The sequence below is a fragment of the Ralstonia mojiangensis genome (genome assembly GCF_023955645.1).
GTDB lineage: Bacteria > Pseudomonadota > Gammaproteobacteria > Burkholderiales > Burkholderiaceae > Ralstonia > Ralstonia mojiangensis.
Genome location: NZ_JAMXHU010000002.1, coordinates 392,083 through 505,225, shown reverse-complemented (window position 1 = coordinate 505,225; position 113,143 = coordinate 392,083). Strand labels below are relative to the sequence as shown.

Sequence of the window (113,143 nt, the reverse complement as noted above, 5' to 3'; positions counted from 1 at the left end):
GCTCGACGCAATTGGCGTGGCGGCAGCGCTGGCCGCCGCGTTGTCGATGGCGATGGGGACTGTGCTCATCGAACGCTGGGGCCGAATCGGCACGCCGTTGGCAGTGGCCGCCTGGCAACTCGCACTCGGCGGGCTGGTCCTGCTGCCGGTGGCGTTGTTCGTGGAAGGCCTGCCCCCCGCATTCACGGCGCGTAACGCGGTGGGCTTTGCGTACCTCATCGTCATCGGCACAGCGTTGGGCTACTGGCTGTGGGTACGCGGCATCGGCGTGCTCGGCGCGGACGTCACGTTCCTTTCGCTGCTCAGCCCGCTGACGGCAACGGTGCTCGGCGCGCTGGTCCTGGGCGAGTGGTTCAGCCCGATGCAGACAGGTGGCGCGGTGCTCATCCTGGGCGCAACGGTGGCGGGGATGGCGGTGTCGCGGCGAGCGAAAGTCGCCGCGCAAACAACAAGCCCCGCGAGGCCGGGGAAGGCCGCGGGGCTGGTTGAGCGGTGAGGTTATGCGCGGTGCTTACTGGACCGACTTCGTGACGTACGAGAAGCTCTTCAGGTACGTGGTCGGCGCCGTGCCTTTGTACGCGTAGTTGATTTCGCACTTGACCGTACGTTGACCATCCACATCCCACCAGCAACGTTCGTCTAAGTCATAGGCCGCCGTTCCGCTCGAGCCGCCTTGCAATTGGCTGTCGTTGGAGTTGGTGGTCGCAATTACGTGGTGGATGCGCAATGTATTGAGCGTGCCCATTGGTGTGACCAACGGTTCATAGGCTTCCACGGTCGAGGTGATGCTGGATTGTTCCTGGAAGCCGGCCACACACCCGTATTGCCATGAGGCGGACCATGTCTTGCCCACGAACAGCGGGAAGTTCACCAGGGGGCGCTTCGGGGTGTAGCGGCAGACGTTGCCGTTTTGGTAGGTGCGGGACAGGCGGTTGGCATCAAGGTCGGACGTATAGCTCTCATCGGCCGCACCATCCAGGGTCGAAGTGGTTGAGATCACGCCTGCGGTGGTATCGACGTTGACGGTGGTGCTGACACGCTCATGCACATCCGTCGTGCCGTTCAGGCACGAGTTTGTCTCCGTCTGGGTGATGACACGACCGACTTTTGGCGTGCCTGCCGTGTACTCATGCGGCGTCACTGTCACCGTCACCTTGGCCGACTTGCTCGCGTCCTTGGCCGACGTCACGGTGATCGTGAACGTGCCGCCCGGCGGGCTCTTCAGGCCAGCCGTCCAGCTCTGGGTGCTCGCGCCTTTGACGGACACCTCGGTGTTGCTCGTCGCATCGCCGGACTTCCAGTTGACGTCGCTGCTGCTATCCAGGCGCAGGTCTTGCCCCGACTTGACCGTCAGCGTGGCATTTTGGCCGCTGACCGCGCTAAACGATTGCACCTTGGTGCCGCCAACGGTTGCGCTGACCGAAAAGCTGTTCGGATCCGCAAAGCTACCGCTGCTGCTATCGCCACCGCCACCGCAGGCGCTCAATGCGCAAGCCAACGCGATTCCCGTAAATCCCTTGCCCCATGCTTTCATTTTTGTACGTATCCCTGTAGCTGTGATTTTCGTAAAAATCTGTGCGCAGAAAATCTGCGGGCGCAGCGTACAAGGCGAGCAAACTTGTTTTCTTAGGATTTGCTTAAGGCGGGGTGGCTCCCCACTAAATGGTGGGCGTGCGGGTGATTAAGGCGATCGCGAAAGCAAAACTCGCCGCAAATCGAGGAGATTTGTGGGGGGGCAGAGGGCGCATTGCGCAAGAGCGGCTACCCATGTGAGTTTCGAGCGCATCGCGATGCAATCGGACGGCTTATCGAGCTGACGCGCGGTAATTCGTTGCCTATTATTACCGCCGCACCATCGGCCGCATCGGTGCCTCGTCGCCATTATCAATAGGCGCGGCGCCCAGATATTGCATGTTCGACCGATATTCCGGCAGTTTCGCCATCGTCATATGGCGGGCATCGGCAAACAGCGTGAGCGTTTCGGGTAAATGGCGCGACAGCACGGCCATGCGGGTGCGTCCAGACGGATGCGTCGACAGAAACTGCTTTTGCTCCGTCCCGCCGATCGACCCCATCTTTTGCCACAGCGTGAGCGCGGCGCGCGGGTCGTAGCCGGCGCGTGAGGCGATGTCCATGCCGACGAGGTCGGCCTCGGTTTCCTCCGCGCGCGAGAACGCCAACAGGTGCATCTTGGCGCCTTCGCCCAGGTCCGTATCGCCCCGGTTGCCGAAGCCGAACAACTGCGAGATGACATTGGCGCCCAGGTTGGTGATCTCGCGCTGGCCGGCGCGGGCGCGGGCGTGTTCGCGCAATGCGTGGGCGATCTCGTGGCCGAGTGCCATGGCGAGTTCGTCGTCAGTCAGCTTGAACTGTTCGAGCAGCCCCGAGAACACGGCGATCTTTCCGCCGGGCATGCAGAACGCATTCACCTGCGACGAGCCGATCAGGTTGACCTCCCACTGCCAGTGCGCCGCGTCGGGGTTCCAGCGCGGAGCCTGCGGCGTGAGGCGCCTGACGATGCCGCGAATGCGGATCAGGTCCGGCACGTTGTCGGGCGCAAGCGCGCCTTCGTGGGCGGCGTTGTCGATGATTCCCTGGTATTCGGCCAGTGCTCGCTTATCGATTTCCTCGGCGGGAATGACGAGCCGGATGTTGGGCGACGTGGTGGTCGCCGCTTCCAGCTTCACGCCGTCGGCGGGCACCGGCAGCGGGCCGTCCATGGCGACAGCCCACGCAGATAGCGCGAGGCCGATGGCGATCAGCAGGGAGCGTGTGGCGCGGGGCATATGGGTGAGGGGCCGAATCCGTGCGACATAATATCGGCCAACGCACCGTGCCACGCTACGTGGCAACCCGCATTCGCATCGCACTCGCCTCCGGCCCGCCGCATGACCTTTCACGATTACCTCGATATTTTCCGCAACCGCCGCATCGGCGCGATGCTGTTGCTGGGCTTTGCCTCCGGCCTGCCGCTGGCGCTCACCTCGGGCACGCTGCAGGCCTGGATGACGGTGGAAGGGCTGGATATCCGCACCATCGGGCTGTTCTCGCTGGTGGGGCAGGCGTACATCTTCAAATTCCTCTGGGCGCCCCTGATGGACCGCTTCACGCCGCCGCTGATGGGCCGGCGGCGCGGCTGGCTGGTCCTGACGCAGGCGGGGCTGGTGGCGTCGATTGCCGCCATGGCCTTCACGCCGCCGCACGCCGCGCTCTGGGCACTGGCCGGGCTGGCGGTGCTGGTAGCGTTCTTGTCGGCGTCGCAGGACATCGTCTTCGATGCCTACAGCACCGATGTGCTGCATTCGAGCGAGCGCGGCGTCGGCGCGGCCGTGAAGGTGCTCGGCTACCGGCTGGCGATGCTGGTGTCGGGCGGCCTGGCGTTGTATCTGGCCGATCGCGTGATGGGCTGGAGCAACATGTATCTGCTGATGGCCGCGCTGATGGCGCTTGGCATCATCACGACCCTGTGGTCGCCGGAGCCGGAGGTGTCGGCACGCCCGCCGCGCAGTCTGCAGGAAGCCGTGGTCGGCCCACTGCGGGACTTTTTCTCACGCCGGGGCGCCTGGGCGCTGCTGGCGCTGATCGTGCTCTACAAGCTGGGTGATGCGTTTGCAGGCAGCCTGTCGACCACGTTCCTGATTCGCGGCGTCGGCTTTTCCGCCGGCGAGGTCGGCATCGTCAACAAGACGCTCGGCTTGGCCGCCACGATCGTCGGCGCGCTGTATGGCGGCACGCTGATGGTGCGGCTGGGGCTGGTGCGCGCGCTGCTGCTTTTTGGCGTGCTGCAGGCGGTGTCGAACCTCGGCTACTGGGTGCTGGCCGTCACGCCGCAGCATCTGTGGACGATGGCGGTGGCCATCGGCATCGAGAACATCTGCGGTGGGATGGGCACGGCGGCCTTTGTGGCGCTGCTGATGGCGCTGTGCAACCGGTCGTTCTCGGCGACGCAGTATGCGTTGTTGTCAGCGCTGGCTTCCATCGGCCGCGTGTACGTCGGGCCCACTTCGGGCTACCTCGTTGAAGCCTACGGCTGGCCCGCGTTCTATCTGATGACTGTGGTGTTTGCCTTCCCGGGCCTGGCGCTGCTGTGGTGGATGCGCGGCACGATCGGCCGCTACGAAGCCGAGCAGAACGAACGCGCCCTGGAAGCCAAAGCGGCCAAGGCCGCGTCAGCCTGATCGACTAACCCAAGCGGTTCGAGCGGTCGGCATCGGCAAAGCCGGCCAGCGGAAGCGCCGCGTCGATGCCTTTGCCGAGCGCGATGGCCTTGAACAGCTCGCCCATTTCCGCTTCCGACAGCAGCTTCTGCACGGCATTGGCCGCCGGCAGAAACTGCATCGGGTCGGACGGATCGAGCGTCATCAGCAATTCGCCCACCCCGGCGCTCAACAGAAAGCGCGCTTGGCTCGTGTAGCCGAGCAGGTCCAGCCCCGCCTCCTGGCCCGCCTGGGCAATCCCCGAAAAATCGACGTGCGCGGTGATGTCCTGCAGGCCCGGCAGCCAGAACGGATCGTCATGCGCGTGCTGGCGGTAGTGGCACATGAGCGTGCCGTTGGTGCGGTGCGCGTGGTAATACTCGGCAGCCGGGAAACCGTAGTCGATCAGCAGAAGCAGGCCGCGCTCAAGTGCCGCGCCAGCGCTGCGGATGAAGCCCTCGGCGGCTTCGTGCGATTCGGTGACGAGATCATCCGTGCCGGGCAGGGCAGCCAGCTTGGCTGGGACCTCTGACGGATCAGCGAGCCGGTCTTCCCATTGCAGGCCGTTTTCGGCGTCGAGTGTCACGCCGCGCTGGTGCCACACGCCGCTGCGCCGCGCCCAAAGCGACACGGGCATCGCATCGAGCACTTCGTTGCCGATCATCACGCCGGTGAACGGCGCGGGCAACGTGTCATGCCACTGCGCGAGGGCGCCCAGCTCGGGGCCGAGCGCGGTCAGACGCTCCTGCTGGCGCTGACGCAGCTCGCCGGAGAGTTCGACAATGCCGTAGCTGTCGGGCCGCGCGCCCAGCGCATCCAATTCGGTGAGGATGTCGGCGGCCAGCTTGCCGGTGCCGGCGCCAAACTCCAGCACGTGGCGCTGGCCTTCGGGCAATGCCTGCAGCACCTGCGCGATCTGGTGCGCCACGGTGCGGCCGAAGAACGGTGTCAATTCGGGCGCGGTGATGAAGTCGCCGCCGTCTTCCACGCGGCGGCCGAACTTGGCCGCGCCGCCGCTGTAGTAGCCCAGGCCGGGCGCGTAAAGCGCCAGTTCCATGTAGCGGTCGAACGGAAGCCAGCCGCCGGCAGCCGCAATGGCGTCGGCGATCACGGCGAACAGTTGCGCGGACTGCGCCTGCGCCGCCTCGTTGGGAAGCGGTAAACTCACGGTTTTGCTCATCGCCGGATTGTAAACAATGGCGCAGACGCCCATCCAGTCAACTGCGGAATCGACCGCAGAATCCACTACACCGCGGCGCATCGCCCTCGTCACAGGCGCAGGCCGCCGCGTGGGCCGCGTCATTGCCCTGGCGCTGGCCCGGCACGGCTGGGATGTTGCCGTGCATTGCCATCGCTCGCGTGCCGAGGCCGACGCCGTGGCCGCCGAGATCACCGCCATGGGCCGCCGCGCCGTCGTGCTGCAGGCCGATCTGTCGGACGAAGCCGCTGCCGGCCGCCTGATAGCCGATTGCAGCGCTGCACTGGGTACGCCCACGTGCCTGGTCAACAACGCGTCGCTGTTCCAGTACGACGTGGCGACCAGCTTCAGCTACGCGTCGCTCGATACGCACATGCGCACCAACGTGGCGGCGCCGCTGCTGCTGTCGCGCGAGCTGCACCGTGCGCTGACGGCCGATGGCGCCGAAGGCCGGGGCGTGGTCATCAATCTGCTCGACCAGAAGCTCGACAACCTGAACCCGGATTTCCTCTCTTACACGTTGTCGAAGGCGGCGCTGTCGACGGCCACCATGCAGCTTGCGCAGGCCCTGGCGCCCGCGCTGCGCGTGGTGGGCGTGGCGCCGGGTATCACGATGGTGTCGGGCGACCAGTCGCAAGGCGGGTTTGCACGCGCGCACCAGATGACGCCGCTGGGCCAGTCGTCCACGCCGGAAGACATCGCCGATGCCGTGTGCTACCTGGCCACCGCGCGCGCCGTGACCGGCACCACGCTGTTCGTCGACGGAGGCCAGCACCTGATGCCGCTGGCCCGCGACGTGATGTTCCTCACTGAATAAACAACTCCCCCCGGACGCTCCCATGCTTTCCCTGCTATCCCACCCGCGCCTGTCGCACTGCCGTCGTATGTTCCTGCGCAACTACGAAGTGCAGATCAACATCGGCGTGCATGAATTCGAGAAGAAGGGCGAGCAGCGCGTCCTGATCAACATCGAGCTGTACGTGCCGCTGGAGCATTCGTCGCCCACGGAAGACAAGCTGCATGAAGTGGTGGATTACGACTTCATGCGCGACACCGTGGCGCGCCGCATGGCGCAAGGCCATATCCATCTGCAGGAGACGTTGTGCGATGACGTGCTGACGGCCATGCTCAAGCACCCGCATGTGCTGGCTGCGCGGGTGTCGACGGAGAAGCCGGATGTGTATCCGGATTGCGAATCCGTGGGCGTTGAGGTGTTTCGCATTAAGGACCAGGCCTGAGCGGCTGTTTTTGTTGTTGGTGGTGGGTTCTCTGTTTCATCCCCTGCCGGGGCTGAGTCACTTTCTTTGTCTTGCCAAAGAAAGTAACCAAAGAAAGGCGCGCCCGATGTGGCGAACCACTCCTTGAATTTATGTCGCAAGGAGGGGAAGGGAAAAACTCGCTGCGCTCAGACAGTTTCCCTTCCTTTTTCCTCCTTGCAACAGAAATTCAAGGCGCCGCATAGGGCAGGGTGCGGCCACACCGTCTGTGCGCGGGCGTTGGTGGTGCGCTTTTTTCTTGATGGCGGTTCAAGCCGCCGTCGCGTATTCGCGGCGCTGGGCGTGCAACGCGCCTGCTACGCTGGCCAGCAGGTCCAGGGCCAGGTGCGCTGTGATCCCGCCCTTGTCGTGGCGCGGGTTGTATTCCACTAGTTCGAATGCGGCGAAACGTGCATCGCGGGCGCACGCGGCGAGTGCCTGGGCCATGCCGTGAGCGGTGAGGCCATCTGTTTCGGGCGTGCCGACGCCGGGTGCGACGGCGGGGTCGAAGGCGTCCAGATCGAGGGTCACGCCAAAGGCTGCGGTGCCCGATTTGACCTGACGGATGGCGTCGGCCATGACGGCGCGCAAGCCGGCGCGTGCCACTTCGGCGGCGTCGATTACGCGCACACCAAGCAGATCCAGCAACGCGCGTTCGGCCGGTTCATAGCTGCGCGCGCCGATGACCACGACGTGTTCGGGCAATACCTTCGGCGCGGCATCCCGAACTTGTGTGAGGGCCGCGGCACCGTGGCCGAGCAGCGCCGCCAGCGGCATCCCGTGGATGGCGCCGGAATCGCTCGTCTGAGGGGTGTGGCTGTCGAGGTGGGCGTCGATCCAGATCAGCCCAAGCGGACCCTTCTGCCGCAAGGCGCTTGCCACGCCAGACCACGTGCCGATGGCGGACGAGTGATCTCCACCGATAACGACCGGCACATGCCCCTGGCGCACGCTGTGCGCTGTCGCGTCGGCAAGCGCGCGCGAGAACCCGGCCACGCCGGGCAGCGCCGCCAGGCGTGCTGACCGGCTGTGCCCCGCCGACATCGCCAATTCGATGTCGTGCACGAGCGCGGCGTGCGTGTCCCGCGTCTGCAATCGCGCCAGCGCGCCGGCTTCCAGCAGCGCACGCGGGCCGTCCTTGCAGCCGTCGTCTTGCGCGCCGCAGCCGATGGCCGCGCCGATCAGATCAATGATGGTCATGTCACTCCCCTTGCGAGTTCTTCCTCAAGCCACTTTGCGGCGCGGCCAGCCCGCCAGCGTCTGACGGATGGCTTCCAACGCCAGCGCCAGCTCGGCCTCGCCAATCACAAGCGGCGGTGTCAGACGCACCACGTTGCCGTACGTGTCCTTGGTCAGCACGCCGCGCTCGGCCACCGCGAACGCGAAGTCGTGCGCATCGATGTCGGCGTCAAGTTGCAGGCCGATCATCAAGCCGCGTCCGCGCACCTGCCGCACGCCGTGGCCGACGAGCGCCTTCAGTTCGTTGATGAACGCCGCGCCCACGCGGGCGGCACGCTGTGGCAGTTGTTCTTCGATCAGCAAGGCGAGTGCCGCGCGTCCGATGTGCGCTGCGAGCGGGTTGCCGCCAAACGTGGAGCCGTGGTCGCCCGGCTGAAACACGCCCATGACCGCCTCGCGCCCCGCGATGGCCGACACCGGCATCATGCCGCCCCCGAGCGCCTTGCCCAGCACCACCAGATCGGCGTCAACGCCTTCATGCCAGCTCGCCAGCACATCGCCGGTTCGACCCAGGCCTGTTTGAACCTCGTCGCAGACGAGCAACACGTTGTGCTGGGTAGCGAGTTCGCGCGCGAGTTTGAGGTAGCCGGCAGGAGGCTCGACGATGCCGCCTTCGCCTTGCACCGGTTCCATCAGGATGGCGCCCGTGTTGGGCCCAATGGCCGCTCGCAGCGCATCGGCGTCACCAAACGGAATGCGCCGGAAGCCCGCCGCGAACGGGCCGAATCCGTAGCGATATTGATCGTGCGAGGAGAATCCGACGATGGTCGTTGTGCGGCCGTGGAAGTTGTTTTCGAAGACGATGATTTCGGCCGCCTCGGGCGCCAGGCCCTTCACGTCGCGCGCCCACTTGCGCGCAGCCTTGATGGCGGTTTCGACGGCTTCGGCGCCGGTGTTCATCGGCAGCGCGCGGTCCATGCGCGTGATGCGGCAGACGTCGGCCAGGAAGGGGCCCAGCTCGGTATTGTGGAATGCGCGCGACGTAAGCGTCAGCCGGCCGGCCTGCTCCGTCAGCGCGGCAACGAGTTTCGGATGCGAATGCCCGAAGCTGACGGCCGAATACGCCGACATCATGTCGAGGTAGCGCCGGCCGTCGGTATCGAACAGCCACACGCCTTCGCCGCGTTCCAGCATGACCGGCAAGGGCGCGTAGTTGCGTGCGCCGTAACGGTCTTCCAATGCATAGCTCGGATGTTGCATTGCGGTCGTCATGATGGCCTCCTGCCTGGATCGGTCGTTCACTTGCGGCGGATTGTGCGATCTGACAGACTTGAAATCAAATCGAATGTTTTTCGTTTTTCGATCCAAAAATTTGATGAATCAAGGCACTCGTGTTCTGCCATGTCGCATTCGCCGCTGCGCTATCTGCATAGCTTCCTGACCGTCGCCAACGAAGGCAGCTTCGTGCGCGCGGCAGACCGCTTGGCCGTGTCGCAGCCGGCGTTGTCGTATCAGATGCGGCAGTTGGAGCAGTGGCTGGGCGTGCCCTTGTTCGAGCGCTCGGGGCGCAAGCTCGTGCTCACGCGTGCCGGCACGTCGGTGCGGGCGTGGTGCCGCGATGCGTTTGCCGGGCTGGATGAGCTGCGCGCCGCATTGCACAGCGGCGAGATGGAGCGCGTGTCGCTCAAGCTGGCGAGCGGCTCCAGCTTCGGGCGCTATGTGCTGATGCCGGCGCTGCTGAAACCATCGCCCGAATCCGATGCGCCGCTTCTCGACGACGTGCGCCTCGAACTCGCCTTCGGCAGCGACGAAGAGGTCTTCAGCCATGTCGAATCCGGTCGTGCCGATCTCGGCTTTGTCTATACGCCGCGTACGTCACGCCTGTTTGAACACCACGCTGTCTACACCGAAGAATTCGTGCTCGCGTGCAGCGCCCGCGCATTGCGTGAGCACAGTGCACCACGCACGCTGGCTGATTGCGCGGCGCTGCCCTTCGTCACCTATGACGAATCCGATGCGGTCTACGGGCTGTGGTTCAAGGCGCTGTTCCGGCGTATGCCGGAGACGACCGTCAGCGCACATCACGTGTCCGACCTGGAAGAGGTCAGCACGTTGGTGGAGGCCGGCATGGGCTGGTCGGTGCTGCCGCTGCATGCCATTCAGGATGCCGTGGAGCGAGGGCGCCTGCAGGTCGTGCGCCCGATCGTGGCGCGGCGCTGCCTGAATACCGTGTTTGCCGTGCGCCGCACATCGAGCTTTCCGAGCGAAGCGCAGGACCGCTTGCTTGTGCGGCTGGCGCAGCTTGAAGCGGCAGCGCGCGCTTAGCCGCGCCGTCGCGATCTTCAGGGGCGGATCTGCAAAGCCCACACTGCTGCCTTGAAATTAATTAATTCGACAATTAATATTCGCGGCATGGCAACCGGCAAACCTTCCTCTCGCGGCCCAGGCCGCCCCCGTCGCCCGGATGGCGCAACACAGGACGACCTTCGTGACCGCCTGCTCGACATTGCCGTCACGTTATTTGCGCGCGACGGCGTCGGCCCGACCACGCTCGCCGCCATCGCCCGCGAAGCCGGGGTGACGGCGCCGATGGTGCATTACCACTTCAAGACGCGCGATCAATTGCTCGATGCCGTGGTGGAGGGGCGCATCCGCCCGTTGATCGATCAGGTGACGGGCCCAGCGCTCGCGATCATCGCCGACGACGCGCATCTGCCCGACCTTGCGCAGACCGTGGCCGGCGTGGCGCAGCGCATGGTGGCGGTGGCCGCAGCCACGCCATGGTTTCCGACGCTGTGGATTCGCGAGATCGCCAGCGAGGGCGGGCAGTTGCGCGAGCGTGTGTTCGCACGCATCGCGCTGGAGCGCGCCACGTTGCTGGTCGACCGCATTGCCCGCGCACAAGCAGCGGGCGCGGTGAACGCGGCACTGCAGCCGCCGCTGGTGATGGTGTCGTTGATCGGCCTGGCGATGCTGCCGCTGGCGACGCGCGCGCTCTGGGGCCGCCTGCCCCTGGCGGATCGGGTGAGCGACGAGGACATCGGCCGGCACGTGGCCGCGTTGCTGCTGCACGGCATCGGCCCCGTCGCTACGCCCGAGCAAGCGGACGGGAAATCAGCGAGGCGAAAGTCAAAGTCGAAGCCCAAGCTACAGAGCAAGGGGCGCGAGTAGGCGAACACGGCAGGCAATCGAATCAATCGCATCAATCGAATCCCGCGGAGGGCGGTATGCGGCAAGCGTTGTGCATCGGCAGGGCAGGGTGGTTTGCGGTGGCATCGGCCGCAGCGATGGCCCTGGCGGGTTGCGCCAAACAAGACAATCACACCTACCAGGGCTATGTGGAAGGCGAGTTCGTCTACGTGGCGTCGCCCGTGGGCGGGCGGCTCGAACATCTTGGCGTGCAGCGTGGGCAGAGTATCAGCGCTGGGGCGCCGCTCTTCGCACTGGAATCGGTGGATGAGACGGCGGCCCGCCAGCAGGCAGCCGCGCAGTTGCAAGGCGCCGAAGCCCAACTCGCCGATCTGAATGTCGGCAAGCGTGTGCCGGAGGTGGATGCGGTGCGCGCGCAACTGGCGCAAGCCGTGGCGGCGGACAAGCTCTCATCGACGCAGCTCGCGCGAGACGAGGCGCAGTTCCGCGCTGGTGGTATCGCGCAATCGCAGCTCGATGCAAGCCGCTCGACCGCACAGTCCAACGCGCAACGCGTGCGTGAATTGACCAACCAGTTGCGCATTGCCCAGTTGCCGGCGCGCAATGACCAGATCCGCGCGCAATCTGCGCAGGTGGAAGCGGCGCGTGCGGCGGTGGCGCAAGCCCAATGGCGGCTGGATCAGAAGGCACAGAAGGCTACGCAGGGTGGCCTCGTGTTCGACACGCTGTATCGCGAAGGCGAGTGGGTCGGCGCCGGCAGCCCCGTGGTGCGCATGCTGCCGCCGGCCAACGTGAAAGTGCGCTTCTTCGTGCCGCAAGGCGTGGTGGGCGCGCTCAAGCCCGGGCAAACTGCGCGCCTGCACTGCGATGGCTGCGCGGCCGACATCAACGCTACGGTTACGTACATTGCGACCGAAGCCGAATACACCCCGCCCGTCATCTACAGCAACACGACGCGCGACAAGCTCGTCTTCATGGTGGAAGCCCGGCCCGCCGCGGCCGATGGCCCGAAGCTGCGCCCGGGCCAGCCCGTGGAGGTCACGCTGCCATGAGCGCCGCCAGCCACGACAGCCAGCCGCACACACGCAACGGCGACTACGCCATCGACGTGCATGGCCTGAACAAGCACTTCGGCGACAAACACGTCGTGAAAGATCTCTCCATGCAGGTTGCGCGCGGCGAGATCTTCGGCTTCCTCGGCCCCAACGGCAGCGGCAAGACCACGTCGATCCGCATGATGTGCGGGCTGCTGACGCCCGACAGCGGCAGTGGCTCGTGCCTGGGTTACGACATCCTCAAGCAGTCGGCGCAGATCAAGCGGCGCGTCGGATACATGACGCAGCGGTTTTCGTACTGGGACGATCTGTCCATTCGCGAGAACCTGGACTTCGTTGCTCGCCTGTACGAGATGCCGAATCGGCGCGAGGTGGTGGACCACGCGCTGGAACATCTCGGACTGGCATCGCGCGCCAAGCAACTGGCGGGCTCGCTGTCGGGCGGCTGGAAGCAACGCCTGGCGCTGGCCGCGTGCATGCTCCACAAGCCCGAACTGCTGCTGCTCGATGAACCCACCGCCGGCGTCGACCCGAAAGCCCGCCGCGATTTCTGGGAAGAGCTGCACCGGCTGGCGGCGGAGGGCATCTCGGTGCTCGTCAGCACGCACTACATGGATGAGGCCGAACGCTGCCACAAGCTTGCCTACATCGCGTATGGCGAGCTGCTCGCACAAGGCACCGCCGATGAAGTGATCGCCGGGCAGCACTTGTCGACGTGGTCGATCTCAGGCGGCAATCTGGTAGAGCTGGGCCGCAAGCTTGAGGGGCAGCCGGGCGTGGATCAGACCGTTGCGTTTGGGTCGGTGCTGCACGTGACCGGCGCGGATGCGCAAGCGCTGGAGGGCACGTTGCGCAAGCTCGCAGGAGAGTCCGGCATGCGCGCCGAGCCGATCAACACCGGCCTCGAAGACGTGTTCATCCACATGATGAAGCGCTCTTCAGACAACTACGGGGCGCAGCCATGAAGCCAGACGGCAATCGCTTCTCGTTCGTGCGCTGGTGGAGCGTGGTACTCAAGGAGTTTCTGCAGCTGCGCCGCGACCGCGTGACGTTCGCCATGATGATCGGCATTCCGATCATGCAGCTGTTCCTGTTCGGCTTCGCCATCAACGCCGATCCGAAGCATCTGCTGACCGGCGTGATTGCCGCAGACCAGAGCGAGTTCACGCGCAGCTTCCTGGCGAGCATGCGCAACTCTGACTACTTCGACTTGGCGACCACGCTGCCGGACGAAACCGCCGGGCGCGAGGCGTTGGCCAAAGGCCAGCTTCAGTTTGTCGTATCGATCCCGCCGGACTTCACGCGCAAGCTCGTGCGCGGCGAGAAGCCCTCGCTGCTCGTGGAGGCCGATGCCACTGATCCTGCCGCGACCGGCCTGGCCGTGGCCTCGCTCTCGCAACTGGTGCAGGGCGTTGTCAGCAAGGATATGAAGGGCGCGTTGTCACCGCTGGCAGCTGGCGCGGGGGGCTCCGCGAGTGCCGCACCGCCGTTCGATGTCCGCATCCACAAGCTCTACAACCCGGAAGGCATCACGCAGTACAACATCATCCCCGGTTTGATGGGCACCATCCTGACGATGACCATGGTGATGATGACGGGCCTGGCGATGACGCGCGAGCGCGAGCGCGGCACGATGGAAAACCTGCTCGCCACGCCGGTGCATCCGCTGGAGGTGATGACGGGCAAGATCGTTCCGTACATCTTCATCGGGCTGGTGCAGGTGACCATCATTCTGCTGATGGCGTTCTTCGTTTTCCACGTGCCGTTTGTCGGCAGCGTGTGGATGGTCTACGTATCGGCACTGCTGTTTATCGTGGCGAGCCTGACGGTGGGGATCACGCTGTCGTCGCTCGCACAGAATCAGCTGCAGGCGACGCAACTGACCTTCTTCTACTTCCTGCCGAACATCCTGCTCTCGGGTTTCATGTTTCCGTTCGTGGGCATGCCCAACTGGGCGCAGGCGATTGGCAACCTGCTGCCGATGACGTACTTCAACCGGCTCACGCGCGGCATCCTGCTCAAGGGCAACGGCTGGTTTGAGCTGTGGCCGAGCATTTGGCCGCTGATGGTGTTTACGGTGGTGGTGTTGGGGATTGCGTTGCGGTTTTATCGCAAGACGTTGGATTGAGGTGGCTATGTGGACGCTGTGGATTCGACGTGCTGACGGTGGTGGTACATCCCTTGTTTCGTCCCCTGCCGGGGCCAACTTACTTTCTTTGTCTTGCCAAAGAAAGCTAAGCAAAGAAAGGCGCGCCCGAGATGGCGACTTCCCCTTGAATTTTCATAACTGGGCGGAGAACGGGAAAACTCGCTGCGCTCAGACAGTTCCCGTTCTTTTTTCCGCCCGCTTACAAAAATTCAAGGCGCCATCTAGGGAAGGGTACGGCCAAACCGTCTGGCGGCGTTTGCTGGCGTTGGGGCGTGCGTTGGTGGGTGGTGAGCGGGCGGCTGGGGCAGTGTTGATCGCCGCGCTGACCGTGAGCGGCTGTGCCGTCGGTCCCGACTTCAAGACGCCAGGCGGGCCCGCGGCCGCCGGCTATTCCGCACAGCCCTTGTCGCGGGAAACCGCATCGGCGCCCGTCGTTGGCGGCGAGGTGCAGCATCTTGTCGATGCCAACGTGCCGGCCGATTGGTGGCACCTGTTCCAATCGCCCGCGCTGGATGCGTTGGTGGACGAGGCGTTGCGCGCGAGCCCGTCCGTCGCGCAGGCGGAGGCGCGCTTGCGTCAGGCGCAGGCCGAAGCCGAGGCGCAGTTCGGCTATGTGATGCCGTCGGTGGATGGCACCGTGTCGGCCGTGCGTCAGCAGATCAACCCCGAGGCGTTCGGGTTCAACACGCCCAAGCCGGGGCCGTTCACGTTGTATTCGGCGTCGCTGTCGGTGTCGTATGCGCTGGATATCTTTGGCAGCGTGCGACGCGCGCTTGAGGCATCGCGCGCGCAGCTCGATACGCAGCGTTATGAACTGGAGGCGGCGCGCCTGTCGCTGGCCGGCAATGTGGTGACGGCGGCGGTGCGGATTGCCGCGCTGGATGCGCAGATTGCGGCCACGCAGCGATTGGCGGCCGAGCAGCGCAGGCAGTTGGAGATCACCGAGCGCCGCCTCAGCCTCGGTGGCGTCGCGCAGGTCGATGCGTTCTCGCAGCGCACGCTCGTCGTGCAGACCGATGCCACGCTCCCGCCGCTCATGCAGCAGGCTGCGCAGCAGCGGCATCGTCTATCGGTATTGTTGGGCCGCGAGCCCGGCGCTGGTTTGCCGGACCTGCCTTCGCTCGACGCGCTGCATCTGCCCGACCCGCTGCCAGTGTCGCTGCCGTCCACGCTTGCGCAACGGCGTCCCGACATTCGCGCCGCCGAAGCGGTGTGGCATGAAGCCAGCGCCAACGTGGGCGTGGCTACGGCCAACCTGTTCCCGCGCATCACCCTGTCCGCAGGGCTGGGTTCGGAAACCACCAGCTTCCGCAACCTCCTCGGCGCTGGGTCAAGCATCTGGAACTTGGGCGCCGGCCTCACGCAACCGATCTTCCACGGCGGCACCCTGCGCGCCAAAAAGCGCGAAGCCGAAGCCGCCTACGATGCAGCCGGCGCCGCCTACAAGCAAGCCGTATTGCAAGGCTTGCAGGAAGTGGCCGACGCCCTGCACGCCGTGCACAACGACGCCCAAACGCTGCAGGCCAGAGCGCTGGCAACCGACCAGGCGCAACAGACCCTGCACGCCGCCGAAGCCCGCCACGCCGCAGGCGGCATCAGCACGCTAACGTTGCTGGACGCCCAACGCCAGGTCGACCAAGCCACGCTGCAGCAGGTACAGAGCCAAGCGGATCGGTTGCTGGACTCTGCAGCGCTGATGCAGGCGCTGGGTGGAGGTTGGCAATAGGCAACCGACAAAGCAAGCCAAGTCGGCAACACCGCCGTTCAGATGGTTTGGCCGTACCCTGCCCTAGATGGCGCCTTGAATTTCTGTTGCAGAGAGGAAAAAGGAAGGGAAACTGTCTGAGCGCAGCGAGTTTTTCCCTTCCCCTCTCTGCGACATAAATTCAAGGGGAAGTCGCCATCTCGGGCGCGCCTTTCTTTGCTTACTTTCTTTGGCAAGACAAAGAAAGTGAGTCAGCCCCGGCAGGGGATGAAACCGGGGATGAACCACAAACGCAAAGCAATCAAACAGCCGCCCGCAACAACCGCTGCTGATAAGCCTGCAAATGCGCAAACGCCACCCGCAGCAACGAAACATCCGTCCCCAACGCCCGCCCGCGGCGCAGCATGTCCCCTACGATGTGATCCGCTTCAACCCGCGCACCACTCTCCAGATCCCGCAGCATCGATGCCGTCAGCGGTGACCCAGCCTGCGTCAGCACATTGAGCCCGCGTTCGCGCGCAGCCTGCCGATTCGGATACCCCGACGCCGCAGCCACGCGCTCGCACGCCATGAACATCGCCTCGTTCAACGCTGCGCCCTCGTCCGTGGCGACAATCTCGCCTACCGTCGCCCGCATCAGGCAAGTCATCGCGGCCAGCGAAGTGAGGAAGGTGAATTTCTCCCACATGTCTTGCATGACGTTGTCAGCCAGCACGGAGTCAAAGTTGGCCGTGGCAAACACGTCGCGGATTGCCTCGGTGCGCTCGCGCGGCGCATGCGGCGTGCGCTCGCCGAACGTGATTGAGTGCACGGCGGGGCCTTGGCCGTTGCTCAGGTGCAGCACCGCCCCGTCCGGCGCGCTTGTCGCACTGATGTGGCACAGCCCACCGAGCACGCGCGATTCACCAAACGCGGCATCAAGCCGTTCCAGATGCGCCAGCCCGTTCAGCACCGGCAGCACCACCGTGCGCTCGCCCACCACGGGGCGGATCGCGGTGATGGCGTCTTCCAGGTCATAGGCCTTGCAGCTCAGCAGCACCAAGTCTGCACGGCCCCAAGTCGAGGCCTGGTCTGCGGTGATGCTCTGCACGGGTAATTGCGCATCGCCGTGCGGGCTGCGAATCACGAGACCGTGTTCGCGCAACCGCGCCGCGCGTGCCGGCCGCACCAGGAAGGTCACGTCTGCGCCCGCCTGGGCGAGCCGGCCGCCGAAATAGCCGCCGGTGCCGCCGGCGCCAAGCACCAGAATCCGCATTGCTGTCGTCATGGGGTTCGTTTCCATCGAGCAGAAGATAGGCAAACGATTCTAGGCCTGTTCGCGCGACCCTGCAGACGGCGCTCCGCGCGCGCTAAAATGCTGATTTTCCTCACGATTTGACGCCCGTCCGGCCATTATTCAGCGCTGGCGGGGTCGAGATGCCATGACGTTTTCCAATAATTTCCACCGCCTCGAAACCCGTCTGCAGTCGCAGGTGGGCCGCGCCATCGGCGACTTCAAGATGATCGAAGACGGCGACACCATCCTCGTGTGCCTGTCTGGCGGCAAGGATTCGTACACGATGCTGTCGGTGCTGATGGCGCTGCAGAAGCGCGCGCCGGTCGACTTCAAGCTGATTGCGATGAACCTCGACCAGAAGCAGCCGGGCTTTCCGGAAGAGGTGCTGCCCAACTACCTGAAGAAGCTGGGCGTGGAATATGTGATCGTCGAGGCGGACACGTATTCGATCGTCAAGGAGAAGGTGCCCGAGGGCAAGACGACGTGCTCACTGTGCTCGCGCCTGCGCCGCGGCGTGATCTACCGCACCGCCAAGGAACTGGGCGCCAACAAGATCGCGCTGGGCCACCACCGCGACGACATCGTCAACACGTTCTTCCTGAACATGTTCTTTGGCGGCAAGATGAAGTCGATGCCGCCCAAGCTGGCCACCGACAACGGCGAGCACATCGTCATCCGCCCGCTGGCCTACTGCGCAGAGAAGGAGATCGCCTCCTACGCCCGCGCGATGGAATTCCCGATCATCCCGTGCAACCTCTGCGGCTCGCAGGAAAACCTGCAACGCAAGAAGGTCAAGGAGATGCTGCTGGAGTGGGAGCGTCAGACGCCGGGCCGCATCGACAACATCTTCGCGGCGCTGCAAAACGTGGTGCCATCGCACCTGGCTGATACCGATCTGTTCGACTTCAACGGCCTGACCACGGGTTTGGCGAAGATCGGTGAAGACGCGCTATTCGGCCAGACCGCCTACGACCAGGCCCCGCTGGTGTTTGCCGGCTCGCATGACGATCGCATCGAGTTCGTGCGGTTTGAGCGCAAACCTGGGGACACGCCCGCCGACCAAGCCGTGCCCGGCGAGGCAGCCGCAAGCTGAGCGCAGCCCGCGTCACACGGGCGGCGTACGCTGCCCAAATCCGCTCCGGCGCGCCACGCCGGGTGTCCGCCATCCGCCTGACCGGCGGGCGGGCTAACCGTCTCGGTAATGGCGTCGTTGCAACAATTCCACCGTTTGACCGGTTCAGGGGGAGGGTGGGCCCCATGCTAGAATTTTTGCATCTGTGTCTTATACGCCGCAAAAGCGCCCCGCAGAAGGGTTTGCAGGCGGTCCGGCCATCCTGAGGGGAGGTGGCGGGCGGTGGGTTTCAGGCAGCCGTTTCCGGCGCCGGCAACCCGTCGCAGGCTATCGCTTCGAGTCACTCTAGGAACCTCCTTGTGAATATCGTCATCCTGGCTGCAGGCATGGGCAAACGCATGCGCTCTGCCCTGCCGAAAGTGCTGCACCCCCTGGCCGGCAAACCGCTGCTGGCGCACGTCATTGAAACCGCGCGCACCATGTCGCCAACGCGGCTGGTGGTGGTCGTCGGTCATGGCGGCGATCGGGTGCGCGAGATGGTCGGCGCGCCCGATATCGCCTTCGCCACGCAAGACAAGCAACTGGGCACGGGCCACGCCGTCATGCAGGCCGTCGACCAGCTCGACGAGAGCGTGCCCACCCTGGTGCTCTACGGTGACGTGCCGCTCACCCGCGCCGAAACGCTGAGCGCCCTGGTGGGCGCCGCCGGCAATGACCACCTGGGCGTGCTGACCGTGCACTTGGGCGACCCGACCGGCTACGGCCGCATCGTGCGTGACGCCGCCGGCCGCATCACGCGCATCGTCGAGCAGAAAGACGCCAACGAAACGCAACTCGCCATCCATGAGGTGAACACCGGCATCCTGGTGTGCCCGACGGCCAAGCTCAAGAACTGGCTGGCGACGCTGTCCAACGACAACGCGCAGGGCGAGTATTACCTGACCGACGTGATCGAGCGTGCCGCCAGCGAAGGCGTGCCCATCACCTCCGCACATCCGCTGGCCGAGTGGGAAACGCTGGGCGTGAACAGCAAGGTGCAGCTGGCGGAGCTGGAGCGCATTCACCAGCGCAACCTCGCGCAGCAACTGCTGGAAGACGGCGTGACATTGATCGACCCGGCACGCATCGACGTGCGCGGCAAGCTCACGTGCGGCCGCGACGTGGTGATCGACGTCAACTGCATCTTCGAGGGCGATGTGACGCTGGCTGATGGCGTACGCATCGGCGCCAATGCGGTGATCCGCGATGCGGTGATCGAGGCCGGCGCCGAGATCCTGCCGTTCTGCCACATCGAGAGTGCCAAGGTTGGCGCCGACTCGCGCATTGGCCCGTACGCGCGGCTGCGCCCGGGCACCGAGCTGGCCGAAGACGTGCACATCGGCAACTTCGTCGAGGTCAAGAACAGCCAGATCGCGGCGCACAGCAAGGCCAACCACCTTGCCTACGTGGGCGACGCCACGGTCGGCTCGCGCGTCAACATCGGCGCGGGCACCATCACATGCAATTACGATGGCGCAAACAAGTTCCGCACCATCATCGAAGACGATGCCTTCATCGGCTCCGATACGCAGCTCGTGGCGCCGGTGCGCGTGGGCAAGGGCGCGACGCTGGGTGCCGGTACCACGCTGACCAAGGACGCGCCCGAGGGCAAGCTGACGGTCTCGCGGGCGCGCCAGGTCACCATCGACAGCTGGCAGCGCCCGGTCAAGCAAAAGAAGGCAGGCTGACAGGGTTTCTCCTGCGCCGAACAGCGGATGCCGCTTCGGCGCACGAGCATCGATACTGAATTACCGAGTGCGGCGCACATTCAACGTGCTGCCACACCCCAACTGGAGAAATCAACATGTGCGGTATCGTTGGCGCGGTTTCCACGCGCAATATCGTTCCCGTCCTGATCGAGGGCCTGCGCCGCCTGGAATATCGCGGCTATGACTCCTGCGGCGTCGCTGTGCAGCGTGACGGCCAGCTGCAGCGGGCGCGCACCGTTTCGCGCGTGGCCGATCTGGATGCCCAGGCACAGACGAGCCACCTGGATGGCGCCATCGGCATCGCGCACACGCGCTGGGCCACGCATGGTCGGCCGGACACGGTCAACGCTCACCCGCACTTCTCGGGCGACACCATCGCCCTGGTGCACAACGGCATCATCGAAAACTATGAGTCGCTGCGCGAAGAGCTCAAGGCTGTCGGCTACGGCTTTGAATCGCAGACGGATACCGAAGTCGTCGCGCACCTGATCCACCAGGCCTACACGTACCCGAGCAGCGCCACGCGCGGCGACCTGTTCGCCTCGGTGCGTGCGTCGGTCAAGCGCCTGCACGGCGCCTATGCGATTGCCGTGTTTGCCCGTGACAACCCCGACGTGGTGGTGGGCGCGCGCGCCGGCTCGCCGCTGGTGGTGGCGATTGGCGAGAACGAATCGTTCCTGGCGTCGGACGCGCTGGCCGTGGCCGGCACCGCCAGCCGCATGGCCTACCTGGAAGAAGGCGACGTGGTGGAAATCACCCGCGACGGCTTCACCGTGGCCGATGCCCACGACAAGATCGTCGAGCGTGAAGTGAAGGAAGTCGGCACCTACGCCGCGGCCGTGGAACTCGGCCCCTTCCGCCACTTCATGCAGAAGGAAATCTTCGAGCAGCCGCGCGCTCTGGGCGACACGCTGGAAGGCGTGCAAGGGTTTGGGCCGGACCTGTTTGGCCCCGAGGCGGCCGCGGTGCTGCCCAAGGTCGACAGCGTGCTGATCCTGGCGTGCGGCACGAGCTACTACTCGGGCTGCACGGCCAAGTACTGGCTCGAATCGATCGCCAAGATTCCGACACAGGTGGAAGTCGCCAGCGAGTACCGCTACCGCGAGACGGTGCCCAATCCGAACGCGCTGGTCGTCGTGATCTCGCAATCGGGCGAAACCGCCGACACGTTGGCCGCGCTGCGCCACGCACGCGAACTGGGCCACACGCATACGCTCGCCATCTGCAACGTGGCGACCAGCGCCATGGTGCGCGAGACGCAGCTCAAGTTCCTCACGCGCGCGGGCACCGAGATTGGCGTGGCGTCCACCAAAGCGTTCACCACGCAACTTGCCGCGCTGTACATGCTGGCACTGACGTTCGCCAAGCTGCGCGGTCATCTGAACGCGGAGCAGGAAGAAGATGCGCTGCGGCATCTGCGTCACCTGCCGTCGGCGCTGAACGCCGTGTTGGCGCTGGAGCCGCAGATCATCGCGTGGTCGGAAGAGTTTGCCCGCCGCGAAAACGCACTGTTCCTCGGTCGCGGTCTGCACTACCCGATCGCCCTGGAAGGCGCGCTCAAGCTCAAGGAAATCTCGTACATCCACGCCGAGGCCTACCCCGCCGGTGAACTCAAGCACGGCCCGCTGGCGCTTGTGACCGAGCAGATGCCGGTCGTGACCGTGGCCCCGAACGACGCGCTGCTGGAAAAGCTGAAGTCGAACATCCAGGAAGTGCGCGCGCGTGGCGGCAAGCTGTACGTGTTTGCTGACGCCGATACGCAGATCCAGTCGAGCGATGGCATCCAGGTGATTCGCATGCCGGAGCATTACGGCCAGCTCTCGCCGATCCTGCACGTGGTCCCGCTGCAGCTGCTGGCGTATCACACGGCACTGGCGCGCGGCACCGACGTCGACAAGCCGCGCAACCTGGCGAAATCGGTGACTGTCGAATAAGTTTCGGCAGGCGCAGAAACAGATGGCTCTGGGCATTTGATGAGGCCAAAAATTGCATTAGAACTGCCCAATTTCCGTCCGCGATTTGTCCGGAAATCCAATCCCGGCGCGGAATTGGGCTTTTCTAATGCAGCAGTACATGACTGTATCTTGGCTGCTCATGCCGCAGGGGTTGCTGTTCAAGCTTTTTTTTCTGCGATAGCGCTCCAGTTGCGCTCACAGGTTGTCACTGCGCAGGAGATTGAAGCAAGCTAGGCGAACGATTGAAGACGCTTCGGGAGCGCCGAAGCCTGGACCAAGCCACGCTCGCGGCGCGGGCGGGTGTCGGTGTTCGTACGCTGCGGAATTTGGAAGACGGCAACTGTGGCGAGGAAATGAAAGCATTTCAAACTTGCTGAATACAGCCTGGTTTCTGGGGGGTAAGCCCTAGTTTCCTTCCCTCGAGGGAGGCCGAATATCCAATGCTGGCCAGAACGCTGGATTAATGGCGAAGATAGCATCATCGCCGGCTCGGTCGACCCGGATTCGCAGAACCTTCTGGTCGTAGTTGACATCGAAGATGTAGTAGGTTCGCTCAGGCGTCTGGAGTCCAATGATGCCGTAATAGAGAAGGAACTCGAGCCTCTTCGCTGCGGGTTCTTCGTCTGTTTCACCATCTCGCAAGAGGGCGATAAGGTCTTGCTTCGGCATAGTTGCCGGCGCATCAATGAATCGATAGACAAGGTCTTGCGCTTGAGGAAGTACATCTGCGAGTTCTCTGTCCAGCTCCATCAGCAAGTCCTGTGAGTACGCTCGCAGTCCTTTCTCGATGTCAGAGTCCTCAATCTTCGCGTGGCCGAAGTTATTGGCGAAGCCGCGGCAATGGTTGAATACCTTAAGCAGATTGCGTGGCCGCATCAAGGAGCGGTCAATCATGTACGCCGACGTTTCTTCGCCGTTGAAGTGAGAAACACAGAGGCTTCGCCATGCTTGGTCGAAGCCCGTCTTGTCGGGCGATAGCTCCAAGGCGTTCACGAGGCGCAGTCGCAGCATTTCACGCAGCAGGTCGGGCTCGGTCCAGTCGAGAATCGCGCGCATCTCCTTGCCGTAGTCTGCGCTGCGTTGCATCAAGTGCTCGTATACGTCATTCCGTACGAATACGATGCAGCGGAAACGATGCCCAGCCTTCTGCATGTGTGACTCGATTTTGCGGCCCGCATCTATCAGGCACCGCAGAACTGCAGTGTCAATTTCATCGACGCCGCCGGTGCTCCATCCCTTGTCTAAGTTGTCGAAGAGAATCCAGACCGACTGTTTTTTCTCCAGGTAGTCTGAAATCTTTGTCCGCAGGCTTCGGATGTCGTGGTAGTACAAAAGACTTGTGACCTGGTCGTTGGTCAGTCGCTGACCAGGCTCGTCGGAATGCAATTGCTTAAACTTTGCGGTAATGCTCTGAGACAGCGCCAAGAGGCGTTCGGAGAAATCGCCTTCGTCAGAGAAATCGTCCGTCTTGTACGTTGCCTCAAGCTCTCGATAAAGCTCGTAGATTTCGTGGTTGTTCTTGTGCGTGACTCGGTCCTTCTCGAGCAGTTTGTAGGCGACCTCGAGAAGAATTAAGTACTCCCAGAACGCTGTGACAAGATGCTGGAGCGAGCCCTCACTGAGATACGTGAGCAACTCCTCTTTGAGCTTCAGGAGCTGAAACCCCTCCGGCTTCAAGTCTACGACGATATTTCGTTTGTCCGAGCGAGTACGGTCCCGAATCTGAAGGAATAGAGCAGTCTTGCCTGCGCCCTTCCGGCCGACGACCAGATTAACGTCTCCGTTGATAGTCCTGGTGTACTGGTCGGTCCGCAGATAGTAGTTGGCCAGAGTTGCCATCTCATTTTCGGCGGTTGGGTCTCCAACTCGCAGGTTCTGGAGAATCGTGGCGCCAGTCACGGGGGACGGGTCGACCATCTGCTGGTATTCGGTAATCTCCAGTGCCAGCTCGCTTACCATCTCGACGATGTCATCCGGGAAGCGATACGTCTTCACGTCGTCCCGGACATCGAGTGGAGCGTCATAACCTGCGGGCGCAAGCATCAGCAATGGGCAGCATACCAGCTTCGATTGCTTGGTCGTACGACCAGCGTGCCGCTCCCTCGTTCTAACTGCGACAGGGCACCGACCGCTTCCGGCCATTAGCAGTCGTTGAAGATGCATTCACGCAGACGTTCATCGATTTGATTGACATGCCACCTCCAAGCGCCCGCAGACGGCCTTTTCTGAGTGCACTAAAAATGACTGGAACAGTAATCCTCGCTAAGGGAAAGCACTTTGACGTAAGAACGATTGATTTCGAATGGATAGCAGAGTCACTTCGCTGGCGTGCAAAAAATTCCGAAGTTGCCAAGAAAGTCCTTCAGTCAATGGATGAGTTCGGTATGGATATGATTTGCGCTGATGAGTTGGGTTCAGAGGAGCTCATTGAATTCCATCGTCTCCTAGCTGATGTCCGCTCTGACCTTGTTGGTGAGAATGGTCTGGTAGATTTTCTTGAAAAGATATGTGAAGCCATTCAAGAGGACGAGAGGTTTTCTGGGTGATTTGTCAATGTATTGCAGAACTAAACAGAGACCAGCTATTCCAATGATGCCACCGGTGTGCATAAGGCGGAGACCGCTAGCCATGGTCCGCTGTCGGCCAGAGAGCTTTCAAGAGTTGGCGATGCGTTTTGACGTTTAAGCAGATTGCAGGCGGCAGCTACCGACCTTGTCCGTCCGGGCGCGTGACAGTGTCGGCAGAGTGCGGCCAGACGCTGCCGTCCAACATCCACGCATTCGCAAGGCGAGGAGCCCACAACGTGGCACACATCACTGAGATACTTCCGGACAACGTACCGTCGTTCTCGGACGAGCTTTTACGTTTCTTTGAGCAAGCGGCAGCGGCCGGGATGCACGAGCCCTCACTGCGCGCGCAGCACTTGCTTCGCTTGGAAGACGCAGTGCGCTGGACGCAGTCGGTCCATGGTCATCCCATCGTGGACGCGCTCGGTGGACTTGTCCTGGACGACATAGAAACGAGCAATCACCACTTCTATGTCGGTGCTGGGCCTCTCAAGGGTGCCGTGTTTTTTCTCTGTCACGATGGCGATAGCCGCATTGTGTACGCGTCCCTATCAGAGTTTCTCTTGGCTGCCATTCGTGCCAAAAACGAGGGGCAATGGCTTGAAGAGCAACATCCGCCCCGTTCACCAGTTGCCGCTGACCAGGCTGGCCTCAGCAAGTGGATGCGGCACCTGCTCACCTTAGACAACAGGGACGAGCTTGTACCGCCATTCGTGCCTTCGCTTGACCTGAGTGACAGCCTGTTGCTCCGCGACTTGGCCGGCGACGAGGACTTCTTCATTGCCGAATCAGTCGCGCTGGAAATCCGTGCTCGTCCAACCCTTCAGCTTACGGAGATTGCCGAACTGTGCGCTAAGCATAGGCATCCGCAGGCGTCAAAAGCCGGAAGCATGGCACTCGCCGCCATTCAAGCTCTACAGGTCTAAATCTGATGTCTCGACACACCTTAAGCGTTCTTCACAGTGGGCGGCTATGATTCCGAGCGACATGCCTGTTGAGACTGACACGCCGGAGACAGGGAGGGCGAGCGTGCTAGTGAGCTGGAAGCGCTGATTGTTCCAGAGCTGAAGAGGGGCGACGTAACTGCAGCGAGGGTGCTAGCCAAATTCGGACACGTCGGCGAATCAACAATCGTGTGTCTAGCAGAAGCGCTGACCTCTTCGGACTATGAACTGCGATATGAAGCGGCGAATGCGCTCATTCAATTGCAAGCCACGAACCACCCGGTTGTGACCCTGGCTTTGGAGCAGTCCGCAGTCGCTCAAGCAATTTGGACCAAGGTAAGCAATATAGCGAGTGGGTTGGCGCGTTAGCTTTGCGGCCAGGCTAACCGTCCCACTTTCTGTGTTTGACTTCAGAGGAGGATTCGGAGCGGAAACGGAACCTCGATTGCTTTCGTCTCCCTACCGATTTCGTGCGTCAGCTCGTCAATGGCTTCCACCACATCCGGCTTCTCCATAGCCACAGCCCTTTCCCGAACCGTCGATATGCAAAACGCAGTCGTAATTGGAGGCCGGTCTGCACCGTGCTTACGTCGTTCCTCGCAAGCGGCAACGGCATCGAATGCGGCTTTCATTTCTGGGTGTCGTGCCGCAATTGCAGAAATGCTGCGGTCCTCAGCGAGTCCACGTTGACGAGCATACGATGACCACTGAACGCACAGTGCAGAGAGTACGGCGACAACCGCGAGTAGCACGGTTGCGACCCATTTGAAGCCCCTCGTCATTCGTTTTCTTCCTTCTCTATGCCCGCCGCGAGTGGTTGCGAGCGGCTAGGGCGGCTACCAATCTAAATGATAGGTCCATTACCGGCCAAAAGTGGACGCCGACAGCCCCCGGCTATCGGGAATCCCCCCCGACGGTCAATTGCGGAAAGTCATGAGCTTATGGCAGTGTGGCTAGCCATCATTTCAGATTTACTGAAATCGCTTCCCCCCAAAAGCTACGACCAATGGCTTCTCTATCTCACATCGTTCGTACGGCGCAGTTCGCACTCAATGCGGTTTCCGATTCGTTCTCGCCACCCAAAGCAGCGACGTCAAGAACCGTTCGAATCAACGGGCTTGTGTGCATTGTTTTTGGTGCAATCTGTGTAGCCGCCTTCGGAGCTATGGTGCTGGTTCTCAATGCGAATCCAAGCATGCTTCTTTTTCCGTCGCTACTTGCATATGCGTTTTTTACAGTGGGTGGCTATCGCTTGATTCGCGGCAAAGAGCCGGAGCCAAGCCACAGTGCAGAGGTATCGCTGCCACGTATCCTTCTGGGCTGCATTTCCGTAGTCTTCTGTTTTGGTCTGCTCGTCGGCATGGGGTTCGTCGCAGACCTGTTGTTCCATCAATGAGTGAGTGGCCCGGGGGGGGGCTTCCCTGCATATATCCGGGAGTGATGCAATGGAATGGCTAGAACCATGGTCGTCTGCCCAGGACCTCGGCGACACTCTTCTTGACTCGTTTACGCGGGAGCTTCAATCGGAAGTGGCTCGCGGACATGTAATGTTTGGCTTGCCGACTCGACTAGTCGGGCGTGGCCAAGGTGATGACGTGCTCTTCGAAATCCTTGATGGCAGCGGCCGCGTCGCGGTCGTTCATCTGACATGGTCGAAGGCAGAGGAAGTGCCTCCATGGCCAGGGAGCACGGTCTATTCGAGCATGCAGGAATGGGCCCAAGAATGCATGCTACCTGAGCACGAGAAATGGAACGACTAGGTGCGGGCTGCGAGGCGATGCGTGCGAAGGTCCTGCCAGTCGATGCATGCAGCCGTTATCGGTACGTACCGTGTCAGCTTTGAACCGCGCACCCTCGCGCTATTGCAAAAGCGGGACACCTTTCGCTCTTGGGCGCGTTCGCCATTCGACGTATTTGCCAAGGTCGTCGTAAGTCCGGAGGTGCCTTAGGCAGCAGCGCTCCATTCGCGGAAGTGGTCGAATAGTCGAAACCCGACATAGTCTGTTTTCCGCTTATACAGCCAACGATAGTAGCAATCCCAGTAGCTAATCATCCGCTCCTGCGTTCGTTGAAAGAATCGTGGATTCTCCCGGAAGAACGCTCCGTAGGTGCTCGGATGCATAGAGGGCAAGTGCTCTTCGATGACGTTGAGAATTTCGACGACATACTCGCCGCAAAGCTGCGCAACGAAGGGCACTACCCACGGCTCAGACAGTGCGACGATTTGCGTGAGCTGGCGCTGACGCACGTAGCCATCAAGATGCCTTGTTAGCGCACACGCATACATGCGCGCTTGTACTTCGTTCAGGTATAAGGGAGGTGCTACATCAGCATTGTGATGAAGCCGATAAGGGATGTTGAGCAGTTCGCCCTGAACCATGAGACACAACCCAGGGTGAGCGGCACGGTCATTTCCAAGCAAGTTTGCGACGACGGCCGCTTCACGGCGTAGAGTTGCCGGAAAGGCTGTTAGCAACGTACTGTTTCGTTCAGCACTGGTGACTGGTCGATTGCTGGTCATATGTCATCGCGGACAGCCGAGGTACTGCTGCTATTCATGTCCATGAGCCTTGGTAGTCACGACCGAGGTCTTCTCGGGCGCAGCCTGCGTGGCGGTCCGTCCGCTAGACTAGCAGTCGTACACAAGGGGCAAAAGCACCAGCGGTTTCGCAATGGCACGGCTGACCGTGGCACCCAACTCATCCAGGTCGTCTGCACCGCTAGCACTACAAATCGTAATTGTCTTGGTCTGCTGGTCAGCATAGTCGCAACGACATTGCACACGCAGGTATGACCCGCCCGGACCTTTTGCCGGTAGTACACGTACGACCTGAAGCTGAATGACAGCTTCCATAGGGACAAAGTACAGCTCCCGGCCATAGAAGATGAATGCTGTTCGGTCGGAAGAACATCCTATCCACCCACTGCGATGGCCGAAGGCTGCGTCGGGCAATCGAGTGAACTCCAACTCGTACTGCAGGCCTGACCGAGGGAATGAAGATGCCGCTCCCAACCATTCCTCGCAAATTCTGGCCACCGGCTCGAAAGCCATGAGTTGAGCTATTTCTGTTTCACTAGGCCATGGACGAAATCCCGTCGTGATGCCAATCCAGCATCCTGCCCTGAGCCTGGGCTCTTTCTCGTAAGCGGGATTGAGCGTTGGCCCTTGTTGCATTTCGGGCGGCCATACATGCAACTCGACGGACGCTGCCCCGTAGACCCACCGGTGCCCAAGAGAGTTGGAGGTTCTCAGTGCCGTTCCCTCCCCGAGGAAAGGCTGCAACTGGTCAACATTGCTTCGAAGATTCTCGGCAGCGTTGTCGCTGACGTACGATACCCCCGCGAATTCGGTGGCCGGTTCGTTGGGCGAGAACTGCGGGGAGACTTGAGCTGAAAGCGGCCAAAGTAATCCCTTCACGAACGGGCGCGGAGTCTCAATCTCAATCACGTCCCGGCCATAGGCAGCGTGTGGCCGGACGCCGTATCGCTTAACAAGATACGAACGAGGAAGGAGCCATTGCAGGCCAATCTCGCTAAGATAAAGCTGAATCAGGTTGGGACCTGTCATTTGGTTTGGCATCGGCTAGTTGGACATGACAGGATAGCGAATGACGGTGCGCGGCTCTATGCATCGCACAACGTGCTTTGCTCGTTGCGGCGGACTACCAGCCAAGAAGCTGGCGGGTTCGTTTTGTGACCCAATCCAGTTCGGCCTCTGAGAACTCCCACTCACCACTCTGCACTTTCAGTGCGAACCCCTTACGCACGTTTGCTAGGCAGCGCTCTTGAGTCAATGCTGGATTCTCGGCAATCTTGCGCATGCAGTAGGGGGCGCACTGTTGCGCCAAGTCTTCACAGCATTCATATCGCTCACGCCATTCTTCATCGGTGAGCCCCGAGACGTACTGGCCGTTGACCCGGCGCACCAAGAGTTTCGGCTGTCCGCCTGGTACGGAGCCCAGTGATGCATCGCGTGGAAAGTTGGCGGGTATCAGTCGATTCGACATTACGCTCTTCCTGTGCCGAGAATCGCTGCCGCGATACCTCCAGCGTGCCGCACGTCCTTTTTGGCTCGGACGCGTGCGCTGCTTCTGACGCGTCGAGGTGTGCAGCGAAGTGATTGGCTACATGTGGTCGCCTTTGTGTGTGCTTGCCAACCAGTCTCGAATGCGCTGTTGGGCGCCGTCATCGCTGATGCCGCGCGCCGAATCCAAAAGTAGGAAGTGGTCCACCAACTCGCCGGGTACCAGCCCAACGTGGTCGGCTCCGTAAACCGAGTCGTCAATCGCCAACCAATTCTTCAGGCCTTTGTCGTACGCATAGCTGGTGATGATGTAGGTCCTCTCGGTGCCGTCCAAGACGTAACTCAGCCGGGGCTTCACTGCCCGCGTCGTGGCTACCACACGCCGTGCCAGGCTCGTCGGCAAATACGAGGCGACCTGTTCAGTGGAGAGTCTCTGCAGCCACGAGGTCGTGAGCACAATCTCCACCTCTGGGTATGGCTCCAGTAGGTCTGCGAGCAACGGAGCAAATTCGAGCAGTGGTCTGCCCGAATCCAAGCTCACTTGGCCCGAGGTCGTGTCGAGGAGCGCATGCCCTACATGCAGTGTGCCGTCGTAGTCCACGAACAAAGTCGGCGTGGTTGAATGGACCGTCGACGATGCCCCTGGTCGGCGGATGCCCCCGGCGGCCGCACCTGGAATGCAGCGCCATTCCACTGTGTGCCCTAGCGTGCGAAGCAGCGCATCAGCTTCTGTTCGAGGCATGACCAACATGGCCAAGCCGAGTCCATCAAGGACTTTGAAAAGACTGTTGGTTCCAGTCAGTCGGCCATTCTCAAGCCGCGAAAGCGTGGAGGTGGAAACGCCACAGGCATGGGCCGTATCGTCGAGCCGCAAGTGGCAACCTGCGCGCCGGCTGCGCACGACCTGTCCCAGCGCTTGCGGGTTCCTCGTCAGCGGATTGAGAGCGATACTCGGGACTTCCTGTGCCATGGCACTTAGCTTCCCGTATGGCGTTAGCGCTGAAAATTACTTGCTTGTATGGGCAGGAAAGGCTCAGTGGTCCAGCGTTCAAATCTAGACAAATGTCACACAAAAGAAAGCTAGGTCGGTCTGCTCAAAATAGCAAGGCCGAACGGCGCTCAACCTTGGTGTGCGGCCATGCACTGTTCAACTGTGGCAGCGAGGACCTCGAAGTCTACATAGCTGTCCAGGCTGGTGCTTCCAATTACGGCGAGGCACTGGACAAATAGCGAGAGCGGAAGCGTGCCAGAGGAAAAGTGGGCGACTAATGTCTTCTCCGTGGTTCTAGTCCCCAGGCGAGCAAGCTGGTCAACCAGCTCGCGGGGGGTGACCAACGGTCGTTGTGATAGCTCGGCCGCCAGAACCGCTTGTGCCTTGCTTTCCCAGGTCTCTGGCGTGCCTAGCGCCGGCAGCCACAGTCGTGGAGGGCGCCCACCAGTGAGGTGAATAGCCTGCAGCAGCAGGGTGAACTTGATGGTCCCGCGCGATACGCGCGAGATAAGCGACCGTTCGGTTTCTTCAACGCCTTCGTTGGATAAGGCGGCGGCCAGTTGAGCGTAGCTCCAATCTCCACGCGCGAGTGCTACTCGAATGACTCGAGAGGCCAAGCTAGCCCATGGCGTTTGTTCTTCGCTCAAACGATTTCCTTGTTTTTTGCTCGCGCAGGCATACAGTATTTCCACGACAAATGTAGAGATATTGGACGCGAGGCGGACCGGAGTAGATGGGGCTCAGTCGACAGATATGCGAGGGATTGTAGTGACCGCGATGTGCGGTGACTAGCTCTCTGCAACTGGGAATTTTTTGGTGGCGCTGGGCAATGCGCGCCCGGCGTGGTGGGCTGTGAGCTAGGGCTGGCGTTGCGCTGACCGATGGGGTGATGACTTGCGCTGATTGTGCGCTATCAAGTACCATCTCCGCCCTTGTGGGTGCGTTCGCTCAATGAGTTGACGCAATCCCCCGCAGCTTATGCACATAGTATAGCGAGAAACGCCGCTTTTTGCAACTTATCCCGCCACAGCGCAACGAGGAGCCAGTCACGAACAAGTAGCCGAAACTCGCGCAATAAAAAAGGCCGGGGGTCCAGCCCCGGCCTTCTGCTCGCGCATCCCGAAGGACGCTTACGCGAACACGCGCGCGTATGGTGCCAACAGGGATGCGTGTTGTCAACCCCTGCGCGCTCGCTATGCGAAGGCATGTCGGGCGCTGGAACACCATATGTCGACGACTCTCAACGCCGTCGCGGTCCACTGCTGCCTGAACGGCCGTGGTCCCCGCTCAATGCCAGACCAATCGCGGCTCCTTCTGCCTGGCGCGGCCAACCCTCCGTATCCATCTCATCGTCCCCTTACAGCCTCGTTCCCTGGGCGCCCGCGTTGCCTTGCGGGTAAGTCCGCAACGCAACGGCAAGCGTTTTGGTCACGCAGCCAGCGGGGAGCGTGACATGGTCGACATCTATCGGAACCACGACGGCGTGCTGACCCCAAGCAGGGTGTCGTACTCCGACGGAAGTGAGGGGCAACTGCTGGTCCCTGCGTTGGCCATGCCCTCCTCGAGTACGACCAGCTCTGGAGTTGAGGGCCTTACGCTGCCGACGCCCAAGCATGGAAGGTCTGGCGGTGAAATCGTGTCGACCGTGCCTTGGTCACTGTGTGCTCGTGCTCTCCTTGCGAGCACAGGCCATGCCGCGCGTCGCATTGGCGCCTCTATTTCACGCGTTCCTTGACCACGAAGCTGCGGACGGTCTGAAGAGTCTGCTCAGAACTGGTGAAACTGCATTTTCGTTTAGCCCAAGAATGCTCTTCATGCATGGGCGGCCGTTATGGGGTGTGGCGTACTGTCGTCAGTGCGTGAAAGACAATGAAGAGAGCGCCGGTACTCCCATCGTTGAGCGGACACATCTGCTGCTGAGTTTGTCTGTCTGCCACCGACATCGTGAACCGCTGCTGGGGCCGTGTGGAGCATGCGCTTGGCGCCGTCGGAACTCCACATTGCTGTTCTCGAGCTTGAAGACTTGCTTGTGTGGGCAGCCATTGCGCGCACGTAACGAAGGGCTTGGCGACCCAGAGTGCGAGAAGGACTTCAAGCTGGGGCGGGTGGCTAGAGCTCTCCTCGAGAACGATATGGAAAGACCGATTGGGAGGGAGCTGGCCGTTCGGATGCAAAAGAAGGCTGCGGCGCTCGGTCTTCTACGATTCAAGGATAGGGCTCGCTTGTTGCGTGAATTTATGTGTGATACCTGGGGGGCTCATTTTGTCAGCCGACACGGTATCCATATCCCAGATAGGAGTTCCATCTATCGCCAACTTCAAATCGCGGCGCCCGTGCGAAATCCGATGACGGGCGTCGCGCTGGTGCTTGCTCTACTGGGTGAAGGGTTTAACTTGGGGGCACAGCAAGACGCAGTAACCGACGAAGCCCGGTTGTCGTCCTCATTCGAGAAAGGGGCGGGTGCTGGCGAGGCGGAAGCTGACAAGAATAGTTTTGTGCAATTGGGAGGGAGGAAATTTAGCGCATCTGAGTTCAAAAGCCATTGCCGAAACATTCTTGCAGCAGAAATGCAGCGCTTCCCTGGCGCATCAAGGAGCGCTGTTTTGGAGCGACTCCCACAGCAGGCGCAAAAGTGGCTTCGAACGTGTGATGCTGAGTACCTTAACGGTACGCTTCCAAGGGCATACGATTCGAATCGTGGTAGCGTCAGAAGCGCGGCTAGGTGGCGGGACTTCGACGCTTCTTTGGCGAAGCACATGCGCCAACAGCATAAAGCTCTCTCGTCTGCGCAGCACAACAGGCCGTTTCGTATTGCTGTAACGCTACTTGTCGCCGGTCATCCACGCGCTAAAAACCTACGATGGAAAGACGACCCCATCCCGCAAGCTAGGGCGGCGCGCCTCGAGCTTGAAGAAACACCACCACAGTTCCGTCAAAGGGTCTTGTGTCGAATGTGGGTGTTGAATGGTCGCTTCGGAAGCGCTAGCGAGGCTATGGAGCAAATACACCCTCTCAGCGACGACGAGGTCATGGGCGCTTTACGCAACCAGGGCCCGCGGAAGGCGGCTGCACAGCTAGTGAGGACACGATGAGGCTTCGAGAGTTGATGGCAATTCCGGGGCATTTGTGCTGGCCGCTGGGCATTCCATCGGTAGACCCTTGGGAAGTTGATGCCGGTAGGGGATACCGGCCGTTTCTCCGTGCGCGGGATGTGACGGGCCAAAGAAGTATTGCGAGCGATAACCCTTTCAGCAAGCACGGAAATGCTTCGGTTCCAGCTCACTCTGCGCAAGAGCAACGCATACAGCTAGCGTGCTTCTTCTGCCCGCATGTCCTGGACATACGCTCGCAGTACTACTACTGCGACGAGGAGATGGACCAGCGCATCCTGAACGGATACATCCCGGTGCGCAACAAGCTTCCCACTTTGGATTTGATGCTGACCATCAAATGTCCATCGACAAAGCGCATCGTCTATCACGCCATCAACGTAAAGCCAGCGGGTCGGCAGAAGGATAAGGACGTCCAGATGCGCATCACGCGCGACTTAAGGTTCTGCAACCGCTTAGGGTTCAGCTACGAGATGCTGAGCAAGGAGGATTTTCCGGATGTCGAGCTGGGTAATCACTGGGCACTGTTCAGCCAACTGCGGTATCAGAACCTGGATGCCATCCACGTTTTGGCCAAGGAGTTCGCGCGCCTTCTCAACGGGTCAACCGCAGGTGGTACGGCGGACAGAGTTCTCGGTATGGTCGGGCGTCGCTATGGGGTAAACCTTGCCGACAGCTATCGACTCTTTGCTGCCGCAACGTTTTTTGGCTTCGTCCGATTGGATATGAACTATGTGTTCGCACCGCACATGGAACTGATGCTTCTGCGAGGTCGCGATGTCTGAGGAAGTCTTGTTGCCCGAGGAGCGTCGGACATCCGTCGTTGAATATCGCCCCTATCCACGAGGGGCGCTTCTGAAAATGTCGGAGGGCCGTGGAAAGTTTAGTTATTGGCGCTATCTGGGTTATTGGGAAGAAACCGACCAGATATTCATGCTGGCTGTAACGCCGGGGGCGTCTCCAAAGAATAGCAAGCTGCCGAAGGCATGGATGCGTTCCAAGCTGGCACCCAGGTTCGGCGTCGATGTCGTTCGAGTACACGATTGCGTGCGATTCGACTTCATGGACACACCGCTCGAGAAACTGACCTACGAAAAGGCCCAGCAAAGGCGGGGCGACATCATCAGCAGGTTCGCTCCGATACGGCACCTTGTGAATGATGCGAACTTCATGGCAGTGGTCGCCAACAAGAAGGACAGAGCTGCCCTAGTCAAGAAGGCGGTCAAGAACAGTGGTGTCGATGAGTCAACGCTGCGTCACCACCTCACCGTCTTCTGGTGGTTCGGGTGCGACAAGACAGCGATGATTCCGTTACACGAGAGAAAGGGCGGGGCTGGAAAGAAGCGTGGTGAGTTTGGCAGGAAAAAAACGGGGCCGCGACCGGCGGCCTACTTGGAGTCGGGAGCCAAGATTGACCTTGGCGTGCAGCGCAACCCACTGCTTGTGCGCAAGATTCATCAGGCAATCGACGAGTACGTAATCAAGAAGGACCTGTCCTACAACCAGGCATGGGAGAGGTATCGCGACGATGATTGTGTCGCCAGTACCAGCATCGATGGAGTAATAGTCCATTCCCGGGATGCACGACGAGCAGCAAGCTTTTATCAGTTCTACCGCATAGGCAAGGAGTACCTGGACAACGACGCGAAGCGCAAAGCAAAAGTTGGGGAGGACGACGCACGCGACAAGCTTACCGCGCGAAATGGCCATGCAACGGACATCCTAGACCACTCCAAACAAGTGCTGATTCTCGACGGCACAGGCTTGCCTGTCTATCTTGTAAGGGACACAGATACCTTCGTTCCAATAGGTAGAGCTACGGGTTTATTTGGAATTTGTTGCGCAAGCGGCGCTTTGGTCGGCCAATACATTTGGCCTAATGCTGAAAGTGCCGATGCATATCGCTATTGCATCTTCAATGCGTTGAGCGATAAGAAGCAACTCGCGGAGGATTATGGCCTCGTATCCTCCGAAGGCCTGCCGCGGGGAGATTGGGACGCTGTATTTGTAGACCGCGGTCCCGCCATTAGCGAGCCCTTTAAAGAAACCATCGTGGCCTCCCTGCGTATGTCGAGGGAGCTCGCGGAATCCTATCGGGGACAGGCAAAGGGGCCAATCGAAAGCTACCATGCTTTCTTGGAAAACGAAATTCGAGAGCTGCCAGGGGCTTACACAAGGCGCGTGCGAACACGAGATAAGAAGAAGCGTGATGAGGCTGCTGGCCTCGCCGTCCTTACCTTGGAAGAGCTTCGCAAATGTGCAATATTGGCCCAAGAGAAGTTCAATCTGTACTCGGATGCGACTTTGTATTACACATCGGAGATGCGAGATGCAAAAATCCCATTGAACAGGGCGGAAATCTTGGGGTACTTGCAAGGGTGGCGGCGAGGCGACGCCGCGACTCATTGGAGTGAAGAAGAACTGCTTCTAAGGCTTCTGCCCTTCGTGCAACGAAAAAACCAAGAGGGCTACGTAAAAATTGGTTCATCGACGTACTATTCCGATGCGCTAAAGGAGACATGGGAAAACACGCCGAAGCTGATGCAGCGGGGAAAAATCATCAATCCGACCGTATATGTCTGCCAGCTTCCCGGTACCACGAATATGATTGTGTGGAGAAAAAGCGATGGAAGTTTCGATTATCCTCGAATATCGAAGCGGGACTTCAGGCGTTACGGTGATTTCACTCCCCAGTATCAAAGGCTTGTTGCCCGTCCGATAGACATCGCGAGGGCTCAGAAGAACAAGCGCAAGCGCAATGGAAACGGGAAGGTTCGCCGAGAGCAACTGGCTAATCTGGAGGCGCACGCGGCCCGGCGGCAGAAGAAAAAATTGCCTCTGGCTGCTATGACTGGGATGCGAGAGAACAGGAGTCAGGCAATCGCGGAGTCGAACCAACAACTTGGTCGGAGAATGCTGAGGACGCTGAACCAGCATGAGTCGCCTAGCAACGTCCCGGACGCGTTCAACTTGGCTGCGGACCAAGTCTATGAACAGGCTGACGACATGTTGGACCTGTTTGACAAGAGCTTCGAAGGCTAGCGTTGCACGTGCAATCTCAGTGCGGCGCGCTTGGTTGCCGTCTCGGCAGTGGATGAGGTTGAGAAGGTGTGCTGCCTCGCCGGCGGTTGTAGAGCGGCGAGGTGGCCCTGCGCTGGTTCGATTGATGCCACTGACTCCGAAAACCCTTTTAGAACAAGAGATTGGGAGAAAGGTGGGCGTATGTATTGCAACAGCGTGACGCCAAAAATTGTCTTGGGGCTGCCCCCCTCGTTGTGCAAAAAAAAACGATGCGTTGCGGGGCCGGGAGGCAGCTAAGACATTGATTTCCAACGACTCTGTTTGGCTGTTGGGGACAAGTAATGCAGAAATTGGCTGCTTTTGTTGCCTCAGTTCAACAGAAAAGGCCGTCCTTCGGGACGGCCTTTTTTCGTGGTGTGCGCTTCGCCAAACAAGCATTCGCTCCACCGTTGCCTCAAGTATACCGCGGCCCCTGGGGCTTGCGGGAAGCCCCGGCGGGCGCAGTAGCATCGCCACCCATCTTGAAACCGACCGAAAGGAGGGTGAGACATGCGTGTGATGTCTTCGACGTTTGGAGCACGGGGCCGTGCCGTGGTGGTGCCGACAGGAGGTGCGAAATGAGCGCGCATGCGGTGGTGATTGCCGGCGGTGGGCCGACGGGGCTCATGCTGGCGGCTGAACTGGCGCTGGCCGGCATTGACGTCGCCATTGTCGAGCGCCGTGCCAACCAGGATGTGGTTGGCGTGCGCGCACTCGGGCTGCACGCGCGTTCCATCGAGGTGCTCGACCAGCGCGGTGTGGCCGAGCGATTTGTCTCGCAGGGCAAGACCTATCCGGTCGTGCACTTCGGCGAGAACCCGTTGGACATCAGCGACTTTCCTACCCGGCACAACTATGTGCTCGGCCTGTGGCAGCACCACACCGAGCGCCTCCTCGCGCAGTGGGTCGACGAGCTTGGCGTGCGGTTCTATCGCGAGCGCGAGGTGGCCGGCTTCTTGCAAGACGACAGCGGCGTCGATGTCACGTTGTCCGACGGAGAGGTGCTGCGCGCGCAATACCTCGTCGGCTGCGATGGCGGGCGCAGCACGGTCCGCAAGGCTGCCGGTATTGAGTTTGCCGGCTGGGACGCAACGACGAGTTGGCTGATCGCCGAGGTGCACACCACGCAGACGCCTCCGCCCTTTGGCTTCAAGTACGACGCCATCGGCAGGCACGCCGTCGCGCCCATGGAAGATGGCAAATGTGTCCGCGTGGTGCTGACGGAGCGGCAACTCGGCACCGACAACGCGCCCACGCTGGCAGACCTGAGCGAGGCGCTGATCGCCGTCTATGGCACCGACTTTGGCGCGCATCGCCCGAACTGGATCTCGCGCTTTTCCGATATGGCCCGTCAGGCCGTGGCCTACCGAGACAGACGCGTGCTGCTCGCAGGCGACGCCGCGCATGTGCATCCGCCCATGGGCGGGCAGGGCCTGAACATGGGCATGCAGGATGCCGTGAATCTGGGCTGGAAGCTTGCCGCGGTCATCAAACGGACGGCGCCCGAAAGCCTGCTCGACAGCTACCACGCGGAGCGTCATCCTGTTGCCGCCCGCACGTTGCGCAATACGCTCGCGCAGGTGGTGTTGCTCCGCCAGGACGAGCGCTCCAAGGCGCTGAGCGAGATCACGTCCGAGTTGTTCCGCATGGACGAACCACGCAGGCGGCTCGTTGGGATGGTCTCCGCGCTCGACGTTCACTACGACATGGGCGATGGCCATCCGCTGCTCGGCCGCCGTATGCCCGATCTTGACCTGGACACCGCCGATGGCCCGGTGCGCGTTTTCCACTTGCTGCACGAGGCCCGTGCGGTGCTGCTCAACTTCGGCTCGAACGAAGCATTCGACATTGCGCCATGGGGCGATCGCGTGCGACGTGTCGACGCGCGCTATGCAGGAACCTGGTCGCTGCCGGTGATCGGCACGGTGCCCGCACCCGCCGCGGTGCTGATCCGGCCTGACGGCCATGTGGCGTGGGTCGGTGACGGAACGGCGCAAGGGCTGCAGGAGGCGTTGCGGCGGTGGTTCGGCTCGGCGGCAGGCTGACAGATGCCCCGCTGCCGACATGGCCGGGTGGAGGGCGGCGTCTATCCAGGTGTTTCAAGCGGCTGGCGTGATCGGGGTGGCCGGTATGCTGCATGGCAACTCATTCACCGACTCTTTGGAGACCTGCATGTTCACTGTCCTCAGCAAGCTCGTCCTGCTCGCCGTGTATGGCCTCGCGCTGGCCAGCTATGCCACGCCGCTGCCGCTGTCCGCCGATGCCATCGGCTGGGTGCGCGTCGCGGCCTTGGTGTTGCTGGCGGCGCATGCGTTGGAGGTGGTGTTCTGCTTCCGGAAGGTGTCGCTGCACAAGGGCCCGTTGCTCGACAGCGTGTTGCTGACGTTGCTGTTCGGCTTTCTGCACTGGAAGCCGATGGCAGACGCTGCGCGGCAAGCTCGCTGATCGGCGCCAATCGACCTGACTAGCCGCAACGGCGGGGCAGACCTACTCTAGTTCCAGTCGTCCCTTGATTGACCAGTTGGGACTCCTTGCTGCAACGCGGCATTGATCATGGACAGAGTGGAACGAACGGCGTTTGTCTTTGCCGGCGGCGGCAGTCTTGGCGCCATCGAGGCCGGCATGCTGCGCGAGCTGGTGGCCTCCGGCGTGGTCCCGGACATGGTGGTGGGTGCCTCGGCGGGTGCCATCAACGCAGCCTTTTTTGCGTGCAACCCGCACGCGGCGGGCACAGCCCAGCTAGAGGCGCTATGGCGCGGTGTGCGGCGCGCCGACGTGATGCCGTGGTCCTGGCGGGCGATGTTCAGCATGCTGGGGCTCCTGGGTGGACAACGGGAGCACCTGGTCGATGCATCTGGCCTGCAGCGCCTGCTGACGAGGCATTTCGCGCAGACCCTGCTGGAGGCGGCCACGCTGCCACTGCACGTTGTGGCCACCGACATGCGCACGGGCGCCGAGGTGGTGCTGTCCTCCGGCGCCATCGTGCCAGCCGTGCTCGCCAGCGCCGCCATTCCGGGCGTGTTTCCGCCGGTGCGCATTGGTGATCGCCTGTTGATCGACGGGGGCGTCGCCAACAACACGCCCGTCTCCGCGGCCATCCGGCTGGGCGCCACACGTGTCGTCGTATTGCCCGCGGGGTTTGCCTGTGCCGACCGTCGCGCTCCGCGCAGCGCCATCGAGCACGCGTTGGATGCCTTGTCACTGCTGGTTGCGCGTCAGCTTGTGCAAGACCTGGAACGCTGGGCAGGGCAGGTGCCGATTGCCGTGGTGCCACCGCTGTGCCCGCTCGACGTCTCGCCCTACGACTACGCCCGCTGCGGTGAGCTCATCGACCGTGCCGCTGCCGCCACTGCGGCATGGCTGGCAGCCGATGGGCTGGCGGGCACCGGAATCCCGGGCGCGCTGCGTGAGCACCATCACGACGCGACCCACGCCGCTTGCAGTGCTGAGGTTTAGCTCTACGGCGTGGTGCCCACAGCTCACTCCTTCTCCTTATGCACCGGAAACAGCGCCGACAGCACCTGCCGCGCTGTCCCGCGCAGCACACCGCTGGCGTCCGGGTCGCCGTACGCCAGGGCCGTCGCAAAGTTGCGCGCCTGCTGCAGCGTGACGTGCGGCGGCAGCGGTGGCACATCGGGGTCGGTCTTCACTTCGAGCACCACGGGGCGGTCTGCGTCGAGCGCTTCGTCCCAGGCGCCGGCCAGATGGTCGGGGCTGTCGACGTAAATGCCTTTCAGGCCGATCAACTCGGCAAAGCGGTGATACGGCACGTCAGGGATGTCCTGTGACGCCGGGAACTTCGGGTCGCCTTCCATCACGCGCTGCTCCCAGGTGACTTCGTTCAGATCCTGGTTGTTGAGCACCATGCAGATCCACTTCGGAGACTTCCACCGCTTCCAGTATTTCGACACGGTGATGAGTTCGGCCATGTTGTTCATCTGCATGGCGCCGTCGCCCACGAGTGCGATGACAGGGCGATCGGGGTACGCAAACTTGGCGGCAATCGCGTACGGCACGGCGGCGCCCATCGAGGCCAGCCCGCCCGAGAGCGAGCCCATCATGCCGGGCTTGAACTTGAGATCGCGCGCATACCAGTTGGCGCAGGTGCCGGAATCGCTGGTGACGATCACGTTGTCCGGCAGCTTGGGTGACAACTCCCACAGCACGCGCTGAGGGTTGACGGGGTAGGCCGGTTGCAGCGCGCGGTCTTCCAGCGTCTTCCACCAGCTTTCATTCCAGCGGGCAATGCGTTCAGGCCAATAGCGATCGGTCTTGCGCTGGAGCAGCGGCAGCAGTGCTCGCAGCGTCTGTGCGCTGTCGCCCACGAGGTTGACTTCCATCGGATACCGCAGCCCCAGCATGCCGGGGTCCAGATCGATCTGCACGCCGCGCGCCTGGCCTTCCTTGGGGAGAAATTCTGCGTAGGGGAAGCCGGAGCCGACCATCAACAGCGTGTCGCAATGGTTCATCAGCTCCCAGCTCGGCTCGGTGCCGAGCAGGCCGATGGCGCCGGTCACATAGGGCAATTCGTCGGGCAACACGGCCTTGCCGAGCAGCGCCTTGGCAACGCCCGCGCCCAGCGTTTCCGCCACGGCTGCCACTTCTGCGCTGGCCCCGAGGGCACCTGCGCCGACAAGCATCGCCACCCGGCGGCCGCTGTTAAGGATGTCCGCCGCGCGCTCCAGGTCGGCGGCTTGCGGGATCACGCTCGGCGCGCTGTAGCCCACGCCCGAGTGCACCGTGCCGTGCGCACGCGGCGGTTCGGTGTAGGGCATTTCCTGCAGATCGTTCGGCAGCACGAGCGCCGTCACCCGGCGTTGCCCGATGGCGATGCGCACCGCGCGATCCAGCAGATGCCGCACCTGCGCCGGCATGCTGGCCTGGTGGACAAACGCGCCGGCCACGTCGCGGAACATCGCCGCCAGATCGACCTCCTGCTGGTAATGCCCCCCGACTGCCGTGCGCGCCTGCTGCCCGGTAATCGCCAGCACCGGCATGTGGTCGAGCCGCGCGTCGTACAGCCCCGTGATGAGGTGCGTGGCACCCGGCCCGGACGTTGCCATGCACACGCCCAGCTCACCGGTGAACTTGGCGTGTGCAGAGGCCATGAAGGCGGCCATTTCTTCATGCCGCACCTGCACGAACTCGATCTTGCCGCCGGCCCGCTGCAGTGCACCGAACATGCCGTTGATGCCGTCCCCGGGATAGCCAAAGATGCGCCGCACACCCCAGTCATACAGGCGTGCGACGAGGAAATCGCAGACGGTGGATTGCATGGTCTTGGTCCGGTATCAGGTGGTGTGTCGTCAGCTGGCGGTCTCAGCCAGGAGCGCTTCCTTGCGCGCGGTCATGGGTTCCTGCAGCGGTGTCAGGTCGATGTGCTGACGGACGAGCTTGGGAAAGAGTTCGGTCTCTTCCTCTTCCACGTGGTGCGAGACGTACTCGGCCAGTACGGTGAACTTGGCCGCGAACAGGTCGTCGCCCGCGTGCATGCCGCTCAACTGCTTGATCAGGTCCTTCGCGGTGGCGTGCTCCACCACGGCTTCGTCGACGAGGTCCTTGAACGCTTCGCCGCCGTTGTCGCGCACGAACGGGTAGAACACCTCTTCTTCAAGCTGCGTGTGCACGGTCAACTTTTCACATGCTTCGCGCACGATTTGCTCGCAGGCCGCTTTGTCTTTCTCTTGCTGGAACGTCTTGAAGAGTTTTTTCACCTCGCGGTGATCGTCCAGCAGCATCGACAGCACGGCGCGTTGCGCCACAGGGATTTCAGCCTTGTTCATGGGGCTCTCCGGTAAGGGGTTCTTGTTTGAATCCGCCAAACCGTCGAGCAAGCGCCATGCCGCACGCGCGCCTTTGCGGGCGACGTGCCGCAGGCAAGCTTCGTGCTGACACAGGTGATTGCGTGCGACAGACGCCGCGCAGATGCGTGGCCGCCGCACATCATCCTGAACGTCAACTGATTGATGGGAGGTAACTGCTATGCAAACCACGACAACCGGCACCACGCTGGGCACCGGCACTGGCACCGGTGTAGGAACCACCGCGGGTGTACGCATGCGCATCATTGGGCGTGCCGATACCGATTCGGCCGGCCCGGGCCCGGAGCTGATGGCCGCCGATACGCTGGAGGGCGATCGCGTCGTCAATCTCAATGGAGAAGACCTCGGCAAGATCACCGACATCATGCTCGACGTGCAGCGCGGCCGGATCGCCTATGCGGTGATGTCGGTGGGCGGCTTCCTCGGTATTGGCGACAAGCTCTTTGCCGTGCCGTGGAGCGCCATGTCACTGGACGTTGACCGCAAGTGCTTCGTGCTCGACGCCAACAAGGATCGCCTTGAAGCGGCTCCGGGTTTCGACAAGGACAGCTGGCCCACGATGGCCGACCCAACGTGGGCCCAGTCCGTGCATGAGTTCTACGGCTCGCGTCCGTACTGGGAAGAGTACTGAGCGCGGCCGGGCACGCCATTCGCTTGCGTGTCGTCAGCCACGCTTGAAACAGGAGGGCGCCATGGAGAAGGGCAAGAAAGAGAAGCATCCGCACGCAGGAAAGCGTGAGGAACTGGTGGAAAAGGCCGTGGAAGACACGTTCCCGGCCAGTGATCCGCCCGCCACGGGCGGCATCACCCGCGTTGTCGACAAGGACAAGGACAAGGACAAGAACGCGAACGCACACCAGGACAAGCGCACCCACAACGGCAATCACCGGTAGCTGTTAGCCGGCATTGCCGCGCCCGCATCGCCCATTCGGCATGCGGGCGTTTTTGTTCTGCCGCCCGTGTTGTCAACGGTGCGCCAGGATGCTGACCACGTTGCCGAACGGATCGCGCACGTAAAAGCGCCGCACGCCCCAGGGCTCGTCAACAAGCGGGTAGACGATTTCCAGGCCCAGCGATACGGCCCGCGCATGCACCGCATCCACATCGTCCACTTCCACTGACAGCGCCGGCACCGGCGTACCGTTTCCGCCTTCGCTGGCAATGCTGACCTGCGGTGTCATCGTCTGGGCCGTATCGGCAAAGGTGATGATCCAGCCGTGGTCCATCACCACTTCCAGATCGAGCAGTTCGGCATAAAACGCGCGGGCGCTTGCCGGGTCGGCGGCATGCAGGTTGGGGACGATGCGTCGGACGGCCATGCAGGGGCTCCTTTTTACCGATTCGGTGGCGGAATTCTAGTCACGGCTGTGACGCTGTGTTGGCATGCGCACGGGGCGCACATCACGTAAAGTGGCGGGCACTCGAACTACAGAGACACGCACGCCATGGAATTCCTGCAATCGCTGCTGGCACCCCGCCTGCAAAACGTTGAAACCTCCGCCATCCGTGAGCTGTTCAAGGTGCTCGGCAAGCCGGGCCTGATCTCGTTTGCCGGCGGCTTTCCTGATTCGGCCCTGTTTGACGTGGAAGGCCTGAAAGCCGCGGCCGACAGCGCGCTCACCACCGACGCCGCCCGCGCGCTGCAATATGGCGCCACCGAGGGCTTCGAGCCGCTGCGCGAGGCCATCGTCACGCTGATGAAGGCACGCGGCGCCAACGTCGCCAACACCGACATCCTCGTCACCACCGGTTCGCAGCAGGGGCTGGATCTGCTGGGCAAGGTGCTGATCGGCGAAGGCGATACGGTGCTGACTGAAGCCCCCACCTTCCTGGCGGCCATTCAAGCGTTCAAGCTGTACGGCGCCAAGGTGGCCGGCGTGCCGACGGACGGCGACGGCCTGGATGTCGACGCGCTGGAAAAGGTGCTTTCGACCGCGCGCCCCAAATTCCTCTACGTGATTCCCAACTTCGGCAACCCGAGCGGCGCGCTGATGAGCCTGGAGCGCCGCAAGCGCCTGCTGGACGTGGCGGTGCGCCACAACCTGCTGATCGTGGAAGACGATCCTTATGGCGATCTGTATTTCGATGCACCCCCGCCGCCCTCGCTGTACGCACTGTCGCAGCAGACCGACGGCGCACAGGGGCGTGTGATCTACCTCGGCAGCCTGTCGAAGGTGATGGCGCCGGGCCTGCGCGTGGGCTGGATGATCGCCTCCCAGCCGGTGCTGGGCAACGCGGTGATGGTCAAGCAGTTTGCCGATGCGCACACCTCCACGTTTGCGCAGGCCACGGCCGCCGCCTACCTGCGCAGCAATCGGCTGGACACCGTGCTGCCGCGCACCCGTGCCGCCTATGCCGAGCGTGCCCACGCCATGGCCAACGGCCTGCGTGCGCTGCTGCCTGAAACCGAACTGACCTTCAACCGCCCGCGCGGCGGCATGTTCCTGTGGTGCGCCTTGCCGGGCCGCAATGCCGGCGATGTGGCCAAGGTGGCCATCGAGCGCGGTGTGGCCTTCGTGCCGGGTGCGGCGTTCTACCCGGTCGACCCGGATCGCTCGACGCTGCGTCTGTCGTACGCCACCTCGTCGCTGGCACAGGTGGAAGAGGGCGTGCGCAAGCTCGCACACGCCATCGGCGAGTTCAAGCTCGGCTGACCCTCGGGCGCAGGCCGCGGTGGCAACGGCACACACCGACGCGCAGCAAGACCCCGCGCTGCTGCGCCGCCTGCTTCGCGCCAAAGACCGCATGGACGCCGCCTCGCACGAGGCGTGGCCCGTCAAGCGGCTGGCCGAAGTGAGCGGTGTGTCAGCGGCGCATTTTGCGCGCTCGTTCAAGCAGGCCTTTGGCATTCCGCCGCACCGCTACCTGCTCACGCGCCGCATCGAGCAGGCCACCACCCTGCTGCGCGACACCGACCTGCCCATCATCGAAATCGCCTACGCCACGGGCTGGGAGAGCCTGGGCACCTTCGGCCGCATCTTCCGCGACATCACCGGGCAGAGCCCGAGCGCGCTGCGCCGCCACGCCCAGGCCACCGCGCCACAGCAGCAACTTGATCGCGTGCCCGCTTGTGTGCTGAAAGCGGCGCAGCGACCCGACCTTGTCACAGCAGTTTCGGAGAAGCGCCGCCAGCTGGCGGACGGTACAAATCCGTCACCTACCAACAACAAGGAGCGGTGATGAGCCAAGGGATCAATGTCGTCGGGCTGTATGTGGATGACCAGGACGCGGCGCTGGCGTTCTATGTCGACAAGCTGGGGTTTCGCGTGCACACCGATGTGCGCAACGGCCCGTACCGGTGGCTGACGGTGCAGCATCCGGAGCAGTCGTCGTTTCAGCTCGGCCTGTTCCAGCCCGGCCCGCCCATTCACGACGAGGCCACCGCGCAGACGCTGCGCGCCATGGTTGCCAAGGGCGCGATGCCGCCGCTGGTGCTGACCGTTGCCGATTGCCGGGCGGCCTACGCACAACTGCGCGAGCGCGGCGTCGAGTTCACGCAGGAGCCGGTCGAACGCTTCGGCAGTGTCGATGCTGGCTTTCGTGACCCGGCCGGCAACGGCTGGAAGATGATCCAGGCCGCTGGGGGTGCAAAGTGAGCGCCCGCAACGCAATCCGCCAGTTCCATCGCTGGGTGTCGATGGCCTTCACGCTCACGGTCATCGCCAACTTTGTCGCCATGGGTGTGGGCAAGGGCGCCCAGCCGCCTGCGTGGATCACCTACGCGCCGCTGCTGCCGCTGGCGTTGCTGCTGTTCACGGGGCTTTATATGTTTGCGCTGCCGTACCTGGATCGGCGCGGCGGGCGACGTTCGACCGACGACCGGAACGCGCCCACTGCGGCGGTCTGAGCGCGGCGCGTGAGGCTCTGAGGCTCGATTGCCGGGCTCAGACAGTCGAGCGTGAGTGTCCGAGGCTGGTGCACCAGGCTCAACGCTCGGAACGTGACAGTTCGAGGTCGAAAAAATCGGGCTCAGAGGGCCGAGCGCGAGGGGTCTGAGGCCGGACGCCGAGCCTCTGAGGCTCAAGCGTCAACCTCGAAGCCCGGAGCGCGAGTGTTTGAGGTCGAAAATCTCGAGCTCAAAGCGTGGAACACGAGGGTTTGAGGGTCAAGCGCCGAGGTCCAGGCTCGGAACGCGAGGGTCTGACGTCCGATCGCCGGGTTCAGAACCCGGCGCGTCGCGTTCCGCGCTTCGGCTTTCAGTGGGCGACCGACGTGGCTGCAGGTTCATCAGCCGGCGCTGCCTCATGCCGGCCGCCCATCCGCCACAGCACCACCGCCACCACATGGCACGCGGCGGCGGCCCAGCCCAGCATGCCCGGCCCGCCATGGGCCAGCGCCAGTGCGCCAACGCTCGACCCCAGCGCAATCCCCACATACACCGCCGATGCATGCAGCGACAGCGTGATCGGCGACACATCGGGCGCGAGGCGGATCAGCCGCGTCGCTTGCGCCGGGCCGAAGCCCCAGCCGGCCATACCCCAGAGCACGACCGCGCCGATGGCGATGGCGCCGGCCACCGTGCCGTGCAGCACCTGCGCCGACAGCGACAGCACCGAGAACGCCAGCACGATGCCCGCGCTGCTGACCGCCAGCACGCGCGCCACGCCTGCGCGGTCGGTCATGTGGCCGCCCAGGCCTGTGCCCAGCGCCGCAAAGCTGCCGACCAGGAACAGCACGATGCCCACATGCTGCGGCGCGAACCCCAGCCCCTGCACAAAGAACGGTGCGACGTAGGTGTAGAACGTAAAGCCGCCTGCCGCCCACAACGCGGACACCGCCAGCGCACCCAGCATGCCGGGTCGGCGTGCCACGCTCAGGCGTTGCGCCAGCGTGGTCACGCTGTGCGGCAGCGCACGCGGCAAGCCGAAGGCTAGGCCCGCCGTGGCCAGCGCCGACAGCACACCGCATGCGATGAACGTCGAGCGCCAGTCGCCTTGCGCGGCAATCCACGCCCCCAGCGGCACGCCGAGCGCCACCGCCACCGTGCCGCCACCCGTGATGATGGCCAGCGCCGAACCGCTGCGCGAGGCCGGCACCAGCGAGGTCGCCACCGCATTGGCCGTCGGCAGGAACACGCCGGCCGCCAGCGCCAGCAGCACGCGTGCCGCCATCAACTGCCCAAAGCTGTGCGCGGTGGCCGCCAGCAGGTTGCCCGCCGCAAAGATGGCCAGTGCGCCGATCAGCACGCGGCGCCGGTCGACATTGCCCAGCAGCGTCGCCATCACGGGCGAGCCCACGGCGTACGTGACGGCAAACACGGTGACGAGCTGCCCCGCCGCCGGCACGCTCACGCCCAGGTCTGCGGCCAGGACCGGCAGCAGGCCGGCGATCATGAAACCTTCAGTGCCGATGGCGAACGCGCCCAGGCACAACCACCACAGCGATGCCGGCATGGTCGGCTCCTGTCAGAAGAGGAAAACGAAGAAGAAAGCGGAATGGAGGCGGAGCGCGGAGGCTCCGCGAGGATCAGCGCGCGGTGGAGCTGGCCGTCTGGCCCAACAGCACGTTGCGCTCGTCGTCGGAGATGTCTTCGCGGCGGCGCGAGTAGGCGCGCTCGACCCCGGCATAGGCGCGCTGCGTGGCACGGCGTGCGCCAACGGCTTCGAACCAACGCTGCAGATTCGGAAAGTCGTTCAAGTCCTGGCCGTGCCCGGCGTGCGGCACGATCCACGGATAGGCCGCGATGTCGGCGATCGTGTAGTCGTTGCCGGCAATGTAGGGGCGATCGGCCAGGCGGCGGTCGAGCACGCCGTACAGGCGGTTCGTTTCCTTGGTGTAGCGCTCGATGGCGTAGGGCACGCGCTCCGGTGCATACACGTTGAAGTGGCCGATCTGCCCGGCCATGGGGCCCAGGCCGCCCACCTGCCAGAACAGCCACTTGAGCACTTCCATGCGGCCGTGCAGGTCGGTGGGGATCAGTTGGCCGGTTTTCTCGGCCAGGTAAAGCAGCATGGCGCCCGATTCGAACAGCACCACCGGCTCAGTCCCCTCGGCCGGGTCGTGATCGACCATGGCCGGGATCTTGTTGTTGGGCGAGATGGCCAGGAACTCGGGCTTGAACTGGTGACCCCGGCTGATATCGACGGGGATGACGCGGTGCGGCAAGCCGGTTTCGGCAAAGAACAGCGCCATCTTCAGGCCGTTGGGCGTGGCGCAGTAGTAGAGGTCGATCATGGCGGGGCCCTCGTGTTCTGTCATGTTGGTTGACAGATTATGCGGGCGAGTGGCCTTTTGTAATGTCCAAAAACTGGAATTTTCAGGTAACCACTCAGTGGCTGCGCGCCTGTGCGGGCTCCGCCGTCTCGCAAGAGCGTGCGTACCATTCCCAGGCCGCGGTGCCGCACAGCACGCCCGTCGCCAGCGCCGATACGGCCAGCGCCGGAAGCTCAGCCGCTGGCAGCCATGCGCCGCCCAGCACCACCAGGCCGACCACATGTGCCGGGCGCAGCCGCCCGAAGATCGCCCACTTGAACAGCAGGTTGCCCAGCAGGTATAGCGCCGCACTGCCCAGCACCGCCAGCGTTGTCCCTTCATGGGCGTGGCCCACCGGATGCGCCAGCACAAATTCATCGGCCACCGCCCCGACGATGATGCCGGCCACCAGCACCACGTGGATGTAGGTGTAGGCCAGGCGTGCGAGCCGCCCCGGGTCGGCCGAATGCGAGATGGTGCGCGCACCGCGCTCGGCAATCGTGTCGAAGTACAGCCACCACATCGCCAGGCTGCCGATGAACGACATCGCCATCGCCGCGATGTTTTCTGCGTTCCAGTCGAGCCCGGCAAACGTGGAGCCCGTCACCAGCACCGACTCGCCCAGCGCGATGATGATGAACAGCGAGCAGCGCTCGGCCATGTGGCCGCCTTCCACGTTCCAGTCGTTGGTGGTGGAGCGGCCCAGCCCCGGCGTGTAGAAGCCCATCGATGGCCCGAGCCATTCGATGGTCAGCGCGATGATCCAGCAGGCCCAGCGCACGGAACCGTCCGACAGGCCGCCCGCGAGCCACAGCACGGCAGAGATGCCGAGCCACGTGGCGATGCGCTGGAAGTTGCGCCGCATGGGCAGCGACTCGCCGCGCACGGCCCACAGGAAGAACACCGTGCGCCCGAACTGCATGAACACATAGGCCAGCGCAAACGCCAGCCCGCGCGAGCCGAACGCCTGCGGCAGCGATGCCGAGAGCAGCAGCCCGCCCGTCATCAGCACGAGCATCAGCATGCGGATGGCGAGCTTGTCCGGATCGAGCCAGTTCGTCACCCACGACGTGAAGATCCACACCCACCACACCGCCAGCATCAGCAGCAGCGCCTGCGCGCCGCCTTGCAGCGTGAAGTTGCCGATCAGCAGGTGCGAGAGCTGCGTCACCGCAAACACGAATACCAGATCGAAGAACAGCTCGATGTTGGTGACGCGGTGGTGGCCGTGGGCCCCTTCGGGCGAGGGGCGGAGGTAACTGCGGGGCATCTGGTGTCCTCAGTGCGGCCTTGTGAACGGCGATCAGGCCGACTGCATGCCGAGCGTGAGCGTGCCTGCGCCCACCATCACCGCACCGCCCGTGTAGCCGAAGCGGCGCTGCGCGGCCACGCTCGTCAGGCGCTTGGCGAGCAGCTTGGCGGCCAGCGCGTACATCGACGCATTGGCCGCAGCCAGGATGACGAAGGTCGGCAGCAGGATCACGCTCTGCGAGAGGAAGGTCTGCTCGGCCGACATGAATTGCGGCACGAAGGCGACGAAGAAAACGATGCTCTTGGGGTTCAGCGCGGTGACCGTCCAGGCGGAGAGGAAGCGGCGGCCAGCGGACTTTTGCTGCACGGGGATGGGGGCCTCGGGCGCGTCCGCCTGTACGTCATCCTGCAGGCGACGGGCGCTGAGGATGGATTTGATGCCCAGATAGACGAGGTACGAACCACCAATGAGCTTGAGCGCCGTGAAGGCCGTGGCTGAAGCGGCGAGCAGTGCGCCCGCACCGGCAAGGGACACGGCCATGGCGGTCGTGTCGCCAGCGGCCACGCCGGCCACGGTGCTCCACGCCGAGCGGCCACGGTTGGCCAGCGAATCACCAATCACCAACAGGATGGTCGGACCCGGGATGAGCAGGATGATGATGCTGGCGCCGATGAAGGCCAGCCAGGTTTGGAGGGTCATGGGGCGGCTCGCTGTGTTGTTGGGGGGAGGGGGACACAGTTATCCATGAAAAATTTGGGGCGTCAAATGGGGAGGGGGTTTTTGTTTTTGGTTTTGATGTTGGTGGTGCATCCCTTGTTTCATCCCCTGCCGGGGCTGACTCACTTTCTTTGGTCTTGCCCAAAGAAAGTAAGCAAAGAAATGCGCGCCCGAGATGGCGAAAGACTCCTTCAATTTTCGTAACCGGGCGGAGGCGGGGAAAACTCGCTGCGCTCAAACAGTTCCCCGCCTTTTTTCCGCCCGCTTACAAAAATTGAAGGCGCCATCAAGGGCAGGAACGGCCAAACACTCGGTATGCCGGTGCCAACGAAAAAGCGAGCCTTGGTAGCTCGCTTCGTGTTCGACGGTTTGCTTTTCCCTTGCCCTAGATGGCGCCTTGGATTTGTGTTGCCGGGAGGATAAAGAGGGGAGGCCTGTCTGAGCGCAGCGAGTTTGCCTCCCCTCCCTCCCCGCGACACAAATCCAAGGGGAAGTCGCCATCTCGGGCGCGCCTTTCTTTTGCTTACTTTTCTTTGGCAAGACAAAGAAAAGTGAGTCGTGCCCGGCAGGGGACGAAAAGGGGATGGACCACCAAGTCCAAAACCAACCCCAAAAAACCTACCCGTGCCTCCGCGCCGCCAACCCCACCCCACTCACCAACAAAACCGCAGCCGCCACTTCAAGCCCATGAGGCAACCGAGCCTCATAGATAAACCCATACAAAAGCGCAAACACCGTCTCAAACACAATCAACTGCCCCGACAGCGTCAACGGCAACTTGCGGCTGGCCGCATTCCATAGGCTGTTCCCCAGCACCGACGCCCCCAGCGCCACGCCCATATTCACCAGCCAGAACATCCCCCACGCCGATGCGGGCTGGGCAGAAGCCGTCGCCATGCCGGGCAGCAAAAACGCCGGCACAGCGAGTGCCAGTGACAACACCCCAGTCGCAACGCCCGTCAACAGCGACCACTCCCGACTCGTGAACTGCGGCCGCGCACGCAGGTACCGCGCATTGCATACCGCATACACCGTCCAGCAGGCCAGCGCGCCCGCGGCCATCAAGAGCCCGATGAAATAGGTTCTGCCGCCCGCGTCCGAATGCACGTCGGGCGCATCGAGGTAAATGCACACCACACCCGCAACCGCCATCAGCAGCGGCAGGGCCAGCTGGCGCAACGGCAGGCTGCCGCGTTCGGCCGCGCCGGCCAGCGTGACCGTCACCGGCAACAGCCCGACGATGAGCGACACCGGTGCCACGCCAGCGCGCTGCACACCGCCCGCCACGCACAGGTAGTAAAGGATGTTGCCCGGCAGCGATAACAGCAGCAGCGCCGCCCAATCCCGCCGCGTCGTCTTGCGCCACAGCGTGTGCCACACGGGCAGCGCGAGCGCCAGCGACAACACGCCATACAACACATACCGCGCGGCCGACAGCGCCAGCGGCGAGAACTGCGGCAGCATCTTCGGCGCGACGAAGATGACGCCCCACAGCGCCCCGGCCGCGACGCCGTAGCCGATGCCCGTGAGCCGGTCACGCCGTATGTCGTGCGGACCGTGATGAAGATGCGTTGCAGTGGAGGTGTCGCCAACAGCCATGGAGCGCCTGTCCGAAGAGATCAATCGAACCGGCATTCTGCGCGTGCGCGTGTCGCGCGTCTTGGCGAAGACGGCTGCGCTTTGGCAAAAACGGAAATGGGTAAGGGCTAGCGGCGCACCGCTGCGGGCGTGATGCCGTGTGCGGCCTTGAGGTGGCGCGTGAGGGCGCTTTGGTCGTAGTAGCCGGTGCGCGCGGCAACTTCGGCGATGGGCAGGGCGGTGGTTTCCAGCAGCGTCAACGCATGGCGCAGCCGCACCTGGGCCAGATGCGCGTGCAGCGTGGTGCCGTATGCAGCACGGAACAGCGTGGCGAGGCGGCGCGCGCTCACACCGACTTCCGCAGCGAGTGCATCGACGGTGAGGGGCTCGGCGTAGCGGTGTTCGATGGCGTGCCATACGCGCTCGGCACGTGCGTCGGGGCGTGCGCGTATCTGCGCCGATTGATTGGCCGGATGCGCGGCCAGCGTCGCCAGCGCGAGTGACGACCACGCATTGGCCAGCACCGTGTCGACGATGGGCGCGTCTTGCAGCCAGGTCGTCAGCGCGCGCAGGCCCGGCGTGAGCGGAAAGAACACGCGATCGGCCAGGCCGCCGAGGCCGGGGGCGCCTACGTTTTGCCCGGGAATGTCGAACACGATGAAGCGGTTGGCATCCGTGGCTTCAAACGCATGCGTGGCGCCGGCCGGGATGAGCGCGGCGTGGTGCGTGTCGACGCGGCCGCCGCGGCCGTCCACGTCCATCTCCAGGATGCCGCGTGCGGGCATCACGACCTGCATGAAGTCGTGCGAGTGCGGAGGTGCGGCGAGGCCGTAAGTGCGGAAGTCCAGCATGGTGCCGCCGAGAATAGCACCGGCATCCGCCCAAAAAAATACCCGGCCACAGATCATGCTGCGCCGGGTCTCGGAACTTTCACGGAAAGAGGATCCGTGAGAAGAGGAACACGCATATCGTGCGCTGCGTGCATGACAGGGGCATGTCAGCCGCGCCTGCGCACTCATTCCTCCTGGATCCTCACCTTGTCCGGATAGAACGCGAGATAGCCCGCCACTTCACGCGCGACGGGCTTGGGCTGCTCGTACGTCCAGACGGCGTTGTCGACGCGCACATCGCCGGCCACGATCGTGTAGTACGAGGCATCGCCCTTGTACGGGCAATGCGTGTGATGCTGCGTGCGCTCCAGCAGATTCATCTGCACATCGTCGCGCGGGATGTACTGCACCGGCGGGTACGACGCCTCGCGCAGCGTGCGTGCCAGATGCGTGCTGGCGATGGTGAAGCCGTTGAGGGTCACCGTCACGCGGCGCGGGTTCGACTCCACGGTAATGGGGTGATTCGGATCGATATCGGGCATGCGGCACTCCTGCAGTTGGGCGAGGGAAGACGCTTTCACTGTAGCAAGCGCCGCGCGCGCCTTCTTTCGCCCCCCTGCTTACCAGTGCGTTTCCGATTCCGGCGTGGACGAGACGCGGTGGATCGCCAGGTCGGCGCCCATGAATTCGGCCTCGCGGTCCAACCGCAGCCCCACGAGCTTGCGCAGGGTGCCGTACACGACCGTGCCGCCGATCAGCGCGATGACAATGCCGCCCGCCGTGCCCGCCACCTGCGCCCAGAACGACACGCCGCCCAGGCCACCCAGCGCCTTCAGGCCGAAGATGCCGGCCGCGATGCCGCCCCACGCGCCACACAGGCCGTGCAGCGGCCATACGCCGAGCACGTCGTCGATGCGCCAGACGTTCTGCACGCGCGTGAACATCCAGACAAACAGCACGCCCGCAATGCCGCCGACGGCAAGCGCCCCCAGCGGGTGCATCACATCGGAGCCGGCGCACACGGCCACCAGGCCGGCCAGCGGGCCGTTGTACGAGAAGCCCGGGTCGTTCTTGCCCATCCACCACGCGGTGAGCGTGCCGCCCACCATGGCCATCAGCGAGTTGATGGCGACCAGGCCACTCATCTTGTCGAGCGTCTGCGCGCTCATCACGTTGAAGCCGAACCAGCCCACCGCCAGCACCCAGGCGCCGGCTGCCAGGAACGGGATGTTCGACGGCGGATGCGCGGCGATGCGGCCGTCGTCCTTGTAGCGGCCGTGGCGCGCACCCAGCAGCAGCACCGCCGGCAGCGCGATCCAGCCGCCCACCGCATGCACGACCACCGAGCCGGCAAAGTCGTGGAACTCCGCACCTGTCACGCTCTGCAGCCAGTGCTGGATGCCGAAGCGCTGGTTCCAGGCGATGCCCTCGAAGAACGGGTAGACGAAGCCCACCAGCACGAAGGTCGCCGCCAGTTGCGGCTCAAAGCGCGAGCGTTCGGCAATGCCGCCCGAGATGATGGCCGGGATGGCCGCCGCGAAGGTCAGCAGGAAGAAGAACTTCACCAGCTCATAGCCGTTCTGCTGGGCCAGCACGTCGGCGCCGGTAAAGAAATTGACCCCGTACGCGATCGAATAGCCGATGAAGAAGTACGCGATGGTCGACACGGCAAAGTCGACCAGGATCTTGACCAGCGCATTGACCTGGTTCTTCTTGCGGACGGTGCCCAGCTCAAGGAACGCGAAGCCGGCATGCATGGCCAGCACCATGATCGCGCCCAGCAGGATGAAGAGCGCGTCGCCCCCGGTTTTGATGGAGTTCATTGCGGTTGTCGTGCGGGTTGAGGATCGGCGCCATCCGGGTGCAGTGTTTGCCCACAAATGACGCAAAAAGCGCCGACAGATGCAAAAGTTGTTCCAACCGTGTGCAAAAAGGTGACATGGCGCACCATGGCCGTGCGCGCGCCGTCGTTCTCGAGCGCCGGCTTTGGGTTGGCCCGAAATCGGTGCGCGATTGCTTTGAAATGGTGCGGCCGAGGCGGTTGATGCGCCTTAGTGGTGCGTCTGGACGCGGAAGGTTACGGCTTGGCGCCCGACACGCTGAACGATGCCGCCACGGCGTTCCACAGCGGCTCGTACCGCAAGCGCACGGCGCTGGCCTGCTCGGGCGAGGTGGCGGGGGACTGCACGTGCAGCATCAGCAGCGCGCCGTCAGTTGGCACCATGAAGACGCGGCCGACCAGCGTGTTGCCCGTGGCGCGCGGGATATGCGGGCCGGGCGATTCGCCGATGTAGCTGGCCCACACCCCGGTGCGTCCGCCGAATGACTGCGTGCCCCAGCCGAGCAGCCGGCAAGGGGCTGCCACGGCTTGCTTGACGGCATCGCGCATCCAGCGCGGTTCGCGGCTCTCAGGAACGGGTTCGAGGTCGCCTTCAGTGGGGCGCACGATCAGTTCAAGGCGCGACAGCCCCGAGCCGCCCTGGTTGGCCCATGCGCCGATCGCCACCCGCGCCGGGTCGGGCTTGCGCGGCGGCGTGGGCGGCACGCGCTCCCAGGAGAACGGCAGCCGCAGGCTGAGGCTCGCGCCGCGCGCATTCGGCCAGTCAGACAAGGTCACGGCCTGGGTGAAGCGGCTGCTCAGCTCATCGGCGGGGCGGTCGTCGTAGACGACCGCCAGCAGCGTCTGCAGGGTGGCGCGGTCCTGGTTGCCTTGCGCACGCGCAACCACGCGTTCGGCCAGCGCGTGCGCCGTTTCGGCAGTCTGGGTGGCGGTCGTCACGCTGGGCTGGTGGATATCGAGTGCGCGCTCGATCAGGAGTTGCCGCTCGTCGTCGGATAGCGGAATGCCGGCGATCAGGCGGCGCGTGCGGGCCAGCGCCTGCGGGAAGGTGTTGTCGAACTGCGTACGGGCGCGGATCAGCTCTTCACGCTGACCGGGAAAGCGTTGGATGGCGCGATCAAGCGCCTGCGTCTGCACGGTCAGGAAACCAAGCACGCTGATCAGCCCCGGGATGGCGCCGGGCGTGTAGTCCCACGCCAGGGCGTGGCCGGACCACGCCAGCAAGGCAGTCAGACACCAGCGCATCGTTGCGCGGCTTGGCATTGGAAGTTCCCCCTGTGGCCGGACCCGTCTCCGGCCAAAATCTGACTCTAACGATTTGTATCGATTGTGTGCAAGCTGGGTGTTGCACCGAGATCGGACCGTTCCGGCCCCGCTGTTTGCGCAAACAATGCCGGCGCCCGCGCGGCCGGTTGACGAGGGCGTCAACCCCGAAAATACTGTCTGTTCGACCCGCCGACCGGCTCGCATCGCCTTGTGCGCCGTACAACACATCCAACGCCGGCGCCCACTTTTCGAAGGTGGAGACATGACCGATCTTTCCGCTGCCCGCGCGGCCGATCCCACGCCTGCCAGCGAAGCCGCGCCGGTGCGCAACAAGGTGCGCTTCGTGACGGCCGCATCGTTGTTCGATGGGCACGACGCATCGATCAACATCATGCGGCGCATCCTGCAGTCGATGGGCTGCGAGGTGATCCACCTTGGGCACAACCGCTCGGTGGACGAGGTGGTGAACGCGGCGCTGCAGGAAGACGTGCAGGGCATTGCCGTGTCCAGCTACCAGGGCGGCCACGTCGAATACTTCAAGTACATGATCGACGCGCTGCGCGCACGCGGCGGCGAGCACATCCAGGTGTTCGGCGGCGGTGGCGGCGTGATCGTGCCGACGGAGATCCGCGAGTTGCAGGACTACGGCGTTGCGCGCATCTACAGCCCCGAAGACGGCCAGCGCATGGGCCTGGCCGGCATGATTGCCGACATGGTGCAGCGCTGCGACATCGATCTTTCCGTCTATGCGCCCACCACGCTGGAGCCCGTGGCCAATGGCGACCGCCGCGCCCTGGCGCAATTGATCACCGCACTGGAATCGGGCCGTATTGATCCGGCGTTGCGCGAAGGCGTACGCGCGGCTGCGATGGCCATGCCGACGCCGGTGCTCGGCATCACGGGCACGGGCGGCGCAGGCAAGTCATCGCTCACCGATGAGTTGATCCGCCGCTTCCGCCTTGACCAGCGAGACACGCTGCGCATCGCCGTCATCTCGATCGATCCGTCGCGGCGCAAGTCGGGCGGTGCGTTGCTGGGCGATCGCATTCGCATGAACGCGATCAACCATCCGAACATCTTCGTGCGCTCGCTGGCCACGCGCGAGGCCAGCCGCGAGATCTCCGACGCGCTGCCCGACGTGATTGCCGCATGCCGCGCCGCCGGGTTCGATTTCATCATCGTCGAGACCTCCGGCATCGGGCAGGGCGATGCGGCCATCGTGCCGCACGTCGATTTGTCGCTGTACGTGATGACGCCCGAGTTTGGCGCCGCCAGCCAGCTGGAGAAGATCGACATGCTCGACTTTGCCGATCTGGTGGCCATCAACAAGTTCGATCGCAAGGGCGCACAGGATGCATGGCGCGACGTTGCCAAGCAGGTGCAGCGCAACCGCGAGCAATGGCATGCCCGGCCTGAAGACATGCCGGTGTTCGGCACGCAGGCCTCGCACTTCAATGACGATGGCGTGACGGCGCTGTATCACACGCTGGCCGATCGGCTGAGCGAGCGCGGCATGGCGCTGGCCGAGCGCACGTTGCCGCGTCCGGCCGGCAAATGCTCCACCAGCCACGATGCCATCGTGCCACCCGCGCGCGTGCGCTACCTGGCGGAGCTGGCCGATACGGTGCGCGGCTACCACCGCCACGTCGACGCGCAAAGCCGCCTCGCGCGCGAGCGCCAGCAGTTGCGGGCCAGCCACCGCATGCTGGAGCAGGCCGGCGCCACGGTGCAGACGCTGTCCGCGCTCGACAAGCAAGCGGCCGAGCGCGACGCGCAGCTCGGCGCCGTCGAGCGCAAGCTGCTCGCCATGTGGCCTGACCTGCGCCGGGCGTATTCCGGCGACGAATACGTCGTGAAGATCCGCGACAAGGAAATCCGAACGCAGCTCACGCACACCACGCTTTCGGGCACCACCATCCGCAAGGTCGTGCTGCCGCCCTATGAAGATGATGGCGAGGTGTTGCGCTGGCTGATGCGCGAGAACGTGCCGGGCAGTTTTCCGTACACCGCCGGCGTGTTCGCCTTCAAGCGTGAGAACGAAGACCCGACGCGCATGTTCGCGGGCGAGGGCGATGCCTTCCGCACCAACCGGCGCTTCAAGCTCGTCTCCGAAGGCATGGAGGCCAAGCGGCTCTCCACCGCGTTCGACTCCGTCACGCTCTACGGCGAAGACCCGGCGCTGCGCCCCGACATCTACGGCAAGGTGGGCAACTCCGGCGTGTCGATCGCCACGCTCGACGACATGGAAGTGCTGTACGACGGTTTTGACCTGACTAGCCCTGCCACGTCGGTTTCCATGACGATCAACGGGCCCGCACCGACGATCCTGGCGATGTTCATGAACACCGCCATCGACCAGAATCTCGCCCGGTTCCGCGCGGACAACCAGCGCGAGCCGACGCAGGACGAGGAAGCGAAGATTCGCGCGTGGGTGCTGCAGAACGTGCGCGGCACGGTGCAGGCCGACATCCTCAAGGAAGACCAGGGGCAGAACACCTGCATCTTTTCGACCGAGTTTTCGCTCAAGGTGATGGGCGATATCCAGGAATATTTCGTGCACCACCAGGTGCGCAATTTCTACTCGGTGTCGATCTCGGGCTACCACATCGCCGAGGCGGGCGCGAACCCGATCTCGCAACTCGCCTTCACGCTGGCCAACGGCTTCACGTATGTGGAGGCGTACCTCGCGCGCGGCATGCATATCGATGACTTCGCGCCGAATCTCTCGTTCTTCTTTTCCAACGGGATGGACCCGGAGTACAGCGTGCTCGGCCGCGTCGCGCGTCGCATCTGGGCGGTGACGCTGCGTGACAAGTACGGCGCAAACGAGCGCAGCCAGAAGCTGAAGTACCACGTGCAAACGTCAGGCCGGTCATTGCACGCGCAGGAGATCGCCTTCAACGACATCCGCACGACGCTGCAGGCGCTGATCGCCATCTACGACAACTGCAATAGCCTGCACACGAATGCTTACGACGAGGCGATCACCACGCCGACGGCCGAATCTGTGCGGCGCGCGCTGGCCATCCAGCTCATCATCAACCGCGAGTGGGGCCTGGCCAAGTGTGAGAACCCGAACCAGGGCAGCTTCATCATCGATGAACTGACGGACCTCGTGGAAGAAGCGGTGCTGCAGGAGTTCGAGCGCATTGCCGAGCGCGGCGGCGTGCTTGGCGCGATGGAAACCGGTTACCAGCGCGGCAAGATCCAGGAAGAGTCGATGCTGTATGAGCAGCGCAAGCACGATGGCTCGCTGCCGATCATCGGCGTGAATACGTTCCGCAATCCGGACGCCGAGAGCGTGGTGCCGCCGCACATTGAGCTGGCGCGCTCAAGCGAAGAGGAGAAGCAGAGCCAACTCGCGCGGCTGCAGGATTTTCATGCACGGCATGCCGGGGAGGGCCCGGCCATGCTGCAGCGCCTGCAGCGCGCGGTGATTGACGATCAGAACGTGTTTGCGGTGCTGATGGATGCGGTGCGCGTCTGCTCGCTCGGGCAGATTACGCATGCGTTGTTCGAGGTGGGCGGGCAGTACCGGCGCAACATGTAGCTCGCCTCAGGTTCAAGCGTGCGTGGCGGGCGCAATCCATGCCGGCAGCGCGCCATGCCCACCGCGCGGGGCACGCCACACCTGCCGCGCTGCCGCCGTCACGCTGTCGATTAGGGGTACGGGCACGTGCGCCTGCAGCTTCTGAGCAAGGCCCGCCAATCCCGCGCCGCCTAGAACGATCGCGTCCACGGGCTGGCGTCGCAGGACGGTCGTGCAGGCGCCAATCAAGATCTGTTCTGCCGCATCCGGCGCGGCGTATAGCGCAGCCCCGTCGAGTTCGACGGTATGGATGTCGCGCACGGTGTGGCCGCCTTCAAGCGTGGGCAGCAAGCGCTCCAGGATCGGGCCCCACGCATGGCCTCCCGTGATGACAGCGCAAGTGCCGTACGTGGCCGCTTCCATCAACGCGGCTTCCGCAAGGCCGGTGACGGGGCACGGCGCCACCTCGCGCAGCGCGAAGAGCCCAGGGTCGCCAAAGCAGCCGATGATGGCGGCGTCGGGTGCGGGCTGTTGCGCCCTCGTCCACGCGTCGAGCGCGGCGTGCGCGGCGACTGCGTAGCCGACCTCGGTTGCGATATAGGGCGCGCCAAAGCGCGCGGTGACAGATTCCACAACGACATCGCTGGGCAATGCGGCCTGCACGAAGCGCGTGATGGTCTGTGTGAGCGCGCCCGTGGTATTCGGGTTGATCAGCAGCAGCCGGCGCGGCGCGGCCGATTCCGTAGCGAGGGTCATTGGCGCGCGTTCAGTCAATGGTTCAGTCAACCCGCCCGGCGCTCTGGCGGCGGCGCAGTCGAACAATGGCCAGCATCGTCAGCCCCATCACCACGAACGACACCACGGTGGTGAGCGTGCCCAGCGCGTAGATGGACGGCGTCGTCACGGTGGTGGTCAATCCTTGCAGTTCGAGCGGCAGCGTGTTGACGTCGCCGATTGCCTGCGAGGTGCGTGCGATTTCATCCCAGCTCAGCGTGAAGCCGAACATGCCCACACCGATGAGCGACGGCGCGATCAGCGGCAGCACGACGTGCCGGAAGGTCTGCCAGGGCGTGGCCCCGAGGTCGCGTGCGGCTTCTTCGTAGGCCGGATTGAAACGGTTGAAGACGGCGAACATGATCAGCAGCCCGAAGGGCAGCGTCCACGTGAGGTGCGCGCCGAGTGCGGATGTCCAGAGGCCAAGCGACGATCCAAAGCTGTCGGCCTGATCGCCCATGCCCAACGCGGTGAGCAACGCCTTGATGCCCGTGTCGATCAGCCGGAACTGCAGGCCGATGCCGAGCGACACCACGATCGACGGCATGATCAGGCTGGCCACCGTGACGTAGAACAGCGCACCACCGCCGCGCAGCCGCTTCCGGAAAGCCAACGCGGCCAGCAGCGAGAGCCCCATGGTCAGCGCCATCACGACCGCGCCCAGCGCGAGCGAGCGTCGGAATGCCGCGCCGATGTCGACCACGCCCAGGCCTTCGGCAAGCTGTCGATACCAGTGCAGCGACAGCCCATTCATCGGAAATGTCAGGCCGCCGTCCGGGCCCTGGAAGCTGAGCGCGAAGATCGTCAGCATCGGCCCGTACAGGAACAGCACAAACAGCGCGAAGAGGCACGCCAGCGGCCAGAAGCCGGGTGCGCGTGGTTCACGAAAGCGGGCGCGCATGTCAAAGCTCCTTGCGGATGTCGACCACGCGGGTCAGGCCCCAGATGATCATCAGCACCGTCAGCAGCAGCACCACGGCGTTGGCTGCCGCCAGCGGAAACTGCAGGTACGACGTCTGCACCTGGATCATCTTGCCGACGGAGGCGATCTGCTGGCCGCCCATCACGCCCACGGTCACGAAATCGCCCATCACGATGGTGAGGATGAAGATGGAGCCGATCAGGATGCCGCTGCGCGACAGCGGCACGATCACGTGCCACAGCGTTTGCCAGGCGCTGGCGCCGGCATCGCGCGCGGCTTCGAGCAACGCGCGGTCGATGCGCATCATCGAATTGAAGATCGGCACGATCATGAACATGGTGTACAGATGCACGTAGGCCAGCAGCACCGAGAAATTCGAATACAGCAGCCAGTCCTGCGGCTGCCCGGTCAGGTGCATGGCCTGCAGCGTCTGGTTGACGAGGCCGTTGCGGCCCAGCAGCGGAATCCACGAAATCATGCGGATCACGTTGGAGGTCCAGAACGGCACCGTGCAGATCACGAACAGCAGCGTTTGCACCGCAGCCGAGCGCACGTGGAACGCCAGGAAGTACGCCAGCGCAAAACCCAGCACCAGCGTCAGCGCCCAGGTGCCGAGCGCAAAGCGCAGCGTCGACAGGTACGTCGACGCCGTCACGCACAGATCGCCGTATTCATTGAGATGGCCGCAGCCTTCCCACAGCTTGGCGTAGTTGCGCAAGGTGAAGGTCGGCAGCAGCGCGTACTCGTTGAAATCCCAGAAGCTGACCATTGCGACCAGCCCCAGCGGGATCAGAAAGAACACGACAAAGACCGCCGCAAACGGCAGCGCCTGCAAGCCCGGACGCAGGGCGCCGGCGGCGGGTGGAGTGGACGGCGTAGACGGCGTAGAGGGTGTCATGACGATGGCGACGTGCTGAGGGGCGTCAAGCGGCGACAAACTCGTTCCACTTGCGGACCATGTACTCGTTTTCGTCCATGACTGCGTTCCAGCAGGCGATGCCGCCCATGCGCTGTTCGTAGCTGCCGCCGTCGCGCACGCTGCCGGCCTTGGCCAGCACATCGCCGTGCGGGCTCTTGATGTCCTTGGCAGCGGGTTTGCCTTCCATCCAGTAAGCCCACTCGTACGGCTCCATCTTGGCCCTGGCCGTTTCCAGCACGGCGCTGTAGTAGCCCTGGCGGTTCAGGTACGCACCGGCCCAGCCGTCGAGGAACCAGTTGATGAATTCATACGCCGCATCGAGCTTCTTGCCAGACACCGTCTTCGGAATGCCAAAGCCTGCTGCCCACGCGCGATAGCCTTCCTTGAGCGGCTGGAACGTGCAGTCGATGCCCTTGCTGCGCACGGCCGTCACCGCCGGGCTCCACATCGACTGGATCACCACCTCGCCCGAAGACATCAAATTCACGCTTTCGTTGAAGTCCTTCCACAGCGCGCGGAACTGGCCGGCCTTCTTGGCTTCGATCAGCGTCTTGATGGTCAGGTCGATCTCGGCGCGGGTCATGTTGCCCTTGTCGGCGTACTTGTGCAGGCCCTTGGCTTCCACCACCATCGCCGCGTCCATGATGCCGATGGAAGGGATGTTCAGGATCGACGCACGCCCCTTGAATTCGGGGTTCAGCAGCTCGGCCCACGAGTTGATGGGGCGCTTGATGAGGTCGGGGCGGATGCCCAGCGTGTCGGCGTTGTACACGGTTGGGATCAGCGTCATGAACTGCGTGGGCGAGGTCGCAAACGTGGTCGCATTGGCGCCCGGCAGGTACATGACCTTCTTGGGCGCGGTGCCCTGGTCGCCCACCTTCTTGCCCGCCACCTCGCCCTTGGTGAACAGCGACGTGATCTTGTCGGCGTTCTTGATGCGGCGCGCATCGATGCCCAGCAGGTTGCCCGTCGGCACGATCTTCTTGAGCGAGAAATACTCCGTGTCGATCAGGTCGAAGCTGCTCGGCGCGGTCACGGCGCGCTTGGTGATCTCGTCAGTGGTCACGGCCACGTATTGCACGCGGATGCCGGTGTCGGCTTCGAATTTCTCGGCGATCAGCTTGTCCTGGTTGACCGCCGTGCCGAGGTAGCGCAGCGTCAGTTTTTCCTGCGCGTGGATCGCGGGTACGACGCCGGTGGCCAGAATGGCAGCCATGCCTTTGAGTGCAGTGCGGCGGGCGGCCTTGAAGTCGTTGGAATCGTCAGACATGTTGCAACCCCTGATAGGAAGGTGAAGGCAGCGCCTGAAGCCGTCAGGCTGCGGATTGGAATGGTTGAGCCGGTTTGTCAGGCCGCTGGCGGGCCCGGTAAGCGGTGGGCCTGTGCGGCATCCCACGAGGCCCAGATGGGCTGATGCAACGCCAGGTGTGCGATGGCGGTGTCCGTTTCGGGCAGGCTCACCGTCACGCGTTGCGAGGGCGAGAGCACCACGCCTTCCACGCTCACCAGCACATGTGTGCCCTGATATTCGATGTCGCAGATGCGGCCGCGCACGCGGGGGCGATCTCCGGCTGTGGATTCATCGGCATGCAAGGCCATGCGGTCGATGCGCACCGCTACCGGCCCATGCGCGTCTTCCAGCAGGTTGTGTCCGCCGATGAAGGTCGCGACAAACGCAGTGGCCGGCTGGTTGTAGACCTCGCGCGGGCTGCCGGCCTGTTCGATGCGGCCGTGGTTCATCACGACCATCTGGTCGGCCAGCGCCATCGCTTCTTCCTGCGAGTGTGTGACGTGCACGAAGGTCAAGCCAAGTTCCTGCTGCCAGCGCCGCAATTCGGCACGCATCTGTGTGCGCAGGAACGGGTCCAGCGCAGAGAGTGGTTCGTCCAGCAGCAGCACGCGCGGCTCCATGATCAGCGCACGCGCCAGCGCCACGCGTTGCTGCTGGCCGCCCGACAGCTCGCCCGGCCGACGCTGCGCCAGGTGGCCCATCGCCACGCGCTCCAGCAGGGCGTGCGCGCGCTGGCGCCGTTCGCGTGCGTTGATACCGCGCATCTTCAGGCTGAAGGCCACGTTCTCGAGCGCGCTCAAGTGAGGAAACAGCGCGTAGCTCTGGAACATCATGGCCGTGCCGCGCGAGGCCGCCGGCAGGTTGGTGATGTTGCGATGGCCCAGCAGGATGTCGCCGTCGCTCACATGCTCATGGCCGGCAATCATGCGCAGCGTTGACGATTTACCGCAGCCCGACGGGCCCAGCAAGCAGCAATAGCTGCCGGCCGGCACGCGCAGGTTGATGGCGTCGACGGCCACGGCGTCATGTGCGTAACGCTTGGTCAGCGCAACGAGTTCGAGGGAGTCGGCGGGGGCGGTGGGTGCGCGGGTCATGTCGGGTTGGTGCAATAGGTGTGCCTGTCTGCGCGCGGAAATTTCGGCGCGAGCGCGCTTGGCATGCGTCGTTCTGGTGCGTGTGGCCGCATCTGCGGGCAGCCGCGCCACATACCGGGGCAGGTGGCGCGGCCGGCTTCGCGCGGGTCAGAAGGTGTGACGCACGCCCAGCGCCACCGAGGTCTGGCTCGTGCCCGGCACGCCGCCGCCGATGGCGCCCGACGAGGTATTGACCAGCGCTTCCGTCGCGCTCGACGAGTTCTTCAGATACGCCACGTTGGCTACCAGCGTGGTGCGCTTCGACAGGCTGTACAGGCCCAGCAGCCGGTAGACCATCGAGCTGTTCGACAGCGTCGTGTTACGGCGGTACAGCACATCGGCCGAGCCGGTAAAGGCCGTGGTGAAGGCGTAATCGACGCCGCCTTCCACCGCGTACGCCTTGCGCGCCGACATGCTGGGAATCGACTGGAACGCGCCCGTGCCGCCCACATCGGCGCGCGCCGCACCGAGCCGCAGCTTGGTCGCCCCAAACGTGTAGCTGCCGCCCACGGTGATCAGCTTGTAGAGCGAGCCCGTGCCGCTGCCATCGCGCTCCTGGTCGTAGCTGGCGGCAAGGTACAGCGGGCCGGCGCTATAGCGCCCTGCGAGGTTGAACAGCGAACCCTGCGAGATCGAGCCGGCCGCTTCGCCAAAGCCGTACATCGCACCGAACTGCGCGCCGCCCAGCGTGGGCGACACGTACTTGACGGTGTTGTTGTAGATCTCGCTGACGGCGTCGAACTCGCTGAACTTGAAGATCGAGCCCGAGTTGTAGCCGCCCTTGAAGACGCTGCCCACCAGCCAGTCGTCGTTGAAGTTCCATTGCTTGCCGGCCGTGAGCGTGCCCGACGACGAACTCAGCCCGACATACGAATTGCGCGAGAACAGCGTGCCGTTGGACGACATGCGCCCGTTGCTCGGGTTGAAGCCGGCCTGCAGGTTGAACAGCGCATTCACACCGCCACCCAGGTCTTCCTTGCCGCTCAGCCCGAAGTTGGACACGCCCAGGATGCTGTCCGACACGCCGGTCAGACTTTGCGAGCCGTTGCCGGCATGGTTGGTCCAGCTCACGCCGGTATCGATGACGCCTGAGAGTGTCACGCTCGACTGCGCAGCAGCGACGCCAGACAGCCCGAATGCCAGGGCGGCAGCGCCCAGCTTGGTGGTGGTGCTCATGACAGGTGATCCCCTAAATGAATTGGCGCGACCGCATTGCGTGGCCGCTCCCGGCATTGCGTCTATGTTGAGTACAAGCTTTGTTTGGATTGTGCACAATCACGCTTGTCTACATGCAGTAACCGTGCCAAGCAAAATTGGCGGTTTTCGCTTGCTTCTGGTGCAAGAACGCCAAAAACATGGGGAGGTTTCTTGAGGGTGTCGCACCAACGCCGCCAGATTGGGCATCGGTTTTGTGCACAATCCAAGCGGTGTTTGCTCGATTAGAATGGCGAGATGCCAGAGCCCACGACCCCTCCGACCTCCCAGCCACGCCGCAACAACGCCGAAGTCGACGCCCGCATTTCGGACGCGGTGTACGACGCCATCCTCGAACAGAAGCTGCCGCCCGGCACCCGTCTGGTCGAGGCGCAGCTATGCAAGGCCTTTGGAATTACGCGGGGGACATTGCGCCGGGTGCTGGTGAAACTGGCGCATGAGGGCGTGGTCGAGCTGCAGCCCAACCGCGGCGCGACGATTGCCGTGCATGACGCGACGGAAGCTCGCCAGGTCTTTGGTGCGCGGTTGATTCTGGAAACCGGCTCGGTACGCGAACTGGCGCAGCACGCGACGGCGGAGCAACTCACCGAGCTGCGTGCACTGGCGGCTGCCGAACACGCCAGCCGTGAATCCGGCAACTGGCGCGATTGGATCCGCCTCTCGGGCGACTTCCATATCCAACTGGCCGAGGCGAATGGCAACCCCATCATCACGGCGATGCTGCGCACGCTGGTGGCACGCACCTCGCTGCTGATCGGGCTCTATGAATCCCCCGCGCGGCCGAGTTGCGGCCACGACGAACACCTGGCCATTCTCGATGCGGTGGAGCGCCGCGACGGCGAGCGCGCCGCGCGGCTGATGGGCGAACACCTAGGCGAATACATCGCTGCGCTGGAGCTTGAGCCCCGGCAGGTGGAGTCGATCGATTTCTCCAAGCTGTTTCGCCGCGTCAAGGTCTGACGGGGCGCTGGCCTAGCGCTGCATGACGGCCAGGGTCACGAGGATGCCCGCGGGCGGTAACACACACCAGAACGACAGCGTTGCAAACGCCAGCGCGCCGAGCACCGCCCCGACGGCAAAGCCGGCAAGCGGCGGCACCATCTTGCGCAATCGCGTGCGTGCAACATCTTTCTGCGTACCACCTGGCGACAGCAGTTCCACCACGTCAATCACGATCTGCGTCGTGTTGCCGGTCATGATCGTGGTGGGTGCGTGCTCCGACAGCACGATGCGCGCCTTGGCGTTCTGTACGCCCATCGCCGCGACGCCGATCAGCCCGACAACGATCGTGGCCGGTGCATCGGCCGATTGAATCGGCAGCGCCAGCAGCCCCGCCGCCATGAAGGCCAGCAGCAGAACGGCCTGCACAAGCAGCAGCGGCCGCAGCGGCGCCACACCGCGCCGCGTGAGCGCCGTCACGGCGAGTTTGGTCGCCGCCACGGCCACCACGAACATCGGCAGCGCCAGCAGCTTGGCGAGCACGCCTTGTCCGGAGCCCGCCAGCTCCAGGCCGATCATCACGAAGTTGCCGGTGACATGCGCGGTGAATAGTCCAAACAACGCCGCAAAGCCGACCACATCCACATAGCCGGCGACGAACGCCAGCAGCGTTCCCTGTGCGATCAGGAAACGTGCCGACGCTGGCGCGGACGTCGCCGTCGTTACCGTTTCAGAAGGCAAAGCACGAACACCCGAAGGCGCCCCAGAAACCGCGGAAGTCGGTGGTCGGCACATTAGCCGTGCGCGCTTTCTGGTGCGCGTGGCCGTGCACCGAACATGAACCGACGCACTGATGCACCTGCTGCTGCATGGGCGCAGCAGGCCGCCAGTGCCCGGGCACGCGCGCCACGGGCGACCACTCCGGCAGCACCGGAATGGGCGGCGGGCCGAACTCGGCAAACTCCGCTGCCCCGTAGACGATGCGACCGCCCACCACCGTTAGCACCGATTCGATGGTCTTGATATCGGCCTCGGGCACGCTGAAGAAATCGGCCGACAACGCTGCCAGATCAGCGAGTTGCCCGACCTTGATCTGCCCCTTGTTGCCCTGGTCTGCCGAGAACCACGCGCTGCCGTGCGTGTACAGCTCCAGCGCCACTTCGCGCGGCAGCCCCTCCGGATACAGCGCCATGCCGCCCACCGTGCGCCCGCTCGCCAGCCAGTACAGCGACGTCCACGGGTTGTAGCTCGACACGCGCGTGGCGTCGGTGCCGGCGCCCACGGGCACGCCTTCGGCCAGCATGCGCTTGATGGGCGGTGTCTGCTCGGCAGCGGCTGCGCCGTAGCGGTCGACAAAGTATTCGCCCTGGAAGGCCATGCGGTCCTGAATGGCGATGCCGCCGCCCAGTGCGCGCACGCGCTCGATGTTCTTCGGGGAAATCGTCTCCGCATGGTCGAAGAACCACGGCAGGCCGTTGAACGGAATGTCGCGGTTCACGCGCTCGAACACATCGAGCATGCGCGAGATCGATTCGTCGTAGGTCGCGTGCAGCCGGAACGGCCAGCGCTGCGCGACGAGGTGGCGCACCACGGTTTCCAGCTCCTGCTCCATCGTCTCGGGCAGGTCGGGGCGCGGTTGCAGGAAGTCTTCAAAGTCGGCCGCGGAGAAGACGAGCATTTCGCCCGCGCCGTTGTGGCGGAAGAAATCATCGCCCTGGCGGTATTGCACGCTGCCGGTCCAGTTCTTGAAGTCGGCCAGCTCCTCTTTCGGCTTCTGCGTGAAGAGGTTGTACGCGATGCGGATGGTGAGCTGGTTCTGCGCGGATAGCTCGCGGATGACTTCGTAGTCGTCCGGGTAGTTCTGAAAGCCCCCGCCTGCGTCGATGGCACTCGTCACGCCCAGGCGGTTCAGCTCGCGCATGAACTGGCGCGTGGAGTTGACCTGGTATTCCGGTGGCAGCTTCGGCCCCTTGGCGAGCGTCGCGTACAGGATCATCGCGTTGGGCTTGGCGATCAGCATGCCGGTGGGCTCGCCGGACGCGTCGCGCTGGATCTCGCCGCCCGGCGGGTTCGGCGTGTCCTTGGTGTAGCCGACCTGGCGCAGCGCCGCGCGGTTGAGCAACGCGCGGTCGTACAGGTGCAGCACGAACACGGGCGTGTCGGGCGCGGCCTGGTTCAGCTCTTCCAGCGTGGGCATGCGGCGCTCGGCAAACTGGAATTCCGTCCACCCGCCCACCACGCGCACCCATTGCGGCGACGGCGTGCGCGCAGCTTGCTCCTTGAGCATGCGCATCGCGTCGGCCAGGGATGGCACGCCTTCCCAGCGCAACTCGAGGTTGTAGTTCAGCCCGCCCCGAATCAGGTGCAGGTGCGAATCGTTCAGGCCGGGGATGACGGTGCGCCCGCGCAGGTCGATGACCTGCGTGGAGGCGCCGCGCTGGGCCATCACGGCGGCGTCGTCGCCCACGGCAACAAAGCGGCCGTCACGCACGGCAATGGCGCTCGCGGTGGGGCGTTCGCGGTCGACCGTGTGGATGCGGCCGTTGTGCAGGATGAGGTCGGCGGTCATTGCGTCAGTATTTGGGGAAGATCGAAAAACGTCCGGGTCCGGCAATCAGGACGGTGGTGAAGATGATCAGCAGCATCCATCCGAACTGTCCATCGGCAAGCGACCAGTCCGGATGCACCACCAGCATGGCCACCAGCAACGTGGCGATGATGGGCAGACATGCCAGCCGCGTGAGCACGCCGAGCGCAATCAGCAACGGACACAGCGTTTCCGACAGGATGGCGAGGAGCAGCGTGGGTGCGGCGCCCATGTGGAACGGGTCTTCAATGCGCGTGAGCTCTTGGCTGTAGTGCAGCACCTTGGGCAACCCATGCACGGCAATCAGCAGGGCGCTGCCGGTGACGCGCAGGAACAGCAGGCCGGCATGAAGTGCAACGTTCGGGGCGGTATCGGCAGGGGCCGCAGCGTGCGAGGGTTCGAGCGAAAGGCGTGTCATGGCGTCAGCTCGGGTTGCGCGGCGTGGTGCCGCCGGTGCTGCCGGAGCCGCCAGTGGCGGCCAGGTCTGTTGGTTGCGCCGCGGGTGGCACCTGGGGCGGTGCGCCGTTGATCTTCGGCACGCACTCGTGGCGGAACCACGCCATGGTGATCGGCTCGCCGGCCAACAGGCGCTGCGCAGCCGGCACGACCTGTTCGCCGATCAGCATGCCGAGCAGCCCGACCAGCGCAATTGCCGGTGGCGCGGGTGACCGGACGTGCAGCAGCGCATAAATCACGCCGACCAGCATGCCGACGCCAATGGAGATGAGGTAGGGCTTCACGAGGAAGGCTCCAGGATGCCAAGGGCGGCGCCAGCAAACGGCGCCGCCCGTGCCGATCAGGTGCTGAGGAAGGCCAGCAGGTCCGCGTTGACCTTGTCCGCCTCGGTCACGCACATGCCGTGCGAGCCGCCCGGATAGACCTTGAGCGTGCCGTTCTTCACCAGCTCCACGCCCAGCTTGGCCGAATCGTCGATCGGCACGATCTGGTCATCGTCGCCATGCAGGAACAGCACCGGCACGTCGATCTTCTTCAGGTCTTCGGTGTAGTCGACCTCCGAGAATTCCTTGATGCACAAATACTGGCCGTGAATGCCGCCCGTCATGCCCTGCGCCCAGAAGGCATCGATGGTGCCCTGCGAGACCTTCGCGCCCGGCCGGTTGAAGCCGAAGAACGGCGTGGCGAGATCGCGGTAGAACTGCGAGCGGTTGTCGGTCACACCCTTGCGGATGCCGTCGAACACGTCCATCGGCAAGCCATTCGGATTGGAGGCCGTCTTGAGCATGATGGGCGGCACCGCGCCGATCAGCACGGCGCGGGCGACACGCTTGGTGCCATGCCGGCCGATGTAGTGCGCGACTTCTCCACCGCCTGTGGAGTGGCCCACCAGCGTGGCGCCCTGGATGTCGAGCGCGTCGAGCAGCGCAGCCAGGTCATCGGCGTAGGTATCCATGTCGTTGCCTTGCGACGGCTGGTCGGAACGGCCATGGCCGCGCCGGTCATGCGCGATGACACGAAAACCCTTCTGCACGAGAAACAGCATCTGCGCGTCCCACGCGTCGGCATTGAGCGGCCAGCCGTGTGAGAAGACGACGGGCTTGCCGCTGCCCCAGTCCTTGTAAAAGATGCGCGTACCGTCTTGGGTGGTAATCGTTTGCATGGGAATGAGAGAGAGGGTGGTGGCTGATTGAATGGGCGACAGGGCGGCACATGCGATTGCGCATGCGTCGCCCGGCTGGTGCAGCGTCTTCTTTTGTATGGGGCAGCGCGATCAGTTGGCCGCCACGGGTGCCAGCGCCTCGTGCGGCGTGGCCGTGCGTTGCGGGGCCTTGTGCACCATCGTGTAGGCATAGTCCACGCCCATGCCGTAGGCGCCGGAGTGCTCCTTCACCAGCTTCATGACGGCGTCATACGTGTCGCGGTGGGCCCAGTCACGCTGCCATTCCAGCAGCACCTGTTGCCACGTCACGGGCACCACGCCGGCCTGGATCATGCGCTGCATGGCGTAGTCGTGCGCCTCCTTCGAGGTGCCGCCGGATGCGTCGGCGACCATGTAGATCTCGTAGTCGGCATCGTGCATGGCCGACAGCGCGAAGGTGCAGTTGCACACTTCCGTCCACAAGCCGGAGACAACCACCTTCTTGCGGTTGTTCTTTGCCAGGGCATCGCGCACCTTCTGGTCGTCCCAGGAGTTCATCGAGGTGCGTTCAAGCAGTTGCTGATCCGGAAACACATCGAGCAGCTCGGGATAGGTGTAGCCCGAAAAGCTCTGCGACTCGACGGTGGTAATGGTGGTGGGGATGTTGAAGATCTTCGCAGCCTTGGCAAGGCCGACGGTGTTGTTCTTCAGGACCTGGCGATCGATCGACTGCACGCCGAAGGCCATTTGCGGCTGGTGGTCGATGAAGATCAGTTGACAGTTCTGCGGGGTAAGGACTTCCAGCTTGGGATTCATGGCCGTATCCAGTTTCCGATAGGAGATGCGAGGGGGGATGCTGCAGACCTGACGCCGCATCGGCGCGGCGCGATCAACGGCCCATCCATGATAGGAAGTTGCGTTCCGGGCGCAACGCCCCAATCGGCGAGTGCAGTTTTTGCGATTGCCGAACAATCGTCGCGACTTCCCGAAACATGCCGTCGGTACCCTGGACACGCGCGCCGGTCGTGGGATTCGACGCGCGTGGCCGTCAGCGGACGTCAGCGGATCCAGCCGCGCTCGAGCAAGGGCTTGTCCCAAGCCAGCTCGCCGGCATGGTGGCTGGTAAGACAATCGATCAGTGCGCACACCTTGACTGCCTGGCGCTGCGTCGCCGGATACACGGCCGAGAAGTGCAGCGGTGTGAGGTCGTAGTCGGCCAGCACGGGCACGAGGCGGCCGGCGACCAGATCGTCGCTGATGACGAGGGTGGGCAGGCAGGCGATGCCGGCGCTGGCGAGAGCGTAGTCGCGCAGCAGATGCACGGAGTTGGAGCGCACCTGCTCGGGCAGGTCCATCGCGGGCAGGGTTTCGCCGTTGCGCGAGAACTCCCAGCGCTTGCGCGTCGGGTAACCGGAGTACAGCGCCAGCGAATGCTGCAGCAGATCGGCGGGTTGCTGCGGCATGCCGTATTCCTCCACGTACGCGGGTGTGGCGCAGAACATGCGCCGCAGCGGAAACAGGCGCCGCTCGATCAGCGAATCGTTGATGGGCGGGAAAATCTGGAACACCACGTCGAACCCCTCGGCAATCGGGTCGACCACGCTGTCGTCGACCACCACGTCGAGCTGGATATCGGGGTACTGCGCACCGAACCTCGCCAGCGGCTCGGCAAAATGGCTGAGCGCGTAACCCGGCAGCATGCGGATGCGCAATTTGCCGGCGGGCGTGGCACGCAGGCCGCGCATCTGGTCGGTGAGGTCCGTCAGCATGCAGACGGCTTCGGCGCATTGCTTGTAGTAGGTCTCGCCCACTTCGGACAAGCGCACGTGCCGGGTGCTGCGGTGAAACAGCGGCGCTTCAATAAAGCGCTCCAGTTGCTGCACGCGGTTGGTGACCACCGAGTTGGTCACGCCCAACTGGCGTGCGGCCTCGGCAAAGCTGCGCGTTTCTGCCACGCGCACGAAGGCTTCAATACTGAGAAAACGGTCCATTTCCAGCGTCCTTGCGCCTGAGAGGAAAGAGCGGCGCGACGCCGGCCATCATACGGCGATCCGGTGGAATGTGACGTTACCGTCAGCAAGGCTTTTCTGTGCATCGCCGCGTCGTTTATCCTCTGCAATCTGTTTCATTTCATCTCGCATTCCAATACCAAACGAGGAGCAGTTCATGGCAATTCAAGTCGTCGGCATCGTCGGTGCCGGAACAATGGGCAACGGCATTGCGCAAGCGTGCGCCGTGGTTGGGCTGGATGTGGTGATGGTGGACATCAGCGATGCCGCCGTGCAGAAAGGCATTGCCACGGTGGCCGGCAGCCTGGACCGCCTCATCAAGAAGGAAAAGCTGACCGAAGCCGACAAGGCTGCCGCGCTCGCACGCATTCAGGGCTCGACTTCGTACGACGACCTCAAGCGCGCCGACCTCGTCATCGAGGCCGCCACCGAGAACTTCGACCTGAAGGTGAAGATTCTCAAGCAGCTCGAAGCTGCCGCCGCGCCGCACGCGATCGTGGCGTCGAACACCTCGTCGATCTCGATTACCAAGCTGGCCGCCGTGCTGCAAGACGCAAGCCGCTTCATCGGCATGCACTTCTTCAACCCGGTGCCGATGATGGCGCTGGTGGAAGTCATCCGAGGCCTGCAGACGAGCGATGCCACGCATGCGGCGGTGGAAGCGCTGGCCAAGCAGCTCGGCAAGACGCCCATCACGGTCAAGAACAGCCCGGGTTTTGTCGTCAACCGCATCCTGTGCCCGATGATCAACGAGGCGTTCTGCGTGCTGGGCGAGGGTCTGGCCTCGCCGGAAGAGATCGATGAAGGCATGAAGCTCGGCTGCAACCACCCGATCGGGCCGCTGGCGCTGGCCGACATGATCGGCCTGGACACCATGCTCGCCGTGATGGAAGTGCTGTACACCGAGTTTGCTGACCCGAAGTACCGCCCGGCCATGCTGATGCGCGAAATGGTGGCCGCCGGCTACCTGGGCCGCAAGACCGGCCGCGGCGTGTACGACTATCGCAAGTAAGTCAGCGGCGATCTTTCACGGCATTCGCGCTGTCCGCCAACTGTCAGGCCGGATTCGCGCGAACTGTCCGCAAGTGTGCATGGAGGCGGTGTGGGGATGCGTCGATGATGACGTATCGCCACACCGCTTTTTTCTTCCCCACACTCCGGACGCCATCATGCCGCGCTACGCCTTCCGCCTGCTCAACGTCTTTGCCGAATCCACGTTCGGCGGCAACCAGCTCGCCGTCTTTGAAGACGGGCGAGGCCTGGACGACGCCACGATGCAGGCCATCGGACGCCAGTTCAACCTGTCCGAGATCACCTTCATCTTCCCCGACGACACGGATGGCGCCACGGCGCGTTTCCGCATCTTCACGCCCGATTACGAGATGCCGTTTGCCGGTCACCCATCGCTGGGGACCGCGCAGGTGGTGCGCGAGCTGTATGGCCCGGGCAATGAACTGACGCTGCGTTGCCAGTCGGGCATCGTGTCGCTGACGGCGCAGGACGAGGGGTGGTCGCTCGTGCCGCCGCGCTCCGGTGCTCTCAGCACGCGCGAGGCGGACCCGGCCATCGCCGGCATGCTGGGGTTGGATGCCGATGCGCTGGCAGGCCCGCCGCTGTGGGTCGACGCAGGCATCGAGCAACTGATGGTGCCGGTCAAGACGCGCGCCGATGTGGAGCGCGCCCGGCCCGACCCTTCAGCCTTCGATGCCTGGCCGCGCAGCCGCAATGACGGGCGCAACGCCTACGTTTTCACCATGCCCGCGCCCGGCAGCAGCGATCCGGTGGTTTCGCGCTTCTTCTTCGAGTACGGCACCGGCCTGTGGGAGGACCCGGGCACCGGCTCGGCGTGTGCCAACCTGGGCGGCTGGCTGCGCGCGACGGGCCATGCCTTGCCGACAAGCTACCGCATCGAGCAGGGCGCTGCAGTGGGTCGCCCCTGCCACCTGACGCTGCGTGTGGATGCCGACGGCACGATCCACGTCGGTGGCCGCGTGATCGAAATCGGCCGCGGCACGTTGACGATTTAATCTGCGGCGCTCAACTGCTTGCAGAAGAACGTCGTCCCGCAGAGCGCGCCGTCGGGCATCAGGGCGTAGTTGGGCACCACGCCCACGCGCTGCCAGCCTGCGCGTGCGTATAGCCGCTCGGCATCGCCGCCCGTCACGGTGTCGAGCACGAGTACCGTCTTGCCCTCGGTGCGCGCTTCCTCTTCGATGGCGGCCATCAACCGCTGCGCCACGCCCTTCCTACGCGCGCGGCGGTGCACGAGCATCTTGGCGACGTCTGCGCGGTGCGGCTGGTTTTCCGGCTGCGCGAGCACCAGTTGCACGGTGCCCAGGATGTCGCCCGCCGCATCTTCGGCAATCAGCAGGGCGCGCTCGCCGCGCGCCACGCCTTCGGCAACGTTGCGCCAGAACGCCTGCGCCTTGTCGCGAGACAGCGGCCACATGAAGCTCACCGACGCGCCGCCTTCCACGCAATCGATCAGCACATCGGCCAACGCGTCGACGTACGCGCTTGCCTCGTTGGCGCCCACGCGCCGGATGGTCAGGGTTTCGATCATCAGGGCCTCCAGTGGGCAGCGGACACGGTTGTCAGTGCGACGAGGTAGCGGGCCGGCCGCCGCGTGGGGTTGTGATAGACGATCGGGCAGTCCAGCCGCATGGTCAGGCAATCGCCGGCATTGAGGCGCCAGTGAGCATCGCCCACGGTCATTTCCATCGTGCCTTCGATGATCCACACCTGCTGGTGGATTTCGGCATCGCGCGCGCCGGTGTCGTAGGCCACGCGCTCGCCGGGCGGAAAGTGCACCTCAACAAGCTGCAAGGGCGAACGCGCCGCGGGCGACAGGTTGCGGCGCACGTAACCGGAGGCGGGGTCGGTCCACTCCGGCTGCTCCGCCGCGCGTGATACCGGCGAAGGCTCCACGGCCGGCGCTGCACTGTCTTCGAACAGCGAGGCAAGCGTCACTCCCAGCGCGGAGCTGAGCCGATCCAGCACCGCTGCGGTCGGGCTGCTCTGGCCGCGCTCGATCAGGGAGATGGCCGAGCGGCTGACCTGGCTGCGTTCTGCCAGCGCGTCGAGCGAGAGGCCCTGGGCGTCGCGCAGTTCGCGCAGGCGCTGGGCAATACGTTGGTGGATGTCCATGGCATCCAGTTTAATGGAAATTTATATCTAGTAAACTGGAAATTGAGGCGTGGCCCGAAGAGCCTTGCTCTGGGCCGTGCCATGCCCAGACGACAGAGACCATCGCGTTGACGCGGGGCTGGAGAACGCCCCAGCCGCGTTCATCGGCCTGCTCGAAGGACGCAACTTCGGCAAGCTCGTGGTGCGTGTGGCCGAGGCCGGGTCGCGCGATCGGGCTCGGCGGTTATTGGGTTGGGGTGTCGCGGCGCTGTACGGCGGGCGGCAGCCACGATGCATCGAGCGCCGCTTCCTTGGGCCAGGTCAGTTGCATGCGCAGCAGGAACGGGCCGGTGGGCGGCGGCAGCCAATTGTTGCGCATGCCCTTGGGCGGAGCGCGCTGGATCAGGATGTCGAGCGAGCCATCGCGGTTCAGGCGTGGGCGATCGGCTTCGCTCAGCACGTTGCGCAGGCCCGGGCGTTCGGATGCGCGGCGCGGTTGCCCAGCCGCGGACAAGGCGGCGACGGCCCAGCCGGCATTCTCGGGCGGGAGTTGGTTGCGCTCGAAATGCAGGACGTAGCGGTGCGTGCTGTCCAGCACCATGCCGTTTGCGTCGGTCGTGGCGGTGGCGATGAGCATGTCCTGCGGCAGGTCGGTGCCGCCGCCGTTCCACGCCACGATGGCGCGCTGCGCGTAATCCAGCCCGTACGCGCCGACCATGCGCGGGATGAACCAGCCATTCTGCGTGACGGGCGGCTGCTTGACGGCCAGCGCCAGCGTTTCGCGCGCGGCGGCCACCCCACCCTCCATCACCTTCAGGTTGGCGGCGCTCACGGCTTTGGCGTCGAACGGCGCACCAGGCACGATGCCCAGATCACGCAGCGATTGCAGCATCGTGGAGTCGGCCGCGTGCGGCGGATTGTCCTTGAGCAGTTCAGCAAAGCGCGTGAAGTAGCTGTTCGCATCCAGCGCGGTGACACGGCGGCGCGCGGCATCCAGGCTGACGTCGAGGTCGGTGGCCTTGTCCGTGTTGACCTTGGTTTCGGCTTCGGCCTCGCGCAGGGTGCTCTTGCTGAAGGCCTCCAGCGGGGTGATGCGGTAGCGGTCCTGTACGCGGCGTGCGGCGGTCAGGTCGCGCGGGCCGGCCACTTGTGTCCGTGCCACCACCCAGACGAGGCTGGTCGGCGCGGCAATCTGCTTGACGCCCGTGGGCAGCGTGCCCTCCCAACCCGGCGGCGTGATGGCGTAGTGCGCGGCACGTGCCCCGGTGGTGCGGTTGCCGAGCGATTCGAACACGTCGTTCCACCCGTCGTGCAGCGCCACCCAGAGGTGTCGGCGCCCGGCGTCGGGCAGGCTCAGGACGACCGGGCCGTTACGCAAATCGACGAACGCGCTGCTGGCGAGCACGTCCACGCGGGCGCGCACGCCGGTGGGCAGGGCTTCGTCGTCTAGCGTGCGCTGGTGCATGAACGTACCGGCAGGCGCCAGCGCAGACGTCGTCTGCACCAGCGCGTCGGACACCATCAACGGAAACGCGTAGACATAGGCCGCGCGCACGAGCGCTTCGTTCGGCTGCGGCAGACGCTGTTCGATGGGGGCCGTGGTCGCGGCGTTCTGGGTGGAGCAGCCGGTCAGGCTCAGGGTAAGCGCCGAGGCCGCCACGCTCAGCGCCACGGCCGCCAGCTTGGTAAGCGGGCGCGCGGGCGCAGGGCAGTGCGTCATCTTGTTCTCCTTTTGTCGTCGGTGCGCGCAACAGGAAAGCAGACGCCTGTCGGACATCCCCCCAAGGATGCTTGCGCATACGCTTAGGCGGTAGCCGATCCCCTGGCTCCGCGCATGTCGTATCTTGAATCTTTGGAATGTAGAAGCGCGGCCAGCGCAAGTCAATTCAAGTGCAGTGGGGCATGCACGCCTAGTTGTGGGGCGGGCAGAGTCTAGAGGCGCAGGTGCAGTGCAAGACGCAACTTGGCTGCGTCATATTCGGCCTTCAGGCGCGCCACGATTTCGGCTGCGGGCGGCAGATCGGCAATCTGCCCGACACCCTGGCCGGCACCCCAGATGTCTTTCCAGGCCTTGGCGCGCGAGCTGCCATCGCCAAAGTTCATCTTGGATTTGTCGGCCTCGGGCAAGGCGGCCGGGTCCAGGCCTGCGAGTTCGATGCTTTCGCGGATGTAGTTGCCGTGCACGCCCGTAAAAAGGTTGGTGTAGACGATGTCCGATGCGGCTGCGCGCAAGATGGCTTGCTTATAGCTTTCGGCGGCGTGGGCCTCCTGACTGGCGATAAAACGTGTGCCGATGTAGGCGAGGTCCGCGCCCATGGCCTGCGCGGCCAGGATGGCATCGCCTGTGGCAATGGCGCCCGACAGCGCGATCGGCCCGTCGAAGATGCGCCGCACCTCACCCACCAGCGCAAACGGCGACAGCGTGCCGGCATGCCCACCCGCACCCGCTGCCACCAAGATCAGGCCGTCGACACCGGCTTCCAGCGCCTTTTCGGCATGGCGCAAATTGATCACGTCGTGCAGAACGATGCCGCCGTAGCTATGCACGGCATCCAGGATTTCCTTGACCGGCGCGCGCAGCGAGGTGATGAAGATCGGCACCTTGTGTTTGACGCAGGTGGCCACGTCCTGCTCCAGCCGCGCGTTCGAGTGGTGCACGATTTGATTGACGGCGATCGGCCCAACCACTTCTTGCGGATGCGCGGTGCGGTACGCCGCCAGATCCTCGTTCATCTGCGTGAGCCAGTCGTCCAGCACCTCGGCTGGGCGCGCATTGAGCGCGGGAAACGCTCCAACGATGCCGGCCTTGCATTGCGCCAGCACCAACTCCGGATAGCTGACGATGAACATGGGCGAACCGATCACGGGCAGCGTCAGATGCTGCAGCATGGGCGGGAGGTGCTTGGCGGCGGGCATGGCGTCTCCTGGTTGGGCAAACCGGCACGACAGGGCAGAACACGTCGTTCGATTATAGGAACGATCCCGCACCCCGCCGTGCGCCGTCTACCCGCCGGGCTCAGACATGGGCGTGCTGCGTCAGCAGTTCGATGAAAGCGCGGTTGAAGGCGGGCAGGTCGTCGGGTTTGCGGCTGCTGACCCAGTTGCGGTCGGTCACCACTTCGCGGTCCACCCACATGCCGCCGGCATTGCGGATGTCGTCCTGCAGGGTCGGCCAGCTCGTCAACGTGCGCCCGCGCACTAGGCCAGCAGACACCATCAGCCACGGACCGTGGCAGATCACGGCGATCGGCTTTTGCGCCCGCTCGAACGCTTTCACAAAGGCCTGCGCGGCCGGCACGACGCGCAGTGCGTCGGCGTTGAATACCCCGCCGGGCAGCACCAGCCCATCGAAGTCGTCAGCCTTGGCCCGATCCAGCGTCAGGTCCACCTTGAAGGTGTCGCCCTTGGTGGCGTGGTGCAGGCCCGTCACGCTTGGGCCCTTCGGCGCGATGATGCTGACCGTGGCACCGGCGCCTTCCAGCGCCTGCTTGGGGCTGGCCAGCTCGGCCTGCTCGAACAGGTCGTCGACGAGAATGGCGATGCGCATGTCATGCAATGGGGTCATGGCGAACTCCTAGTCAGGGGGAATCGAAAGAAGGAACGGCAGTAGACGGTTCCGCAACGCGCGTGCCCGCTGTGCGCTAGCATGCGGAGCATTCGCCACGCATCACTTCACCCACGACTGATCATCGGAGACTTGCATGACCACGCCGCTTTCCATCGATGCCGCCACCGCTGCTGCAGACGCCGCGCTGTTTCCCGGCTTTCGTCCGTTCCGCCAGGTGGTCAACGGGGTGGAGATCGCGGGGGTGATCGGCGGGAGCGGTCCACCGCTGCTGTTGCTGCACGGTCATCCGCAAAGCCATGTGATCTGGCACAAAGTTGCGCAGGAGCTGGCGCAGGATTACACCGTCGTCGCGACAGATCTGCGCGGCTATGGCGCCTCGTCCAAGCCGGCCGGTAGCGCCCGGCACGCCGAATACAGCAAGCGCACCATGGCGCAGGACCAGGTGGAGGTGATGCGCGCGCTCGGCTTCGGCCGCTTTCGGCTGTGCGCGCATGATCGCGGGGCGCGCGTGGCGCATCGCCTATGTGTCGATCACCCCTTGCACGTCGAGCGCGCCATGCTGCTCGACATCGCGCCCACGCTGGCGATGTACGAGCACACCGACATGGCGTTTGCATCTGCCTACTGGCATTGGTTCTTCCTGATCCAGCCGTCGCCGTTTCCCGAGACGCTCATCAACGCCACGCCCGATTTCTACATCGGCAAGCTGATGGGCCTGCGCCACGCGGGGCTCGAACCGTTCGCCCCGGAAGCAATGGCGACCTACGCTGCCGCCATGCGCGACCCCGCCAGCGTGCACGCCATGTGCGAGGACTATCGCGCCGCCGCCACCATCGACCTTGAACATGATCGCGCCGACCGCGACGCAGGCAAGCGCGTGAGCGTGCCGCTGCGTGTGCTGTGGGGTGAGCATGGCGTGATCCAACGCTGCTTCAAGCCGCTGGAACTGTGGAGTGCCGTGGCGGACGACGTGAGCGGCGGCACGGTGCCGTGCGGCCACTACGTGCCGGAAGAGGCGCCGGAAGCGCTGCTCAAGGAGATGCGGGCGTACTTTGCCTGAGGCAGCCGCCTAGGCGTCGGCCCACTCGCGCAGCAGGTTGTGATACGTCCCCGTCAGCGCAATTACGGACGGATCGTCCTGCCCCAGCAATCCCATCAGCCGCTGCAATTCCGTATCCATCTGGAACAGCAGCGTGCGATGCGCGTCGCCGCGCACTATGCTCTGCAGCCAGAAGAATGAGCAGACGCGAGCGCCGCGCGTCACCGGCGTCACGCGGTGCAGGCTGCTGCTGGGGTAGAGCACCATGTCGCCCGCCGCAAGCTTGACGCGGTGTTCGCCGAAGGTGTCGTCGATCACGAGTTCGCCGCCGCCGTAGTCTTCAGGCTCGGCCAGGAACAGCGTGCAGGAGAGGTCGCTGCGGATGCGGAAATCGGTGCCGCGCAGGTGGCGCACGGCGTTGTCGACGTGGTTGCCGAAGGTCTGCCCGCCCGCGTAGCGATTGAACAGCGGCGGGAACACCTTGAGCGGCAACGCGGCGGAGAAGAACAGCGTATTCGCCGAAAGCGCATCCTGGATGAAGGTGCCAACCTCGCGCGCAGCCGCCGAGTCTTCGGGCAACTGCATGTTGTGCTTCACCTGGCCCGACTGCGCGCCGGCGGTGACCTTGCCGTCCACCCACTCGGCGGCATCGATGATGGCGCGGCACCGCGCAACCTGTTCCTTGGTCAGGACGTTGGGAATCTTCAGCAACATGATGGTTCGGTTTCCAGCGCGGTGGCCAGCACGCGCAGGCGCGCATCGGGATGGCCGGCAAGAAAGTCATGCGCCTTCGCGAGGAAGGCTGGTGTGGCAGTGCGCGGCACGGCGTGCATCCAGGTGAGGGCGTCGTCTGCGCGGTTGGCGAATGCGAGCAGCCGCGCGGCGTTGAACTGGCCGCGAAAGTCACCGCCCTCCGCGGCGCGCAGGTAGCAGCGCAGGGCCATCGCCGTGTCAGCCTCGACTTCCCAGCCGTCTTCATAGAAGCCGCCGACAACGTTGATTGACTTGGCGTGGCCTTGGGCGGCTGCAGCCTGGAAAAGTGCGAACGCGCGTGTGCGATCAGCCGGGACGCCCCGGCCGAGTTGCAGGCTCGTCGCATAGTTGTACTGGCCCCAATCGAGGCCAGCAGCGGCGGCGCGGGCGTACCAGTGCGTAGCCGTTTTGTCGCAGGCGGGCGCGCCCCAGCCGTGCTCGTAGCAGCGACCGAGCATGTTGGCGGCCATGGCGTGGCCCGATAGCGCGGCCGTCTTGAACCAGAACAGCGCTTCGGCCGGATCGTGTTCGACACCGCGGCCATCGAGCAGCCATTGGCCGAAGATGGCCTGCGCTTCGGTGTGCCCGCGCCGGGCGGCAGCCGCCAGCCAGCGCGCGGCGCGTTCAGCGGGGCCGGTCAGCACGGCGTGGATCGCATCGACCACCGCCGCATCGGCAGCGGTGGCTGCAGCGTCAGCCGGCATCAGTAGCGGATGCCCAACGTCAGGATGGCCGTGCGACCCGGCGCCAGCGATGCGTAATGCGCTGCATACGCCTGGTTGAAGTACACCTTGTCGAACACGTTCTGCACGTTCAGCTGCAGGGTGGTGTGCTTGTCGATGCGGTACGCGGCCATGGCATCAAAGCGCCAATACGCCGGCACCCACTTCGGGTTGGCAGGGTTGGTGCTGCCCCACACCTTCGAGACGTAATACGCGCCGCCGCCCAGCGTGAGTTTCGGCATCGGCTGATACGTCGTCCACAAGCTGAAGCTGTTCTTCGGCGTGTTGGGGAAGGCCGTTCCGTTGGTGCCGCCAAAGGCTGCACCTGCGCCGCCATTGTTGCGCAGCTCGCTCTTCAGATACGTGTAACCGCCGAACACCTGCCAGCGGTTGGTCAGCGCGCCCGACCAGCCCAGCTCGAAGCCATCGACGCGCTTGTTGCCGGCCATGGCGGCGGTGCCGTCCTGCTGCACGATGCGGGCGTTCGTCGTTTCAATGCGGAAGACAGCGGCCGTCAGCGCAAGCTTGCTGTCCAGCACGTTCCACTTGGTGCCGAGCTCGTAGGCGCGGTTCTTTTCCGGGGACAGCACGTCGCCGCGATTGCCCGAGCGGTCCGGCGTCAGCGCGCTGGTATCGGCACCCTGGCCGGCCACCGAGCCCGATGGCGTGGAAGACGTGCCGTACGCCACGTAGATGCTGCCGTTCTGCGCAGGCTTGAAAACGAGGCCGAGCTGGTAGTTCAGCAGGTTGTCGTCTCGCGAGAAGCTCGAACGCACGCCTTGCGCATTGGCCGACGTGGTGGCCGATGCCGAATAGCGATCAAAGCGCAGCCCGCCGTTGACCTGCCAGCGCGGCGACAGCTCGATCGTGTCGAACACGTAGGCGGATTGCGTGCTCACCGTCGTCTTTGCTGGATTGTTGTTGAGCTTGATGCTGCCCGCCCAGGGGTCGTTCGGGTTCGGGTTGAAGAGATCGGTGCAGTTGTAGCCGCCGGCCGCGCCGACGCCGTTCGGGCAGCGGTTGCTGCCGGTGGCCACCGCGTATGTGTCATTGCGGCTGCGCTCGCGCGAGAACTCCAGGCCGGCCGCATAGCTGTGCCTGAGGCCGCCGGTGTCGAACTTGCCGGTCGCTTCCGTCTGGTTGGCGACGGTGTTGGCCACCGAATAGCGCGAATTGGTGCGTCGCCAGACCATGCCGTAGTAGATGTTGCCCTGGCTGTCGTCGGGCTGCGTCCAGATGGTGTCCTGGCTCGTGCGGGCGATGCGCGTGGTGTTGCGCAGCTTCAGCGCGCTCGACACGTCGTGCTCCAGCGTGAAGGTGCCCATGTCAGCGCGGTCGCGGCGGAAGTCGCGCGACAGGCCGTAGTAGATATTGCGGTCGACATTCACGGGTGCGCCATCGCCGGGGCCGAACAGCTGCGGGCGGCCATCGGTGCGGCGGTTGAACGTGCCGTTGTTGTACGGAATGCCCGTGTCAGGCGTGTCGTTCGATTGCAGGTGGTAGTACGACAGCGTGGCGCGCGTGGGCGTGCCCAGCCCAAAGGCGATGGACGGTGCGATGCCCCAGCGGCTGAAGCTCGTCACGTCGCGGCCGGCAACGGCGGCGTCGTGCGCCATCGCGTTCAGGCGGAAGGCGGCGTGCTCGCCGATCTGGTAATTGCCGTCGGCCGTGACACGTTTGTACGCCGCGTTGCCGACCGACAGCGTGCCCTCGGTGAAGTGCTCGAGCTTGGGCGTCTTCGAGACGATGTTGATCGCCCCGCCGGCCGCGCCGCGGCCTTCATACGCGCCAGACGGCCCCTTGATGACTTCCACCGATTCCACGTTGAACATCTCGCGCGATTGTGCACCGATGTCGCGCAGCCCATCGAGGAAGGTGCTGGCCTGCGCGTCGTAGCCGCGGATGAACGGGCGATCGCCCACCGGATTGCCGCCTTCGCCCGCGCCAAACGCGATGCCCGGCACCGTACGCAGCGCCTCGGTGAGCGTGACGGAGCCGGTGCCCTGCAACACCTCTGCGGGGATCACCGTGACGGACTTGGGCGTATCGAGCAGCGGCGCGGTGAATTTGCCGCCCGAGGCCGCATCGCTCTTGAAGCCGTGGGTGCCGGTCACGGTCTGCTCGGGCAGGGTGGCCGATACGGCGTCTTTCTTCGTGTCGGCCAGCGCCGGTGCTGAAGCCACGGCGAAGCTCATTGCGCCGGTCAGATATCCCACGACCGAATGTTCGGTGCGCTTGTGTTCGATCTGTGCTGCGGACATGGCGTGGTGATACTCCCCTGAAAGTTTTCGTCACATGTTTGTTGTAAATGAGAATTGTTATCGTTTGCATGTGAACGAGTCAACGCGCCAGCTGGCGAATTGCTTACGGTCGCAGTGGGATCGTCATATAAATCAGGGGGTTATGACGTTCCCGGGCCGCTGTGGAAAATTGTTGAGAGCCTCGATGCCTAAACGCTTCCATTTTTTCAAGCAAATGATTTAGTATTGTCGGGCAGGTTGTCCAACCGAATTCCCTTACAAGGCGAGCGTCGCGTGAGCACGGACCCGGAACTCCTCATCGAGCGGCGCGGCCAGGCGCTGTGGTTGACCATTCAGCGCGAAGACCGCCGCAACGCGATCAACGCCACCGTGCTCGAAGCGCTGACTGCCGCGCTGGTCGACGCCGGCCGTGACGTCGCCGTGCGGGCCGTGGTGCTGACCGGCGCCGGCACGCGCGCCTTTTGTGCGGGTGCCGATCTGCACACCGGCCAATCCTTTCGCTTCGACTATTCCCAGCCGCATCAGGCCCTGGCAGATCTGTTTCGCCAGGCGCGCCGCTGCACCGTGCCGCTCATCGCCCGCGTGAACGGCGCGTGCATGGCGGGCGGCATGGGTTTGCTGGCGATGTGCGATCTGGCGGTGGCAAGCCGCAGCGCCACGTTCGGCTTGCCGGAGGTAAAAGTCGGCGTGTTCCCCGCCCAGGTGCTGGCCGTGCTGCAGCACCAGTTGCCGCGCCGCGTGCTGAACGAGCTGTGCCTGACGGGCGAGCCGATGAGCGCAGACCGCGCACTCGCCGCGGGCCTCGTCAACGAAGTCGCCGAGCCTGAAGCGCTTGATGGGGCCGTCGACGCGTTGCTTGCACGGCTGCTGGACAAATCGCCGGCGGCCATTCGGCGCGGCCTGTACACGCTCAAGCAGGTGGAATCGCTCAGCTTCGAGCAGGCCATGGCGTTTACCGAAAGCCAGATCGGCCTGTTTGCCTTGACCGAAGACGCGCAGGAAGGCCAGGCCGCCTTTCGCGAAAAGCGCGCGCCCAACTGGACGGGCCGCTGACATGCGCAAGGACACCATTTCCATCGGCGGGGCCAGCGGTTTCTGGGGCGACAGCGTGACGGGGCCGCTGCAGCTGGTGGCCTCCGGCCGCATCGACTTCCTCGTCTTCGATTACCTGGCCGAGCTGACCATGTCGCTGCTGGCCAGCGCCCGCATGAAAAACCCCGAGTTGGGTTACGCCACCGACTTTGTGAGCGTGGCGATGCGCGCGGTGCTCAAGGATGCGCTGGCGCAGAACATCCGCATCATCGCCAACGCGGGCGGCGTGAATCCGCGCGGATGCGCGGCGGCGCTGCAAGCCTTGGCCGCTGAGCTGGGCGTCAGCGTGCGCATTGCCGTTGTGGAAGGCGACGACGTCATGCCGCTGCTGCCCGCCTTGCGCGACGAAGGTGTACGCGAATTGCAAAGCGGTCGCCCCTTGCCAGACAAGGTGGTAAGCGCCAATGCGTATCTCGGCGCATTGCCGATCAAGGCGGCGCTCGATGCGGGCGCGCAGGTCGTCATCACAGGGCGATGTGTCGACAGCGCCGTCACGCTTGGCGCGTTGATGCACCACTTCGGCTGGGCGATCGACGACTACGATCGACTCGCGGCCGGCAGCCTCGCCGGGCACATCCTTGAATGCGGCTGCCAGGGTGCGGGCGGCCTGCATACCGATTGGGAAGCCGTGCCCGACTGGGCGCACAGCGGCTACCCGATCGCCGAATGCCGGGCCGACGGCAGCTTCATCGTTACCAAGCCTGACGGCACGGGCGGGCTGGTGACGCCTGCGACCGTGGGCGAACAGCTGCTCTACGAAATCGGCGACCCCGCGCGCTACGTGCTGCCCGACGTCGTTTGCGATTTCACGCAGGTGACGATGACGCAGGCCGGCGAGCATGGCGTCGAAGTGCGCGGCGCACGCGGCCTTGCGCCCACGCCCGATTACAAGGTGAGCGCAACGTATGCTGACGGCTATCGTGCGACGGGCCAGCTCACCGTTGTCGGTATCGACGCCGATCGGAAGGCGCGCCGCACCGCCGAGGCGATTCTGGAGCGCACGCGCGGCCTGTTCCGCCAACTCGGTCTGCCGGATTACAGCGCAACGCATATCGAGACGCTCGGTTCGGCGTATCTGTTCGGGCCGCATCAGCCGAACGTGCCGCGATTTGAATCGGTGATGTGGCTGGCGGTGACGCACCCGAACAAGCAGGCATTGGAGTTGTTCGCGCGCGAAATCGCCCCGGCCGGCACGTCGTGGGCACCGGGCACGACAGGCGCAGGTGGGCGGCCAAGCGTGGTGCCTGCCATCAAGCAATACGCTTTTCTGATCGACAAGGCGCGCGTGCAGGCGCGCGTGACGCTGCTGGGTGGCGACAGCATCGACATCGCCGTGCCGACGGGTGGCGCCGCGCTTGAACCGTCCGCTGCGGCGCAGGCCTCCGTTGCATTGCCCCCTGGCCCAACGCGCGAAGTGCCCCTCATCGACCTCGCCTACGCGCGCAGCGGCGACAAGGGCGACACGTCCAATATCGGCGTCATCGCGCGTCGGCCTGAAGACCTGCCGCTGCTGCGCGCGCAATTGACGGAAGACGCCGTCGCCGCGTACCTCGCGCACGTCGTGAAGGGGCGTGTAACGCGCTACGACCTGCCCGGCATCCACGCCCTCAATTTTGTGTGCGAGCAGGCGCTGGGCGGTGGCGGCATGGCGTCGCTGCGCAACGACCCGCTCGGCAAGGGCATGGCGCAGGTGCTGCTGACGATGCCGGTGCGTGTGCCGGTCGACCATTCTTGATTGACGAGGCGATCATGCTCTCAGGTCTGCTGCCGTCTGCCCGCTTCGACGCCGATCACGAAACGTTTCGTGAGACCGTTCGTCGCTTTGTCGACAAGGCCGTGATGCCAAACATCGACGCGTGGGAAGAGGCCGAGACGTTTCCGCGTGCGCTGTACCGCGAAGCGGCCGACCTTGGCTTGCTCGGCATCGGTTTCCCCGAGGAACACGGCGGCACGCCGGGCGATTTGTTTCTGGAACTGGCGATGATCGAAGAGCTGACGCGAGCGGCCAGCGGCGGTCTGCTCGCATCGCTGTTCAGCCACACGATCGGCGCGCCGCCCATCGTGGCTGGCGGATCGGCAGAATTGAAGGCGCGTGTGCTGCCCGAAATCCTGGCGGGCGAGAAGATCAGCGCGCTCGCCATCACGGAGCCTTCGGGCGGCTCGGACGTGGCCAACCTCACCACACGCGCGGTGCGCGACGGCGATCACTACGTCGTCAACGGCAGCAAGATCTTCATCACCTCCGGCATGCGCGCCGATTACATCACCGTGGCCGTGCGCACGGGCGGGGCCGGTGCCGGAGGTATCTCTGTGCTGCTGGTGGAAGGCAATACGCCGGGCCTGACGCGCACGCCGCTCAGCAAGATGGGCTGGTGGTGCTCCGACACTGCGCAACTGCATTTCGATGATTGCCGCGTGCCGGTCACCAACCTGCTCGGCGCGGAAAACCGCGGCTTCGAGCTGGTGATGCGCAACTTCAACCACGAACGCCTCGCGCTGGCGATGCAGGCCTACGGCCTGGCGCGCACGTGTCTGACCGAAGCCGTGGAATGGGCCACCCAGCGCGAAACCTTCGGCAAGCGCCTCGTGCAGCATCAAGTCGTGCGGCAGAAGCTGGTGGCGATGGCCACGCGCATCGAAGCCACCCGCGCATTGCTTGAAGACCTGATGCACCGCATGCAGGCCGGCGATTCACCGGTCGCGCAGCTGTGCATGTTGAAGAACTTCGCCACGCAGAGCCTGCAGTTCTGCGCCGACACGGCCGTGCAGCTGCTTGGTGGCATGGGTTTCATGCGCGGCACGAAGTCAGAGCGCATCTATCGGGAAGTGAAGGTCTACATGATCGGCGGCGGCGCGGAGGAAGTCCTCAGCGACCTTGCCGCGCGCCAGCTCGGCTGGGCCTAAGGGCCTAACGCGCGCATTCAGGGAGAGAACCATGTATCGCTCAGTCTTTCGACCGGGACTGTTCCAGGGGCAGGTGGCCGTGGTGACGGGTGGCGGCAGCGGCATTGGCCGGTGCACGGCGCATGAGTTGGCGTCGCTGGGGGCGGCGGTCGCGTTGGTGGGGCGCAATGCCGAGAAGCTCGCCGCCGTGCGCACGGAGATTGTCGAAGCCGGCGGCACCGCGCACACCTACGTTTGCAACATCCGCGACGAGGCTGCCGCGCAAGCCACCGTCGCGCAAATCTACGGCGAGCATGGCCGCATCGACGGGCTGGTCAACAACGCGGGCGGGCAGTTTCCGGCGCCGCTCAAGGACATCTCCGCCAAGGGCTGGGAAGCGGTGCTGCAGACCAATCTAACTGGCGGCTTCCTGATGGCGCGCGAGTGCCTCAATCAAGCGATGCAGCAGCGCGGCGGCGCCATCGTCAACATCGTGGCCGACATGTGGGGCAGCATGCCGAACATGGGTCACTCCGGCGCCGCGCGGGCAGGCATGGTGAACTTGACGGAGACGGCCGCGTTCGAGTGGGCGCAGTACGGCGTGCGCGTGAACGCGGTGGCGCCGGGCTACGTGGCGTCGTCGGGCATGGATGCGTATCCGCCGTGGATGGCCGAGACCATCCGCAGCATGCCTTCGACCGTGCCGCTTGGGCGCTTTGCCACCGAGGCGGAAGTGTCGTCCGCGATCGTGTATCTGCTCTCGGAAGCCGCGGCGTTCATCACCGGCACGACGTTGCGCGTGGACGGCGGCCGGCCGAACGTGCGGCCCGGGTCGCCCATGCCGGCACTGCGTCATGGCGCTGAACCGTTCAACGGTTTCCACCTGGCCGTGACGCCCAAGGTGCTGCAAGGCGAGGAGGACCGCAATGCCGGCGCTTGAATCGCGCATCGTGCCGCAGAGCGACGCGTACCAGCAGAATCACGCCGCGCTCACGGAGCTCGTCGGTCGGCTGCGCACGCTGGAAGACCGCACACGCGACAAGTCCGAAGCTTCGCGCGCGCGCTTCGAGCAGCGCGGGCAACTGCTGCCACGTGACCGGCTGGGTCGTCTGCTCGACGCCGGAGCACCGTTTCTCGAGCTGTCCACGCTGGCGGGTTTTTGCCTTGACCACACAGACCCAGCGCGCTCCATTCCTGGCGGCGGTTTCATCGCGGGCATCGGGTGGGTGAGCGGTGTGCGCGCGATGATCATCGTTGACGATGCGGGCATCGACGCCGGGGCTGTGCAGCCGATGGGCATCGAGAAGTTCCAGCGCGCGCAGGCCATTGCGCTGGAGCAGAAGCTGCCGTTCATCCACCTCGTCGAATCGGCCGGCGCCAACCTGTTGACCTATCGCGTGGAGACGTTCATCCATGGCGGCAGCGGTTTCTATTGGCTCGCGCGGCTGTCGGCGGCGGGCATTCCGGTGATCAGCGTGGTGCACGGGTCGAGCACCGCGGGCGGCGCATACATGCCAGGTCTGTCGGACTACGTGGTGATGGTGCGTGATCGCGCGCGCGCGTTTCTCGCTGGTCCGCCGCTGCTGAAAGCGGCCACGGGTGAGATCGCCACCGAAGAAGAACTGGGCGGCGCGCAGATGCATGCCAGCACGTCGGGCCTGGCCGAATACCTGGCTGAAGACGATGCCGATGCACTGCGGATCGCACGCGAACTTGTTGCAGCGCTCGACTGGAACCGCGATGTACCGGCCGCGGATCGGCCCTACGCGCCGCCGCGCTTTGATGCGGAGGAATTGCTCGGCATTGCGCTAACCGATCATCGCAAACCGCTCGACATGCGCGAGGTGATTGCCCGCATTGCCGATGGATCGGATTTTCTGGAGTTCAAACCAGACTACGGCCCCGCGACGATCACTGGGCACGCGGCCATCTGCGGCATGCACGTCGGCGTCATCACGAACAACGGGCCGCTGGACCCGGCGGGCGCCACCAAGGTGGTGCATTTCATCCAAGCGTGCTGCCAGTCCGCTACGCCGCTGCTGTATCTGCAAAACACCACCGGCTTCATCGTCGGCAAGGCGTCGGAGCAGGCCGGCATGATCAAGCACGGCTCGAAGATGATCCAAGCCATGGCCAATGCAACCGTGCCGCGCATCACCGTGCATTGCGGCGCATCGTTTGGGGCGGGCAACTACGGCATGTCGGGGCGTGGCTTCTTTCCGGATTTCTGCTTCAGCTGGCCCAATGCCAAGACGGCCGTGATGGGCGCCGAGCAGGCCGCCGGCACGATGGCGACGGTCATGGCCGCAAGCATGCAACGCAAGACGCAGACCGTCGACCACGAAGCCATCGAAGCGATGCGCGCCAAGGTGATCGACACGTTCGAGCGGCAGTCCGATGCGTTCACCGTTTCGGGCCGATTGCTGGACGACGGCGTGATCGATCCGCGCGATACGCGCAAGGTGCTCGCCTGCGTGCTGTCCGTCTGCGACGAGGCCCGCAGGCGGACGCTGCATCCGATCCAGTTTGGCGTTGCGCGCCCGTAGCGCCACCCCGAAATCCATATTCGAAACAGCCAGCACACCAGGACAACGGAGCGAGACACCATGCACTTCACCCACGAACACCAGGAACTGCAGCGCAACCTGAAACGCTTCATCGACAGCGACATCAACCCATACGTGGATGAATGGGAAGCGGCCGAGATGTTTCCTGCCAAGCAGCTCTTCAAGAAGATGGGCGAGCTGGGCTTTCTCGGCATCGCCAAGCCCACCGAATTCGGCGGCCTGGGGCTCGACTATTCGTATGCGATGGCGATGGCCGAGACGCTCGGGCACATCCACTGCGGCGGCGTGCCGATGGCGATTGGCGTGCAGACCGACATGGCGACGCCCGCGCTCGCACGCTTCGGTTCGGACGAACTGCGCGCACAGTTTCTCGCCCCCGCCATCAGCGGCGATGCGGTGGCGTGCGTCGGCGTATCGGAGCCGAGCGCCGGCTCCGACGTGGCGAGCATCAAGACCACCGCGCGCAAGGACGGCGACGACTACATCATCAACGGCAGCAAGATGTGGATCACCAACAGCCTGCAGGCCGACTGGATGTGCCTGCTGGCCAACACGTCGGACGACCCGGCCCACCGCAACAAGTCGCTCATCATCGTGCCGATGAAGACGAAGGGCGTGTCGGTCGGCAAGAAGATCCGCAAGATCGGCATGAACTCGTCGGACACCGGTCTCATCTATTTTGACGACGTGCGCGTGCCGCAGCGTTACCGAATCGGCGAGGAAGGCAAGGGCTTCACGTACCAGATGTTGCAGTTCCAGGAAGAGCGCATGTGGGCCGCGGCCAGCAGCCTGGCGACGATGACGATGTGCATCGAGACTACGGCCGAGTACGCGCGCGAGCGCAAGCTGTTTGGCGCTAGCCTGCTCGACAACCAGTGGGTGCACTTCAAGCTGGCCGAGCTGAAGACAGAGGTGGAAGCGCTGCGTGCGCTCACGTATCGCGCGTGCGATCTGTACATCCAGGGGCAGGACGTGACGGAGCTGGCATCGATGGCCAAGCTCAAGGCCGGGCGCCTCGCGCGCATCGTGCCCGACGCCTGCCTGCAGTTCTGGGGCGGCATGGGTTTCACGTGGGACAACCCGGTCTCGCGCTATTACCGCGATGGGCGTCTGGGCTCCATTGGCGGCGGTGCAGACGAGGTGATGCTCGGCATCATCTGCAAATACATGAACACGCTGCCGGGCAAGAAGGGCTGAGCGATGACCGCCTCGCAAGCCGCATTCCGCTCGATCCTCATCGCCAACCGGGGCGAGATTGCGCTGCGCATCATGCGCACGGCGCGTCGCCTTGGCATGCGCACCATTGCCGTGTATTCCGAGGCTGACCGCGATGCGCCGCATTGCCGCGCGGCCGATCTTGCGTTGCCGATTGGCGCATCGCAACCGCAGGCGTCGTACCTGAACATTGCGGCGTTGCTGGAGGCGGCGCGCAAGTCGGGCGCACAGGCTGTGCACCCTGGCTACGGCTTTCTTGCTGAGAGCGACGCCTTTGCTACTGCTTGCGCAGACGCTGGCCTCGTCTTCATCGGGCCGCCCGCAGATGCCGTCCACGCGATGGGTAACAAGGCCGGTGCCAAGCGCCTCATGGAAGCCGCCGGCGTGCCCTGCGTGCCGGGCTATCAAGGCGAAGATCAATCCGCCGCGCGCATGGCGGAGGAAGCCGCACGGATCGGCTATCCGGTGATGATCAAGGCGGCCGCTGGCGGCGGCGGGCGCGGCATGCGGCGCGTAGATCGGGCGGAGGAGTTTGCGGCGGCGCTGCAGTCTGCGCGCTCGGAAGCGGAGAACGCGTTTGGCTCGGGCGAGTTGATCCTCGAAAAAGCCATCGTCGAGCCGCGCCATATCGAGATTCAGGTGTTTGCCGATACGCATGGCAACGTGGTCCACCTCGGGGAGCGCGATTGCTCGGTGCAGCGACGGCATCAGAAGTTGATCGAAGAATCGCCGTCACCGGCCGTATCGCCCGAGTTGCGTGCGCGCATGGGCGCGGTGTCGGTGGCGGCGGCGCGGGCCATTGGCTATGTGGGCGCGGGCACGCTGGAATTCCTGCTCGCCCCGGATGGCGCGTTCTACTTCATGGAGATGAACACGCGCCTGCAGGTCGAGCATGCGGTGACCGAAGCGATCGTCGGCGTCGATCTGGTCGAGTGGCAGTTGCGTGTAGCGCTGGGCGAGCCGTTGCCGCTTGCGCAAGACGCCATCGATGCACGCCGTGCGCAAGGTGGGCACGCCATCGAAGTGCGGCTGTGCGCAGAAGATCCGCAGCAGAATTTCCTGCCGCAGAGCGGCACCGTCGCCCGCTGGCGCGTACCCGGAGACGTGCGCACGGACCATGCGTTGACCGACGGGCTGGTTGTCTCGCCGTACTACGACTCGATGCTCGCCAAGATCGTCGCCCATGGCACCGACCGCGCCGATGCCTGCCGGCGTCTCACGCACGCCCTGGACGATTGCCTGCTGCTTGGCCTGCCGACCAACCGTGCGTTTCTGCGCGATTGCGTGGCGCATCCGGCGTTCCTTTCCGGCGATGTGTCGACCGCGTTCATCGACCGGCATTTCCCGGCCGCGACGCGCAAGGCGGCAGTACCCGATGCAGCGGTTTGCCAAGCGGCTGCCGTGCTGCTCACGCACCTGCGCAAGGAGACCGCACGCCGCTATCCCGCAGAGCTGCATGGCTGGGCCAGCAGCCGCACGTATCCCACGCTGTGCCGCTTCACGCTCGACGGTGACGCCATCGAAATGCGCGTGCGTGCGCTCGGTCCGCAGCGATGGGAATTGACTTGGGACGGCGGTGCCACGCACGTGGCACTTGTGTCAGAGGGCGACGGTCGCGTCGCGCTCGTGCTGGGCGACACGCTCCACGCAGTCGACTACACCTTCACCGGCGGCGCATGCCACTTCGTGCTGACTGGCGTCGAGCACACCACCATCGACACCACTTACGCCCGGGAGGAACGTGACGGCGCGCAAGCCGGCAGCGGCCGGATCAGCGCCCCGATGAACGGCCGCGTGGTTGCCGTGCACGTGGCCGAAGGCGAGGTGGTCTGCGCCGGTCAGGTGCTGTTGGTGGTCGAGGCGATGAAGATGGAGCACAGCATTGCCGCGCCGCTCGCAGGCGAGGTGAAAGGTCTGTTCACCCAGGTCGGGGCACAGGTTGCGCCCGGCGGGTTGTTGATGGAGATTGCCGCGGCCTGATGGCTGCAATGCCGTCCCGATCCATCGTTTCGTCGTGCAGTCATGCGGTCAATGCAGTCCATAGGAGACGTCCCATGTCCGAAGCCACGCCAGACACCACGCTTGAGGCCAACCTGCTGAACCGGGTGACGCTGGGCGATACGTTGCATCGCAGTGCACGCAAGTTCGGCGTGAAAGTCGCGCTGGTCGATGGCCCGCGCCGCATGACGCATGGCGAACTCAATGCAGACAGCAATCGCTATGCGCACGCGCTGCTTGCAAGCGGTCTGGCACCCGGCGACAAGGTGGCGATGCTCTGCGGTAACTCGGCGCAGTTTCTGGTGGCCGCGTACGGCATTCTCAAGGCAGGGTTGGTGTGGGTGCCGATCAACGCGATGCTCGGGCCGGACGATGTGCGCTACATCCTCGAACATGCCGAGGCGCGGCACGTGGTGATCGACGCGGCGCTGTACCCGGCGCTGCGTGACACGCTGTCGGCGCTCGCGCTGCCCGCGCATCAATGCTTCGGCGCACCGGTTGCCGACGGCCCGCAAACCGTGGAGCAGGCGCTGCAAGGCCACGCCGATACGCTGCCCGACGTGGTGATCGACGATCGCGATCTCGCGCTCATCATGTACACCAGCGGCACGACCGGCCGGCCAAAGGGCGCAATGCACTCGCACCGCTCGGTGCATGCCGCGCTGATGTCCAACATCGCCGGCCTGAACCTGAACGAGACCGACGTGTTCTCGTGCCTGCTGCCGATGTTCCACTGCGCGCAGTTTGCGACCGCCGCTTCCGCGATGACGGTGGGCGCCACGCTTGTCATACAGCGCGGTTTTGATCCGGCGGCGCTGCTCGATGCGATTGCCAACGAGCGCATCACGCAACTGTTCGGCCTGCCGCTCATGTATGCCGCGCTGCTGCACCATCCGCTGCGCGCCCAGCGGGATCTCGCGAGCCTGCGCCTGTGCCTATATGCGATGGCGCCGATGGCCAAGCCGCTGCTCGAACGCCTGATTGCCGAGGTGTGTCCGAACTTTGCGCTCGGCTCAGGTCAGACCGAGATCTTCCCGATGACGATGTATTTCGCCCCCGACCAGCAACTGCAGCGCACCGGAAACTACTGGGGCCAGCCCTGCATGGTGAACGAAGCGGCGGTGATGGACGATCAAGGCAATCTGCTCGGCCCGAACCAGTTGGGCGAAATCGTGCACCGCGGCCCCAACGTCATGCTCGGCTACTACAAGGACCCGCAGGCCACCGCCAATGCGCGCCGCTTTGGCTGGCACCACACGGGCGATCTCGGCATGTGGGATGCCGATGGCCAGCTTCAGTTCAAGGACCGCATCAAGGACATGATCAAGACCGGCGGTGAGAACGTGCCCTCGGTCAAGGTGGAAGAAGTGTTGCTGCGGCACCCGGCCGTGGCGAACGCCGCAGTGGTCGGCTTGCCGCATGTGCACTGGGTGGAAGCGGTAACCGCATTCGTCTGCCTCAAGCCCGATGCCCAGGCCGACGCCGCCGCGCTGCAGGCGCATTGTCGGGCGCATCTCGGTAGCTTCGAGGTGCCCAAGCACATCGCCGTGGTCGACAAGCTGCCCATGACGGCGACCGGCAAGATCCAGAAGCACGTGCTGCGCAGCGCCAACCAGACGCTGTTCGAAGGCGACGCGCGATAGCGAGGACTAGGCCGCCGGCTGGGGCGGCGTACGCAGGATGAACAGCACCGCCTGATCGGCCAGCGTGTCAATGCTGATGCCCGCGCCAGCCTGATACCACTGCGCCGTCCAGTTGAGCGCACCGAACATCAGCAGGCGATCGACAGGCGTCGGGTGCGCCCATTCGCCCGAAGCGCGCAGGCGGTCGATCACGCGCGTCCAGATGTCTTCGTAGCGATCCTTGAGCGCGATGATGCGTTCTTGCGCCTGCGCGTCGAGCGAGCGCCACTCATACAGCATCACCGGAATGAAATCCTGGTGGGGCGCAAGGATCGTGTAGAGATGCGCGCGCACGAGTTGGCGCATCGCCTCGCGCGGCGGCAGATCGTCGATATCGATGGCTTCGATGTCCGCCAGCGCCACGGTCAGGCCGTGTTCGATCACCGCCTGCAGGATGTCCTGCTTGGTCTTGAAGTGGTAGAACCAGCTGCCTGCATGCACGCCCGTGGCGGCGGCAATGTCGCGCACCGTGGTGTTGCCGTAGCCCTTCTCGCGGAACAGCCGGGCCGATTGCTCGATCAACGCGCGGCGCAAGCCCTCGTTGGCATCCTGCGCAGGACGGCCGCGCTTGCGGCGCGGCGCTTCCGCTTCAGTGGCGGCTTCAGTGGCGGATTCGGGCGGACTGGATGTGGCGGGTTTCGGCATGCCCAGGCGAAGAGAAGAGGCGTCGCTGCATTGTAGCGGGGCACAGCCACCGCGCAGCACGTCAATCGCGGTTCAGGATGCGGCCATGTTCGACGGTGGCGGCGCCTGCCTTGACCAGCGCTGCGATCGCGGCATCCACCAACGTTTCCATTGATTGGCTTGCGAAGAAGCGCGCCTGCAGGCGCGGCATCAGCGTGGTCTGCGTGAACCACGCAAACAGCGCGTCGTGCGACAGCGCCTGCTGCTCCAGCAACTTGAACTTCACCAGCACGCGGATGGCGTGCAGCGCGTTGCGTTCAGGGTCTGCCCGCAGATACGCAAGCCGGCCCAGCGATGCATCAATCGCGGCGTTGACGCTGGTAAACGGCCGGCCGTGCCCGGGAATCACCACGCGCGCGTCGAGCTGCGCGATGCGCTCAAGAATGGCCTGCTGCTCGGCAAAGCCGCTTTCGCCTTCCAGCTCGGGAAAGATCACGCCGAAGCCGCGCTCCCACAGTGCGTCGGCCGAAATCAGCACGCGTGTGTCGGGGTTGAAGAGGATGACCGCGTGCGGATCGTGTCCCGGTGCACTGATGACCTGCCAGTCGAGGCCGCCCAGACGCAACGTCATGCCGTCGGCGAGGCCAGCGTCGGCATCGCGATCGGGCAGCGTGAAGCGTGCGCATTCCTGGCCTGTGGGGCCGTAGCTGAGGGCGTCGGTATCCCAGCGGCGCACGTCATCGATTTGCGCGGCGGGCACGCGCGTGTGACTGCCGTAGATGGCCTGCAGCGCGGCATTGCCACCGCAGTGGTCGGAGTGCAGGTGCGTGTTCAGCAAACGGCGCAGAGGCCTGCCTTGCAGCGCGTGCTGCACCAGCGCCACGGTTTGCGGGGCGTGCGTGAGGTAGCCCGTGTCCACCAGCGCGCAACCGCCCTGCGCTTCGTCATCGAAGAAAAGGATGTTGTTGGACGACAGCCAGCCGCGCTCGAACACGCGCATCGAATCAGGCAAGGTGACGATGTCGTGTTCGGCCATGGTGTTGGGCGCTCAGGCGCAGGGCGTGTCGTTGAGCCAGGCGCAGGCGCGCTCGGGCAAGGTTTTCCACACGCTCAGGCGAGCGGTGTCGTTCATGGTCGACCATGCGGCAATCTCGTCGATCGTGCGCATGCAGCCGATGCACAGGCCGTGCGCCTCGTCCATCTTGCACACGCTGATGCACGGCGATGCCACAGGCTGCGCGCGCTCGGCTTGCGCGCGGCTATTGCGCAGCTTGCCGAGCGAGAGCTTCAGTTGCGCGCGAGTGCAGGCGTCCATGTGTGTTCGATCAGTCGCGCAAGGCGACGTCGGCCACCGGCGCGCCCGTCATGGCTTCGAGTTCCGCGGGCGTGAGGTTGAACACGGCATGCGGATGGCCGGCCGCAGCCCACACGCTGTCGTACTGGAACAGGTCGCGATCGAGCAGCATCACAGGCTTGACCGCATGGCCGACCGGACACACGCCGCCGATGGCGTAACCGGTCTTCTCGCGGACGAACTTCGCATCGGCCTTGGCGAGTGCGCCCACGTGCGCGGAAACCTTTGCCTCGTCGACACGATTGGTGCCGCTGGCGATCACCAGCACCGGCACGTCGTCTTCTGCGCGACGGAAGATGATCGACTTGGCGATCTCGGCCACGGAGCAGCCCAGCCCAGCAGCCGCTTCGGCAGACGTTTTTCCGGTGGCCGGCAGCATCACGATGTTTTTTTCGTAGCCGAGCGTGCGCAGGTGGTCGGCTACGCGTTGGGCAGATTCAGGCAGCGGGGCGTTCGTATCGGTAGCGGTCATCGTCGTTGTTCTTGATGGGGTTTCAGATGCAGGCTTGGGCGATCTGGTCCTGCAGCTTGAGCAACAGCGCACGGCCCGCACGGGACGCGGTGGGGCGGCCGATGGCTTGCGAGATGAAGTCGCCCGCCAGCACCACCTTGTCCAGGTCGATGCCGGTGCGGATACCCAGGCCGTGCAGCAGGTACAGCACGTCTTCGGTGGCCACGTTGCCGGTGGCGCCCTTGGCATAGGGGCAGCCGCCCAGCCCCGCCACCGATGCGTGGAAGATGGCGATGCCGACTTCCAGGCTGGCGAGGATGTTGGCCAGCGCCTGGCCGTACGTGTCGTGGAAATGGCCTGAGAGCCGGTCGATCGGGAACGTCGCCGCAGCGGCTTCCATCACGGTCTTCACCTGCCCGGCGGTGCCCACGCCGATGGTGTCGGCAATGTCGATCTCGTCGCAGCCCAGGTCGGCCATGCGCTTGATGACGTCCACCACCGACGACACCGGCACCTCGCCCTGATACGGGCAACCCAGCGAACACGAGATCGACCCACGCACGCGAATGCCCGCATCCTTGGCGGCCTTGGCCACCGGCACAAAGCGTTCGATCGATTCGGCGATCGTGCAGTTGATGTTCTTCTGCGCAAAGGCCTCGCTGGCGGCGCTGAAGATCACGATCTCGTCCGCGCCTGCTGCAGCGGCGCCTTCGAAGCCCTTCATGTTGGGCGTGAGCACCGAATACAGCGTGCCCGGCCGGCGCTGGATGCGCGCCATCACGTCGGCGCCATCGGCCATGGCCGGCACCCACTTGGGTGACACGAACGACGCGGCTTCCACGTTGACGAAGCCGGCCTCGGACAGGCGGTTCACCAGTTCGACCTTGGTATCGGTGGAGACCGGCGCCTTCTCGTTCTGAAGACCGTCGCGCGGGCCGACCTCGACCACCTTCACAAAATTCGGAATGCTCATCTCAGTAACCTCGTTGCAGATCGACGATGCCGGCAATCGGTTCACCGGCCTCCAGCGCGCGGATCTTGCGCGCGATCTGGGCAATGCTGACCTCGCGCAGCGTCAGCGCCGAAATGTGCGGCGTGATGTGGATGCGCGGTTCGGTCCAGAAAGGATGGTCGGCGGGCAGCGGCTCGGTGCGGAATACGTCGAGCGCGGCGCCGGCAATGTGGCCGCTGCGCACGGCGGCAAGCAGGTCGTCCTCCACCAGATGCTTGCCGCGCGCCACGTTGACAACGAACGCGCCCGGCGCGAGCTGACCGAGCAGCTTTGCGTCGATCACGTTTTCGGTGTCTGCCGTCAGCGGCAGCACGTTCACCAGCACGCGCGTGCCGGCAAGGAAGCCGGGCAGGGCATCGCTGCCTGCGCGGCAATCGACGCCCTCGACATGCTTGGCAGAGCGGCTCCAGCCGCGCACCGGAAAGCCGAAGCCCGCCAGCGTCTTGGCGATGTGCGTGCCCAGCACGCCTAGGCCCAGCACGCCGACGACAAACTCATCGCGGTTGAACGGCTTGAGGAAACGCCACATCTTCGCTTGCTGCTGGCGCTCGTATTCATCAAGCCGGCGGAAGAAGCGCAGCACGGCGTGCGTGACGTATTCGCCCATCTGCGCGGCCATGCCGGCGTCGTCCAGGCGCACGATCGGCAGGCTTTCCGGAATGGCATCGGGCGATTGCGCGCGCAGGCCAAGGATCGCATCGACGCCCGCGCCCAGATTGAACACGGCGCGCAAATCGCGACGATTGCGCAGCATGTCGGCGGGCGGCTGCCAGACCACGGCGTAATCGGCGTCCTGCGCCGCGCCTTTCTCCCACACCGACAGCCGCGCTTCGGGCAGTGCCTGCGCAAAACCATCGAGCCAGGGTTGGGGCTTGCCGTCGGGCGTGTAGATCTGGATGTGCATGTGGGGCGACTTCAGTGCGGGTAGTTGACGTATACGTCAAGCAGTGTAGCAGGGGCCGGCAACGCGTGTTGCGGCCCGCTCGCGCGTCAATCGGCCGTCACTCCGCCGGCTTGAACGCCAGCAGCTGCACGCCTTCCGTCACCTGATCGCCCACGCCGTAGAGCACGGATTCGACGACGCCGTCGGCCGGTGCGGTGAGCGTGTGCTCCATCTTCATGGCCTCCATGACGACGAGCGGTGCGCCCTTGGTGACGGTTTGCCCTGGCGCGGCCAGCACGGCGATGACCTTGCCGGGCATCGGCGCGGTGAGCTTGCCGCCTTCGTCGTCGGCTTCGCCGGCATGGGCGAGCGGGTCGTGGCGCTCCAGCGTCCAGTGCGCGCCACCGGTGAAGACGTGGAAGACATCGCCGTCGACATGCACCTGGCCGGTCGCCTTGTGCGAGCCCAGCGCGATGGTGAAGGTCTCGGCATGGCGCTGCGAGGTGAAGGGCGCTTCATGCCCGTTTGCTTTCAGACGCGAGCCGTCGCGGCCGTAGACGAGCGTGGCGTCGACGGCCTGATCACCGTGGGAGAAGCGCAGCGTGCGCTCAGCCGCGCCGTTCAGACGCCAGCCGCTGCCGCGCGCCCACGGCGAATGCGGATCGCGTGTGTCCGTGCGCAGGCTGCGTGCCTCGCGGGCAAGCAGCGCAGCTACGGCCAGGGCGATGGCGTCTTGCGGCACCGCCGGGGCTGCCGGGAACAGCGTGTCGTGATTGCGCGCGATCAGGCCGGTATCCAGGTCCGCCGTCGCAAACGGCTTCGATGCCACGAGGCGGCGCAGGAACGCCACGTTGGACGACAGCCCGACCAGGTGGAAGCTGCCCAGCGCCTGCAGCATGCGCGCGAGTGCTTCTTCGCGGTCGCGGCCCCAGACGATCAGCTTGGCGATCATCGGGTCGTAATACGGGCTGATGGCATCGCCTTCGCGCACACCCGCGTCGATGCGCACGGCGGCGGGCTCGCCATTGGCCTGCGCGCCCACGGTAAATTCCACCGCTGCCGGCGTGCGCAGCACCTTTAGCGTGCCGATGGAGGGCAGGAAATCGCGCTCGGGGTTTTCTGCATAGATACGTGCTTCCAGCGCGTGGCCGTGGATGTGCAGTTCGTCCTGCGCGCGCGGCAGCGGCTCGCCGGAGGCCACGCGCAATTGCCATTCGACGAGGTCTTCGCCCGTGATCATCTCGGTGACGGGGTGCTCGACCTGCAGGCGCGTGTTCATTTCCATGAAGTAGAACGTGCCGTCTTCGTCGACGATGAATTCGACCGTGCCGGCGCCCACGTAGCCGACAGCGCGTGCAGCGGCCACGGCGGCTTCGCCCATGGCGCGGCGGCGGTCCAGCGTCATGCCGGGGGCGGGCGCTTCTTCCAAGACCTTCTGGTGGCGGCGCTGCACCGAGCAATCGCGCTCGAACAGATAGACGGCGCCGCCGAAGCTGTCGGCAAACACCTGGATTTCAATGTGGCGCGGGCGCGTGAGGTACTTCTCGATCAGCACGCGGTCATCGCCAAAGCTGGAGGAGGCTTCGCGTTTGACCGAGGCCAGCGATGCTTCAAACGCATCGCCCGATTCGACCACGCGCATGCCCTTGCCGCCGCCGCCCGCGCTCGCCTTGATGAGCACCGGATAGCCGATGCGATCAGCCTGCGCGCGCAGGAATGCGGCGTCCTGGTTGTCACCGTGGTAACCGGGAACGAGCGGCACACCGGCCGTTTCCATCAACGCCTTGGCCGCGCTTTTGCTGCCCATGGCTTCGATGGCCGAGGCCGGTGGGCCGACGAAGATGATGCCGGCGTCTGCGCAGGCCTTGGCGAAGGCTTCGTTTTCCGAGAGGAAGCCATAGCCGGGGTGGACGGCCTGGGCGCCCGTGGCGCGCGCGGCTTCGAGGATGCGGTCGGCGCGCAGGTAGCTGTCGCGGGCGGCGGGCTCACCGATGTGGATGGCTTCGTCGCAGGCCGCAACGTGGCGGGCATTGGCGTCGGCATCGGAATAGACGGCGACTGTGCGGATGCCAAGCTTGCGGCAGGTGGCGGCGACTCGGCAGGCGATTTCGCCTCGGTTGGCGATGAGGAGCTTGGTGATCATGGTGTTGTTACGTCTCCTGGTTTTGGCTTTTGCACTTTTGGTGCATCCCTTGTTTCATCCCCTGCCGGGGCTGACTCACTTTCTTTGTCTTGCCAAAGAAAGTAACCAAAGAAAGGCGCGCCCGAGATGGCGACCCTTCCTTGAATTTGTGTAACCGGGCGGAGAGGGAGGCAAACTCGCTTCGCTCAGACAAGCCTCCCTCTTTGTTCCGCCCGCTTACACAAATTCAAGGCGCCATCTAGGGCAGGAACGTCAACGGCCAAACCGTTGGTGTGCATGCGCTGTCAGGCTCTTGCTTGTTGCTTGTTGCTTGTTGCTTGTTGCTTGTTGCCGTTTGCCTCGCTCCGCGTCTTGCCGCGTACCCACCACTGCGTTTGTGTCTCGATGGTGTGGCCGTTTTTGCCCTAGATGGCGCCTTGAATTTCTGTTGCAGAGAGGAAAAAGAGAGGAGGCTGTTTGAGCGAAGCGAGTTTGCCTCCTCTCCCTCTCTGCGACATAAATTCAAGGAATCTTTCGCCATCTCGGGCGCGCCTTTCTTTGCTTACTTTCTTTGGCAAGACAAAGAAAGTGAGTCGAGCCCGGCAGGGCGCGAAAGGGGGATGGACCACCAACAAAAAAACCATCCCCACACCAAAAGCATCAATCCGCAGGCGTAATGTCGATATGGCAATGCGACGAATGCGAGTGCGAAGTATCAGCGCTTTGATGCAGATGATCCTGCACCTCCACCCGCATCCCCAACCGCGCCAGCAGCTTCCGATCCGCATCCGCCTCCGGGTTATCCGTCGTCAGCAGTTTCTCGCCATAGAAGATCGAGTTGGCGCCCGCCATGAAGCACAGCGCCTGCAGCGCATCGTCCATCGCCTCGCGGCCAGCGGAGAGCCGCACCATCGCCTTGGGCATCGTGATCCGCGCCACAGCAATCGTGCGCACGAAATCAAACGGATCCAGTTCTTCGTTGCCCGCCAGCGGCGTGCCTTCCACCTTCACGAGGTTGTTGATGGGCACCGAATCCGGATACGGCTCCATGTTCGCCAACTCTGCGATCAGGCCTGCACGCTCGTGCACCGATTCACCGAGGCCGACGATGCCGCCGCAGCACACATTGATGCCAGCGTCACGCACGTGCTCGAGCGTATCGAGCCGGTCCTGATACGTGCGCGTGGTGATGATCTCGCCGTAGAACTCGGGCGCGGTATCGAGGTTGTGGTTGTAGTAATCCAGGCCCGCGTCCTTCAGTTGCGCGGCCTGTTCCTGCTTGAGCATGCCCAGCGTTACGCACGTTTCCAGCCCCATCGCTTTCACGCCGCGCACCATGTCGGCCACGGCATCGAGTTGATGCGGCTTGGGGTTGCGCCACGCGGCGCCCATGCAGAAGCGGCTTGCACCGTTTTGCTTGGCGCGCGAGGCGGCTTCCAGCACTTCGTCGATCGGCATCAGCTTTTCAGCCTCGACACCGGTGTCGTAGCGTGCCGATTGCGGGCAGTACGAGCAATCTTCGGGGCAGCCGCCGGTCTTGATGGACAGCAGCGTCGACAACTGCACCGCATTCGCATCAAAGTTGGTGCGGTGCACCTGCTGCGCCTGGAACAGCAGGTCGTTGAACGGCAGCGCGAACAGCGCTTCGATGGCTTCGCGGCTCCAGCGCGCGTCGGGCGCCTGGCCCGGCGTGACGGGCGCCTTGGCGGCGTTCGGAACGAAGTTGAGCGGAGTGGATTGCATGAGGACTTCCTTCAAGTGATGCGTGGTTTCGTTGTTATGCGGATCAGGCCGGCAGCAGCCAGTTCGGCTTGCGCTTGCCCAGAAAACTTTGCACGCCTTCGCGGCCTTCTTCCGAAGCGCGGATGGCGGCGATGCGTTCAGCGGTATCAGCCAGCAGTGCGTCGTTGACCGCGGCGCCAGACACCTCTCGCACGAGGCGCTTGCTCTCGCGCACGGCGTTCGGGCTGTTGGCGACGAGTGCTGCAGTGATGTCGGCCACCTTGGCGTCGAGGGCATCCGCGCTCACCAGTTCGTGCACGAGGCCGAGGCGATGCGCTTCGGCAGCCGAAAAGCGTTCTGCGGTGATGAAGTAGCGGCGCGACGCCTGCTCGCCCAGGGCGCGAATCACATACGGGCTGATGGTGGCCGGAATCAAGCCCAGCTTCGCTTCCGACAGGCAGAAGTTGGCCGTGTCGACGGCAACGACGATGTCGCACGCGGCGACCAGGCCGACGCCGCCGGCGTACGTATCGCCCTGCACGCGCGCGATCACGGGCTTGGGGCACGTGTAGATGGCGCGCAGCATTTCGGCCAGGCGCAGCGCGTCGGCGCGGTTTTCATCATCCGAGTAGCTGGCCATCTTCTTCATCCAGTTCAGGTCGGCGCCCGCGCAGAAGGCGGGGCCGTTGCCGGACAGGACGATGGCGCGAACGCTCGGCTCATCGGCCAGCGCGCGGAACGCGCCGGTCAGCTCGGCGATGACCGTTTCGTTGAAGGCGTTGCGCACGTCGGGCCGGTTGAGCGTGAGCGTGGCGACGGCGCCGTGCTGGGCGAAGGCGAGGGTCTCGAAAGTGTTCATTCGGGGTCCTTGTTGGTGTCGGACTTGGGATCGTCAGCGCCGGAGGCTTCAGCGTTGCTGCCGGGGGCCGCCGCTTGAACCGGGCCTGCCGGCAGACCGAGCTCACGTAGGAAGGCATCGACTTGCGGCAGCCAGATGGCAAGCCCTGCATGGCTTGCAAACATGCCGTGCGAGTCGCTCCTGAAGTTGCCGAAATCCACCAGCCGACCTTTGCCGCCGGCACTGGTGTAGGCCGCGAACATCTTGTCGGGCATCGGCTTGGGCCAGTAGCTGTCGTTGTCGCCGTAAAACCAGAGCGACGGGTAGCGTGACTGGCGGCCGTACGTCTCGAAGGCGCGCACGAGGTTGCCTTCCCAGTCGACGCAGGTGTCGTTGCGCAGGCCGCCGGCAAAGTTCACCAGCCCACGCACGCCGGGGTAGGCGATGGTGCCAAAGGCCAGCGTGGTCAGGCCGCCATGCGACTGGCCCATGACAACGATGCGGTTGCGGTCCACGTACGGCTGCGCGGTCATGTAGTCGAGCGCGGCCACCACGTCTTCGGCCTGGATGATGCCGTTGGCTTCCACGTTGCAGCCGCTGCCGATGTACGCGCCGCCGGATTTGGAAAACCCCTGCCGCATCGGAATGGCCACCACGTAGCCGCGCGCGACCAGCGCCGCAGCCTGCTCGCTGTAACGGGCTCGCGCTTGGAATGCCGCCTTGCCGCGCGCCTTGCCATGGTTGAGCACGATGAGCGGGAAGGGGCCGTCGCCGGCCGGCTTGTAGACGGTCGCCTCCAGCTTGAGCGTGAAGATGCCCGCAGACTTGGGCACCTCCACGATGGTCTCGCTGATGCCGGGCGGCGTGGTCTCGCTCGCATGCGCGGCCGAGAGCAGCAGCGCGCAGCCGACGGCTGCCCAGGCGCTGCGCCACGTTCGCGCGGTGATGCTGTTCACTGCAAATTCCCTGGTTGATGGACGGCCCGCTTACATGCGGAACACGCCGAAGTTCATATCGCCGATCGGCGCGTTCAGGCTGGCCGACAGGCCGAGGCCCAGCACGCTGCGCGTGTCGGCCGGGTCGATCACGCCGTCGTCCCACAGGCGCGCGCTGGCGTAGTACGGATGGCCCTGGCGCTCGTACTGGTCGCGGATCGGCGCCTTGAAGGCCGCTTCGTCATCCGCGCTCCATTGGCCGCCCTTGGCTTCGATGCCGTCGCGGCGCACGGTGGCGAGCACGCTTGCGGCCTGTTCGCCGCCCATCACGGAGATGCGCGCGTTCGGCCACATCCACAGGAAGCGCGGCGAATACGCCCGACCGCACATCCCGTAGTTGCCTGCGCCAAACGAGCCGCCGATGATGACCGTGAACTTCGGCACCTGGGCCGTGGCCACGGCCGTCACCATCTTCGCCCCGTTCTTGGCGATGCCTTCGTTCTCGTATTTGCGGCCGACCATGAAGCCCGTGATGTTCTGCAGGAACACCAGCGGAATCTTGCGCTGGCAGCACAGCTCGATGAAGTGCGCGCCCTTGAGGGCAGCTTCTGAAAACAGGATGCCGTTGTTGGCGATGATGCCGACCGGGTAGCCCCAGATGCGCGCAAAGCCGCAGACCAGCGTGGTGCCGTAGCGCGCCTTGAATTCGTCAAACGCAGAATCGTCGACGATGCGCGCGATGACTTCGCGCACGTCGAACGGCTTGCGCGTGTCGGTCGGGATCACGCCGTAGAGTTCTTCGGCGGGGAAGCGCGGCTCGACCGGCGCGTGGATTTGCACCTGCTCCGGCTTGCGGCGGTTCAGGTGCGCGACGATGCTGCGCGCTTGCGCCAGCGCGTGCGAATCGTTGTTGGCGAAGTAATCCGCCACGCCGGACAGCCGCGTGTGCACATCGGCGCCACCGAGGTCTTCGGCGCTCACCACTTCGCCGGTTGCTGCTTTCACCAGCGGCGGGCCCGCCAGGAAAATCGTGCCCTGTTCCTTCACGATGATCGATTCATCGCTCATGGCCGGCACATACGCACCGCCCGCCGTGCACGAGCCCATCACCACCGCGATCTGCGGAATGCCTTTCGACGACAGGTTGGCCTGGTTGTAGAAGATGCGGCCGAAGTGATCGCGGTCCGGAAACACGTCGTCCTGGTTCGGCAGGTTGGCGCCGCCCGAATCGACGAGGTAGACGCAGGGCAAGTGGTTCTGCTCGGCGATCTCCTGCGCGCGCAGGTGCTTTTTCACCGTCATCGGGTAATACGTGCCGCCCTTGACCGTGGCGTCGTTGCAGACGATCACGCATTCCTGCCCCGAGATGCGGCCGATGCCGGTGATGATGCCGGCGCCCGGCGCGGCGTCGTCGTACATGCCGTACGCCGCCATCTGAGAGAACTCCAGGAACGGCGTGCCGGGGTCGAGCAGTTGCTGCACGCGGTCGCGCGGCAGCAGCTTGCCGCGGGCGAGGTGCTTGGCGCGGGCGTCTTCACCGCCGCCCTGGGCGATGCGCGCCACCTTGTCGCGCAAGTCGGCGACGAGCGCGCGCATGGCATCGGCGTTGGCCTTGAAGTCTTCGGCGCGGGGGTTCAGCTTGGTCTCTAGCGTCGGCATGGCAGCAGTGCAAGAAGGTCGGTGCGGTTCAGTCAGGGAAGGTGCCGTCGACGTACAGCCAACGGCCTTCGGCGGATTCAGCGCCGCTGGCGTCCAGGCGGACGAAGCGGCTGGTTTCATGCAGGCGATGCGCGCGGCCGCCCACCTTGTAGCGCGCGACGAACTCCACCGTCGCGTGCGTGGCGTCTTGGGGCGTGTGGCGCTTGACGTCCAGGCCGAGCCAGCGTGTGGCGGCGGCCTCTGCTTCACTGGTTTCCAGGTCGACAGGGCAGGTGGACGGATGCCACGTGCGGCGCAGGTACGCCGTGTCGCCCAGCACATAGGCGCTGTAGCGCGACCGCATCAGTTGCTCAGCGGTGGCCGGCACGGCGTCGCCTGCGTGGAACGGGCCGCAGCAGCGCGCGTAGGCGCCGTTGCCGCACGGGCAAGCGTCGGCGGGGCCGATAGGCCTGGTTTGTGCGGCAGGCATCAGGCCAGCAACTCCGGCAGTTCGCGCATATCGGTGAACGTGCGGGTGGCGCCGGCGGCGATCAGCGGGCCCGGTGCATTGCGGCCCGCGTATGCCAGCACCGTCATGCCGGCAGCGTGCCCGGCGGTGACGCCCGTGGGGCTGTCTTCAATCACCAGGCAACGCGACGGCGATACCCCCAGGCTGCTGGCGGCCAGCAGATACACATCGGGCGCGGGCTTGCTGCGCGCAACCTCGGTAGCCGAGAAGATGCGCACGTCCGTGGGTTGGAAGTGCTCGATCAGCCCGGTGCGGTTGAGCTGCAGCTCAACCTTCATGCGATCGGCGCCCGAGGCCACCGCCATGGGCAGGCCCAGCCTGGAGAGCACATCGATGGCGTGCGCGATATGCGGCACGGCTTCCACCTCGGCTTCGAGCAGCGCGTTGCGGCGCGCGTGGAAGGTGGATAGCCAGTTCGGCGGCAGCGGCGCGCCGCGCATTTCGGCAATCGCATCCAGTTCTTCGCGAATGGCCTTGCCGAGGAAGCGCTTGATGGAATCTTCCGGGCTGATGCTGATGCCAAGCTCAGTCAGCATCTCCCAGATCAGGCGGTTGACGAGGGGTTCGCTGTCGACCAACACGCCGTCGCAATCGAAGAGGATCGCGTCAAAGCGCGGGTGGTTCGAAACAGAGGAGGTCACTGCGGTCATGCCTATTGCGTTAAGAGTTGAGACCGCCTACGCCAGCGCGCGGGCGATCAAGATTTTCTGGATATCGCTCGTGCCTTCGTAGATCTGGCACACGCGCACGTCGCGGTAGATGCGCTCCACCGGGAAGTCGTTCACGTAACCGTAACCGCCGAAGACCTGGATGGCATCGGAGCAGACGCGCTCGGCCATCTCGCTGGCGTTGAGCTTGGCCATGGCCGCCTCTTTCAGGCACGGCAGCCCGGCGTCTTTCAGGCTGGCGGCATGCCAGACCATCTGTCGTGCCACGTCTACGCGCGTGGCCATCTCGGCCAGGCGAAACTGCACGGCCTGATGCGCGAACAGCGGCTGGCCGAAGCTTTCGCGCTCTTTGGCATACGCCAGCGCGGCCTCGAAAGCCGCACGCGCCATGCCCACGCTCTGCGCGGCAATGCCGATGCGCCCGCCTTCCAGCCCCGACAGCGCCATCTTGTAGCCCGCGCCTTCTTCGCCCAGCAGGCAATCGGCGGGGATGCGGCAGTCTTCAAACACGATCTGCGCCGTGTCGGACGAGTGCTGGCCGAGCTTGTCTTCGAGCCGCGCGACGATGTAGCCGGGCGTGTTGGTCGGCACCAGAAACGCGCTGATGCCGCGCTTGCCTGCTGCCTTGTCAGTCACGGCCATGACGATCGCCACGTCGGCATGCTTGCCGCTGGTGATGAACTGCTTCACGCCGTTGAGGACCCAGTGGTCGCCATCGCGCACGGCCGTGGTGCGCAGCGCCGATGCGTCGGAGCCGACGTGCGGCTCGGTCAGGCAGAACGCGCCGAGCATCTCGCCGCGCGCCAGCGGCACGAGCCACTGCTGTTTCTGTGCGTCGTCCGCAAACGCCATCAGCATGCTGCACACGGGGCAGTTGTTCACGCTGATGACGGTGGAGGTGCCACCGTCGCCGGCAGCAATTTCTTCCAGGATCAGCGCCAGCGACAGGTAGTCGAGCCCCGCGCCGCCCAGTTCTTCCGGCACGGCCACGCCATAAGCGCCCAGCTCGCCCAACTGGCGGTGCACGTCTTTCGGGAACGTCGCTTCGCGGTCCCATGCCGCGGCATGCGGCACGATCGCCTCGCGCACGAACGTGCGGATGGCGTCGCGAATCATCTCTTGCTCTTGGGTCAGCAGCATCGTTCCGGCCTCACCATTCAATGACGCTGCCGTCGTAGTTGCGGAACTCGCCGTTGTCGGCGCGCGTGGCACCGGCAATCACGCGGCGGATGCCGGCGACGCTCTCCTGCGGCGTGATGGCCGCGCCCGCGCCGCCCATGTCGGTCTGTACCCAGCCGGGGTGGAAGGTCAGGCACGTGGCGTTTTTGGCGTCGATCGACACCCCGCGCAGCACGGCATTCACCGCCGCCTTGCTGGCGCGATACAGCCATCCGCCGTTGCCCGCCATGTCCCCAATGCTGCCCATGCGGCTGGAGATAACGGCGAGCACGCCGCCGGCTTCGTCCGCACCATTGCGTCCGGCTTCCACCATCGGCAGCACCGCAGGCAGCACGCCCATCGGCGCCCACACGTTGGTGTGCATCACGGCATCGAAATCCGCCTGGCTGACGGGCGTGGCGCCCTGCGTGCGCGGGCCGTAGATGCCTGCCACGTAGATCGCCACGTCCAGCGCTTCGCCGTCCAGCTTCCACGCCAGGCCGGCAACGGCATTGGCGTCGGTCAGATCAAGCACGTGCGTTTCCGCGCCCAGCGCCTGCAATTCCTCTGCTGCTTGTTGCGAGCGGACGGTGGCAATCACGCGCCAGCCATCCGCTCGGTATTGCTTGACGGTTTCCAGACCGATGCCGCGCGACGCGCCCAGGATGAGCGCGGTGCGCGTGCGGCGGGACGTTGCGTTCGTCATGCGCGTGCCTTAGTAGAGTTCGATGCCGACGGCCGTGGCCTCGCCGCCGCCGATGCACAGGCTTGCCACACCGCGTTTGCCGCCACGGTGTTGCAGGGCGCCTAGCAGCGTCGCGATCACACGTGCGCCCGAGGCGCCGATCGGGTGGCCCAGCGCGCATGCGCCGCCGTTCACGTTCACTTTCTCGTGCGGGATGTGCAGGTCGTGCATGGCGGCCATCGGCACCACGGCAAACGCCTCGTTGATCTCGAACAGATCGACGTTGCCCGAGTTCCAGTCGAGCTTCTTGAAGAGCTTGTCGATGGCCGTGACCGGCGCCGTGGTGAACCAGCCAGGCGCTTGCGCGTGCGTGGTGTGGCCCAGCATCACAGCGAGCGGCGTGATGCCGAGCTGCTTGGCGGTCGACTCGCGCATCATGACCAGCGCAGCCGCGCCATCGTTGATCGACGAAGACGACGCGGCCGTCACCGTGCCGTCTTTCTTGAAGGCAGGCTTGAGCGACGGGATCTTGTCGACCTTGATGCGGCGCGGGCCTTCATCGGTGTCGATGACGGTGTCCCCGGCTTTGCTCGACACGGTAACGGGCGTGATCTCCCAGCGGAACGCGCCGGATTCGGTGGCCTCTTGCGCGCGGCGCACGGACGTCATCGCGAAGTGGTCCTGGGCCTCGCGCGTGAAACCGTACTTCTCGGCGCAGTCCTCGCCGAAGGTGCCCATCGCGCGGCCCTTGTCGTACGCGTCTTCCAGGCCGTCAAGCATCATGTGGTCGTAGATCATGCCGTGGCCGATGCGATAACCGCCGCGGCCTTTCGGGATCAGGTACGGCGCGTTGGTCATGCTTTCCATGCCGCCCGCAACCACAACATCCAGCGACCCCGCGAGCAGCGCGTCGTACGCATTCATGGCGGCGCGCATGCCTGAACCGCACATCTTGTTGACCGTGGTGCAGCCGACTGACAGCGGCAGGCCAGCGCCCAATGCGGCTTGGCGCGCCGGCGCTTGCCCCTGCCCCGCAGGCAGGACGCAGCCCATGATGACTTCTTCAATCTGTTCCGGTTTCAAGCCCGCACGCTCGACTGCCGCGCGGATGGCAGCGGCGCCGAGTTGCGGAGCAGTGAGGCTGGCGAGTTCGCCCTGGAAGGCGCCCATCGGGGTGCGGGCGGCGGAAGCGATGACGATGCGGTCGGACATTGCTGCAATCTCCTGGAACTGTGCTTGGGACATGTTCTGCACTTGTGGTGCAGGGGTTGTGTGTCTCTTGCTTTTTGGGTGGGCCTTCGTGGTCCATCTGCGTATCGTCCCCTGCCGGGGCCGACTCACTTTCTTTGTCTTGCCAAAGAAAGTAAGCAAAGAAAGGCGCGCCCAAGATGGCGACCCCTTCCTTGAATTTTCATAACCGGGCGGAGACGGGAAAAACTCGCTTCGCTCAAACAGTTTCCCGTCTTGTTTCCGCCCGCTTACGAATATTCAAGGCGCCATCTAGGGCAGGAACGTCAACGGCCAAACCGTTGGTGCGCATGTCCTGTCAGGCGCTTGTTTGTTGCTGTGTTGCCGTTTGCTTTGCTCCGCGTCTTGCCGCGTACTCACTACTGCGTTTGCGCTGCGATGGTGTGGCCGTTGGAGCCCTAGATGGCGCCTTGAATTTCTGTTGCAGGGAGGAAAAAGAGGGGAGGCTGTTTGAGCGAAGCGAGTTTGCCTCTCCTCCCTCCCTGCGACATAAATTCAAGGAGTCTTTCGCCATCTCGGGCGCGCCTTTCTTTTGCTTACTTTTCTTTGGCAAGACAAAGAAAAGTGAGTCGTGCCCGGCAGGGTACGAAACGGGGATGAACCACCAACAAAACCCCATCCCCAAAAAGAAATTCAGAACCCCACCGGGCTAGGCGTACTCCCTTCCTTCCCATAATTCAGCCAAGCCTCACCCAGCTGAGCATGCAGTTCCTCATTGGAGCTCGCCGCCATCCCCAGATTGCGCAACATCCCGTCCTTCACGCCGTAAATCCAACCGTGAACGGTCAGTGGCTGCCCGCGATCCCATGCGTCCTGCACGATCGTCGTCAGGCACACGTTGTTGACCTGATGAATCACGTTCAGCTCGCACAGCCGGTCATGCTGATCTTGCTCGCGGACCACCGTACCGAGGTACGTTTCGTGCTGCTCGGCCACGTCACGCACGTGACGAATCCAGTTGTCGGCCAGCCCGAAACGTTGCTTCGTCAGCGCGGCCTTCACACCCGAACAGCCGTAGTGGCCCACCACCGTGATGTGCCGGATCTTCAGCACTTCCACCGCAAACTGAAGCACCGACAGGCAGTTCAGGTCAGAGTGCACTACCACGTTGGCGATGTTGCGATGGACAAACACCTCGCCCGGCGGCAGACCGATGATCTGGTTGGCAGGCACGCGCGAATCCGAGCAGCCGATCCAGAGGTATTCCGGGTTCTGCTGGTTGGCCAGATTGGAAAAGAAATCCGGGTCTTCAGCGTGGACGCGCTCGACCCATTTCCGGTTGTTCTCAAACAGCTCTTTGATGCGATGTGGCATGGTTTCCCG

General features: G+C 64.3%; 103 protein-coding genes (1 of these 103 cut by a window edge). 41 read left to right on the top strand and 62 right to left on the bottom strand.

The window, feature by feature from the left end:
- A protein-coding gene (locus tag NG898_RS09120; protein WP_252692020.1) for an EamA family transporter crosses the window boundary here: on the top strand, nucleotides 1-496 show its 3' portion. Its footprint begins 422 nt before the window's first position; 496 of the gene's 918 nt are visible here — the last part of the coding sequence; its start codon lies beyond the left edge, outside the window; its stop codon occupies nucleotides 494-496.
- A 15-nt stretch (nucleotides 497-511) separates the two neighbouring features.
- Here NG898_RS09120 and NG898_RS09115 read toward each other — a convergent pair whose 3' ends face one another.
- Both NG898_RS09115 and NG898_RS09110 read right to left on the bottom strand, forming a co-directional pair.
- Nucleotides 512-1,534 carry a hypothetical protein gene (locus tag NG898_RS09115; RefSeq protein ID WP_252692019.1) on the bottom strand — a complete coding sequence of 341 codons (1,023 nt, stop codon included), beginning with the start codon at nucleotides 1,532-1,534 and terminating at the stop codon, nucleotides 512-514.
- Between the two features lie 307 nt (nucleotides 1,535-1,841).
- Entirely contained in the window at nucleotides 1,842-2,786 is a 945-nt protein-coding gene (locus tag NG898_RS09110; protein WP_252692018.1) for a M48 family metallopeptidase, read from the bottom strand.
- Between the two features lie 102 nt (nucleotides 2,787-2,888).
- Here NG898_RS09110 and NG898_RS09105 point away from each other — a divergent pair, with 102 nt between their 5' ends.
- Nucleotides 2,889-4,178, top strand: coding sequence for a muropeptide transporter (locus tag NG898_RS09105; RefSeq protein ID WP_252692017.1), 1,290 nt, complete (start codon nucleotides 2,889-2,891; stop codon nucleotides 4,176-4,178).
- Between the two features lie 4 nt (nucleotides 4,179-4,182).
- Here the strand turns inward: NG898_RS09105 and NG898_RS09100 are convergent, their stop codons facing one another.
- Nucleotides 4,183-5,376 (bottom strand): class I SAM-dependent methyltransferase, encoded by a 1,194-nt coding sequence (locus tag NG898_RS09100; protein ID WP_252692016.1) that lies wholly within the window; start codon nucleotides 5,374-5,376, stop codon nucleotides 4,183-4,185.
- Nucleotides 5,377-5,392: 16 nt separating this feature from the next.
- Between NG898_RS09100 and NG898_RS09095 the strand changes: the two genes are divergently transcribed.
- Entirely contained in the window at nucleotides 5,393-6,211 is an 819-nt protein-coding gene (locus NG898_RS09095) for an SDR family oxidoreductase (RefSeq protein WP_252692015.1), read from the top strand.
- A gap of 22 nt (nucleotides 6,212-6,233) precedes the next feature.
- Complete coding sequence (locus NG898_RS09090) at nucleotides 6,234-6,632, top strand: dihydroneopterin aldolase (protein ID WP_252692014.1); 399 nt, start codon at nucleotides 6,234-6,236, stop codon at nucleotides 6,630-6,632.
- Nucleotides 6,633-6,920: 288 nt separating this feature from the next.
- On the opposite strand, the gene NG898_RS09085 is transcribed toward NG898_RS09090, so the two are convergent.
- Nucleotides 6,921-7,850 carry an arginase gene (locus tag NG898_RS09085; protein ID WP_252692013.1) on the bottom strand — a complete coding sequence of 310 codons (930 nt, stop codon included), beginning with the start codon at nucleotides 7,848-7,850 and terminating at the stop codon, nucleotides 6,921-6,923.
- Between the two features lie 24 nt (nucleotides 7,851-7,874).
- Nucleotides 7,875-9,101: an ornithine--oxo-acid transaminase gene (gene rocD, locus NG898_RS09080; RefSeq protein ID WP_252692012.1), complete on the bottom strand. Its 1,227-nt coding sequence runs from the start codon at nucleotides 9,099-9,101 to the stop codon at nucleotides 7,875-7,877.
- 129 nt (nucleotides 9,102-9,230) lie between these two features.
- On the opposite strand from rocD, the gene NG898_RS09075 reads away from it, so the two are divergent.
- The 6 genes from NG898_RS09075 to NG898_RS09050 all read left to right on the top strand — a co-directional run bounded on the left by NG898_RS09075 (nucleotide 9,231) and on the right by NG898_RS09050 (nucleotide 15,909).
- Nucleotides 9,231-10,154: a LysR family transcriptional regulator gene (locus NG898_RS09075; RefSeq protein ID WP_252692011.1), complete on the top strand. Its 924-nt coding sequence runs from the start codon at nucleotides 9,231-9,233 to the stop codon at nucleotides 10,152-10,154.
- A gap of 87 nt (nucleotides 10,155-10,241) precedes the next feature.
- Entirely contained in the window at nucleotides 10,242-11,000 is a 759-nt protein-coding gene (locus NG898_RS09070; RefSeq protein ID WP_252692010.1) for a TetR/AcrR family transcriptional regulator, read from the top strand.
- Between the two features lie 56 nt (nucleotides 11,001-11,056).
- The gene (locus NG898_RS09065; protein ID WP_252692009.1) at nucleotides 11,057-12,031 is read left to right on the top strand and encodes an HlyD family secretion protein; all 975 of its coding nucleotides are present in this window, start codon (nucleotides 11,057-11,059) and stop codon (nucleotides 12,029-12,031) included.
- On the top strand, nucleotides 12,028-12,999 hold the full coding sequence (locus NG898_RS09060; protein WP_252692008.1) for an ABC transporter ATP-binding protein: 972 nt from the start codon (nucleotides 12,028-12,030) through the stop codon (nucleotides 12,997-12,999). The genes NG898_RS09065 and NG898_RS09060 overlap by 4 nt, the downstream gene beginning before the upstream one ends.
- The gene (locus NG898_RS09055; protein ID WP_252692007.1) at nucleotides 12,996-14,162 is read left to right on the top strand and encodes an ABC transporter permease; all 1,167 of its coding nucleotides are present in this window, start codon (nucleotides 12,996-12,998) and stop codon (nucleotides 14,160-14,162) included. The genes NG898_RS09060 and NG898_RS09055 overlap by 4 nt, the downstream gene beginning before the upstream one ends.
- Nucleotides 14,163-14,169: 7 nt before the next feature.
- A complete protein-coding gene (locus NG898_RS09050; protein WP_252692006.1) occupies nucleotides 14,170-15,909 on the top strand; it encodes an efflux transporter outer membrane subunit in 1,740 nt (579 codons plus the stop codon).
- A gap of 280 nt (nucleotides 15,910-16,189) precedes the next feature.
- Here NG898_RS09050 and panE read toward each other — a convergent pair whose 3' ends face one another.
- Complete coding sequence (gene panE, locus NG898_RS09045; protein WP_252692504.1) at nucleotides 16,190-17,143, bottom strand: 2-dehydropantoate 2-reductase; 954 nt, start codon at nucleotides 17,141-17,143, stop codon at nucleotides 16,190-16,192.
- A 166-nt stretch (nucleotides 17,144-17,309) separates the two neighbouring features.
- Here panE and ttcA point away from each other — a divergent pair, with 166 nt between their 5' ends.
- The 4 genes from ttcA (at nucleotide 17,310) to NG898_RS26215 (ending at nucleotide 22,316) form a co-directional block, all read left to right on the top strand.
- The gene (gene ttcA / locus NG898_RS09040; protein WP_252692005.1) at nucleotides 17,310-18,257 is read left to right on the top strand and encodes a tRNA 2-thiocytidine(32) synthetase TtcA; all 948 of its coding nucleotides are present in this window, start codon (nucleotides 17,310-17,312) and stop codon (nucleotides 18,255-18,257) included.
- A 338-nt stretch (nucleotides 18,258-18,595) separates the two neighbouring features.
- On the top strand, nucleotides 18,596-19,963 hold the full coding sequence (gene glmU / locus NG898_RS09035) for a bifunctional UDP-N-acetylglucosamine diphosphorylase/glucosamine-1-phosphate N-acetyltransferase GlmU (RefSeq protein ID WP_252692004.1): 1,368 nt from the start codon (nucleotides 18,596-18,598) through the stop codon (nucleotides 19,961-19,963).
- Nucleotides 19,964-20,079: 116 nt separating this feature from the next.
- Nucleotides 20,080-21,918: a glutamine--fructose-6-phosphate transaminase (isomerizing) gene (glmS, locus tag NG898_RS09030; RefSeq protein WP_252692003.1), complete on the top strand. Its 1,839-nt coding sequence runs from the start codon at nucleotides 20,080-20,082 to the stop codon at nucleotides 21,916-21,918.
- Between the two features lie 263 nt (nucleotides 21,919-22,181).
- The gene (locus NG898_RS26215; RefSeq protein WP_420803688.1) at nucleotides 22,182-22,316 is read left to right on the top strand and encodes a helix-turn-helix domain-containing protein; all 135 of its coding nucleotides are present in this window, start codon (nucleotides 22,182-22,184) and stop codon (nucleotides 22,314-22,316) included.
- Between the two features lie 28 nt (nucleotides 22,317-22,344).
- Here the strand turns inward: NG898_RS26215 and NG898_RS09025 are convergent, their stop codons facing one another.
- On the bottom strand, nucleotides 22,345-23,982 hold the full coding sequence (locus NG898_RS09025) for a P-loop ATPase, Sll1717 family (protein ID WP_252692002.1): 1,638 nt from the start codon (nucleotides 23,980-23,982) through the stop codon (nucleotides 22,345-22,347).
- A 197-nt stretch (nucleotides 23,983-24,179) separates the two neighbouring features.
- Here NG898_RS09025 and NG898_RS09020 point away from each other — a divergent pair, with 197 nt between their 5' ends.
- The 3 genes from NG898_RS09020 (at nucleotide 24,180) to NG898_RS09010 (ending at nucleotide 26,846) form a co-directional block, all read left to right on the top strand.
- Nucleotides 24,180-24,485, top strand: a complete 306-nt coding sequence (locus tag NG898_RS09020; protein WP_252692001.1) for a hypothetical protein — start codon at nucleotides 24,180-24,182, stop codon at nucleotides 24,483-24,485.
- A 257-nt stretch (nucleotides 24,486-24,742) separates the two neighbouring features.
- The gene (locus NG898_RS09015; RefSeq protein ID WP_252692000.1) at nucleotides 24,743-25,432 is read left to right on the top strand and encodes a hypothetical protein; all 690 of its coding nucleotides are present in this window, start codon (nucleotides 24,743-24,745) and stop codon (nucleotides 25,430-25,432) included.
- Nucleotides 25,433-26,456: 1,024 nt separating this feature from the next.
- On the top strand, nucleotides 26,457-26,846 hold the full coding sequence (locus NG898_RS09010; protein WP_252691999.1) for a hypothetical protein: 390 nt from the start codon (nucleotides 26,457-26,459) through the stop codon (nucleotides 26,844-26,846).
- Nucleotides 26,847-27,395: 549 nt separating this feature from the next.
- On the opposite strand, the gene NG898_RS09005 is transcribed toward NG898_RS09010, so the two are convergent.
- The 5 genes from NG898_RS09005 to NG898_RS08985 form a co-directional block, all read right to left on the bottom strand.
- Nucleotides 27,396-27,971, bottom strand: coding sequence for a hypothetical protein (locus NG898_RS09005; protein WP_252691998.1), 576 nt, complete (start codon nucleotides 27,969-27,971; stop codon nucleotides 27,396-27,398).
- 108 nt (nucleotides 27,972-28,079) lie between these two features.
- Nucleotides 28,080-29,018, bottom strand: a complete 939-nt coding sequence (locus NG898_RS09000) for a hypothetical protein (RefSeq protein WP_252691997.1) — start codon at nucleotides 29,016-29,018, stop codon at nucleotides 28,080-28,082.
- Between the two features lie 94 nt (nucleotides 29,019-29,112).
- Nucleotides 29,113-29,457 carry a hypothetical protein gene (locus NG898_RS08995; RefSeq protein ID WP_252691996.1) on the bottom strand — a complete coding sequence of 115 codons (345 nt, stop codon included), beginning with the start codon at nucleotides 29,455-29,457 and terminating at the stop codon, nucleotides 29,113-29,115.
- 117 nt (nucleotides 29,458-29,574) lie between these two features.
- Nucleotides 29,575-30,444 carry an HAD domain-containing protein gene (locus NG898_RS08990; protein ID WP_252691995.1) on the bottom strand — a complete coding sequence of 290 codons (870 nt, stop codon included), beginning with the start codon at nucleotides 30,442-30,444 and terminating at the stop codon, nucleotides 29,575-29,577.
- A 149-nt stretch (nucleotides 30,445-30,593) separates the two neighbouring features.
- Nucleotides 30,594-31,157: a DUF6471 domain-containing protein gene (locus tag NG898_RS08985; protein ID WP_252691994.1), complete on the bottom strand. Its 564-nt coding sequence runs from the start codon at nucleotides 31,155-31,157 to the stop codon at nucleotides 30,594-30,596.
- Between the two features lie 2,681 nt (nucleotides 31,158-33,838).
- Here NG898_RS08985 and NG898_RS08980 point away from each other — a divergent pair.
- The 5 genes from NG898_RS08980 to NG898_RS08960 all read left to right on the top strand — a co-directional run bounded on the left by NG898_RS08980 (nucleotide 33,839) and on the right by NG898_RS08960 (nucleotide 40,091).
- Nucleotides 33,839-34,360, top strand: coding sequence for a PDDEXK family nuclease (locus NG898_RS08980; protein WP_252691993.1), 522 nt, complete (start codon nucleotides 33,839-33,841; stop codon nucleotides 34,358-34,360).
- Nucleotides 34,353-36,617 carry a hypothetical protein gene (locus tag NG898_RS08975; protein ID WP_252691992.1) on the top strand — a complete coding sequence of 755 codons (2,265 nt, stop codon included), beginning with the start codon at nucleotides 34,353-34,355 and terminating at the stop codon, nucleotides 36,615-36,617. Before NG898_RS08980 ends, NG898_RS08975 begins: the two co-directional genes overlap by 8 nt.
- Nucleotides 36,618-37,213: 596 nt before the next feature.
- A complete protein-coding gene (locus tag NG898_RS08970) occupies nucleotides 37,214-38,680 on the top strand; it encodes an FAD-dependent monooxygenase (protein WP_252691991.1) in 1,467 nt (488 codons plus the stop codon).
- Between the two features lie 127 nt (nucleotides 38,681-38,807).
- The gene (locus NG898_RS08965) at nucleotides 38,808-39,080 is read left to right on the top strand and encodes a DUF1145 domain-containing protein (RefSeq protein WP_252691990.1); all 273 of its coding nucleotides are present in this window, start codon (nucleotides 38,808-38,810) and stop codon (nucleotides 39,078-39,080) included.
- 108 nt (nucleotides 39,081-39,188) lie between these two features.
- Entirely contained in the window at nucleotides 39,189-40,091 is a 903-nt protein-coding gene (locus tag NG898_RS08960; RefSeq protein WP_252691989.1) for a patatin-like phospholipase family protein, read from the top strand.
- A 23-nt stretch (nucleotides 40,092-40,114) separates the two neighbouring features.
- Here NG898_RS08960 and NG898_RS08955 read toward each other — a convergent pair whose 3' ends face one another.
- Together NG898_RS08955 and NG898_RS08950 are read right to left on the bottom strand one after the other, a co-directional pair.
- Nucleotides 40,115-41,911, bottom strand: a complete 1,797-nt coding sequence (locus NG898_RS08955; protein WP_252691988.1) for a thiamine pyrophosphate-requiring protein — start codon at nucleotides 41,909-41,911, stop codon at nucleotides 40,115-40,117.
- Nucleotides 41,912-41,941: 30 nt separating this feature from the next.
- Nucleotides 41,942-42,418 (bottom strand): hemerythrin domain-containing protein, encoded by a 477-nt coding sequence (locus tag NG898_RS08950; RefSeq protein ID WP_252691987.1) that lies wholly within the window; start codon nucleotides 42,416-42,418, stop codon nucleotides 41,942-41,944.
- Nucleotides 42,419-42,617: 199 nt separating this feature from the next.
- On the opposite strand from NG898_RS08950, the gene NG898_RS08945 reads away from it, so the two are divergent.
- Together NG898_RS08945 and NG898_RS08940 are read left to right on the top strand one after the other, a co-directional pair.
- The gene (locus NG898_RS08945) at nucleotides 42,618-43,088 is read left to right on the top strand and encodes a PRC-barrel domain-containing protein (protein ID WP_252691986.1); all 471 of its coding nucleotides are present in this window, start codon (nucleotides 42,618-42,620) and stop codon (nucleotides 43,086-43,088) included.
- Between the two features lie 61 nt (nucleotides 43,089-43,149).
- Complete coding sequence (locus tag NG898_RS08940; protein ID WP_252691985.1) at nucleotides 43,150-43,350, top strand: hypothetical protein; 201 nt, start codon at nucleotides 43,150-43,152, stop codon at nucleotides 43,348-43,350.
- 72 nt (nucleotides 43,351-43,422) lie between these two features.
- On the opposite strand, the gene NG898_RS08935 is transcribed toward NG898_RS08940, so the two are convergent.
- A complete protein-coding gene (locus tag NG898_RS08935; RefSeq protein ID WP_252691984.1) occupies nucleotides 43,423-43,776 on the bottom strand; it encodes a glyoxalase superfamily protein in 354 nt (117 codons plus the stop codon).
- 126 nt (nucleotides 43,777-43,902) lie between these two features.
- Between NG898_RS08935 and NG898_RS08930 the strand changes: the two genes are divergently transcribed.
- Genes NG898_RS08930 through NG898_RS08915 form a run of 4 tightly spaced genes read left to right on the top strand, consistent with a single transcriptional unit; the run spans nucleotide 43,903 to nucleotide 46,304 of the window.
- Entirely contained in the window at nucleotides 43,903-45,111 is a 1,209-nt protein-coding gene (locus NG898_RS08930) for an aminotransferase-like domain-containing protein (RefSeq protein ID WP_252691983.1), read from the top strand.
- A gap of 19 nt (nucleotides 45,112-45,130) precedes the next feature.
- Complete coding sequence (locus tag NG898_RS08925; protein ID WP_252691982.1) at nucleotides 45,131-45,637, top strand: helix-turn-helix domain-containing protein; 507 nt, start codon at nucleotides 45,131-45,133, stop codon at nucleotides 45,635-45,637.
- Entirely contained in the window at nucleotides 45,637-46,053 is a 417-nt protein-coding gene (locus NG898_RS08920; RefSeq protein ID WP_252691981.1) for a VOC family protein, read from the top strand. The genes NG898_RS08925 and NG898_RS08920 overlap by 1 nt, the downstream gene beginning before the upstream one ends.
- Nucleotides 46,050-46,304 (top strand): hypothetical protein, encoded by a 255-nt coding sequence (locus NG898_RS08915; protein WP_045204994.1) that lies wholly within the window; start codon nucleotides 46,050-46,052, stop codon nucleotides 46,302-46,304. Before NG898_RS08920 ends, NG898_RS08915 begins: the two co-directional genes overlap by 4 nt.
- A gap of 349 nt (nucleotides 46,305-46,653) precedes the next feature.
- Here NG898_RS08915 and NG898_RS08910 read toward each other — a convergent pair whose 3' ends face one another.
- The 9 genes from NG898_RS08910 to NG898_RS08870 form a co-directional block, all read right to left on the bottom strand.
- On the bottom strand, nucleotides 46,654-47,850 hold the full coding sequence (locus NG898_RS08910; RefSeq protein ID WP_252691980.1) for an MFS transporter: 1,197 nt from the start codon (nucleotides 47,848-47,850) through the stop codon (nucleotides 46,654-46,656).
- Nucleotides 47,851-47,923: 73 nt separating this feature from the next.
- Entirely contained in the window at nucleotides 47,924-48,631 is a 708-nt protein-coding gene (locus tag NG898_RS08905; RefSeq protein WP_252692503.1) for a glutathione binding-like protein, read from the bottom strand.
- 94 nt (nucleotides 48,632-48,725) lie between these two features.
- Nucleotides 48,726-49,919, bottom strand: a complete 1,194-nt coding sequence (locus NG898_RS08900) for a low temperature requirement protein A (protein WP_252691979.1) — start codon at nucleotides 49,917-49,919, stop codon at nucleotides 48,726-48,728.
- Between the two features lie 33 nt (nucleotides 49,920-49,952).
- On the bottom strand, nucleotides 49,953-50,600 hold the full coding sequence (locus tag NG898_RS08895; protein ID WP_252691978.1) for a LysE family translocator: 648 nt from the start codon (nucleotides 50,598-50,600) through the stop codon (nucleotides 49,953-49,955).
- A gap of 636 nt (nucleotides 50,601-51,236) precedes the next feature.
- Complete coding sequence (locus NG898_RS08890) at nucleotides 51,237-52,217, bottom strand: DMT family transporter (RefSeq protein WP_252691977.1); 981 nt, start codon at nucleotides 52,215-52,217, stop codon at nucleotides 51,237-51,239.
- Between the two features lie 107 nt (nucleotides 52,218-52,324).
- Nucleotides 52,325-53,047: an AraC family transcriptional regulator gene (locus NG898_RS08885; protein ID WP_252691976.1), complete on the bottom strand. Its 723-nt coding sequence runs from the start codon at nucleotides 53,045-53,047 to the stop codon at nucleotides 52,325-52,327.
- A gap of 164 nt (nucleotides 53,048-53,211) precedes the next feature.
- Entirely contained in the window at nucleotides 53,212-53,568 is a 357-nt protein-coding gene (locus NG898_RS08880; protein WP_252691975.1) for a DUF427 domain-containing protein, read from the bottom strand.
- A gap of 78 nt (nucleotides 53,569-53,646) precedes the next feature.
- A complete protein-coding gene (locus NG898_RS08875) occupies nucleotides 53,647-54,849 on the bottom strand; it encodes an ammonium transporter (RefSeq protein ID WP_252691974.1) in 1,203 nt (400 codons plus the stop codon).
- Between the two features lie 254 nt (nucleotides 54,850-55,103).
- A complete protein-coding gene (locus tag NG898_RS08870; RefSeq protein ID WP_252691973.1) occupies nucleotides 55,104-56,129 on the bottom strand; it encodes a hypothetical protein in 1,026 nt (341 codons plus the stop codon).
- Between the two features lie 265 nt (nucleotides 56,130-56,394).
- Here NG898_RS08870 and icmF point away from each other — a divergent pair, with 265 nt between their 5' ends.
- The gene (gene icmF, locus NG898_RS08865) at nucleotides 56,395-59,682 is read left to right on the top strand and encodes a fused isobutyryl-CoA mutase/GTPase IcmF (RefSeq protein ID WP_252691972.1); all 3,288 of its coding nucleotides are present in this window, start codon (nucleotides 56,395-56,397) and stop codon (nucleotides 59,680-59,682) included.
- A 12-nt stretch (nucleotides 59,683-59,694) separates the two neighbouring features.
- Here the strand turns inward: icmF and NG898_RS08860 are convergent, their stop codons facing one another.
- The 6 genes from NG898_RS08860 to NG898_RS08835 form a co-directional block, all read right to left on the bottom strand.
- Nucleotides 59,695-60,417 (bottom strand): aspartate/glutamate racemase family protein, encoded by a 723-nt coding sequence (locus NG898_RS08860; protein WP_252691971.1) that lies wholly within the window; start codon nucleotides 60,415-60,417, stop codon nucleotides 59,695-59,697.
- 22 nt (nucleotides 60,418-60,439) lie between these two features.
- A complete protein-coding gene (locus NG898_RS08855; protein WP_252691970.1) occupies nucleotides 60,440-61,336 on the bottom strand; it encodes an ABC transporter permease in 897 nt (298 codons plus the stop codon).
- Between the two features lies 1 nt (nucleotide 61,337).
- Complete coding sequence (locus tag NG898_RS08850) at nucleotides 61,338-62,255, bottom strand: ABC transporter permease (RefSeq protein WP_252691969.1); 918 nt, start codon at nucleotides 62,253-62,255, stop codon at nucleotides 61,338-61,340.
- Between the two features lie 25 nt (nucleotides 62,256-62,280).
- Nucleotides 62,281-63,546 (bottom strand): ABC transporter substrate-binding protein, encoded by a 1,266-nt coding sequence (locus NG898_RS08845; protein WP_252691968.1) that lies wholly within the window; start codon nucleotides 63,544-63,546, stop codon nucleotides 62,281-62,283.
- Between the two features lie 77 nt (nucleotides 63,547-63,623).
- Nucleotides 63,624-64,661, bottom strand: coding sequence for an ABC transporter ATP-binding protein (locus tag NG898_RS08840; protein WP_252691967.1), 1,038 nt, complete (start codon nucleotides 64,659-64,661; stop codon nucleotides 63,624-63,626).
- Between the two features lie 147 nt (nucleotides 64,662-64,808).
- On the bottom strand, nucleotides 64,809-65,876 hold the full coding sequence (locus NG898_RS08835; protein ID WP_252691966.1) for a porin: 1,068 nt from the start codon (nucleotides 65,874-65,876) through the stop codon (nucleotides 64,809-64,811).
- Between the two features lie 276 nt (nucleotides 65,877-66,152).
- On the opposite strand from NG898_RS08835, the gene NG898_RS08830 reads away from it, so the two are divergent.
- Nucleotides 66,153-66,875: a GntR family transcriptional regulator gene (locus tag NG898_RS08830; RefSeq protein ID WP_252691965.1), complete on the top strand. Its 723-nt coding sequence runs from the start codon at nucleotides 66,153-66,155 to the stop codon at nucleotides 66,873-66,875.
- Nucleotides 66,876-66,887: 12 nt separating this feature from the next.
- Here NG898_RS08830 and NG898_RS08825 read toward each other — a convergent pair whose 3' ends face one another.
- From NG898_RS08825 to NG898_RS08795, 7 genes are all read right to left on the bottom strand, one after another.
- Entirely contained in the window at nucleotides 66,888-67,649 is a 762-nt protein-coding gene (locus NG898_RS08825; protein WP_420803687.1) for a YoaK family protein, read from the bottom strand.
- The gene (locus NG898_RS08820) at nucleotides 67,585-69,423 is read right to left on the bottom strand and encodes an amidohydrolase (RefSeq protein ID WP_252691963.1); all 1,839 of its coding nucleotides are present in this window, start codon (nucleotides 69,421-69,423) and stop codon (nucleotides 67,585-67,587) included. Before NG898_RS08820 ends, NG898_RS08825 begins: the two co-directional genes overlap by 65 nt.
- Before the next feature lie 4 nt (nucleotides 69,424-69,427).
- Nucleotides 69,428-69,859: a DoxX family protein gene (locus NG898_RS08815; RefSeq protein WP_252691962.1), complete on the bottom strand. Its 432-nt coding sequence runs from the start codon at nucleotides 69,857-69,859 to the stop codon at nucleotides 69,428-69,430.
- A gap of 4 nt (nucleotides 69,860-69,863) precedes the next feature.
- Nucleotides 69,864-70,181, bottom strand: coding sequence for a XapX domain-containing protein (locus NG898_RS08810; protein WP_252691961.1), 318 nt, complete (start codon nucleotides 70,179-70,181; stop codon nucleotides 69,864-69,866).
- Between the two features lie 56 nt (nucleotides 70,182-70,237).
- Nucleotides 70,238-71,059, bottom strand: coding sequence for an alpha/beta fold hydrolase (locus NG898_RS08805; RefSeq protein ID WP_252691960.1), 822 nt, complete (start codon nucleotides 71,057-71,059; stop codon nucleotides 70,238-70,240).
- Between the two features lie 111 nt (nucleotides 71,060-71,170).
- A complete protein-coding gene (locus NG898_RS08800; protein WP_252691959.1) occupies nucleotides 71,171-71,854 on the bottom strand; it encodes a hydrolase in 684 nt (227 codons plus the stop codon).
- 242 nt (nucleotides 71,855-72,096) lie between these two features.
- Nucleotides 72,097-73,029, bottom strand: a complete 933-nt coding sequence (locus NG898_RS08795) for a LysR family transcriptional regulator (RefSeq protein ID WP_252691958.1) — start codon at nucleotides 73,027-73,029, stop codon at nucleotides 72,097-72,099.
- A gap of 175 nt (nucleotides 73,030-73,204) precedes the next feature.
- Here NG898_RS08795 and NG898_RS08790 point away from each other — a divergent pair, with 175 nt between their 5' ends.
- Both NG898_RS08790 and NG898_RS08785 read left to right on the top strand, forming a co-directional pair.
- Nucleotides 73,205-74,059, top strand: coding sequence for a 3-hydroxybutyryl-CoA dehydrogenase (locus tag NG898_RS08790; RefSeq protein WP_232041709.1), 855 nt, complete (start codon nucleotides 73,205-73,207; stop codon nucleotides 74,057-74,059).
- A 157-nt stretch (nucleotides 74,060-74,216) separates the two neighbouring features.
- Nucleotides 74,217-75,074: a PhzF family phenazine biosynthesis protein gene (locus NG898_RS08785; protein ID WP_252691957.1), complete on the top strand. Its 858-nt coding sequence runs from the start codon at nucleotides 74,217-74,219 to the stop codon at nucleotides 75,072-75,074.
- On the opposite strand, the gene NG898_RS08780 is transcribed toward NG898_RS08785, so the two are convergent.
- The 5 genes from NG898_RS08780 to NG898_RS08760 form a co-directional block, all read right to left on the bottom strand.
- Nucleotides 75,071-75,610, bottom strand: coding sequence for a GNAT family N-acetyltransferase (locus NG898_RS08780; protein WP_252691956.1), 540 nt, complete (start codon nucleotides 75,608-75,610; stop codon nucleotides 75,071-75,073). The two genes, NG898_RS08785 and NG898_RS08780, sit on opposite strands and share 4 nt — an antisense overlap.
- Entirely contained in the window at nucleotides 75,610-76,194 is a 585-nt protein-coding gene (locus NG898_RS08775; protein ID WP_252691955.1) for a helix-turn-helix domain-containing protein, read from the bottom strand. The genes NG898_RS08780 and NG898_RS08775 overlap by 1 nt, the downstream gene beginning before the upstream one ends.
- A 223-nt stretch (nucleotides 76,195-76,417) precedes the next feature.
- Nucleotides 76,418-77,893, bottom strand: a complete 1,476-nt coding sequence (locus tag NG898_RS08770; RefSeq protein WP_252691954.1) for a DUF1254 domain-containing protein — start codon at nucleotides 77,891-77,893, stop codon at nucleotides 76,418-76,420.
- Between the two features lie 212 nt (nucleotides 77,894-78,105).
- The gene (locus NG898_RS08765) at nucleotides 78,106-79,089 is read right to left on the bottom strand and encodes an NAD(P)H-dependent flavin oxidoreductase (protein ID WP_092973687.1); all 984 of its coding nucleotides are present in this window, start codon (nucleotides 79,087-79,089) and stop codon (nucleotides 78,106-78,108) included.
- Between the two features lie 100 nt (nucleotides 79,090-79,189).
- A complete protein-coding gene (locus NG898_RS08760; protein ID WP_252691953.1) occupies nucleotides 79,190-79,738 on the bottom strand; it encodes a type 1 glutamine amidotransferase domain-containing protein in 549 nt (182 codons plus the stop codon).
- 136 nt (nucleotides 79,739-79,874) lie between these two features.
- On the opposite strand from NG898_RS08760, the gene NG898_RS08755 reads away from it, so the two are divergent.
- Nucleotides 79,875-80,801, top strand: coding sequence for an alpha/beta fold hydrolase (locus NG898_RS08755; protein WP_252691952.1), 927 nt, complete (start codon nucleotides 79,875-79,877; stop codon nucleotides 80,799-80,801).
- A gap of 9 nt (nucleotides 80,802-80,810) precedes the next feature.
- Here NG898_RS08755 and NG898_RS08750 read toward each other — a convergent pair whose 3' ends face one another.
- The 3 genes from NG898_RS08750 to NG898_RS08740 are packed head-to-tail and all read right to left on the bottom strand — an operon-like array spanning nucleotide 80,811 to nucleotide 84,516.
- On the bottom strand, nucleotides 80,811-81,494 hold the full coding sequence (locus tag NG898_RS08750; RefSeq protein WP_252691951.1) for a Fe2+-dependent dioxygenase: 684 nt from the start codon (nucleotides 81,492-81,494) through the stop codon (nucleotides 80,811-80,813).
- On the bottom strand, nucleotides 81,485-82,237 hold the full coding sequence (locus NG898_RS08745) for a tetratricopeptide repeat protein (protein ID WP_252691950.1): 753 nt from the start codon (nucleotides 82,235-82,237) through the stop codon (nucleotides 81,485-81,487). Before NG898_RS08745 ends, NG898_RS08750 begins: the two co-directional genes overlap by 10 nt.
- On the bottom strand, nucleotides 82,237-84,516 hold the full coding sequence (locus tag NG898_RS08740; protein WP_252691949.1) for a TonB-dependent receptor: 2,280 nt from the start codon (nucleotides 84,514-84,516) through the stop codon (nucleotides 82,237-82,239). Before NG898_RS08740 ends, NG898_RS08745 begins: the two co-directional genes overlap by 1 nt.
- 273 nt (nucleotides 84,517-84,789) lie before the next feature.
- Between NG898_RS08740 and NG898_RS08735 the strand changes: the two genes are divergently transcribed.
- The 8 genes from NG898_RS08735 to NG898_RS08700 all read left to right on the top strand — a co-directional run bounded on the left by NG898_RS08735 (nucleotide 84,790) and on the right by NG898_RS08700 (nucleotide 95,914).
- Nucleotides 84,790-85,569, top strand: coding sequence for an enoyl-CoA hydratase/isomerase family protein (locus tag NG898_RS08735; protein WP_252691948.1), 780 nt, complete (start codon nucleotides 84,790-84,792; stop codon nucleotides 85,567-85,569).
- A gap of 1 nt (nucleotide 85,570) precedes the next feature.
- Entirely contained in the window at nucleotides 85,571-87,343 is a 1,773-nt protein-coding gene (locus NG898_RS08730) for an acyclic terpene utilization AtuA family protein (protein WP_252691947.1), read from the top strand.
- A gap of 14 nt (nucleotides 87,344-87,357) precedes the next feature.
- Entirely contained in the window at nucleotides 87,358-88,512 is a 1,155-nt protein-coding gene (locus tag NG898_RS08725) for an acyl-CoA dehydrogenase family protein (protein ID WP_252691946.1), read from the top strand.
- A 31-nt stretch (nucleotides 88,513-88,543) separates the two neighbouring features.
- Nucleotides 88,544-89,431 (top strand): SDR family oxidoreductase, encoded by an 888-nt coding sequence (locus tag NG898_RS08720; RefSeq protein WP_252691945.1) that lies wholly within the window; start codon nucleotides 88,544-88,546, stop codon nucleotides 89,429-89,431.
- Complete coding sequence (locus NG898_RS08715; RefSeq protein WP_252691944.1) at nucleotides 89,418-91,037, top strand: acyl-CoA carboxylase subunit beta; 1,620 nt, start codon at nucleotides 89,418-89,420, stop codon at nucleotides 91,035-91,037. The genes NG898_RS08720 and NG898_RS08715 overlap by 14 nt, the downstream gene beginning before the upstream one ends.
- A gap of 60 nt (nucleotides 91,038-91,097) precedes the next feature.
- Nucleotides 91,098-92,255: an acyl-CoA dehydrogenase family protein gene (locus NG898_RS08710; protein ID WP_252691943.1), complete on the top strand. Its 1,158-nt coding sequence runs from the start codon at nucleotides 91,098-91,100 to the stop codon at nucleotides 92,253-92,255.
- Nucleotides 92,256-92,258: 3 nt separating this feature from the next.
- Nucleotides 92,259-94,253 (top strand): acetyl/propionyl/methylcrotonyl-CoA carboxylase subunit alpha, encoded by a 1,995-nt coding sequence (locus NG898_RS08705; protein WP_252691942.1) that lies wholly within the window; start codon nucleotides 92,259-92,261, stop codon nucleotides 94,251-94,253.
- Nucleotides 94,254-94,327: 74 nt separating this feature from the next.
- Nucleotides 94,328-95,914, top strand: coding sequence for an AMP-binding protein (locus tag NG898_RS08700; protein WP_252691941.1), 1,587 nt, complete (start codon nucleotides 94,328-94,330; stop codon nucleotides 95,912-95,914).
- 6 nt (nucleotides 95,915-95,920) lie between these two features.
- Here NG898_RS08700 and NG898_RS08695 read toward each other — a convergent pair whose 3' ends face one another.
- The 17 genes from NG898_RS08695 to can form a co-directional block, all read right to left on the bottom strand.
- Nucleotides 95,921-96,598 (bottom strand): TetR/AcrR family transcriptional regulator, encoded by a 678-nt coding sequence (locus NG898_RS08695; protein WP_252691940.1) that lies wholly within the window; start codon nucleotides 96,596-96,598, stop codon nucleotides 95,921-95,923.
- 61 nt (nucleotides 96,599-96,659) lie between these two features.
- Nucleotides 96,660-97,613, bottom strand: a complete 954-nt coding sequence (locus NG898_RS08690) for an MBL fold metallo-hydrolase (RefSeq protein WP_252691939.1) — start codon at nucleotides 97,611-97,613, stop codon at nucleotides 96,660-96,662.
- Between the two features lie 12 nt (nucleotides 97,614-97,625).
- Nucleotides 97,626-97,892, bottom strand: coding sequence for a DUF1289 domain-containing protein (locus NG898_RS08685; protein ID WP_252691938.1), 267 nt, complete (start codon nucleotides 97,890-97,892; stop codon nucleotides 97,626-97,628).
- A 10-nt stretch (nucleotides 97,893-97,902) separates the two neighbouring features.
- Nucleotides 97,903-98,403, bottom strand: a complete 501-nt coding sequence (locus NG898_RS08680; protein WP_252691937.1) for a YbaK/EbsC family protein — start codon at nucleotides 98,401-98,403, stop codon at nucleotides 97,903-97,905.
- Nucleotides 98,404-98,425: 22 nt separating this feature from the next.
- Nucleotides 98,426-99,355: a hydroxymethylglutaryl-CoA lyase gene (locus NG898_RS08675; protein WP_037027741.1), complete on the bottom strand. Its 930-nt coding sequence runs from the start codon at nucleotides 99,353-99,355 to the stop codon at nucleotides 98,426-98,428.
- Between the two features lies 1 nt (nucleotide 99,356).
- Nucleotides 99,357-100,298, bottom strand: coding sequence for a 2-hydroxyacid dehydrogenase (locus NG898_RS08670; protein WP_252691936.1), 942 nt, complete (start codon nucleotides 100,296-100,298; stop codon nucleotides 99,357-99,359).
- A gap of 97 nt (nucleotides 100,299-100,395) precedes the next feature.
- A complete protein-coding gene (locus NG898_RS08665; protein ID WP_252691935.1) occupies nucleotides 100,396-102,420 on the bottom strand; it encodes an acetyl/propionyl/methylcrotonyl-CoA carboxylase subunit alpha in 2,025 nt (674 codons plus the stop codon).
- Between the two features lie 639 nt (nucleotides 102,421-103,059).
- Nucleotides 103,060-104,142, bottom strand: coding sequence for a biotin synthase BioB (bioB, locus tag NG898_RS08660; RefSeq protein WP_252691934.1), 1,083 nt, complete (start codon nucleotides 104,140-104,142; stop codon nucleotides 103,060-103,062).
- A 43-nt stretch (nucleotides 104,143-104,185) separates the two neighbouring features.
- Entirely contained in the window at nucleotides 104,186-104,980 is a 795-nt protein-coding gene (locus NG898_RS08655; RefSeq protein WP_252691933.1) for an enoyl-CoA hydratase/isomerase family protein, read from the bottom strand.
- A complete protein-coding gene (locus tag NG898_RS08650) occupies nucleotides 104,977-105,915 on the bottom strand; it encodes a dienelactone hydrolase family protein (protein WP_252691932.1) in 939 nt (312 codons plus the stop codon). The genes NG898_RS08655 and NG898_RS08650 overlap by 4 nt, the downstream gene beginning before the upstream one ends.
- Before the next feature lie 30 nt (nucleotides 105,916-105,945).
- Entirely contained in the window at nucleotides 105,946-107,553 is a 1,608-nt protein-coding gene (locus tag NG898_RS08645; protein WP_252691931.1) for a carboxyl transferase domain-containing protein, read from the bottom strand.
- A 28-nt stretch (nucleotides 107,554-107,581) separates the two neighbouring features.
- Nucleotides 107,582-108,022, bottom strand: a complete 441-nt coding sequence (locus NG898_RS08640) for a YchJ family protein (protein ID WP_092973639.1) — start codon at nucleotides 108,020-108,022, stop codon at nucleotides 107,582-107,584.
- A complete protein-coding gene (locus NG898_RS08635; RefSeq protein WP_252691930.1) occupies nucleotides 108,022-108,711 on the bottom strand; it encodes an HAD family hydrolase in 690 nt (229 codons plus the stop codon). The genes NG898_RS08640 and NG898_RS08635 overlap by 1 nt, the downstream gene beginning before the upstream one ends.
- Nucleotides 108,712-108,738: 27 nt before the next feature.
- On the bottom strand, nucleotides 108,739-109,869 hold the full coding sequence (locus tag NG898_RS08630) for an acyl-CoA dehydrogenase family protein (RefSeq protein ID WP_252691929.1): 1,131 nt from the start codon (nucleotides 109,867-109,869) through the stop codon (nucleotides 108,739-108,741).
- 10 nt (nucleotides 109,870-109,879) lie between these two features.
- Nucleotides 109,880-110,593 carry an SDR family oxidoreductase gene (locus NG898_RS08625; RefSeq protein WP_252691928.1) on the bottom strand — a complete coding sequence of 238 codons (714 nt, stop codon included), beginning with the start codon at nucleotides 110,591-110,593 and terminating at the stop codon, nucleotides 109,880-109,882.
- Nucleotides 110,594-110,602: 9 nt separating this feature from the next.
- Nucleotides 110,603-111,784 carry an acetyl-CoA C-acetyltransferase gene (locus NG898_RS08620; RefSeq protein ID WP_252692502.1) on the bottom strand — a complete coding sequence of 394 codons (1,182 nt, stop codon included), beginning with the start codon at nucleotides 111,782-111,784 and terminating at the stop codon, nucleotides 110,603-110,605.
- Nucleotides 111,785-112,453: 669 nt separating this feature from the next.
- Nucleotides 112,454-113,134 carry a carbonate dehydratase gene (gene can / locus NG898_RS08615; RefSeq protein ID WP_092973629.1) on the bottom strand — a complete coding sequence of 227 codons (681 nt, stop codon included), beginning with the start codon at nucleotides 113,132-113,134 and terminating at the stop codon, nucleotides 112,454-112,456.
- Nucleotides 113,135-113,143 lie beyond the last annotated feature (9 nt).

Excerpts from the sequence above, each read along its gene's own strand:
- panE (WP_252692504.1), bottom strand. The coding sequence starts at position 17,143 with ATGCGGATTCTGGTGCTTGGCGCCGGCGGCACCGGCGGCTATTTCGGC.
- NG898_RS09115 (WP_252692019.1), bottom strand. The coding sequence starts at position 1,534 with ATGAAAGCATGGGGCAAGGGATTTACGGGAATCGCGTTGGCTTGCGCA.
- NG898_RS08965 (WP_252691990.1), top strand. The coding sequence starts at position 38,808 with ATGTTCACTGTCCTCAGCAAGCTCGTCCTGCTCGCCGTGTATGGCCTC.
- NG898_RS08825 (WP_420803687.1), bottom strand. The coding sequence starts at position 67,649 with ATGTGCCGACCACCGACTTCCGCGGTTTCTGGGGCGCCTTCGGGTGTT.
- NG898_RS08900 (WP_252691979.1), bottom strand. The coding sequence starts at position 49,919 with ATGCCCCGCAGTTACCTCCGCCCCTCGCCCGAAGGGGCCCACGGCCAC.
- NG898_RS08885 (WP_252691976.1), bottom strand. The coding sequence starts at position 53,047 with ATGCTGGACTTCCGCACTTACGGCCTCGCCGCACCTCCGCACTCGCAC.
- NG898_RS08630 (WP_252691929.1), bottom strand. The coding sequence starts at position 109,869 with ATGCTGCTGACCCAAGAGCAAGAGATGATTCGCGACGCCATCCGCACG.
- NG898_RS08730 (WP_252691947.1), top strand. The coding sequence starts at position 85,571 with ATGCGCAAGGACACCATTTCCATCGGCGGGGCCAGCGGTTTCTGGGGC.
- NG898_RS08690 (WP_252691939.1), bottom strand. The coding sequence starts at position 97,613 with ATGGCCGAACACGACATCGTCACCTTGCCTGATTCGATGCGCGTGTTC.
- NG898_RS08870 (WP_252691973.1), bottom strand. The coding sequence starts at position 56,129 with ATGCCAAGCCGCGCAACGATGCGCTGGTGTCTGACTGCCTTGCTGGCG.
- NG898_RS08815 (WP_252691962.1), bottom strand. The coding sequence starts at position 69,859 with ATGACACGCCTTTCGCTCGAACCCTCGCACGCTGCGGCCCCTGCCGAT.
- NG898_RS08750 (WP_252691951.1), bottom strand. The coding sequence starts at position 81,494 with ATGTTGCTGAAGATTCCCAACGTCCTGACCAAGGAACAGGTTGCGCGG.
- NG898_RS08785 (WP_252691957.1), top strand. The coding sequence starts at position 74,217 with ATGCCGCGCTACGCCTTCCGCCTGCTCAACGTCTTTGCCGAATCCACG.
- NG898_RS08830 (WP_252691965.1), top strand. The coding sequence starts at position 66,153 with ATGCCAGAGCCCACGACCCCTCCGACCTCCCAGCCACGCCGCAACAAC.
- NG898_RS08665 (WP_252691935.1), bottom strand. The coding sequence starts at position 102,420 with ATGATCACCAAGCTCCTCATCGCCAACCGAGGCGAAATCGCCTGCCGA.
- NG898_RS08715 (WP_252691944.1), top strand. The coding sequence starts at position 89,418 with ATGCCGGCGCTTGAATCGCGCATCGTGCCGCAGAGCGACGCGTACCAG.
- NG898_RS08680 (WP_252691937.1), bottom strand. The coding sequence starts at position 98,403 with ATGACCGCTACCGATACGAACGCCCCGCTGCCTGAATCTGCCCAACGC.
- NG898_RS08930 (WP_252691983.1), top strand. The coding sequence starts at position 43,903 with ATGGAATTCCTGCAATCGCTGCTGGCACCCCGCCTGCAAAACGTTGAA.
- NG898_RS08800 (WP_252691959.1), bottom strand. The coding sequence starts at position 71,854 with ATGAATCCCAAGCTGGAAGTCCTTACCCCGCAGAACTGTCAACTGATC.
- NG898_RS08840 (WP_252691967.1), bottom strand. The coding sequence starts at position 64,661 with ATGACCCGCGCACCCACCGCCCCCGCCGACTCCCTCGAACTCGTTGCG.
- NG898_RS08970 (WP_252691991.1), top strand. The coding sequence starts at position 37,214 with ATGAGCGCGCATGCGGTGGTGATTGCCGGCGGTGGGCCGACGGGGCTC.
- NG898_RS08890 (WP_252691977.1), bottom strand. The coding sequence starts at position 52,217 with ATGGCTGTTGGCGACACCTCCACTGCAACGCATCTTCATCACGGTCCG.
- NG898_RS08640 (WP_092973639.1), bottom strand. The coding sequence starts at position 108,022 with ATGCCTGCCGCACAAACCAGGCCTATCGGCCCCGCCGACGCTTGCCCG.
- NG898_RS08705 (WP_252691942.1), top strand. The coding sequence starts at position 92,259 with ATGACCGCCTCGCAAGCCGCATTCCGCTCGATCCTCATCGCCAACCGG.
- NG898_RS09020 (WP_252692001.1), top strand. The coding sequence starts at position 24,180 with ATGACTGGAACAGTAATCCTCGCTAAGGGAAAGCACTTTGACGTAAGA.
- NG898_RS09095 (WP_252692015.1), top strand. The coding sequence starts at position 5,393 with ATGGCGCAGACGCCCATCCAGTCAACTGCGGAATCGACCGCAGAATCC.
- NG898_RS08675 (WP_037027741.1), bottom strand. The coding sequence starts at position 99,355 with ATGAGCATTCCGAATTTTGTGAAGGTGGTCGAGGTCGGCCCGCGCGAC.
- NG898_RS08725 (WP_252691946.1), top strand. The coding sequence starts at position 87,358 with ATGCTCTCAGGTCTGCTGCCGTCTGCCCGCTTCGACGCCGATCACGAA.
- NG898_RS08855 (WP_252691970.1), bottom strand. The coding sequence starts at position 61,336 with ATGCGCGCCCGCTTTCGTGAACCACGCGCACCCGGCTTCTGGCCGCTG.
- NG898_RS08990 (WP_252691995.1), bottom strand. The coding sequence starts at position 30,444 with ATGGCACAGGAAGTCCCGAGTATCGCTCTCAATCCGCTGACGAGGAAC.
- NG898_RS09055 (WP_252692007.1), top strand. The coding sequence starts at position 12,996 with ATGAAGCCAGACGGCAATCGCTTCTCGTTCGTGCGCTGGTGGAGCGTG.
- NG898_RS08995 (WP_252691996.1), bottom strand. The coding sequence starts at position 29,457 with ATGTCGAATCGACTGATACCCGCCAACTTTCCACGCGATGCATCACTG.
- NG898_RS08710 (WP_252691943.1), top strand. The coding sequence starts at position 91,098 with ATGCACTTCACCCACGAACACCAGGAACTGCAGCGCAACCTGAAACGC.
- NG898_RS09075 (WP_252692011.1), top strand. The coding sequence starts at position 9,231 with ATGTCGCATTCGCCGCTGCGCTATCTGCATAGCTTCCTGACCGTCGCC.
- NG898_RS08940 (WP_252691985.1), top strand. The coding sequence starts at position 43,150 with ATGGAGAAGGGCAAGAAAGAGAAGCATCCGCACGCAGGAAAGCGTGAG.
- NG898_RS08975 (WP_252691992.1), top strand. The coding sequence starts at position 34,353 with ATGTCTGAGGAAGTCTTGTTGCCCGAGGAGCGTCGGACATCCGTCGTT.
- NG898_RS08685 (WP_252691938.1), bottom strand. The coding sequence starts at position 97,892 with ATGGACGCCTGCACTCGCGCGCAACTGAAGCTCTCGCTCGGCAAGCTG.
- NG898_RS09090 (WP_252692014.1), top strand. The coding sequence starts at position 6,234 with ATGCTTTCCCTGCTATCCCACCCGCGCCTGTCGCACTGCCGTCGTATG.
- NG898_RS08805 (WP_252691960.1), bottom strand. The coding sequence starts at position 71,059 with ATGCAAACGATTACCACCCAAGACGGTACGCGCATCTTTTACAAGGAC.
- NG898_RS08945 (WP_252691986.1), top strand. The coding sequence starts at position 42,618 with ATGCAAACCACGACAACCGGCACCACGCTGGGCACCGGCACTGGCACC.
- NG898_RS09065 (WP_252692009.1), top strand. The coding sequence starts at position 11,057 with ATGCGGCAAGCGTTGTGCATCGGCAGGGCAGGGTGGTTTGCGGTGGCA.
- NG898_RS08775 (WP_252691955.1), bottom strand. The coding sequence starts at position 76,194 with ATGGACATCCACCAACGTATTGCCCAGCGCCTGCGCGAACTGCGCGAC.
- NG898_RS09110 (WP_252692018.1), bottom strand. The coding sequence starts at position 2,786 with ATGCCCCGCGCCACACGCTCCCTGCTGATCGCCATCGGCCTCGCGCTA.
- NG898_RS08635 (WP_252691930.1), bottom strand. The coding sequence starts at position 108,711 with ATGACCGCAGTGACCTCCTCTGTTTCGAACCACCCGCGCTTTGACGCG.
- NG898_RS09000 (WP_252691997.1), bottom strand. The coding sequence starts at position 29,018 with ATGACAGGTCCCAACCTGATTCAGCTTTATCTTAGCGAGATTGGCCTG.
- glmS (WP_252692003.1), top strand. The coding sequence starts at position 20,080 with ATGTGCGGTATCGTTGGCGCGGTTTCCACGCGCAATATCGTTCCCGTC.
- ttcA (WP_252692005.1), top strand. The coding sequence starts at position 17,310 with ATGACGTTTTCCAATAATTTCCACCGCCTCGAAACCCGTCTGCAGTCG.
- NG898_RS08770 (WP_252691954.1), bottom strand. The coding sequence starts at position 77,893 with ATGACGCACTGCCCTGCGCCCGCGCGCCCGCTTACCAAGCTGGCGGCC.
- rocD (WP_252692012.1), bottom strand. The coding sequence starts at position 9,101 with ATGACGACCGCAATGCAACATCCGAGCTATGCATTGGAAGACCGTTAC.
- NG898_RS08935 (WP_252691984.1), bottom strand. The coding sequence starts at position 43,776 with ATGGCCGTCCGACGCATCGTCCCCAACCTGCATGCCGCCGACCCGGCA.
- NG898_RS08740 (WP_252691949.1), bottom strand. The coding sequence starts at position 84,516 with ATGTCCGCAGCACAGATCGAACACAAGCGCACCGAACATTCGGTCGTG.
- NG898_RS08950 (WP_252691987.1), bottom strand. The coding sequence starts at position 42,418 with ATGAACAAGGCTGAAATCCCTGTGGCGCAACGCGCCGTGCTGTCGATG.
- NG898_RS08910 (WP_252691980.1), bottom strand. The coding sequence starts at position 47,850 with ATGCCGGCATCGCTGTGGTGGTTGTGCCTGGGCGCGTTCGCCATCGGC.
- NG898_RS09060 (WP_252692008.1), top strand. The coding sequence starts at position 12,028 with ATGAGCGCCGCCAGCCACGACAGCCAGCCGCACACACGCAACGGCGAC.
- NG898_RS09010 (WP_252691999.1), top strand. The coding sequence starts at position 26,457 with ATGGCTTCTCTATCTCACATCGTTCGTACGGCGCAGTTCGCACTCAAT.
- NG898_RS08780 (WP_252691956.1), bottom strand. The coding sequence starts at position 75,610 with ATGATCGAAACCCTGACCATCCGGCGCGTGGGCGCCAACGAGGCAAGC.
- NG898_RS08905 (WP_252692503.1), bottom strand. The coding sequence starts at position 48,631 with ATGATCGACCTCTACTACTGCGCCACGCCCAACGGCCTGAAGATGGCG.
- NG898_RS08765 (WP_092973687.1), bottom strand. The coding sequence starts at position 79,089 with ATGCCCGCCGCCAAGCACCTCCCGCCCATGCTGCAGCATCTGACGCTG.
- NG898_RS08645 (WP_252691931.1), bottom strand. The coding sequence starts at position 107,553 with ATGCCGACGCTAGAGACCAAGCTGAACCCCCGCGCCGAAGACTTCAAG.
- NG898_RS08960 (WP_252691989.1), top strand. The coding sequence starts at position 39,189 with ATGGACAGAGTGGAACGAACGGCGTTTGTCTTTGCCGGCGGCGGCAGT.
- icmF (WP_252691972.1), top strand. The coding sequence starts at position 56,395 with ATGACCGATCTTTCCGCTGCCCGCGCGGCCGATCCCACGCCTGCCAGC.
- NG898_RS08875 (WP_252691974.1), bottom strand. The coding sequence starts at position 54,849 with ATGAACTCCATCAAAACCGGGGGCGACGCGCTCTTCATCCTGCTGGGC.
- NG898_RS08625 (WP_252691928.1), bottom strand. The coding sequence starts at position 110,593 with ATGACGAACGCAACGTCCCGCCGCACGCGCACCGCGCTCATCCTGGGC.
- NG898_RS09050 (WP_252692006.1), top strand. The coding sequence starts at position 14,170 with ATGTGGACGCTGTGGATTCGACGTGCTGACGGTGGTGGTACATCCCTT.
- NG898_RS08695 (WP_252691940.1), bottom strand. The coding sequence starts at position 96,598 with ATGCCGAAACCCGCCACATCCAGTCCGCCCGAATCCGCCACTGAAGCC.
- NG898_RS08920 (WP_252691981.1), top strand. The coding sequence starts at position 45,637 with ATGAGCCAAGGGATCAATGTCGTCGGGCTGTATGTGGATGACCAGGAC.
- NG898_RS09105 (WP_252692017.1), top strand. The coding sequence starts at position 2,889 with ATGACCTTTCACGATTACCTCGATATTTTCCGCAACCGCCGCATCGGC.
- NG898_RS08700 (WP_252691941.1), top strand. The coding sequence starts at position 94,328 with ATGTCCGAAGCCACGCCAGACACCACGCTTGAGGCCAACCTGCTGAAC.
- NG898_RS08845 (WP_252691968.1), bottom strand. The coding sequence starts at position 63,546 with ATGTCTGACGATTCCAACGACTTCAAGGCCGCCCGCCGCACTGCACTC.
- NG898_RS09070 (WP_252692010.1), top strand. The coding sequence starts at position 10,242 with ATGGCAACCGGCAAACCTTCCTCTCGCGGCCCAGGCCGCCCCCGTCGC.
- NG898_RS08790 (WP_232041709.1), top strand. The coding sequence starts at position 73,205 with ATGGCAATTCAAGTCGTCGGCATCGTCGGTGCCGGAACAATGGGCAAC.
- NG898_RS08720 (WP_252691945.1), top strand. The coding sequence starts at position 88,544 with ATGTATCGCTCAGTCTTTCGACCGGGACTGTTCCAGGGGCAGGTGGCC.
- NG898_RS09025 (WP_252692002.1), bottom strand. The coding sequence starts at position 23,982 with ATGCTTGCGCCCGCAGGTTATGACGCTCCACTCGATGTCCGGGACGAC.
- NG898_RS08980 (WP_252691993.1), top strand. The coding sequence starts at position 33,839 with ATGGACCAGCGCATCCTGAACGGATACATCCCGGTGCGCAACAAGCTT.
- bioB (WP_252691934.1), bottom strand. The coding sequence starts at position 104,142 with ATGCAATCCACTCCGCTCAACTTCGTTCCGAACGCCGCCAAGGCGCCC.
- NG898_RS08835 (WP_252691966.1), bottom strand. The coding sequence starts at position 65,876 with ATGAGCACCACCACCAAGCTGGGCGCTGCCGCCCTGGCATTCGGGCTG.
- NG898_RS09005 (WP_252691998.1), bottom strand. The coding sequence starts at position 27,971 with ATGACCAGCAATCGACCAGTCACCAGTGCTGAACGAAACAGTACGTTG.
- NG898_RS08850 (WP_252691969.1), bottom strand. The coding sequence starts at position 62,255 with ATGACACCCTCTACGCCGTCTACGCCGTCCACTCCACCCGCCGCCGGC.
- NG898_RS08880 (WP_252691975.1), bottom strand. The coding sequence starts at position 53,568 with ATGCCCGATATCGATCCGAATCACCCCATTACCGTGGAGTCGAACCCG.
- NG898_RS08955 (WP_252691988.1), bottom strand. The coding sequence starts at position 41,911 with ATGCAATCCACCGTCTGCGATTTCCTCGTCGCACGCCTGTATGACTGG.
- NG898_RS08895 (WP_252691978.1), bottom strand. The coding sequence starts at position 50,600 with ATGACCCTCCAAACCTGGCTGGCCTTCATCGGCGCCAGCATCATCATC.
- NG898_RS09100 (WP_252692016.1), bottom strand. The coding sequence starts at position 5,376 with ATGAGCAAAACCGTGAGTTTACCGCTTCCCAACGAGGCGGCGCAGGCG.
- NG898_RS09085 (WP_252692013.1), bottom strand. The coding sequence starts at position 7,850 with ATGACCATCATTGATCTGATCGGCGCGGCCATCGGCTGCGGCGCGCAA.
- can (WP_092973629.1), bottom strand. The coding sequence starts at position 113,134 with ATGCCACATCGCATCAAAGAGCTGTTTGAGAACAACCGGAAATGGGTC.
- NG898_RS08760 (WP_252691953.1), bottom strand. The coding sequence starts at position 79,738 with ATGACCCCATTGCATGACATGCGCATCGCCATTCTCGTCGACGACCTG.
- NG898_RS08655 (WP_252691933.1), bottom strand. The coding sequence starts at position 104,980 with ATGAACACTTTCGAGACCCTCGCCTTCGCCCAGCACGGCGCCGTCGCC.
- NG898_RS08860 (WP_252691971.1), bottom strand. The coding sequence starts at position 60,417 with ATGACCCTCGCTACGGAATCGGCCGCGCCGCGCCGGCTGCTGCTGATC.
- NG898_RS08745 (WP_252691950.1), bottom strand. The coding sequence starts at position 82,237 with ATGCCGGCTGACGCTGCAGCCACCGCTGCCGATGCGGCGGTGGTCGAT.
- NG898_RS08795 (WP_252691958.1), bottom strand. The coding sequence starts at position 73,029 with ATGGACCGTTTTCTCAGTATTGAAGCCTTCGTGCGCGTGGCAGAAACG.
- NG898_RS08670 (WP_252691936.1), bottom strand. The coding sequence starts at position 100,298 with ATGCACATCCAGATCTACACGCCCGACGGCAAGCCCCAACCCTGGCTC.
- NG898_RS08620 (WP_252692502.1), bottom strand. The coding sequence starts at position 111,784 with ATGTCCGACCGCATCGTCATCGCTTCCGCCGCCCGCACCCCGATGGGC.
- NG898_RS08820 (WP_252691963.1), bottom strand. The coding sequence starts at position 69,423 with ATGACCGCCGACCTCATCCTGCACAACGGCCGCATCCACACGGTCGAC.
- NG898_RS08755 (WP_252691952.1), top strand. The coding sequence starts at position 79,875 with ATGACCACGCCGCTTTCCATCGATGCCGCCACCGCTGCTGCAGACGCC.